The sequence below is a fragment of the Kribbella italica genome, from assembly GCF_014205135.1.
Taxonomy (GTDB): Bacteria; Actinomycetota; Actinomycetes; order Propionibacteriales; family Kribbellaceae; genus Kribbella; species Kribbella italica.
In genome coordinates this window covers 8,273,264-8,386,899 of sequence record NZ_JACHMY010000001.1, presented here as the reverse complement: position 1 = coordinate 8,386,899, position 113,636 = coordinate 8,273,264, and the positions used below count along the sequence as shown (strand labels likewise).

The following is a 113,636-nucleotide window of genomic DNA, read 5'->3' as shown; positions in this document are numbered from 1 at the left end:
CGCGGCGGCAGCGTCGACGTCGCCGTACTCGCCGAAGAAGGACTCACCACGGTTGGCGCCGGTCGCGTAGACGCTGACCACCTCGCGGCCGGTGACGTACCGGATGATGTCGAAGTCGTGGACCGTGCAGTCGCGGAAGAACCCGCCGCTGGTCGGGATGTAGCCGGCGGGAGGAGGGAACGCGTCGTTGGTGTTCGCCCGGATGTGGTGGACGTAGCCGAGCTCACCGGACCGCACCTGCTGAGCGGCAGCCTGGTAGCCCGCGTCGAAGCGGCGCTGGAAGCCGATGTGTACCGGGACGTCCGAGCCCTCGACCAGTTCGACGACCCGCTGGGTCTCGGCGAGGTCGAGCGCGACCGGCTTCTCGCAGAAGGTGGTGATGCCCGCGGCGACGGCGGCCTCGATCAGTTCGGCGTGCGCGGAGGTCGCAGCCGCGATGACGAGTCCGTCGATCCCGCTCGCCAGCAGCGCTGGGACATCAGGGGCGAACTCGGCCCCGAGTTCCTTGGCCGTCAGCTCCGCCCGGCTTGCGTCCGCGTCGGCCATCACCACCTGCTCGACGGCCGGCAGACCCTTCAGCGTCGCGGCGTGAAACGCGCCGATCCGTCCAACCCCGACCAAACCGATCCGCATCCGCGGCCGCCCTCTCGTCGTCACCTGGTCCTGGCGCCGCGTCGTCGCGCGGCCGACCGCGCGACAGTGCTGCAGCACGACGCCGGTTGCCGCGCCCCAGCTTTCCGGTCCGGCCAGAGAGAGTCAATACTTTGTAAGCACATTTTCACGTCGGGACATACATACCTCTCTCCTGTACCATCCGGCCATGGCCGCCCTGCCGATTCAGATCGATCGGACCAGCCCGGTACCGCTGTACCACCAACTGGCCGAACAGCTGACGGCTGCCGTCACCGACGGAGTCCTGCGCCCCGGCGACCCGTTCGAGAACGAGATCGCCATGTCGGACCGCCTGAGCCTGTCGCGGCCGACCGTCCGGCGAGCGATCTCCGAGCTGGTCAACAAAGGCCTCCTGGTCCGCCGCCGCGGTATCGGCACGACCGTCGCCAACCAGATGGTCCACCGCAAAGCCGAGCTCACCAGCCTGTACGACGACCTGGAACGCGAAGGCCGCACGCCACGGACCGAGGTCCTCTCCCTCAACTGCGCAGCCCACGACGACCGCGCCGCCGAAGCCCTCGGTCTGCCGCCGGGTACGCCACTGGTCGCCATCGTCCGCCTCCGCTACGCCGGCGACCTCCCACTCGCGATCATGCGCAACTGGTTGCCCCCAGCAATGGACGACCTCACCCAGGAACAACTCACCACCGAGGGCCTGTACGCCGTACTCCGCGCGCGAGGCATCCGCCCCACGGTCGCCCGCCAACGCATCGGCGCCCGCAACGCATCCGCCGAAGAACGCCGCACCCTCCACATGTCCAAAGCAGAACCCTTGGTCACCATGACCCGCAGCGCCTACGACGCCGACGGTTCAGCCGTCGAATTCGGCGACCACTGCTACCGAGCCGACCAGTACTCAGTAGAAGTCATCGTCTCCGACCGCTGACAGCACGTCGGCCCGATCCCACCCCACCCAACGGCAGCCGTCCGGCAGCAGCCGAACCACTGGCCGCCACCGCGATCAGCACGCCGCCTCCTGGGCGGCGCCCTTCCCTCAGCCCTCCGCCTCTCCAAGGCAAACGTCCACAGCACCGCCCGCCGCTGACGCCGCCGCGCAACTACCGACCGCTAACCCGGTCCGGGTAAGGTGCCAGCCGGCCGATCCTGGCGTCTGCCGAAGCATTCGCCCGCTTGCCGCTCGGAGAGCCGAGTCAGCCGCTCTCGCCGCGGGCCCGACCCCTTGCCGTGAGTCTGGCCAATTGAGCCGGCACCCGGCGAAGCGCAGCGCAGGCGGTTTGGCAGGCCGGTGACCGTTCGCAGTGGGGAGCAACGCGAGCTTGGCGCGAAGCTGACCGGATCACGCAGGCGCTCGCGGAGCGGCTGAGGCCCCGGCAGGCGACTGACCCGATCGTCATGTGGAGCAACGCTGACTTGGCGCGAAGCTGAACGGATCGCACCGGCGGTTCGTGGTGCGGTCGGGGAGCCCGGCAGGTGGGTGATCGTTCGTCGTGGGAGCGGCGTGGGGCGGAGCGTGAGGCCGGGTGCTGTGGACGTGTGACGGCCCGGCATGGCCGCAGATCCGGCCAGACAACAGACGCCGGGCAACGCGATCACGAAGCTCAGTCCTTGGTGTTCGGCTGGGGGTCCCCAGCGAGCGTGGGAAATGAGTGAGCCCGGAGTGGCTTCGGAGAACAGGTGGCTACGGAAGCCAGGGCTGGGCGCGTGATGCTGGGGCTGGGTGGGCTGGGGCCGGCGCAGGAGGTGGGTCGGGGTTGCTTTGGAGGGCAGGTCTGCCGCGGAGTCCGCGGCCGGGAGTGCGGGGCGCCAAGAGCTTGGGAGAGCTGTTGGGCTGGGTATGAAGCCGCCGGGGCGCGAGGCGTCGGAGGTCTGGAGCAGGTGGGCTGCGGAGGCCGGAGCCGGGCGCGCCTGACGCTGGAGACTTCGAGAGCCGTTGGGCTGCGGAAGGCGCAGGCGAGCGCGGGACGCCGGAGGTCTGGGAGTGCAGGCTGCGGAGGCCGCGGCGGGCGGGAATCGCCGGGGTCGCGCGGCAGTGCAGGTAGCGGCGGAGGGCGCGGTCGGGGGCGCGGGACAGCGGAGGCTTGGGAGAGCAGGTGAGCGACGGAGGCCGGGGGTTGTGCCCGGCCTCCGTTGTGTTAGGCCTGGTTGACCATGAGGGTTCGGACCAGGCGGAGGCCTACCGAGAGGTGGGCCAGTTCTGGGCCTTCGGTTTCTACGATTTCTTCGAGCATGGTGGCTGCTCGGGACAGGGCTGCGTCGTTCTGGTCCTGCCAGGAGATGACTCGGTCTTCGGGTTCGGCGGTGGGGTCGGTGGTGGCGAGGACCTGGGCGGTGAGGCGGGCGTGGACGGCGTGGAGGTCGTCGCGGAGGGCGGCTCTCGCCATGGTCTGCCAGCGGTCGGTGCGGGGAAGGCCCACGATGCGCTCGAGGAAGCGGCCCAGTTGGAGGCGCTCGCCGAGGGCGAAGTGGACCTTGGCGACCTCGAGGATGTCGAGGTCGTCGTGGTCGGCGGTTTCGACGATGCCGAGGCCGGCGTACGCCGGAGGCAGGACCGCGATCCGGGTGGCGAAGTCGGCGGGGACGCCCTTCTCGACCAGGGCCTGGCGGCGCTGTTCGAAGAGGGCGAGCTCGCGGCCTCGCAGGACGTCGGGCAGGGCCGTGGTGAGCTTGGCGATGCCGGGGGTGAAGAACTCGATGAGTTCGGCGATGTCCATCGGGGGGCGTCGGTTGCTGACCAGCCAGCGGGTGGCGCGTTCGACCAGGGTGCGGGTTTCGAGCCGCATCCGGGTCTGGGTCTCGGCGTCGACGACGTTGTCGAGGTCGGCGTTGAGGGCCAGCAGGTCCGGTTGCGCGAAGATCCGCGACGCCGCGAGGTTGGCCCGTACGACGTCCTCGGCGGTACCGCCGGTCTCCAGCGAGAGCCGGTGGAACGCGGTGATCCCCGAGGAGTTGACGAACTCGTTGACCACCTGGGTGGTGATGATCTCGCGGCGCAGCTGGTGCGACTTCATCGGTTCGGCGAAGCGTTCCTGGATCGCCCGCGGGAAGTAGCTGACCAGCTTGTTGGACAGGAAGTCGTCGTCCGGCAGCGAGGTCTTCAGCAGCTCGGCCTCGATCACGATCTTGGTGTACGCGATCAGCACCGACAGCTCGGGCGAAGTCAGCCCGCGTCCCTCCAGCTTGCGCCGCTTGAACTCCGCGATGCTCGGCAGGAACTCCAGCTCCCGGTCCAGCAGGCCCTGCTTCTCCAGCCGGCGGACCCAGTCCTGGTGGACGTGCATCAGCTGGGCGGCCTGCGAGGTCGCGTTGGCCAGGCCGATGTTCTGCCGGTAGTTGCTCTTCAGCACCAGCGCGCCGACCTCGTCGGTCATCGACGCGATCACGTCGTTGCGCTGCTTCTCGGTCAGGTCGCCGTCGGCGACCACCTTGTCGAGCAGGATCTTGATGTTCACCTCGTGGTCGGAGGTGTCGACGCCGGCCACGTTGTCGATGAAGTCGGTGTTGATCCGCCCACCGCCCGCGGCGTACTCGATCCGGCCGAGTTGGGTGAAGCCGAGGTTGCCGCCCTCTCCGACCGCGCGGGCGCGCAGGTCGGCGCCGTTGATCCGGATCGCGTCGTTGGCCTTGTCGCCGACGTCCGCGTGCGTCTCGGACGCCGCCTTCACGTAGGTCCCGATGCCGCCGTTCCAGAACAGATCGACCGGTGCCTTGACGATCGCCTGCATCAGCTCGGCCGGCGTCAGCGTGGCCGGATTCCCTTCCAGGGCAAGCGCTTCGCGAACCTCCGGGGAGATCGGGATCGCCTTGTCCGTGCGCGGGTAGACGCCACCACCGGCCGAGATCAGCGCGGTGTCGTAGTCGGCCCACGACGAGCGCGGCAGGTCGAACAGCCGCTGCCGTTCGGCGAACGACGACGCGGCCTCCGGCGTCGGGTCCAGGAAGATGTGCCGGTGGTCGAACGCCGCGACCAGCCGGATGTGCTCCGACAGCAGCATCCCGTTGCCGAACACGTCGCCGGACATGTCGCCGACGCCGACGACGGTGAAGTCCTCGTTCTGGCAGTCGTGGCCCATCTCGCGGAAGTGCCGCTTGACCGACTCCCACGCGCCGCGGGCGGTGATGCCCATCGCCTTGTGGTCGTACCCGACCGAGCCGCCCGAGGCGAACGCGTCGCCGAGCCAGAACCCGTACTCCTTGGCGACGCCGTTCGCGAGGTCGGAGAACGTCGCGGTTCCCTTGTCCGCGGCAACGACCAGGTACGCGTCGTCGCCGTCGTACCGGACGACGTCGCGCGGCGGCACGATGTCACCGGCGACGATGTTGTCGGTGATGTCGAGCAGCCCCGAGATGAACGTCTTGTACGACGCGATGCCCTCGGCCAGCCAGGCATCGCGATCGACCAGCGGGTCGGGCAGTTGCTTGGCGTAGAAGCCGCCCTTCGCGCCGACCGGCACGATCACGGAGTTCTTCACCATCTGCGCCTTGACCAGGCCGAGCACCTCGGTCCGGAAGTCCTCGCGCCGGTCCGACCAGCGCAGACCACCGCGCGCGACCGCGCCGAAGCGCAGGTGCACGCCCTCGACCTGCGGCGAGTACACGAAGATCTCGTACGCCGGCCGCGGCTGCGGCAGGTCCGGGATCGCCTTCGGCTCGAGCTTGAAGCTGACGTAGGCGCGCGGCTCGCCGTCCGGTCCGGGCTGGAAGTAGTTGGTCCGCAGGGTCGCCTTGATCACGGTCAGGTAGGACCGCAGGATCCGGTCCTCGTCCAGGCTCTTGACCGTGTCCAGCGCAGCGCCGATCTCCTTCTCCAGCTGGGCGATCGTGTCCCGCCGGACCGGGTCGTCGGCGTCGCCGCGGGCCGGGTCGAAGCAGGCCTCGAACAGCTGGACCAGCAGGTTCGCGACGTCGACGTGGTTGAGGAAGGTGTTCTCGATGTAGTCCTGGCTGAACGGCGTACCGCCTTGGCGGATGTAGCGCTGGTAGGCGCGCAGGATCGAGACCTGCCGCCAGCTCAGGTTGCCACGCAGGACGAGCGCGTTGAGCTTGTCGGACTCGGCCCGGCCCTCCCAGACCGCGCGGAAGGTGTCGGAGAAGAGCTTGCGCAGTTCCTCGCGCTCCTCGGCCTCGCCGGGCGCGCGCAGGCCGAAGTCGTAGATGTACGCCGTGCTGCCGGCGGGACGGCGGATCTCGTACGGTCGCTCGTCGATCACCTCGACGCCCATGTGAGTCAGGTGCGGCAGGACCTGCGACAGCGACAGCGGCGACCCGGTCCGGTAGACCTTGAACCGGCGCTCGCCCTCCCACTCCTCGTCGATCGGCGAGTACAGCGACATCGCCAGCCCGTTCTCGGCCGGCAGCTTGTCGAGGATCGTGACGTCCTGGACGGCGACGCGGGCGTCGAAGTCCTCCTTGTACGCCTCCGGGAACGCACCGGCGTACTGGTTGTTCAGGCGGGTGACGGCGCCGTCGCCGCCGAGCGCGTGCAGCGCCACGGCGAAGTCGTCCTGCCAGGCGCGGGTCGCCTCGACCACCCGCTGCTCCAGCAGGTCGGCGTCGTACTCGCCGACCGTCTGGCCCTGCTTCATCCGGACCACGAAGTGCACCCGGGCCAGCACGGACTCGGTCACGTAGGCGGCGTAGTCGACCGAGTCGGCGCCGATCGCGTCCTTGAGGATCTGCTGCATCTTCAGCCGGACCGCGGTGGTGTAGCGGTCGCGCGGGAGGTAGACCAGGCAGGACAGGTAGCGGTTGTAGACGTCACGCCGTACGAACAGCTTGACCGCGCGGCGCTCCTGCAGGTGCAGCACGGACTGCACGATCGGCAGCAGGTCCTCGACCGGCGCCTGCAGCAGCTCGTCGCGCGGGTAGGTCTCCAGGACGTCGAGCAGGCCCTTGCCACTGTGGCTGTTCGGGTCGAAGCCGGTCAGCCGGAACAGCTCCAGCGCCTTGCGCCGCAGCACCGGGACCTGCATGACGCTCTCGGTGTACGCCGTCGACGACAGCAGACCGATGAAGCGCTGCTCGGCGACCGGTTCGCCGTTCTCGTCGAAGGACTTGATACCGACGTAGTCCAGGTACGACGAGCGGTGCACGGTGGAGCGCGAGTTCGCCTTCGTCAGGATCAGGAGCTTCTTCTCGCGAGCCTTGGCGCTCACCTCCGGCGGCAGCAGCCCGGCGTTCTCGCCCTGGGCCGGGTCAGGGCGCAGGATGCCCAGGCCGGTGCCCGGTACGCCGCGCAGGAGGCCCTGGTCGCCGCGCATGGTGAACGCGTACTCGCGGTAGCCGAGGAAGGTGAAGTGCTCGTCGGCGAGCCACTCGAGCAGCTCGCGGGCCTCCTCGACCTCGGTCGCGCCGACCGGCAGGCTCGCGCCCTTCACGGCCAGGTCGTTGGCGATGCCGACGGCCTTCTCGTGCATCTTCGGCCAGTCCTCGACGGCCTCGCGCACGTCACCGAGGACGCGCTGCAGCGCCTTCTCCAGCTCGCGGTGCTCGGCCGGGTCGGCGATCCGCTCGACCTCGAGGTGCATCCAGCTCTCGCGGACCAGGTCGTGCCCGTCCGGCACGCTGGCGTCGTCCAGGACCTCCTGCAGGGTGCCGGCGACGTCACGGCGTACGACGAACTGCGGGTGGATCAGCAGCTGCAGCTCCAGGCCGCGGTCGGTGACGACCATCGCGGCGCTGTCGACCAGGAACGGCATGTCGTCGACCACGATCTCGACCACGGTCCGGCCGTTGGCCGACCAGCCGTGCTCCTCCACCGTCGGGGTGAAGACGTGCACCTTGGCCGTGCCCTGCGGACGCGAGGTGGCCGACTTGTAGTGGTGCTTGGCCGCGCCCAGGCAGTCCTGCGGCTGGCGCTCGGCCACGTCCTCGGCGGCCACGTACCGGTAGTACCGCTCCAGGAAGCTCCTCAGCTTCTCGGGGTCCACCGACTTGTCGTGCCCGTGTGTTCCCGCAGCCACTGCCTTGGCGAGCACATCGGCCTTCTGGACGTCCAGCTTGCTCTGCATTCCCCACCGTTCCACACGCGTGATCTCGACGCTGCCGCGCCCGGCCGCACGCCGTTGTGCGCCTCCCTCAGAGATTAGTCCACTTCTGTCACTGGTGTGATGGCGGGACGGTCCTTTCGAGGTGCCTTACAGCTCACATTTAACAGCTGGACGGGCGCCGTTCAGGTCCGGTGCAGCCGCAGGGCCAGGGCCGGGCAGGCGAGGGCTGCGCGGCGGGCGTTCGTGAGCTCACCTGGAGTGACGCGGCGGCCGCTGAGGATCGGGAAACCCCACTCGTCGAGCGTGACGTCGTCGGGCAGCAGAGTGGCGCAGAGGCCGTGTCCGTCGCAGCGGGTCCAGTCTATTTCGAGCTGGCGGTCCGTCACCAAGCACCTCCGGGGACAGGAAGGACACCTTGTACGGCGCGGCCGCAGGTGCCGGTGGTCAGGTGTCTGTCCAGGTCGTCGCTGAAGACCTCCAAGGCCGAGGCCAGGAAGCGCGACGAGCCGTCGGGGTGTGCGCAGGCGCCTCGACCGGGGACCAGCCCGAGGTGGCGTTGCGCGTCCTGCCAGCCGGTGGGGTCGCCTTGGAGGAGCCGGGCGAAGTCGTCGACCAGTGCGCCGAGTCCGAACAGGCAGGGGCCGCACTGGCCGGCCGACTGGCTCGCGAGCCACCGTGCGACGCGGTGTACTTCGCCGAGCGGACAGGTGGTCGAGCCGAGCGCCAGGACGATGCCGGCTGAGACCTGTGGGCGAGTGAGGGTGACGCCGTCGGTCTGCGGCAGCCAGGTGCCGTGATAGCCGCCGAGGAGGACCGGACCGGCCTCCGCACCGACGTACTGGAGGACGGTGTCGAGCGGGATGCCGGTGGGCGTCTCCAGTACGCCGGGCCGCTGGACGGCACCGGCGATCGTGAGAAGTTGCGTGCCGGGTTCGCTGCGGAGGCCGGTGGCGCTGAACTGGCGGGAGCCGAGTCGGGCGAGTACGGCGAGCTGGGCGAAGGTCTCGACGTTCGAGAGGAAGGTCGGGCGGCCGTCGAGGCCTTGACGGGTCGGCAGCGTACGCCGTCCGGGTGGGACCGCTGGGCCGCCGTCGAGGATGCTGAGGACCGCTCGGGCCTCTCCGGCGACGAAGCGGCCGGGGGTGTCGGCGATCTGAATGTCGACGCCGTCGCTGCGGTAGCGGTGTTCTGCCTCGTCGGTGGTGCGCTCGGCGACGGCTGCCCGGAGGGACGCGGCCGCAGTGGCGTCGTGCACGGCGATGACGACGCGGGGCGCTCCGAGGGCGCGCGCCAGACCTGTGGCGCCGTCGAGGACCAGGTGGGGCGCCAGGGCGAGGAGGAGGCGGTCCTTGCGGCTGACCGGTTCGCTCTCGGAGCCGTTGACGACTACTGCCTCGATGCCCTTGGCCGGGAGGTCAGCGAGCTTCAGAGCGACTGGGAAGCCTGCTCCGCCTCGGCCTTTGAGTCCTGCCTCCTCGGTGAGAGTGGTGTAGGCCTCTCGGGTCAGCTGGGGTTGTTCGCCGTGAGTCCAGAGGTGACGGGCGAGGTCGGCTCGGCCGCTGTCGAGTCCGGCGAGAAGGCGCGCTTCGCCGATCACCCGGAGCTGCTGCGGGGTCTCCTGGAGGATGGTCATCGGGTTCTCCCGGCTCGGGCGAGGTTGAGCGGCGTACTGGCTCTGGCTGTGCGGCTGGTGAGGCGGACTGCGGCTGCTGCACCTACCGCGGCCAGGCAGGCGAGGGTGAGGGCGAGCATCCAGGGCGTACCCCGGTCGGTACCGGCGAGGAGGCTGTGGCCGATCGATAGGAGCCAGCCGACAGAGGCGGCGACGTGTATCGAGCGCCAGCGCTTGGTGAATGCGTGGGAGCGAGCCAGTCGGCCACGGGCTGCGCCGACGATGGCTGCGAGCAGTACGCCGTACAGGGCTAGTACGCCGACGGTGATCGCGAAGGGGCGGTAGCCGGAGGTGAAGGGGAGGATCAGGGCCGACGTGCTGATGTCTACGTGCGCATCGGCGAGTACTGCGACCACGTGGGTCAGCAGGAGGACCAGACCGGTGGCGGAGGCCGAGCGGTGGACGTACTGGAGCCAGAAGCGTTGCTCCGGCTTGCGTCCGCCTGCTGCGAGGAGGCCTAGTGCGGCTGCGACAGTGAAGAGGACCAGAGCGGTGACTCCGGCGGCGCGGGCCAGGTACCAGAGGGTCATCAGGCGGCCCTGCTCGCTGCGGGCCAGCCAGCCAACTCGGTGACTTCGCCGTCGGCGTCGACTAGGCGGGCTGGGTGGCGGGCCAGGGTGAGACGGCCGAGTGCGGCTTCGCCGGTGGCGATGATCGCTGTGCTGAAGGTGTTCGCGCGGACGGCAGTGGGCGCCCAGATGGAGGCTGTCCGGTAGGGGCCGTCCGCGGGCTTGCCAGTGCGTGGGTCGATGACGTGGTGGGCTGTGCCGGTCTCGGTGTCCCACGTGCGCGCCGTACGGGTTGAGGTGGTCAGACCTCCGTGGGCGAGGGTGACGGCGACGGCTGGGTCGCCTTCGCGTTCGGCGACCTTGATGACCCACGGTTCGGCCGGCGTACCGGCTGCGCGGAGGTCTCCGCCGATCTCGACCAGTACGGCGCAGCCGTGGCGCTTGCTGAGGACCAGTGCGGCACGGTCGGCGGTCCAGGCCTTGGCTGTCGCACCGAGGTCCAGCGCGCTTCCTTCGGGGATGCCGATCAGGGCCTGCTTGCGGTTGAGCTGCACGCGTTGCCAGCCGGGCACGACTGGCGGGATGAGGACAGGTGCCTTGCGTTGACGGACCTGCTCGATGTCGTCGTCGTAGCCGGCCGCTATCACCGCCGCGCCGACGGTGGGGTCGACCGCGCCGCCGCTGAGGGAGGCGGCGACCAGGCTGACGTCGACGAGGTCGACCAGCAGGCGCGAGACCGGGACCATCGCTCCGGCGCGCTCGTTGACCGTCGCGAGCTCGGAGTCGTCGCGGAAGCGGCTGGCGGCCTTGTCGACCCGGTCCATGAGGAGCTTGAGCTCGCCGCAGGCTGGTGAGAGCGCGGTGGGGTCGTCGACGGTGAGGCGGACCGTGCAGCTCCAGGCGGTCCAGGTGCGGGTGGCGGTCATGAGCCGTTGCTCCCGCCTTGCGCGGGGGCGTCCTGGTCGGCCTGGCCTAGTCCGCTGGTGCTGTCTTGGTCGCTGGCGCCCTGATCGTTGGGGGTGCTGGCCGTCGTACTGGAGGTGTCCGGCTGGCGTGCGGTCAGTACGGCGACGGCCAGGCCGGTGCTGCCGAGGCCTAGTACGGCCGTCGCGACAGCAGCGGCACCTGCGCGCCGTAGCCAGCGGGTGCGGGCGAGGTGAGGGACTCCTGAGGTGACCATGCCCGCAGCCTCGCCGTACTGGGCTCAGGCCCACGCCAAGGGAACCTCAAGCTGCGATCAAGTCCTGCTGAGACTCTGCTGAGAGCGCCTCTCAGCTGGTGAGCTGCGGCGGGGTCAGCACTCGCCGCGGACCTCTGGCGGGCAGGTGGTCCGGCGGTGCTTCTCGACCGCGGCCGCCACCTCAGCGCCGGCCTCGCCGAGCGCCACCAGGCGGTCGGTGCCGAGCGTCTCGACGACCAACTCGCGAATCAGCGCGGCGTGCGCCGGGGCGCAGGCCCGGATCGCCTCCAGCCCCTGCTCGGTGATCGCGATCTCGGGGTACCGCGCGTCGCAGGCGATCTTCGCGATCAGCCCCCGCTTCTCCATCCGGGTCAGGTGGTGCGACATCCGGCTCTTCTCCCACTGGGTCGCCTCCCCCAGCTCGAACGCACGCATCCGCCCGGTCGGCGCCTCCGACAGGTTGACCAGGATCTCGAAGTCCGACGCCGACAGCCCGTACTCCCGCTGCAGATGCCGAGCCACGTGCGACTCCAGCAGCTTCCACATCAGCAGATAGCTGCGCCACGCCTTCTGCTCGTCGTCCCCGAGCCACGGTTCGTTCGCCACGTCAACATCCTACCTTGCGGGGTTGACGCATCAACCAGGCGCACACACTCGATGCCGTGGTAGTGCTTCAACCCAAGTCATCCCTGAAGGAGATGTCGAGATCTCCGAGCAGAAGAGTTGATCACCGTGGTGGTCGGAGCGACCGGTTCGCAGGGCTGCGGACTGGTGCGGGCGATCCTGGCTGATGGTGGGTACGGCGTACGACCTCGACGCGGCCTGGATCGGCCCAGGAACTCGTCGCAGCCGCCGCCGAACTGGTCGCGGCGGACCTTGACGACGAAGCGAGTCTGCGCGTGGCATTCGAGAGTTCGTACGGCGCCTTCGAGGTGACGAACTACTGGATCCAGCGAACGCTGGAGGAAGAAGCGGCGCACAGCATGTGATCTTGTCAACCCTGAAGGACACCCGGCCGCGCTTCGGTGCAAACGAAGCAGTGCCGAGCCCAGATGACGGGCGCTTCAAGGTCCCGCACTTCGAGCCAAGGGCGAGAGCAACGCGTTGTTCCTGGAGTACGGCGTACCGACGACGTTCCTGCAGACGACCTTCGAATATGAGGCCATCACGCTCATCGCCCGGCCTTCGCGGAACGCCGATCGCGAGCTGGAGCTATCCCTGCCAATGCAGGACGAACAGCTGTTGGGGATCGCGTCGGAGGACATCGGACGCACGACGCTCGGGATCTTCACGCGGGGCACGGAATTCGTCGGCCAGACGGTGAGGATCGCCAGAAATCACTCAACGTGCAAGGAGTATCCGGCGATTCTTAAGTTTGCCGCTCCCTCGCCGAACCGTGACGGGACAGCGTGACCTGCGTAGACCCGGCATGGAGGAGCGGCGGACCCGGAGCACGCTACCTAATTTACGGGCTGGGAGGCACTCCGGCGATGCGATCGATCTTCGCCAGTCCGACCTTGAAGCCGCGGCTGAGGATCTCCTCGGCATGCATCTTCAGAGCTGCGCGCGAGAAGAAGTACATGATGTCCTTCAGCGCGCCCGGCTTGCCCGTTGCCAGGGCGTACACCACGGTCCACTCCTGAGGGATGCCGAACTCGGCGGTGGGGTCGAGTTCGTGCATCTTGTTCATCAGCATGGCCTGATAATCGTCATTACGAACGGTCAGCAGCGCGGACACCGATCCCTGCTGGAAGAGGTGACTCAACTTGTCACTCCCGTCCATACGCTTCACACAGATCAGGTGTTTCGCTTTCGTGAGAAGGTCGCAGATCTCGACCTTCTCCCCAGCCTTGCCGCGATAGAGTTTCCGGTCGAGAACCGCATGGCCGAACTGACCTCCAGCCCAGGTGTTGTACCTCTGCTCGCCGTACGAGCCATCGACGTTCGCCTCGAGGAAGGCTTCGTCCCACACCGGCAAGCCTAGGTCCGCGGTCAGATCGGGGATCTTCGCGCTCAGGAAACGATCGACCTGCTCGACGTATTCCTGGTCGACTCGGAACCAGATCCCGGCCGTCAATGTGTACTGCTGCTTCGAACTTCCGGCGAGGCGTTCCACCGTCGCGACCACATACGACCGCAGCGCTCGCGCACTGCTTACGATGTCACCGTTCATGTCGTAGGCCTCAACCTTGACCGCGGTCAAGGGAGCGTCCCAGCCGCCGACTTGGTCGATCGCTGCGAAGAGGTCATGGGTCAGCAGTTCATAGACATCATGCGAGTTGCGGCGACGCGCAACTCGATACCAATCGGCGGTTAGGCGGAGTTCATCCGGCACAGCGAAGCCAACGTCAGGGTCCCGAGCACACAAGAGCGCTTCGACTGCGTCATCCAACTCTGCGATGAGTGCTTTGTCGGAGACCCGGCGGAAGTAGGTCAGGAACGGAAATCGGGTCTTGTAGGCGTCTGCTTGCCACAGCTCCAATGCCTTCCCCAAGGTCGCGGGGAGGTCGGCCAGGCGGTACTCGTCGATCACAAGGGTCAACGAGTCGGCTCCAGCGATAGTGCGTGCGAAACCGGGAAGCTCGGCCACTCCCCCGAATCGCCGAATCCACTCTTCGTCGGTCAGCAACCCCAACGCGAACATCTCGTTCGGTGTCGGCAGCGTACTCAGCGCATTGCGCCGGCCCTTCCCCATCCCGCGTGCCTCCGCCAGCATTACCTGCTCTGGATCAACCGAGTTCGCAGCGACCAGGAGACCGAAGTCCGGCTCCTTCACGGCGTCATCGATAGCGTGAAAGCCCGTTCCGAACGTGACCGCAAACACCCGCCCGTGCGCCCGGACCAACAAGACGGCTCCCGGCGACAGGCCAAAACTGGAGACCGGCGGTTGGGCGGCGAACAGAGGCCGAAGGTGCTTCAGCCATCCCGCATCGTGCGGTGACCCTGGATTCATGAACAGCCGCCACTCGACCTCTTCGGCGTCTGGCGGTACGACGGAGCACTCCTTGAAGCGGTTGTGCTCGCGAAGCGTCTCCTTCGCAAACGCCACACTCGGGCGCAACAAATACACCGTGATCCGCATGCCGCCTCCTCGGACCCAAACCACCTCAGGCGGAGACTACCCAGAGTCACGGTGATCGAACCCCGTGCTGCGCCCATGTAACGACCCCGGCGCGACGGGGCCGACCGATCGACCGACTCCGATGGAACTTGACCGCGTTGCCGAGCTTGACGACGTAACTGCTGCAACTGCGTGGCAGCTCGACGCTTGCAGCGTGGTCCTCAGTCTTTCACCTCAGGTGTCGCCGTCACCCATGCCATGACATCGGGGGAGGTACCTCCGATGGCGGCCAACACGCTCGTGCCGACAGGCCATAGCCGCATAATCTCCAGCGATAAAGCGTCCGTACTGGAACCTTTAAGTGCGCCGTAACCTAGTCGCGGTACCACTCGCAAAGGAGGATGCGAGAGGCGCGGGCGACCGGACGGCGTAGGAGATGCCCGCACATCACACGCCAACAGCCACCCGGGACCACCTGCTTTCACTGAAGCGGGCGATAGCACGCGCACTCGGCGGCGATAGCCGCACGCGGTCGCGAAGGGTGGGTGGGAGCAGGCACTGGAGTGAGCGCCAGCGAACGGAAGGGCCTGCGTGGGCGAATGCCTGCGTGAGCGAACGCCGGCAGGTGCGCGACAGCAGTCCAGTGGGTACGCCCCGCTATCGAATAAAGCGGGCGACAGCACGCGCACTTGGCGGCGATAGCCGCACACCTTGCAAAGGGTGGGTGGGAGCACGCCACGGAGGGAGCGCTAGCGACCGGAGGGGCGCGCGTGGGGGCTTTACTTGCTGAGGAAGGTGAGGTGGACGGCCGCGTCGTGGATGGTGAGGGTGCCGCCGGCTGCTTCGGTGGCTCGGCGGGCTATGTCCAGGCCTAGGCCTGTGGAGCCTCGGTCGCTGCGGCCTCGGGTGCCGGCGCCCAGGGGGATGCCGGGGCCTTCGTCGGCGACGACGATGCGGATGCCGGGGGCGGAGGCTACGCGTTCGCGGGAGAGGGTGATGCGGGCGGCGGTGCCGTCGGGGGTGTGGGCTACGACGTTCTCGACGAGGGCGTCCAGGGCTGCGGCGAGGTCTTCGGCGGCGAGGCGGATCTCGGCGGGTGGGGTGGGGAGGTCGAGGGTGAGGCGGCGGCCCTGGTCCTCGAAGAGGGGAGCCCAGAAGGCGGCTCGGGTGCGGACGACCTCGACGGCGTCGCAGTGCGGGACGCGGCCTTCGCGTTGAGGGCGGCGGGCGGCGCGGATGACGGCGGTGAGGGTGCGTTCGAGGGAGGTGACCTGGGTGTTGAGCTCCTCTGCGCGTTCGCGGTCGGGGAGGGCTTCGACCTGGAGGCGGAGTGCGGTGAGCGGCGTCCGGAGGCGGTGGGACAGGTCGGCGACGGCTTCGCGTTCGACGGCGATCACCTCGTCGATGCGGTCGGCGAGGCCGTTGAGGGCGGCGCCGACCTGGGCGACCTCGGCGGGGCCGGTGGTCGGGGCGCGGGCGTCGGTGTCGCCGCGGGCCAGGCGTTCCGCCGTACGGGCTGTTTCTTCGAGTGGGCGGGCCAGGCGGCGGGAGACGAGTTCGGCGCCGGCGATGCTGAGGAGGAGGACGAGCAGGCTGCCGCCGATCAGGAGGCCGATCTGCAGCGCGAGGCCGTCGTACAGCTCTTGCGTGGTCAGGAAGAGGCAGACGCCCGCCGGACCGTCGTACGTGCCGACGTCGATCTCGGTGACCTTGCCGCCGTCGACGTCGCGGAAGGTCGCGGGCGACACCTTCGGCGGGCCTTTCTTGCCGGAGTCGTAACCGCCGGGGACCGACTCGGGCTTGTCGATCCCGCCCGGTGGTCCCTCGCCCAGGAGCGTTCCGTCGGGCAGCTCGACCGAGATGCGGCCGGGGCCGTCGTCGGCGACGTCTTCGATGTACGCCGAGATGTCGTCGGGGGTGTGGTCCTTGTCGCCGACGTAGTACGCGACGTTCTGTGCCCGGAGCTGGGCTTTCTCGAGCGCGTTCTCGGCGGCGGCGTCGCGCATCAGCAGGGTCAGCGGTACGGCGAACGCGAGCACGACGAGCGTCGTCATCCCGACGGACAGCAGCAGGATCCGGCGGCGCATCGTCAGCCGCCTTCGGGGGCGGCGAGTTTGATGCCGACACCGCGGACGCTGTGCAGGAACCTCGGCTGGGCGGCTGTTTCGCCGAGTTTGCGGCGCAGCCAGGAGAGGTGGACGTCGACGGTGCGGTCGCCGCCGCCCCACGGGAGGCCCCAGACCTCGGCGAGCAGTTCGCGTTTGGTGACGACGGCGCCGGGGCGGCGGGACAGGGCGAGCAGGAGGTCGAACTCCTTGCGGGTCAGGTCGACCGGGCTGCCGTCGACGGTGACCTCGCGGCTGCGCGGGTCGATCGAGAGGGCGCCGAGCTGGAGGGCCTCGGATTGTTGCTCAGGGCCCTTACGGCGAAGGACGGCGCGGATGCGGGCGTCGATCTGGACGGAGCTGAAGGGTTTGATCACGTAGTCGTCGGCGCCGGCGTCGAGCAGGGCGACCACGCTGGCGTCGTCGTCCCTCGCGGTGGCGACGATGACGGGGACGTCGCTGACTGATCGGACCATGGCGAGTACGTCGCGGCCGTCGAGGTCGGGGAGGCCTAGGTCGAGGAGGAGGACGTCGGGTTTGTCGCGGGCGACGGCGGCGACGCCGTCGGCTCCGCCGGCGAGGGCGGTGACCACGTGGCCGGCGGAGGTGAGGGATTTGCTGAGGGACGTGCGGATGGCGTCGTCGTCCTCGACCAGCAGCACCCTTGCCATGCTCTTAAGGGTAGACGGGTGGGCCAGGTTGGTGGTTGAGCGGATGGTGGTACGGCGTGCTGTGGCTGGGGTTGGTGGGGATGCGGCCGGGGAGGTTCGCGGGGGTTGGGGTTGCTGCGGCCGGAAGGAAAGCGTGAAGGGGCGGAGGCCGAGGGGGGTGGTTGGGGTGGTGAGGGGCCGGGGTGATGAAGGGCCCGGGTGGCGAGGGGCCCGGGTAGCGAGGGGGCCCGGGTGGCGAGGGGCCGGGGCGGTGAGAGGGCCCGGGGTGGTGAGGGGCCGGCAGCTACTGGGTGAGTTCGGGGTCGGTGGGGGGTGGTGGGGTGAGTTGTTTGGGGGCTTTGAGGCCGGTGGAGCGGAGTTCTAGGTCGGCTAGTTGGGCTATGACGGCTGCGTCTCCGGAGCGCCAGGCGGTGACGGGGTCGTTGGAGATCTTGGCGAGTTTGTGCATGGGCTGGTTGGCCATGGCGCGGAGGGCGAAGAGGTCGAGGTCGGCGGCGTTGTCGATGAACTTCTGGGCGGCGGTGGCTCGGCGGGAGAAGCGGATGCGGCGTGGGAGCCAGATCAGGAGGGCGAAGAGGACGGGGAGGGTGATGGTGACCCCGGCGAGCAAGTACGCGAGTTGTTCTACGGCGTGGGCTTGTTCCCGGCCGGCGTCGGCGAGGCGGACGGCGGCGCCGGCGGCGCCGTCGACGGGGGCTTTCAGCTCGTCGCCTACGACGGGGACGCGGCCTACGGGTTCGGAGAGTTTGCGGAGGTCTTCGGCGAGGCCGTCGCCGGCGGAGGCGGCTTTGCGGCCTGGGTAGCCGAGGGCGTTGGTGATGCGGAAGACGGCCAGGCCCAGCGCCGTACAGAGGGCGATCCAGCCGACGAGCATGAGGTCGCCGAAGACCTGCCAGAAACGCTGGGTTCGCACTGCGGAGTAGAGCTTCACGTGCCGCCTCCCGGGAGCCAGTTCAAGGGCGTGACACTAACGCAGAACTGCCTGCTTGGCCCGGCCCGACAGACGAGGGCTACAGCGACGTCCGGAGGTGCCAGAGGTGGGGGTAGTAGCGCAGGTCGAGGCGGGAGCGTAGGTAGCCGGCTCCTGATGAGCCGCCGGTGCCTGGTTTGGTGCCGATCATTCGCTCGACCATGACCACGTGCCGAGCGCGCCAGGCGGCTGCCAGTTCGTCGTGCTGGAGGAGGGCCTCGGCCAGCTCCCAGACGGCGCCGTACTGGGCGCGGTCGCGGGCGACTGCGGACAGACCGGTGCGCAGGTCGTCCTCCGTGGCCGTGGCGAAACCTGCAGCCTCCAGTACGACGAGGAACGCGTCCCACAGCGTCGGCTCCTCCAGTCGCTGGTCCAGCCGGGCCCGTTCCAGGTCGGACAGCCCGCGGAAGCGCTTGACGAACGACGGGTCCTTCGCGCCGGACAGGAACTCGATCTCGCGGAACTGCACCGACTGGAACCCGCTGGCCGGTGACAGCCGGTGCCGGAACTCGCCGAAGTCCTGCGGCGTCATCGTCTCCAGGATGTCGACCTGCTGGGTCAGGGTCCGCTCGATCGTGTGGACGCGGCGGAGCAGGTGCTGCGCGAGCCAGAGCTCACCGGACAGCATCGCGTCGCGGGAGGCGGTCATCTCGTGCAGGACCTGCTTGAACCACAGCTCATACACCTGGTGGATGGTGATGAACAGCAGCTCGTCATGGGCGGGCGGGTCCGACTCCAGACGCTGCTGGTCGAGCAGCTGGGGCAGCCGCAGGTAGCTCCCGTAGGTGAGGCGACCACCCTCCTCACCGAAGTGCACGTCGACGCCGTCCCAGCGTCCGGTCACCGCGTCGGCGCTGGGTCGCCCCTCGTCGTTCTTCTCGCTCTGGCTGCTCACGGGGCGAGGATAACCGCCACTACAGCCGGTGACCCTCGAGTACGGCGAGCAGCCGGGATCCGGCACCCCCTGACACTCCGGCTGTGACCGGATCGAGAAGTTCGTGTGACGTGAGCAGCCGTCGTTCGTTGGAATTGAGGTCAACGGGGTCGATGTGAGAAGTGGTGGGTACGTGCACACGCTGGCGGAGCGGACAGAGACCGAGGTCGGTCCGGCCGAGGTCGAGGCGGCACTGCTGGAGAGCTACCCGGCGCTGGTGCGACTGGCCTACCTGGTCCTCCCGTCGTCGCTGGGGCGGCACCGGCGCGTCCTCGCGGCGCACGGCGTGGTGCAGCGGGCGATGCCCGACCGGCGCAAGCTGGAGCGGCAGCTGATCGGTGAGACCAGCGCCGCGGCGTACATCCGCCGCAAGGTGCTGCGGGACGCCGTACGGCAGGCACGCGCCCGGACGCCGCTGCGGCTGCTGCCGGCGGTCTGGGGCTTCCGGCTGTTCCCGCGCTCCGGTGCGGCGGACGACCTCGTGCTCGACCAGGCGATGTCCGCCTGTACGCCGGAGGCCCGCGCCGCGTGGGCGCTGGTCCGGATCGAGCACCTCGGCGTCGCCGAGGCGGAGAGCGAGCTCCGCGCGGCGGGAATCGATGCCGCCGCCGCGGCGATCAAGGAAGCGGCCGAGCTCGACGAGACCGCCGTCGCGGGGGTCCGCGGGCCGCTGGACGCGCAAGTGTTCGACCCCTGCGCCGTGCGGCTGGCTCCGACCGACCTGATGCGCCGCAAGGCGCGCGGCCGGGCGGTGGCGATCATCGTCACGATCGTTCTGGCGCTGATCCTGCTCGCCTCGCTCGCGCTGACCGCCGGACGCGGGCAGTCGACCACGCAGGCGGTCCCCGTCGTGGCGCAGCAGGAGACCAAGCAGCTCAGCGTCGACGACCTCCGGCGTTCGAAGGTCTTGTGGCAGGACACGGCGCGCGTGGACTTCACCGCATGGCCGGTCCGCGGCAACCGGATCAAGGACCGCGAGCTGCTGTCGAGGGCCCTCAACACCTGGACCGACGGGACGAGCGTGACGTCCGTCGCCGGTGCACCGATGACCGCGCCCACCGAGGCGCCGCAGTTGCTGTACGCCGGAGACGTCGACGGCGCCGGCGTGGTGCTCGTCCACGACGGGCAGCGCATCGCGCGCTACAGCGACCGCAACGGCGGGAAGCTGGTCGTCGCGCGGACCGACGACGCGGACGTGACGACCTCGGCCGCCGTCGCGATCAGCGAGAGCGCCGACGGCGTCCGCTTCCTGACCGCGCCGTGGGTCGCCGAGACCGGCCTGCGGGACCTGAAGAAGCCCGACACCCCGGCCGGGAAGCTGCCCACGGCCGACGGGATCACCGCGCCGGTGAAGCCGCCGACCGCCGACTGCTCCTACTGGCCGGCGATGCAACTGCGGTCGTCGGAGGCGATCGCGGAGAAGCACGCGTTCCTGGTGACGTACCTGGGCGGGCTGTCGCCGGCCCACCTGACGTACATGCCGCCGCCGTCACAGGGTCCGGCGCGGTTCCCGCGGGAGGCGACCAGCGGCGCGGCGCTGGTGAGCTGGTCGCGCACTGTCTGCGGGCTGCAAACCCTGCAGAACAAGGGCGTCAAGGCCGCGAACAACTGGACGTTCGCCGAGCAGCGGCTGCCGGACGGGACGTACGGCGCCTGGGTGTGCACGCGGTCGGACAGCTGGCAGGGCGGCGGCTGGGCAAGCGTGAAGCTGTTCCCCGCCGGGCTGCCGGCCGGCAAGGCGACGAACACGGCGATCTGCAGCAGGTTCGACCAGAACGTGCTGGCGACGACCGCCTGGCGCTCGCCGACCGGTACGACGTACCTGCTGGCTGCGGGGAGCCGGAACGTGGATCGGCTCACCGTTGCCGGGAAGAGCATCCCGGGGTCGGTGATCGCGCTTCCCGGTCAGGTCAACTCGCCGGTGAGCGCGCACGTGACCACGGGCGACACGATCCGGCCGCTAATGAAGTAGCGACTCGGCGGCCGACAGCGGGCGGAGCGTCACGGCGTACGCGCGGGGCTTGGTGGGGTCGATCCGGTACGGCGCGAGCACGCCGTTCGGGGTTTCGCCCATCCCGGTCTCGGCGGCGCCGACGTGCAGCGTGACCCAGCCGCGGTTGCGGACGAGCGGCAGCTGGAAGTCGTACTCCGCACGGTCGAGCCGGTCGTACGGCGTGACGCTGACGTCGACCGAGCTACCTGGCGCGGCGGCGACCATCAGGCCGTGCTGCTTGTCGGACAAGGTGGTCCAGCGGGTGTCGGTGTGGTTGCCGTACGCCTGCGGGCGGGAGTAGGCGACGTACTGCTGGTCGACGGTGCTGCGGTAGACACCGATGCGGGTGCCTTTGGAGCGGTCGTTGTAGGACTCCTCGGGGCCGCGGCCGTAGTACGCGAAGTCGGCGAGCTTGTCGGGGACCTGGAGCTGGAAGCCGAGGCGCGGAAGGTACGGCAGGGTGGAGAGTTTGCTGCCGGTCGGCGTGACCTGGTGGGCGAGCGTGATGGTGCCGGCGGCATCGATCGTGTAGGTCATCGTTTGGCGGAAGGCGAGTTCGGCGGCGTGGCCCGGCGCGGCGGCCGTGCTCGGTACGACGACCTGGACGCGGCCGTCCGCAAGGCGGCGAGTCGTGGGTGTGCCGGTGGTGGTCTGCAGGCGGTCGAGGCCGAGCTTGTTCCAGATCAGGCGATCGGCGGTGCCCCAGTCGTAGGTCTCGTTGGAGGTCGGCGGGCGCCAGACGTCGAGGGCCGGGCCGTGACGCAGCAATTCCTTGCCCCGAGCAACCATAGAGACGAGCTGACCACTCGAGAAGGCGTACGCGAAGCCTGCTCCGGAGATGGTCGTGCGACCTGGGGTGGTGGTGATCGCGGGTCGCCCCGGGGTGATGCGCGTGGGTGCGACCGTGCCGCCCAAGGAGAACTGGTCGTGCTGCAGTGAGCCGGCATCCACATTGAGGAAGCGTTCCGTGGGGTTCGGAGACACTGGAATGGTCACCGTTCGGCTGGCACCAGGCTGAAGGGTCATCGGGAGCTTGCCCTGGCGGATGACCTTGTCTGCTTCACGGATCGACCAACTCAGGGTGAAGGTCAGCGGGGCGAACTGCTGTTCGTTGTGGACGGTGACGACGCCGGGTTTCGTCGAGGTGAAGCGGAGCGGCGACTGGGCCCACGCGAGCTCCGCCGTTTCGGGTTGGAGGGTTCGGTCGGTGCTGACCAGGCCGTCGGTGCCGGACAAACTGAGGCCCAGGCTGGGGAACGACCCCTCGGTCCTGGTGGACTCGAAGTCGAGGGCCAGGACCGGCTCGGTGCCGGACAGGATGCGGACGGTGTCGATGGTGCCATGGGCCAGGCGGGTGCGGGTCTGGTCCTGCTGGAGCTGGGCGTTGCGGCCGAGATTGACTTCCCAGATGGTGGGTTCGATGGTGCCGGTGGCGGGGAGGCGAGTGGGCCGACCGTCGATCGAGAGGGTCAGCGCAGAGCCGTCGTACGAGCCGGTCACCCGATGCCAGGTGTCGTGCCAGTTCGACGGGACCGGTGCTGTGACGGCCTTCTCGACGCCGTTGAGGGTGACGCGGAACTCGAGAGTCCCGGCGTTCGGCATCTGCAGGGCGTACTGGTTGCCCTTGGTGACGATCGGGAACGAGCCGGACCAGACATCGGGTTTGACCCAGGCATCGACGCTCAAAGGCCCGGCGACGTCCAGGGCAGGGTCGCGGAAGACGTTGACGAAGTCGTCGAGGCCGGAGAATTCGAGGCCTTGGCCCGTGTTGCCGGGGGCAACTGATGGTTTGCCGACGAAGAAGGTCTGCAGCCGGCGCCGTGACGAGTCCGGTGTGGTGATCAGCGGCTGGTCGAGGTTCTGCTCGGCCCAGTCCCAGATGAAGCCGCCCTGCAGTGACGGGTACTTGCGGACCAGCGCCCAGAACTGGTCGAAGTTGCCCAGACCGTTGCCCATGGCATGCGCGTACTCCCCCATCACGATCGGCTTCGTGAACGTCTTGGCCTTCGACTCCAGCGCTGCCGGCGTCGGGTAGCGGGGACCGGCGACATCGGCGTACGGCGCATCGCCGTCGGGGGTGTTCGACTGGTGGTAGAGCAGCCGGGTCGGGTCGTTCTCGTCGGCCCACCTGGCCATCGCGAAGTGCGCCGCACCGAGCCCGGCCTCGTTGCCGGTGTCCCAGAAGACGACACTCGGGTGGTTCTTGTCCCGCTCGACCATCGCGGTGAAACGATCGGCGTACGCCGCCTGCCACTCGGGTTTTTCGGCCAGGCAGTTGCTCGGGCAGTTCTCGTGCGCGTGCGTCTCGATGTCGACCTCGTCGTCGATCAGCAGCCCGTACTTGTCGGCCAGCTCGTACCAGTACGGGTCGCTCTCGTAGTGCGAGGTCCGGACCGCGTTGATGTGGAGCTGCTTCATCAGCTTGACGTCGCGCTCCATCGCCGCGCGGGTGACGTGCCGGCCGGTCGCCGCATCCGTCTCGGCGCGGTTGACGCCGCGGAACAGGACGCGCTTCCCGTTCAGCAGGACCTGCTTGTCCTTGACCTCGATCTCGCGAAAGCCGACCTGTTGGCTGGTGCGATGGACGACGCGGCCGCGCTCGTCGGTGAGCGTGAGCACGAGGCGGTAGAGGGTCGGCGTCTCGTCGGACCACTTCGCCGGCGCCCTGACCAGGCCGCTGAGTTTCAGCTCGTCTCTGTCGGCCTTGCCGCTCAGTGCCGTGACTTCGCGGCCGGTTGCATCACGCAACGACGCCGTCAGTTGGTAGCCGCGGGCATCGACCAGCGAGGCGTCGACCTTCAGCGTCGCATCCTGGTACGCCGGGTCGAGGTCGGTGCTGATCGCGACGTCTTGGACGCGCGAGCGTGGGACGGAGTACGAGTAGACGTCGCGGAAGATCCCGGCGTACCGCCACTGGTCGTAGTCCTCGAGATAGGAGCCGGCCGACCAGCGGTGCACCTGGACGGCGACCGTGTTCGCCCCCGGGCGGGCCGCGTCGGTGATGTCGAACTCGGCCGGGCTGTAGCCGCCCTGGTCGTAGCCGACGTACTTGCCGTTGACCCAGACGAAGTAGCCGCTGGTGACGCCCTCGAAGCGGAGCAGTTGCCGGCGGCCCGTTTCGGTGCGGGGAAGGTCGAAGGTCTTCAGGTAGGCGCCGGTCGGGTTGACGTCGTGCGGGGTCTTGGGTGGGACGTCGGGCCAGAGTTCCTCGGGGATGTTGCGGAAGACGGGGTGGTCGAGGAAGTCGCTCTGCCAGGTGTGCGGGACCTGCACGGTCGGCCACGTGGCGCCGTCGGACTTCTGGAACCCGGCCGGGACCTGGGAGGGCTTGTCGAACAGGCGGAACTTCCAGGTGCCGTCGAGCGAGCGCACGTACGGCGTACCGGATGCTGCAGTGGCGGAGGCGTCGTCGGCGTACGGCCAGAGCCGGGTGTGGGGCGCGACCTGCCCCTCGGAAACCCGGCCCGGATCGTCCAGGTAGCTGTAGACGTCGTCGAGCCCGTCGATCGCCAAGGCAGGGCCGACCACGCCCACAGTGCCGCCGAGCAGCACCAGAGCGAGCAGGTAACCGATCGGTCCGTTCAGCCGGCGCATCCGTCTCCTCGTCGTTGACCCTTCCTAGGACGATGCACCGGATTGGTCAAGAGTTCTGCGTATTGACGTCGTCACGCACGGCGACCAGACTGCATCCGACACCCTCTTCCTACCGCCCCAGGGAGAACTCATGCTGGTTGGAATCGTTTCCGTTCTCACCCTGGCCACCCTGCCGCTCGGCGCTCCGCCGCCCCCGACACCCGAGGTGACGATGTCCCTCCAGGCGACGATCTGCAACAAGTACTGCGACGCCCGCGACCCGGCGCTCTCCCCCGGCGACCGCTCGCCGGTGAGTTCGACGCTGTTCGGCCGGACCGTCAGGCTGCACTTCGACGACGCGGACGCGATGGGCTGGGCCTCGATCGAGGGCGGAGCTCCCGGCGACGAGGTGTGGCTGGACCGCTCGTTCGACGGCGGCCGGACCTGGGCGTCCGGCAGCCGGCTCGGCAACACCGCGGTCCCGGCCGGCCAGACCGGCTGGCGGACGCAGATGTACAACGTCGACGACTGGAACAACCGCGGCGTCGGCGCTTTGCGCGCCTGCGGCAAGGCCGGCGACCGCCCGGACATCACCTGTACGCCGTGGGCGCGGACGACCTGGAACGCGGGCGACCGGCGGACGGCCGCGGCGACCGCGCAGATGCAGTACTACAACTACGCGACCGGCCTGTTCGACACGACCGGCTGGTGGAACTCGGCGAACGCGCTGAACGCCGTCATCGACAACATCCGGGTGACCGGGATGGACAGCTACCGGTACGCGATCGGCCGGACGTACGACCTCAACCTGAACGCGCAGCAGGGCCAGTTCCGCAACGACTACATCGACGACACCGGCTGGTGGGGACTCGCGTGGGTCGCGGCGTACGACCTGACCGGAGAGGCGCGCTATCTGCAGACCGCGCGCGCGGACGCCGATCACATGGCGGCGCACTGGGACAGCACGTGCGGCGGCGGGGTCTGGTGGAGCCAGGCGAAGACGTACAAGAACGCGATCACCAACTCGCTCTACATCCAGCTGAGTGCGGCGCTGCACAACCGGATCCCGGGCGACACGACGTACGCGCAACGCGCGCAGGCGGGCTGGGCGTGGTTCCAGCAGAGCGGGATGATCAACGGGTCGAACCTGGTGAACGACGGGCTCGACACCGCGACCTGCCGGAACAACGGGCAGACGGAGTGGACCTACAACCAGGGGGTGCTGATCGGCGCGCTCACCGAGCTGTCGGTGGGGAACGGCCAGTATCTGACCCGTGCTCGGCAGTTGGCCGACGCGGCGACGAGGGCATCGGGCCTGCACACGGCGGACGGGATTCTGCGGGAGCCCTGCGAGTCGGGTGACTGCGGCGGCGACGGGCCGTCGTTCAAGGGGGCGTACGTGCGCGGGCTGGGCAAGCTCAACGCGGCGCTGCCGGATCACCCGTACACGGCGTACCTGCAACGGCAGGCCGACCGGGCGTTCGCGAGCGATCGGACGGCGATGGACCAGTACGGACTGCGCTGGTACGGACCGATCGACAAGCTCGACGCGGCGCGGCAGCAGAGCGCGCTCGATCTGTTGAACACCACTGGTTAGGCGAGTTGTCGGTGCCGTCTAGGCTGGCCCGGTGGATCGCCGGGAGCTGCTGCTGGAAGTTCGACGGACCCGGAACGACTGCGTGTTCGGCCTGCGGCTGACCCTCGACGCCGAGCGCGCCGGACGAGGCATCGCGTTCGCCGAGAGCTACGACTACCTGCCGCTGGGCTCGGACCCGGGCCGCGAGTACATCTACTCCGTCTACACCGAGTACGCCGCCCTCGCAGCGCTGACCCGGTTCTTCGAGGAACTGCTCGGGCAGACCTTCGAGGGCGAGCCGGCCGATCGGTTCGTCGCGTGCTTCTCCGCGTTGGTCGCCGCCGGCGAGCTCGGCGACGGGCTCGCGCTGCAGGAGAACCACCGGAAGGTCGCCGGTTGGTGCGAGCAGGCGGGCGTCGTCGCCGAGACCGAGACGTGGACCTGGATCAACTCGGATTGACGGTTGGGTCAGGCCTTGCCGACGAGGATCCACATGTAGTCATGGTTCTTGACCGGGAAGGTCGCGGTCTTGCTGCTGACCTCGGTGGTCTTCTTGCAGTCGGTGGTGGTGTAGCGCCAGCGCACGACCTGGACGCGCCAGGACAGCTTCAGCTGGTGCAGGCGGCGGACCTTGTTCTTCGGGACCTCGGCGGTGTAGGACCAGCTGTCGGAGACCGAGTGGGACTTGCCGACGGTCTTGGCGTACTGGGTCTTGATCTCGGCGATCACGACGTTCGCACTGACGCCGAGGTCGCCGGTCCACGAGGAGTTGGACTCCGAGGTGGCGGTCTTCTGGTACGTGATCCGGCCGGGGCCTTCCATCCAGTCGGAGTACAGGTTGGTCCCGACGTAGACCTCCTTGCCGCCCCGGACGTACCAGTTGATCTCCTTGGTGCTGCACTTCTTCGCCACCGCGTCCACCGCGGCCGGCACGGCTTCGGCGCCCAGGGCAACAAAGCCCGGTGCCAGCAAGCCGGCCAGCCCCACGGTGATCCCCAGCATCCTGCGAACCCGCATCGCGAACTCCTACCTAGTGGTGGACCTGCATCGGTAGGAAACTTACGGGCTTTCATCGTTGGATAGACATTATATTTCAGTCACAGTGCGTCACAAGCTTGTTACTTGTCCGATGCTGAACCAGTCGCCAGCGCGGGTGGGTGACCGATCGGTAATGTCATGATGTGCCGCATGGAGCTGAAGATGTCGGCGTCGTACGACGCCACCCCTGAGGAAGTCTTCGCGATCGTCACCGACGCCACCTTTCGCGAGCAGGCCTGCGAGAAGACCAAGGCGCTGTCGTACGACGTCACGGTGAGCACGACCGGCGACGACACCGTGGTCCGGGTCGAGCGCAAGATGCCGTCGGACGACGTACCGGACATCGCGCGCAAGTTCGTCGGCGAGACGCTGACCGTGGTGCAGACCGAGACCTGGCACGCGGCCAAGCCGGACGGGTCGCGCGACGCCGACGTGCGCGGCGAGATCGCCGGGACCCCGGTGACGCTGAAGGGCAACGCGACGATCCGGTCCGAGGGCGGCCAGACCGTGCAGGCGATCACGCTGGACGTGAAGGTCGCCGTCCCGCTGATCGGCAAGAAGATCGAGCCGTTCGTCGTCGACGCGATCCGGTCCGGCCTGGCCAAGGAGCACGAGCTCGGCCGCGAGTGGCACGACGGCACCAACTGAGCCGTGTCGTTACCCGGCGGGCGCCGGCTCCGGTGGCAGTCTGGAAGGGCGATGTCACCGGAGGTGAGCCTGTCGTGCGTACGAAGCGAAGGACTGCCGCACTGTCGGCCGGCGAGGACGCGCAGTACTGCGTGTTCTGCGAGGCGACGGTGCTCTTCGAGCGGGTCGAGGCCGGGGACCATCCGGTCGACGACCCGGCCGGCGAGTGGATCTGCGTCAGCTGCGGCTCGGCCCTGCTGATCGGCCCGCCGCTGCAGCACCTCGAACACACCGCCTGATTCACCCCGTACGCCGGTCTGTCGGCCAGGGCGGCGACGGACGGACCGGCCCAGAGCTGGACGCGGATGCCGGCTCCCCTGCTGTCGGCATCCGCGCCCGTCCTTCGGCTGCCTACAGCGGCGGGCCGAAACCACACAGGACCGGCCGGGCCCTGGCCGGGTCCAGCGCGTTGGCCACCAGCTGCGCGACCGTCGGGTCGAACGCGAGTCCGACGTGCCCGACCGGGTCCAGCGGACAGGTGTCCTGCACGAACTGGTTCTTCACCCCGGGCTCCCGGATGAACGACGTCTCGTGCGGCGTCACCAGCGCGTCCAGCCGCGACGCGATCACCGTGTACTTGACCCCCGGCTGCGCGATCGGGCCGGCGGTCAGCTTCGCCACCTCGGAGCCCCCGACGATGATCTCGTCGCAGGCCGGGCAGCCGAAGTCGCGCAGCACCCGGTCGACCAGCGGCCGTAGCCCGAGGTAGTCGCCGACGCTGACCAGCCCGGCGAACGTCGTACCGTGCGTCGGCGGGGCCAGCGCGACGACCTTGCCGACCTTCCCGGCGTACCCGCGGACCTTCGGTCCGTACAGGCTCTGGAACCCGCCCTCGGAGTGCCCGACGATGTCGACCTTCGCGGCGCCGGTCGCGGCCCGGACCTGATCGACGAACGCCTCGATCTGAGCCGACGACTGCACGATCGAGACCGTGCCGCCGACCGGGATCGCGGGCGTCGCCTGGCCGTAGGTGAGCGTGAAGGCGCAGTAGCCCTTGGCCGCGAGGTACGGGCCGAGGAACGCGTAGTTGCCGGGGCCGTTGCCGCCGAGACCGTGCAGCAGGACGAGCGGGTTCGGATGGGCGGTGGACGGTTTGCAGGCCCAGTTGTCGAAGCCCGAGGACGGCGCGGCGGCAGCGGTCGTGGTGGTGCCGACGGCAAGCAGTACGGCGGCCAGCAGACCTGCGCCGGCCCTGCGCAAGAGGTGGGGTTTCATCGCGGCTCCCGAGGGGCAGTGTCGTTCGGTGACGACGGGGTGACCGATAGTGGAGCACGTTCACGAGTTCCCGACAAGAGCTCGTGTTCAGAACGAGCTCATCTGGTTACCAACCGGCGGCGCAGGGTAACGTCCCGCGCATGGGGCGAGTGATCAGAGGGCTGGACGCCGAGCAGCGCCGGGCCGAGCGACGCGAACAGCTGCTCGACGCCGCGCTCGACCTGTTCGCCGCGCAGGGCTACCTGAACACGTCGATCGAGCAGATCTGCACCACGGCGTACGTCGGGACGAAGAGCTTCTACGAGGTCTTCGACAACCGCGAGGCCTGTTACGTCGGGCTGCTGAAGCGCACCTCCGAGCGCCTCGAGGACACGATGACGACGCTCGCCGCGAACAACGCGGGCGGCAGCGAGCGCGAGGTCGCGCCGGGCCTGCTGGCGGCGTTCGCCCACGCGCTCGTCGACGACCCGCGGGTCGCCCGGGTCACCTTCGGTCAGGCCGGCGGGATCTCCGAGACCGTCGAGCGGCAGCGCCGGACCAACCGCCGCTGGGCCGCCGGATTCCTCGAGCAGCTCTGGGACGCCTACGACGGGCCGCCGTCCGAGCTCGATCGCCGGATGCGCCACGGCGTCGCGATCGGTCTGGTCGGCGGCCTGTTCGACCTGATCGCCGACTGGCTGCTCGACGCGGACCTGCGCGACCAGCGTCAGCTCGAGGACCTGATCGACGACCTCACCACGTTCTACATCACCGTACGGCGCGGTCTCGTCGGCCAGAACTGAGCCTCGCCGCCACCCCTTGGGACGGCAGCTGACGTTGCTCGAGGCCCATTACGATGACCAGAAGTCCGAGGCGTCGACGCTCCAAGGGCACGGCCGCCCGCGGCGGGTGGAGTGCCGGAATGGCGGGGATCTGTGAGCGAGGAGTGGTCTTTCCGGCCGCTGATCTGGCTGGCGGTGGCGACGTTCTCGACTGGCATCGACGGGTACGTGCTGGCGGGTCTGCTGCCGGCCATCGCTGACGACCTGCACGTCGAGGCGGCACTCGCCGGGCAGCTGGTGTCGGTGTTCGCGCTGACCTCCGCGCTAGCGGGACCGGTGCTCGGCACGATGACGAGTCGGTGGGAGCGGCGCGGCACGATCGGGTTGTCGCTGGCGGTCTTCGTGGTCGGCAACCTGATCGTGGGACTCGCGCCGAACTACCCGGTCGCGCTCGGCGGGCGGGTGGTGGCGGCGCTCGGCGGCTGTCTGCTCAATGCCGCGGTCACCGGCTACGTGATCGCGCTGACGCCGATCCGGCACCGGGGCAAGGCGCTGTCGTTCGTGCTCGGCGGCTGGATGACCGCGACCGCTCTCGGCGTACCGGTTGGCCTGGCGCTCGGTCAGTCGAGCTGGCGGTTCCCGCTGATCCTGGTCTCCGTCGTCGGGACCATCGCTCTGATCGGCATCCTGCTCCGGCTCCCCCAACTCCACCTGCCCGCGGGAACACTGGCCGATCGCCTGCGCCCGTTGCGGCAGCCGCAGTTGCTGGCCGGGCTTCTCGTCACGACCGGCATCCTCTGCAGCAGCTACACGTGCTTCACCTACGCCACGATCATCCTGAGTCCAGCGTACCCGGGCGGCTGGGTGATCATCGTGATCATGTTCGGGTACGGCGTCGCGAGCATGCTCGGCAACGCGGTGACCGGTCGCCTGGTGGATCGCTTCAGCGCGCTGCGGGTGCTCACCGTCGTCCTGATCGGCCTGCTGGTGAACGGGATCCTGGGCCTGGTCACGTTCGCGTTCGCGCCGCTCGGTGTGGTGGCGGTCCTCGGCCTGGTCTGGTTCTTTGCCGCGGGCATCGGCAACGGCGGCGCCGGCGTACCCCAGCAGGCGCGGCTCGGCGCGCTCGCGCCGGACTCGGCCGCGATCGTGATGGCCCTGAACGGCAGCGCAATCTCGCTGGGCTGCGCGCTCGGCGGCGGGCTCGGGGGCGTGACGCTGGCCGCCGTACCGACGTACGGGCTGCTGGGCGTGGCCGCGGTCATCCTGGCGATGACGCTGGCGTTGCACCTGGTGGTCGCGAGGGCGAAGGTGCCCGAGACCGTTTGAGGGTCCCGGGCACCGTGGCGGTCAGCCCTGGTGCGGGTAGCGGTAGTCGGTCGGCGCGGCGAAGGTCTCCTTGATCGACCGCGGGCTGGCCCAGCGGATCAGGTTCCACATCGAGCCGGCCTTGTCGTTCGTGCCGCTGGCGCGGGCACCACCGAACGGCTGCTGGCCGACGACCGCACCGGTCGGCTTGTCGTTGACGTAGAAGTTCCCGGCCGCGAAGCGGAGGTAGTCCGACGCGGTGGCGACCGCGTGCCGGTCCTGCGCGATCACCGCGCCGGTCAGCCCGTACGGCGCCGCGCTCTCCATCTGCTTGAGCACGGTCTCGTAGTCGCCGTCCTCGTAGACGTGCACGCCGAGGATCGGGCCGAAGTACTCGGTGGTGAAGATCTCGTCGGTCGGGTCGTCGGAGACCAGCAGCGTCGGGCGGACGAAGTAGCCCTGGCTGTCGTCGTACGTGCCGCCGGCCAGGACCTCGATCGCGTCGCTGGCCTGGGCCCGGTCCAGGGCGGCCTTGTGCTTGGCGAAGGCGCGGTCGTCGATCACGGCGCCGATGAAGTTGGACAGGTCGGTCACGTCGCCCATCGTGAGTGCGTCGGCCTCGGCGGCGATGTCGTCGCGGATCTGGTTCCAGACCGAGCGGGCGACGTACGAGCGCGAAGCGGCCGAGCACTTCTGGCCCTGGTACTCGAAGGCGCCGCGGACCATCGCGGTCTTCAACACGGCCGGGTCGGCCGACGGGTGCGCGAGGATGAAGTCCTTGCCGCCGGTCTCGCCGACCAGCCGCGGGTAGGTCTTGTACGACGCGATGCTGGTGCCGACCGTGCCCCACAGCGAGTGGAAGGTCTTGGTCGAGCCGGTGAAGTGGATGCCGGCCAGGTCCGGGTGGGTCAGCGCGGCCTTGCTCACGTCGAGGCCGTCACCGGTGACCAGGTTGATCACACCGGCCGGGAGCCCGGCGGCCTCGAACAGCCGCATCGTCCAGTGCGCCGCGAACTGCTGGGTCGGCGACGGCTTCCAGACCACGGTGTTGCCCATCAGCGCGGGCGCGGTCGGCAGGTTGCCGGCGATCGCGGTGAAGTTGAACGGGGTGATCGCGTAGACGAAGCCCTCGAGCGGGCGGTAGTCGGTGCGGTTCCAGACGCCGGGCGAGGAGATCGGCTGGTCGCTGATGATCTGCCGCGCGAACGCGACGTTGAAGCGCAGGAAGTCGATCAGCTCGCAGGCGGCGTCGATCTCGGCCTGCTGCACGGTCTTGGACTGACCGAGCATGGTGGCCGCGTTCAGGGTGTCGCGCCACGGCCCGGCCAGCAGGTCGGCCGCCTTGAGGAAGATCGCGGCCCGGTCGTCGAAGGACAGCGAACGCCACGACGGCGCCGCGGCCAGCGCCGCGTCCACGGCTGCCTGGCCGTCGGCCTCGGTCGCGTTGCCGAGCGTGCCGAGCACGTGGGCGTGCTTGTGCGGCTGGACGACGTCGATCCGCGCGCCGCCGCCGAGCTTCTGCTCCCCGCCGATCGTGCAGGTCAGGTCGATCGCACCGGCGGCGTTGAACTCCTTGAGCTTCGCCTCCAGGCTGATCCGCTCGGCCGAACCCGGCGCGTAGCCCCGGACCGTTTCGTTGGCGGGGGTGGGGACGGCGGTGACGGCATCCATGCTGCGCTGCTCCTCGATCGACTGGGGTGGGTACGCCGGTACGTGGCTGCGAGAGCGCGGCCAGGCCCGATCGGGGCTCGGCCGCGACTCGTTCGCACCTTGCTCTCTGACACAGCATGCTGCCACGACGAGGCCTGGGACCACGAACCCGACTGGTCTTCCCTGTGGGTAGCGAATGATCCATGACTGAGCATATCGGACCATTTGTTACCCATCCTCGGAAGACGTCCCGTCAGTCGAACAGCTGCACGCTGCCCGTCGGCCAGCCGGGGTTGCCGGTGTGGGCGAAAGCGATCCACGCGTGGTGCATCCGGGTGGCGAGGGCCGCGGGTGGTTCGTCGGGTCCGAGGAGGCCGTTCGGGCCGTGGAGCCAGGGCTCGCCGGCAACGTCGAAGACGAACGGGAGCTCGATGGTGTGGGTGGCTCCGAGCCTTCCGTCCAGGGCGGTCGAGCGGTAGCCGAAGCGGTAGACATGGGTGCGGCCGCCCGAGAGCTGGTGATGGGCCTCGGTCAGCCGGGCGGTGCCGGCGCCGAACAGCGTTTCGCCGAGAACAGCGGAGCGGGCCTTGTCGAAGTTGCCCTGTGGGACCAGGTAGAGGTTGCCCTCCTCGAGGTTGCTCCCGATCAGGAGATCGACATCAGCGGCCGGGCCGTTGGCCAGCGAGTCGGCGGGTTGCTCGGACAAGACGAGGCTGAACGGGCTGAGGCCGGCCAGGGGATCGTCGGCGGTCTCGGTCCGGAGGTTCAGCCCGGCGAGCTGCGGGAGGATCTCGAGGAAGCGCTCGTCGGGAATCCCGGCGAACGCGTCAGCTGTCGGGTCCACGCCCAGCGCTTCGGCGGCCGCCAGGGTGACGCGGTGCGCCTGCTCGGGGATGAAGGCGCCGGTGCCGCTGCCGCTCTGCACGATCGCGCGCTGAAAGAGGCCCTTCGCCTCCGGCGTCGCGAGCAAGGCGCCGACGAGAGTGGCTCCGGCGGACTGGCCGAACACCGTGACGTTCGCGGGATCGCCGCCGAACGCACCGACGGAGTCGCGGACCCAGTTCAGGGCGGCCAGGACGTCGAGGAGCCCACGGTTGTCCGGCGCGCCGTCCAGGGCGAGGAAACCGGGGATGCCGACGCGGTAGTTCAGCGTCACCAGGACGACGCCGTCGCGGGCGAACGCGCGGCCGTCGTACAGGGCGGCCTGGGTCGAGCCGGTGACGAAACCGCCGCCGTGCACGAAGACCATCACGGGCCGCGGCGCGCCGTCGGCGGCCGGCGTCCGGACGTCGACGGTCAGGTACTCGTCGCCGCGGCTCCACCCGGGCCCGAAGTACGGGGTCATGTCGAGGCGGCCGAAGTCCCGGGCCGGCTGCGGCGCGGTGGGTGAGGGCCGGGTCGCGTCGCGGACGCCGTCCCAGGGCTGGTACGGCGTGGGCGGTGCGAAGCGGGCCGCGCCGACGGGCGCCTCGGCGTACGGGATGGCGCGGTAGCGCTCGCCGTACTCGTCGCGGATGCCGCGGACGGCGCCCGCCGGGGTCTGGACGATGGGGTCTGACACGGTGGTTCCTTTCAGGAGATGCGGGCGAAGCCGGCCCAGTCCTTGACGGCGAACTTCGCTCCGTCGCGGACCACCTCGGCCGCGCCGTGGCCGCCCAGGTGAGCCGGGAAAAGCAGCGCGTTGCCGTCGGCGGCACGGCCGAGCAGCTTGTGCCGGGTGGCGCGGGACTCGACCGGGTTCTCGCAGAAGCAGCTGTTCGTCTCCGGCTCGACGATCTGCAGGGCGGTGTGCACGAGATCGCCCACGAACAAGGCGCGGTCACCGCCGGAGTCCAGCGTGAGCACGGACGAACCGGGGGTGTGCCCGGGCGCGAGCTCCAGCGCGAGGTTCTCGTCGATCCGGTACGTGTCGTCCCACAGGTGGGTCAGGCCGGCCTCGTGAACCGGCGCCACACTGTCCTCGAACACGTTCTGGTTGCCGCGGCCGAGCAGCGGCTGGTGACCGTTCGCCGGGTTCCAGAAGTCGAAGTCCCGCTGCGTCATCAGGTACGTCGCGTTCGGGAAGGTCGGCACCCAGGTCCGGCCGTCGAGGCGGGTGTTCCAGCCGACGTGGTCGATGTGCAGGTGCGTGTTGACCACCAGGTCGACGTCTTCAGGCTGTACGCCGGCCGCGGCGAGGTTGTCCAGGAAGTCGGTGTCGCGCCGGCTCCACACCGGCGCGTACGGCCGGTCCTTGTGGTTGCCGACCCCTGTGTCGACAAGGATCGTGCGGCCGCCGCTGCGCAGCAGCCAGGTCTGGAGGGCCGCGACGACCTCACCGGTCTCCGGGTTCCAGAAGTCCGGGGCCAGCCAGTCCCGGTGCTCGTCCCAGGAACCGTCGGGGCTCTCGGGGAAGAAGGTCGCGGGGTCCATCTCGACCGTGCCGTAGTACTCCTTGACGCGGGTGACGCTGACGTCGCCCAAGGTGATCTGATCCATGGTCCGTCCTCGGAATCGGGAGGCACCGCCGAGGCCGGCGGCCCGGGTGCTGTGCTCTGCCGCCGAGTCTTGGGCGGGCGCCGGACAGCGACCAGACCCGACTTGTCCTACCCCTCGCAGGGTGTGGTTGGCGCTTGGCCGGTCACGGACACTGGACCGATGGACGGACCTGGACCGCTCGGCGACTTCCTCGTGGCACGGCGTGCGCGGCTGCAGCCCGAGGACGTCGGGCTGCCCGACGTCGGACCGCGGCGACGCGTGCAGGGCCTCCGCCGGGAGGAGCTGGCGCTGCTGGCGGGCGTCAGCGTGTCGTACTACACCCGGCTCGAGCAGGGGCTGTCCCGCGGCGCATCCACCGAGGTGCTGCAGGCCATCGGCCGCGCGCTGACGCTCGATGCGCACGAGCAGGACCATCTCGAACGGCTGGCCGAGGCCGCCCGGCGCGCACCGCGGGTCCGGCGCCCGCGGCCCGAGAAGGTGACGGCCGAGACGCTGGACCTGATGCGGGCGCTCGACGGGGTGCCGGCGCTGATCCTCGGGCGGCGGACCGACGTACTGGCGTGGAACGAGCTGGGGCATTCGCTGCTCGCCGGGCACGTGGATCCGGCGTCACCCGCCGACCCGGCCCAGCGGCCGAACATGAGCCGCCTGATCTTTCTCGATCCGCACAGCCGCGAGCTCTACACGGACTGGGAGCGCAAGGCGCGGGCCGTGGTCGGCAACCTCCGGATCGTCGTCGGCCGGCACCCGGAGGATCCGCAGCTGGCGGCGCTGATCGGTGAGCTGTCGATGAAGAGCCCGGAGTTCGTCGCGCTGTGGGCCGATCACCGGATCACGCCGTGCGACGCCGCGTCGTACGACCTGCACCACCCGGTGGTCGGCTCGGTGACCGTCACGCAGCAGACGCTGGCGATCGCCCGCTCACCGGAGCAGAACCTGATCGTCGTGACGACGGCCGCAGGGTCTGCTTCGGAAGCAGCGCTCGCGCTGCTGCGTCAGGCCGGTGGGCGTGGGTCACTTCCTCCACGGCATGTGCTGGAGGGTCCAGGTGTTTCCGTCGGGATCGGCGAAGGCGGCGTAGAAGACCCCGCCTAGGTCCTGCACAGGCTCGACGTCGACGCCGCGGTCGATCAGCTCCGTCCGGGACGCCTCGATGTCGGCGACCACCAGATGCAGACCGCGCAGCGTCCCGGCCGGCATCTCGAGCATCGGCAGGCCTTCGGCGAGCGTGATCGAGCAGTGCGACCCCGGCGGCGTCAGCTGCACGATCCGTACGCCGTCCGCCGGCGTGACGTCCACGTCGGCGTGGAACCCGGCGCGGACGTAGAACTCCTTGGCCCGCTCGAGATCGGTCACCGGCACCGGAATCAGCTCGAGCAGGTAGTTCCCGGGCAGCACCGGATCCGCGGTGGGATCCGCCGGAACCTCGTCCGCACTGGCCGGTATGTCGGTGTGCGTGGGCCGGTCGTCGCTCATCTCTGTCCCCTCCCCCGGTCCGCGAGCGGCAGGCCCGCGGACCGTCCGTCGGCTAGGCCGACTTCTTCGCCGCCTTCTTGGCCGCCGTCTTCTTGGCCGGAGCCTTCTTGGCCGCGGCCGCCTTCTTCGCGGGCGCTGCCTTCTTGGCGGCGGTCTTCTTCGCCGGGGACGACTTCTTCGCCGGCTCCTCCGACGAGGATCCACCCCCTGCGCGCCGGGCCTTCGCGGCCTCGACCGACGCGCGCAGCGCGGCGACCAGGTCGACCACCTCGGCGCCCTCGGTCTCCTCCTCCTCGGACTCCGCCGGCAGCGGTACGCCGGCGGCCTTCGCCTCGACGACCTGCTCCAGGGCGTGCCGGTACTCGTCGTGGTACTGGTCCGGGTCGAACTCGCCGCGCAGGGTGTCGATGTACGACTCGGCCATCGCCTTCTCCTGCTTGCGGATCTCGATGTCCTCGTCCGGTGCCGCGAACGCCGCGTCGCGCACCTCGTCCGGCCAGAGCATCACCTGCAGGATCAGCACGTTCTCGTGCGTGCGCAGCAGGGCGAGGCTCTCCCGCGACCGCAGCGCCACCTTGACCAGCGCGTACAGCTCGGAGCCCTCGAGCGCGTCCCGCAGCAGCACGTACGGCTTCCCGCCGGGCCCGCCGTCCGCGGCCAGGTAGTACGACTTGCCGAGGTAGAGCGGGTCGACCTGGTCGGCCGGCACGAACTCCAGCACGTCGATGACCTTCTTGCTGGACAGCGGCAGGTCGGCGAAGTCGTCCGGCTCCAGCACCACCATCCGGCCGTCGGCCATCTCGTAGCCCTTGCCGATGTCGGAGTACGGGACCTCCTCGCCGCACTCCGAACACACCCGCTTGTACCGGATCCGGCCGCCGTCGGCGACATGCACCTGCCGGAAGGAGATGTCCTTCTCCTCGGTCGCGGAGTACACCTTGATCGGGATCGTCACCATCCCGAACGAGATGGCCCCCTTCCAGATCGCCTGCGCCATCGCCATCAGCTCCCTGTCAGCTCAACCGTCAAGCCTTGCCCCGCCGGCCTTCCGCCGCGAGGAGATCGGGGATCTCCTGCGTGGCGTACCACAGCAGGTCTTCACCTTCGCACGAGTCGAGGGCGAAGACAGCGTCCTCGTGGTCCGGATTCGCGGTGTCACCGCGCGCCACGTCCCACAGGTCCGCCGCCTTGCCGACGACATCGGCAGCACTGTCGGTGTCCAGGTGCACCGCCGCCACGGCGGTCCACGGGATCACCACGTGCAGCTCCAGCCGCGCGTCGCCCAGGTGGACGCTGCCTTCGGCGGGCGGCACGGCCGCCACCTCGCAGGCGATCACCACCCGCTTGCGCGGCGCGCCGGGGTCGGCCGCCAGCAGCCCGACCGAGGCCTTCGCGGCCTGCGCCATCGCGGCGTACTCGAGCTCCTCGTCGTCGCCCTCGGTGTACCACTCGCGCAGCGCCGGCGTCACGGCGTACGCCGTCATCGGCGCCGGCCCGATCTCGGCGGCGTGGCACGCCGCGTCGAGCAGTGGCAGCGTGGACGGTACGTAAACCCTCATTGGCCCGCCTTCTTCGTGCTCCGGGGCTTCTTCCGGCCGCGGGTGGCCCGGTTCCGGCTGCCCTTGGTGGTGTCCAGCAACTCGTCCAGCGCGTCGGTGACGCACTGGGCGAAGACAGCGAGGTCCGGCATCGCCGTCCGGTCCGCGTTCAGCCCGAAGGAGACCTTGCCGTCGTACGACGTGACGCCGACCGACAGCCCCTGACCGGGCATCAGCGGGACCACCGGGTACGACGCGAGCATCGGCGCGCCCTGGGCGTAGAGCGGGAACTGCGGCCCCGGCACGTTGGTGATCACGACGTCGTCGATCGGCCGGACCGTGGCGGTGGCGACCCGGGCGGCGAGCGCGTGCAACGTGGTCGGGGCGAAGCCGGCGATGCCGACCAGCGAGCGGGCGCTGACCGCGCGCCCGGTGTCCTTGTGCACCTTGGTCTGGTACGAGATCTGGTGCAGCCGCATGACGGGTGAGTTCTCCCCGACCGGCAGCGTCACGGTCGAGGCGATCACCGACGAGCCGAGCGACGTCGGCTCCTCGTCCTCGTCGTCGCGGATGCTCACCGGTACGACGGCGCGCACGCTCCGGGTCGGTCCGACGCCTTCGCCCCGGGTCATCATCCAGGCCCGGAAGGCGCCGGCGACGACGGCCAGGACCACGTCGTTGATCGTGCCGCCGTGCATCGCACGGACGGTCCGGAAGTCCTCGAGATCGGTCTGCACGGTGGTGAACCGGCGCTGCCCGGAGGTCTTCACGTGCAGCGAGCTCTCCTGCGCGTGCCGCTGGGCCACCAGCGAGCCGACCACGTCACCGATCACCTCACGCACCGACGTCGAACCGGTCAGGCTGGCCATCTCGGCCCGGGCCAGCTCCAGCACGGCGGTCGGGTGCCGGGTCGCGTCGGCAAAGACGCCGGCCAGCAGCTCCAGCGCGGACGGCGGGTGGTCGGGCTGCCAGGTGTCGGTCGGCGTCTCCCGCGGGTGCGCGGTCGCGTCGAGCACGACCTGACCGATGTCGACCGTGCTGTTGCCGTCGACAAGGGCCTGGTGGGACTTGGAGATGATCGCGAACCGGTCGCCCTGCAGGCCCTCGACCAGGTACATCTCCCAGAGCGGGCGGGCCCGGTCGAGCCGCCGGGACATGATCCGGGCGACCAGCTCGAGCAGCTGCGAGTGCGTGCCCGGCCGCGGCAGCGCGGAACGCCGTACGTGGAAGGTGATGTCGAACTCTTCGTCGTCGACCCAGACCGGCCCGGCGAAGCGGCCCGGCACCTGCTGGACGCGCTGCCGGTACCGCGGGACGAAGGCGATCCGGTCGCGGATCAGCGCGACCAGGCTCTCGTAGTCGAACTCGTCGTCGGAGTGCACCGGCGGCTCGAAGATGTCGACCGTGCCGACGTGCATCGGCGTGGCCGGGGACTCGGCCTTGAGGAAGGTCAGGTCGAGCGACGACAACCGGTCCGGCATCCGCTGGTCCCTTCCTTCCTCTTTCTGGTCCGCTCACCCTAGCCGTCCGCGCCGACAGTGAGCTGCGACACTACTGAAGGCGATCGTGACACGACTGATGGTCCTGGCGGGAACCCGGCGCGGCCGGTGTTCGTAGCACCCAGTGGGCGTGTTCGGCGCCCGACAGTGTCCTACCTTGCCGGAAAGGCCCCTCGCATCATGCGTTCGACGTTCTCCCGCGGTACCGCGCTCGCGCTCCTGCCCGCCCTCGGCATGCTGGTCCTGGCCGGCTGTGGCGACGACTCGGGCAGCGGCAGCTCGCCCAGTCCGAGCGCCCCGGTGACGACGCCGACCGACCTGCCGTCGGTTCCGAGCCCGACGACCACGCCGTCGGACGACCCGAAGAACACCCCGTCGAACACCGCCGACCCGTCCGGCGAGCAGGCCGACGTGACCATCAACGTCACCGTTGCCAACGGCAAGGTGAGCCCGAGCGGCGACAGCATCAAGGTGACCGCCGGCCAGACCGTCCTGGTCACCGCGGTCAGCGACGCCGCGGACCAGCTGCACATCCACGGGTACGACAAGGAGATCGAGCTGGCGCCGGGCAAGCCGGCCTCGGTCAAGTTCACCGCGAACATGAAGGGCACCTTCGAGGTGGAGACGCACGAGAGCGGCAAGCTGGTCGCCAAGCTCGTCGTCTCCTGACCCGATGACACCTCTTCTGCTGCCGCTCCACGGGATCGGCGGCCGGCAGGATCTGCCCGTCCCGTTCGGGCTGGCCGTCGCCGGCGCCGCGGTCGCGATCGCGCTGTCGTTCGTCGTACTGGGGGTCGCCTGGCGTACGGCGAAGTACCGCGGCAACGCGTCCGGCCGGCCGGTGCCGGACGGCGTCACCCGGACCGTCGACGCGTCGTGGTTCCGCTGGGTCGTCCGGCTCGTCGGGCTGTTCGTCTTCCTGTACGCCGGGGTGTCGCTGCTGTTCGGCGTCGACCGGCTGACCAACCCGATCTTCGGGTTCGTCTACATCCTGGTGTGGGTCGGCCTGGTCCCGGTGTCGCTGCTGCTCGGCCCGGTCTGGCGCACGCTCAACCCGCTGCGCACGATCCACCTGCTGCTGTCGAAGCTGCTCCGCCAGCCCGCGTCGCACGGGCTGCTCGAGCTGCCGAAGTGGGTCGGGCTCTGGCCGGCCGCGCTCGGGATCCTCGCGTTCACCTGGCTCGAGCTGGTCGCACCGGACCGTGCGACGCTGCCGGTGCTGCAGGCCTGGCTGGCCTTGTACGTCGTGATCACGCTGTTCGGCGCGATCCTGTTCGGCGACCGCTGGTTCGCCTTGGGGGATCCGTTCGAGGCGTATGCCACGCTGATGTCGCGGCTGTCCCCGTGGGGTCGCCGTGACGACGGGAAGATCGTGTTCCGCCGCCCGCTGGAGAACCTGGACGGCCTGAAGGTCCAGCCCGGCCTGGTCGGACTGGTCGCCGCGCTGCTCGGCAGTACGGCGTACGACGGCTTCTCGAACTCGTCGGCCTGGATCGGCTGGGCGCAGAACTCCGGCTACTCGATGACCCTGCTCGGCACCGGGATGCTGATCGTGTTCATCCTGTTCGTGCTCTTCACGTACTCCGGCGCGACGCTGCTGGCCGGGCGGTTGTCGGACAGCTCGCGCGCTTCGCTGCCGGGGTTGTTCGCCCACTCCGTCGTACCGATCGCCTTCGGGTACGTCGTCGCGCACTACCTGACGCTGTTCATCCTGGAAGGCCAGCGGACGCTCATCTACCTGAGCGACCCGCTGAGCAACGGCGCCAACGTGTTCGGCACCGGACTGCTCGCCGTGAACACCGGGATCACCAACCACAGCACGGCGATCTCGGTCGTCCAGGTCCTGGCTGTCGTCTGCGGCCACCTGCTCGGCGTCGTCTCGGCACACGACCGGGCGGTGGCGTTGTTCCCCCGCCACAAGGCGCTGGCCGGGCAGATCCCGTTGCTGGTCGTCATGGTCGGCTACACGGCCGGCGGGTTGCTGCTGCTGTTCTCGGACTAGGGCTTCTGGGCTTGGGGTGTCCGGTCCTTCACGGGACCGGACGCCACGGCCAGGATCGCGAACGCGACCAGCCCGAGGATCAGGTGCGAGTTGCCGGGGATGGACTGCCAGAAGGTCCAGCTGAGCTCGCGGTCGTCGCGGTACGGGACCCACCAGATCGAGCGGAGCACGAACAGCCCGTACCAGAGGACCGCGGTGACGATCGCGGGACGGCGACCCCACTGGCGGTCGACCGCGCGGACCAGGCTGATGCCGAGCGGGATGATCCAGACCCAGTGGTGGCTCCACGAGACCGGTGACGCGTACAGGACGGCGAGCGCCATCACCGAGATCGCGGTGACGCGCTCGTCGGCCAGCCAGTAGCGGCGGGCCAGCCAGAGCACGAGCAGTCCGAAGATCGCGGACAGGACGAACCAGACCGGCTGGATCCAGCCGGCATCGTCGCCGAGGCGGCTGAGGAAGCCCATGAACGACTGGTTCGCGGTGTAGGCCAGACCGCCGACCCGGTTGGCGTTGCGGATGACAACGGTCCAGTACTCCCACGACTGGTTCGGTACGACGGCGAAGCCGATCGCCATCGTCGCGAGCAGCCCGAGCAGCGCGTTGCGGAACGCGCGCCACTGCTTGGTGATCAGCAGGAACGCGAGGAACGGCAGCGGGGTCAGCTTGATGCCGATCGTCACGCCGACCCAGAAGCCCCGCCAGCGGGCGTCCCGCGGGCGGATCAGGTCGAGCAGGATCATTGCTGTCAGCAACAGGTTGATCTGGCCGAACTGGATCGTCTGCCAGACCGGTTCGAGCAGCAGGGACGCGAGCGTCAGGGCGGCCAGTACGAGAAGCTTCTTGTTGCTCAGGTGCTGCGTCCAGGCTGTCGCCGGGAGCGCCGCCCGCCAGATCGCCGCGATGCAGAGCACGGAGATCGTCGTCCAGACCACCAGGGCGACACCCCACGGCACCGCGGCCAGCGGGACCATCGCGATCGCCGCGAACGGCGGGTAGGTGAACGGCAGCCCCGAACCGGGCAGCTGCGCGTCGTATAAGGACGCCCGGTCGAGCAGCACCGAGCCGCCCATCCGGTACACGCGAAGGTCGATCATGCCGTCGAACAGCCCGTACGCCCAGGCGCCGAGGGCAACGAACGCGGCGCAGCCGAGCACGGCCACGACGATCCAGCGGCGGTCGGTGCGGTGGATCTCGGTGGAGGTCGCGGTCACGTGAGGTCGACTCCGAACAGCGCTTCCAGCTCGCGCAAGGTGTCGTCGTACGCGGTGTGGTGGATCGCGGTCATGCCGAGCGCGCGGGCGGCCTCGACGTTGGCCTCGAGGTCGTCGACGAACACGCACTCGGCCGGCTCGAGGCCGACCCGCTCCGCGGCCAGCAGGAAGATCTCGGGCTCCGGCTTGCGCAGCCCGACCTCGCCGGAGATCACCAGGTCGTCGAACATGCCTTCCCAGGTGTCTCTTGGATAGGTGTTGCCCCAGGAGTTGGACAGCAGCGCGGTCTTGATGCCGTGGCCTTTCGCCCGTCGTACCAGGGCGGTCATCCGGGGCTCGTGCTCGAAGTGCGCGAACATCCGCTCGATCAGCCCTTCGGCCTTCAACGGCTGCCCGTCCCGCGTCACCAGCAACGCCGCGAGCTTCCGCTCGAAGTCCGGTACGGCGATCTGCCCACGCTCGAGCGCGTGGATCGGGTTGACCTCGGCCTCGACCGGATCGGCCCCCAGCCACTCGACGACCGCCGTGAAGTAGGCGTCGAAGTCGAGGTTGTCCAACTCGGCCCACCGCCCGAGCGCAACGTCCAGCCCAGAGGTCAGCACGCCACCCCAATCGACCAGCAGCCCCCGCAACACCTTGTCGTCAGACATGCGCGCAAGACTACTCACGCTGACACGTCAGCCCGGCTCCCCCCTGGCGACGCGGATCCGCCGTACCGGCTGAAGGGCCTCGGCGACCTGGGGCCGCTCGGTGGTGACCTTGACCGCCCTGACTCTGCCGCTTGCTTCTCAGCGCCGCAGACCACCCCAGCCCACGCCAACCTCCCCGGCGCCACACGACGACCCCGGCGTCCACATCAGTTGGCGTACTCCACCGTGACGTCGCCCGAGGAAGTCTTCGCCGTGATCGTCCGGGTCGCCGCCGGATCCGTCCTCAGGTCGGTGTGCTCGTCCCCCGACGACGTGTCGGTGTCGACCTTGTACGTCTCCGCCCCCGCCGGAACCACCACCGTGACATCCCCCGAGGTCCCCTGCGCCCGAACCTCGACGGGCGCCGAGGCGAACGTCAGCTCGACCTTCCCCGACGTCGTCTTCCCGTGCACCTTCGTCGCCGTCAGCGCCGTCCCCTCGATGTCCCCCGAGGTGGCATCCAGCGTGAGCTCCCCACCCGCGCCGTGCACCTCGATGTCCCCCGAGGTCGTCTTCAGCTTCCCGACCTCGGCGACGTCCGACACCTTGATCGTCCCGCTGGTGTTGTCGACCGAGACCTCGAGATCCTTCGGCACCGTGATCACGTAGTCGGTATCGCACCCGAACGACAGGAAGCTGCACCCGTTCGACTTCAGCTCGAGCTTGCCGTCGCGGTACCTCTCGTCCGGATCACTCCCGAACACGGTCTTCTTGAACTTCCGCTCGACCTGGATCTCCCGCACGTCGCCCGCCACCACCTCGACGTCCGACGACTTGCTCACCACCGTCAACGAGGTCCCCTGCACCGGGTAACTGTCCTGCGTCGCCTTGGCCCCCTCGGTCAGGTTCGTCAGCGCCCAGTACGCACCCCCGAGAATCAGCGCCACAGAAATCGCGATCCCGAACCGCCGCTCAGGAGTCATAGCCCCACTCGACCGACCCTGCACCTCGGACATCGCACTCCCCTAGCTACTCCCTCGCTGACCCCCTCACCCTGGCACACCCCCCGGCTCGTGTCGGTGGGGTTTTCCCCCGGAAACCACCTCAATCCGCCCCTGATTCCCCCTGCCCCCACCCCGAGCCCCAGCCGCACCACGCGTCCCCCGCCACCGCGCCGCGCCCTGCCGCGCGGCCCTCCCCTCCCCGCCGCACCCGCCGCACCCGCCGCGGCCCGGCCCGGCCCTGCCCTCGCCTGGTCTGCCCTGCCCTGCCCTTGCCTGCCCTGGCCTGGCCTGCCACTCAGGCTCCATCCGGCTGAGCCGCCGACGCCCACCACGGTCCAACCTCCTCCAGCAGGCCGAATACCCGGCGTGTCGCCCCACATCAGCAGGTTGATCAGTGGTGCACGTCGCCATCCACACCCGCCCACCCGCAGCCCTGGCCCCGAGTCCGAACCCAGCACACCCGCCCCCGCGCACAGGCCGCCCCTGGCCCTCTCGCCTAGCAACCACCCGCCGAACCCACCCGGTACGCCGCCCTCGCCCACCCATCTGCCGACGCCGGGACTGCCACCCCCACGCACGCCCCAGCAAGCCCGCACCACCGCCCAAGGCTCCCCGAGCACGCGGCACCCGACACCCGGTTGGGCGGCGGGGCCGGGTGGCGGGCGGCGTGGTCGGCGGTCGGTGCGGGCCGTGGGTCGGTGCGGGCCGTGGATCGGTGCGGGCCGTGGATCGGTGCGGTCGGCGGACGCTGCAGGCCGCGGTCGACTGGCGGCGGTCGGCTGGCGCATGCCCGCCGCGGCGCTGGCACCCGGCCGTCGGCGGGCGGCGGGAGGCGAGGCGGGCGGCGGTGTGATCGGCGGGCGGTGCGGGCCGCGGGCGACCGGCGGCGGTCGGCGGGACCGGGCGGTGTCGTCGGCGGGCGGCGTGGCCGGCGGCGGCGCTGGCCGCGGGCTACCGGCGGCGGTCGGCGGGGACGGGCGGTGTGGTCGGCGGTCGGCGGGGACGGGCGGCGGTGCGGGCCGCGGGCGACCGGCGGCGGTCGGCGGGGACGGGCGGCGTGGCCGGCGGCGGCGCGGCCGGCGGCGGCGCGGGCCGCGGGCGACTGGCGGCGGTCGGCGGGGACGGGCGGTGTGGTCGGCGGGCGGCGGGGACGGGCGGCGTGGTCGGTGGGCGGCGTGGGCGGCGGCGGTGCGGGCCGCGGGCGACGGCGGTGGCCGGCGGGGACGGGCGGTGTGGTCGGCGGGCGGCGTGGCCGGCGGCGGCGTGGCCGGCGGCGGCGCGGGCCGCGGGCGACCGGCGGCGGGCGGTGCGGGCCGCGAGCGACCGGCGGCGGGCGGCGGGACCGGGCGGTGTCGTCGGCGGGCGGCGTGGCCGGCGGCGGCGCTGGCCGCGGGCGACCGGCGGCGGGCGGTGGTCGGCGGGGACGGGCGGTGTCGTCGGCGGACGGCGTGGCCGGCGGCGGCGCGGGCCGCGGGCGACCGGCGGCGGGCGACTGGGCGGATGCCCGCCGCGGCGCTGGCATCCGGCACCTGCCGCTCCCGACCACCCACGGTGTGCCTTGGCCACCACCCGCCGCGGCGCCCTGGACCTGCCCTCGCGGACGGCCGCCGGCCCGGCAACACCGCATGGCCGGGTGCTGCCCTCGCATCGCCAGGTACTGCCGCTGGTCATCGGCGAAGGACCTCCCGCCCCCGACGAGTACCTCACCTAGCTCAGGTGGTCCTTCTCCACCCCCGCCGCCAGCTGCTGGAAGGCCTTGCGGAGTTTGCTGGACTTGGCTGTTTCGAGCAGGCTTCGCCCGTGGGTCAAGGCTGCGTCCGACGCCGCCAGGTCGAACGGAAGCAACGCCGCCGGCTCCACCCCGGCGTACTGGTTGAGGGCCTCAGCAACAGCATCCGACGGCGAACTCCCGAGCGAACCCGAGCGCACCCGGTTCACCACCACGCGGGTCGTTGCCGACGGCACCATCGCGCGGAGTTCGTGCAGGGAGCGGATCAGGCGGGTCAGCCCGACCGGGTCCGCCGTACCGACGACGATCACCTCGTCGGCTTCCTCCAGGGTCGCGAGGGTCGCGCCGTTCCGTCGTGGTGCGAGCGTGTCGAACGAGATCTCCTCGTCGCTCTCGATGCAGAAGCTGACATCGACCACCGTGCACGGCGCCAACTGCCGCGCCGTCGACCACACCGATTCCAGCGCCGTCGGACGCAACTCCGTCCACCGATCGGCGCGGCTCAGCCCCGTCAGCACCAGCAAGTAATCCGCAACCCCGCGCGCATGCCGAGCCAGCAGCTCGACGTCAAGCGCCCCACTCCCAGCCGACCGCGCCGCCGCGGCCAGCCCCGAGGTCTCGTCGAGAATCCCGAGCATCTGCGCCACCGACCCGCCGTACACATCGGCATCGGCCAGCAGCGTGGGAATCTGCCGCGCCGACAACTCACTCGCCAGCCCAACCGCGACCGTGCTCCGACCCGGCGCACCGGTCGGCCCCCACACGGCGAGCAGCCTCCCCTTCCCCGACGGGTCGTAGTGCCGCTCGGGCGGCGTCGTCCCCGGCGGCACCGGCACAAACCCGCCCGCGAAATGCGACACCGTCGTCGGCGGCCCCGAGTCGACCGCATCGGTGATCGCGCGCCCGAGATCCTCACCGCTGACATCGGCCGGCAGGATCCGCTCGATCCCCATCCGCGCCAGCCGATCCTCGGCGCCACTCGGCTCACCGTTGTCGGACGGATCCACCAGCGCCAGTACGACGATCCGCCGCGCGTGCAGCGCGGCCACCGCGTCCGACGTCAGCCGCGGCAGGTCCTCCGCCAAGAGCACGGCCCGAGCCTGCCCACTCGCCGCCGCGGCCATTACGTCAGCAATGTCCACGCACCGCCGCACGATCCGGATCCCCGGCGCCTGCTCGGCCCGCCGTACGACGTCCGCCTCCCAGGGCGCACCGGTCACCGCCAGCAGCACAGGAACAGCCATCAACACCCCCACCCAACAAGAGCCGCATCGCCAAGCGCCGGCGAACCCACCAAACGCGGCCCAGTACGCCGGCTGCCGTTGCCCATCGCACCCACCAGCGCCCTCGCCGCGTACGGACCGCTCACCCCAGTCGCCAGCGACCCCGGCGTACCAGCGCCAGCTCGCCGGATACTCAGCTCGTCCATCAGCGCCCCCGCCGTACCAGGACTGGCTCGCCGGCACTCATCGCGGCAAGCGCAGCAGGAAGTTTGGGGAGGTCAGCCGGGTCCAGCCCGATCAGGACCTGCCGTCGCGCCGACCCGCCGGAGACCCCCTTGACCGCGTCGACCTGACTGACGCGGACGGTCTCCCAGAGCTTCCGGGCCGGTTGAGCCGTGTCCTTGGGGACCACCCAGATGTCCACCTGATCACCGGCCGCGGTGTCAGTAGGCAGACGCCCGGTGGCGATCGCGAGCGGCAGCTCGGTGCGATCGTTGTCGGTCTGGGTGACCGCCGCCTGGCGCGGGACGAACTCGCCGGCCTTCACCGCGCGGACCACCACCAACCCTTGCAGGTTGGCGTCGGCCGCGACGTACTGACCGGCGGCGTCGCTGCTCGTGAAGCGGACCCGAACAGTGGTCAGGTCCCCCGAGGTCAGCTTCGTGCCGGCCGGCAGGTCGCGGTCGGCGGCCCAGATCGTCGTGGTGTCGTCGGCGGACGACAGCAGCTTGGCGCCGGCCAGCGCGGTGATCGCGACCAGCAGCACGCCGAGGACGAGCCGACCGTCCTTCCACCGGGCTCGGCGGTTGCGCTGCGGCGGGGCCGAAGGCACCGCGAACCCGCTGCGAACTGGACTCTGCACCACGTCTGACTCTTTCCTGTCACCTGTCGGTCGCGCTCCGGAACCGCCCATTCTGCCAACTCCGTCGCCCTGCGTGCTTTCGGTTGTCCACAGCGTCGCGACGCCCGAGTTGCCTGGGGACAAACTCAATCGTCCAGGGGCCAACCGTGGCAAACTAATGAAACGGGAACTGCAGGAAGTTGCAGTTCCCACCCCCACGTCGATCAGCGAAAGGGCGTCAGGACGTATGCCGGCACCGCGCTTCCTCCAGCTCTCCGACGTCGCCGAGGTCCTGAACATCTCGGCCAACCAGGTCTACGCCCTGGTCCGCCGCGGCGACATCCCCGCCGTGAAGATCGGCGGCCGGGGCCAGTGGCGCGTCGAGGCCACCGAGCTGGAGAAGTACATCGAGCGGCTCTACACCGAGACCCGCCAGTTCATCACCAGCCACCCGTTCGGCGAGGAAGCCGAGCAGTCCGAGGACGTCCACCAGTAGCCCGGGGATCAGGGCCGGGCCGACGATGCCGCGGTCGTGGGCGCGGTCTCGGTGAGGTTCTTCACCGGGATGGTCAGGTCGTGGCTGCTGCCGTCGGAGAGCTTCAGCGTCAGCGGCACCTCGTCGTCGCCGTCCTGGTGGCCGGCACGCCCGCCGCGCGTCAGCGGCGGCGGAGGGCCGAGAGGGCCTGGGTGGGGACCAGGCGGGTGTTGTAGACCTCGGTACGACGGCGAGGCGCGTCCAGCGGATGCTCGGCGACCTCGATGAAATCGGCGCCGACGCGGTCGATCGTGCCGGTGATCGGGTGCGCGTGAGGACCCGCGCAGAACAGCGTCACCGGGGAACGGTCGCGGGCGATCCCGCGGAGCAGGTGGGCTAGGCCGAGCTTGGCGGCGACGGCGCCTTCGGCCGGTTCCGCCCAGGGGCCGAGGCCGTGGACCGACGTCAGGGCCTCGACAGGGATCAGCCATTCCTCGAAGCGTTCGGCCTCCAGGAGCACGCAGTCCTTGCCAACGCGGACCAGTTCGCCCTGAACCGGCTCGGCGTGCGTCAGCTCGACCCGCACGATCGTGCCGACCGCTCCGCGCAGCCGGTCGAGCAGCGTGATCTTGCCGACCTCGGCCCGGATCCGCTCGGCGACCTCGCCGTACAGGTCACCGTCCTGGAGCGCCGCGAACTGCGACTCCAGGTCCTCGAACAGAGCATCCAGACGCATGCGCTCGAACCTACCCGCTCGAGCGCTCACCAGCACTCTCCGTGCTCGATGACCACTCTCCGTCGCTACCGGGCACGCTTTCGACTTGCCAAACCCTGCTGAGAGCGGTCTATATTGGTCAAGCCAAGGCAAACTAACGCAAACGCATAGATCGAGGGCGAAAGTAGATGAACGCGATGATCCGGGGACTCAAGGCGCTGATCGCGCTGGGTGCGCTCACGGGCGCCGGCTTCGCCCTGCGCTGGGTGACCGCCGGAGCCATGGCTGAGGCCTCGACGCGGGACCTGATCTCGATGGCGTTCGTCGCGGTCGCCGCGGTCGCCTGGACGGCGTACGCGTGGTTGCTGCTCGCCGTCCTCGCGACGGTGCTCGAGCAGGCGCCCGGCGTACTGGGTCGCGCTGGGGCCGCCCTGGCCGGACGGATCACCTCGCAGACCTCGCGGACGCTGCTCCGCTCGGCGCTCGGAGTTGCGGCCGTCACTCCGCTGACCATCGGCGTCGCACACGCGTCGCCGGCCAACCCGCCGCAGCACACGACGACCTCCGGTGCCGCCTGGCGCGCGACTGAGCCTTCGTCGACTGTCCGCCTCGACCAGCCGATCTCACCGAACGAGTGGCGGCTCACGGAGAAGCCCTCGACGATCCGCCTGACCGACCCGCCGGTTCAGAGCGCGGGCCGTCCGCAGTACGAGCCGAGCTCGAAGCTTGAGATCGGCAAGCCGAGCGCGAAGGCCGGTACGACGCGGCCCGACGGTCCGGCGACTCCCGGTCCGAGCGATTCGTCGACTACTCGTACGGGCGATCGGCCAGGCGGTGAAGGTGTCGCGCGACCGGGTGACCAGGCGTCGTCCCTGCCCGGTGAGCAGGCATCGGCCGGGCCGGGCGAGCAGGCGGCTTCCCGGCCGGGTGAGTCGGCGACGTCCCGGCCGGGTGAGTCGGCCGGCACACGGTCCGGAGCGGGGACGGGTCGGGTCGGCGAGCAGGCCGAGGCTCAGGCCGGCGACCAGTTGGCTGGTGAAGCCGGTACGACGCTGCCCGGTTCGACTCGGCGCGGAGACGCAGCTTCAGACCTGTCCGGGGACCCGGTTGCTGGTCAGCGGACCGACGGGCTCGGCCGGAGCGAGCACCCGCCGACGACCAACCCGGGTGGACCGGCGCGCGCCGGCGATCCGACGGCGACTCAGCCCGGCGGCCCGGCCAGGGCTGGTGAGTCGGGAACGACCCAGCCGGGCGGAACCGCTCGGGCTGGCGAGCCGGGAACAACTCGGCCCGGCGGAACCGCTCGGACCGGTGAGCCGGGAACAACTCGGCTCGGTGGAACCGCTCGGACCGGTGAGCCGGTTGGGCCTCGGGCTGGTGAGCCCGGCATTCGGGTGCCGGACCGGCCCACCGACGGAGCGCCGGTTCGGTACACGGATCTCGAAAGCGGTCGGCACGTCGTACTGCGCGGTGAGTCGCTCTGGTCCATCGCCGCCGCCGAACTCGGCGCCGGCGCTTCGGAATCCGCGATCGCCGCCCGCTGGCCGCACTGGTACGCCGCGAACCGCGCAGTGATCGGTCCAGACCCCGATCTGCTCCTCCCCGGCCAGGTACTCCAGTCGCCGGCCTCCCTCGACCGTCCCGTGCCGCAGACCCCTCAGGAGAAGTGACATGACTACCCGACGAAACCTCACCGCCGTCCCCCAGACCTCCACCTCCCAGGACCAGGCGCCGACGGTCAGCGTCGACGATGCACCCACGAGGGGCGGCGTCCTGGCAGAGCGCAACGCGCCGCAGACCTATCCGACCGGCGCAACCGCGCTCCGGAAGCCGCAGGAGGTTGTGCCGACCCAGGGCGCTTTGGCGCTGCAGTACGAGGCCGACGAGGAGCTGGCCGCTCCTGCCCGGCCGACGCTGCGGCTGGTACCGGTCAGCCCTGCGCTGCCGGATGTCCGCATGTGGGCGACCCTGCTGGCCCAGGCGATCGCCGAGACCATCGGCGGGGACCGGCCGGTCAGCCAGCTGACCCGCTGGACGGACACTGCCGTGTACGTCGACGTGCACCGCCGGGTGCGCCTGCTCGGACTGACAACCACCGCCGGAAAGCGGGCGACGAAGGAGCGCAGCTCAGTCCGCTCGGTCCACGTCTGCCGCCCCGAGGACGGCGTAGCCGAGGTAGCCGCCCACCTCCGCACCAGCGGCCGCTCCCGAGCAATGGCCCTACGCCTGGAGATCCGCCGAGGCCGCTGGGTCTGCACCGCCCTGGAACTCGGCTGAGGCTGCGGGCTCGGGCGACGGCTCGGCCTGCGGCCCAGCCGTCGGGACCAGGGCGAGCCAGCCCTGCGTCCGCGGTTGAGCGGACCAGCTAAGACCCAACAGCCAAACCCGAGATGCTGATCTGTCTACTGGCCGGGCACTGGCCCGGCGAGTAGACAGACCGCCGGGTCAACCTCAAGCAGATCGGCTGACCCGCCTCATGCCATGCAACCGGAGCTGACACGGCGCCGACGACGATGCTCGGAGGCGCCGCTCGCTGATGCAGGCTCGGTTGCACAACCCGCAAGCCCTGGTGGCCCGGTGGCCCGGGCCGAGTGCGAGTCGGCCGAGCATCGGCGGCTCGAGCCCAGCAGCTCGGCAGACTCAGTCCGTGGCACGTAGCCCGAACTGGCGTAGCCGACTTGGGGGCGCAGCTCAGCTGATGCAACTCGGTCTACACAGCCCGACCGATGCGGGCCCATGGCCCGTCCGGCGTACGCGGCCCGGGCGTGAACCAGCCGCGCACCGGAGGCTAGGTGCTGGCGGTCGTGTTCGCGGTGCCCGGCGGGCGTCGCGGTGGTGGTAGGCGTCGCGGTGGTGGTGGTAGGCAATCGCTGTGGTGGTGTTAGGCAATCGCGGTGGTGGTGATCACGGTGGTCGAGGCGAAAGGAGGAGGTGGAGGTGATTGTTGCGGTAGCGGTGGTGCTGCCTGCGGGGAGTTGGGGACTTGGGTGCCACTGCAGATGGCGTGGGGTTGGTGCGCGGCGGCTCTGGCGCCAGGGCGGGTCGGGGGCGGGCGCAGGGATGGGTCGGGGCGGGCGCCGGGCCCACGGGGTCCGGGTGCACCGCGCGGTCATCGGGAGGGTGGGTGGAATGCGGGGGCGCTGGATGGTGGTCGGGCGTGCAGGTGCGTGAGGGCCGGGGCGGTAGGAGTAGATGGCAGGGCTGGGAGGGGGGCACAGCTTTCGAGGGGCGTCAGAGCGGTCGGTTGGTGTTGGGTCCCGTATTCGCGTTCTGGGCTACTTGTCTTGCTGGTTGGATGAGTGGGGTGAGTGAGCAACCAGCGTTCCGTACGTCGCTGCGGCACAATCCGTTGAACGCGGTTACCGCTTCGGTTGAGCGGGTGACGGATGTGGGTGGCAGGACGGTCATCCGCAAGGAGCTTCGCGAGCCGGGGGCGGGAGGCGAAGGACCTGACCGGGGCGATGAGCGGGCGGCCTCTTGGGTGGGGTCGGTGGAGCCTCGGCACTGGAATTACTGGCGGCGGGAAGTTGAGGTTTACCGGGACGGCGGGCTGCGGGAGCGGTTGCGGGAGGCTGGGCTCTGGCTGCCGGAGGCTGAGATCGATGAGTACGACGGTGGGGCGGTGTTGTGGCTGGAGGACGTCGTCGGTACGCCGGGGACCGGGTTCTCGTTGGGGGATCATGGGGCGGTCGCGCGGGCGTGTGGGCGGTGGCAGGCTCGGCCGAGTGAGGCGGTTGGGTGGACGTCGGTGGGGTTCTTGCGGGACTACTCGACCAGCCGGGTGGTTCCGTGGGGGCTGCTGGACGACGATGACGCGTGGGGTCGGCCGTTGGTGGCGGAGCACTGGCCGGAGGGGCTGCGGGAGAAGTGGGGCCAGCTTGTTGCCGAGCGCAACAGTCTTCTGACGCTGGTCGAAGGGCTGCCGCGGCGGCGGTGTCATTTGGATCTCTGGGTGAGCAACTTGATTCGCCGGCCGGGTGGGGAGATCGCCTTGCTGGACTGGGCGTTCACGGGGGACGGCGCGCTGGGTGAGGATCTCGGCAATCACATCCCGGATGCCGTGTTCGATCTGTTCTGGCCGGCGGAGCGGATCCAGGAGTTGGCCGAGACCTGCATCGATGAGTACCTCGACGGGCTGCGCGAAGGTGGATGGAGCGGTGCGGCCGATCAGGTGCGGCTGGCGGTGATGGCGTCGGGGGTGAAGTACGCCTGGTTGCTGCCGGCGCTGCTGGGGCAGGCGGGGGACGCGGCTCATCGCGCGTACCACCAGCAGGCCGACAGTCGGCAGCTCTTCCAGCAGAGGGGTTTGGCGCTGGAGTTCGTTGCTGACTGGTGTTTGGAGGCGCTCAGTTCAGTACGACGGTGAAGCCGCCGGGGAGGACTTCTGCTCGGCCGTTCGCTGGTCGGCGGGAGTGGAGCTGGCCGGAGGACGTGTACGAGTAGGCGGTTCCGCGGCGGGTGACCTGGACCGTGCGGGGGTGGCGGTCGACGCTGACCAGGAGTTCGTTGGTGCCGAGTTGGAGTTTGCTGATCAGTGGGAGCAGGAGGAGGGCGTCGACGCGGACGTTGGGGCCGGTTGACGAGGCGGTGAGGGTCGTGGCGGCTGCGGGGAGCAGCCCGACGCCCACGGGGAGCAGAGCGCCGGGGGCGGCCGAGACTCCCTGGGGGCCGCCGGAGCCGTGGCGGATCACGCCGCCGGTGGACCATGCGCTCGTACCGGCTGAGCGGTCGGGGACGAGGTCGACGACCGGGAGCACGAGGCGCCCTTCGGTGGACGGTGGAAGGGTCCAGACGGCTCGGGAGCCGGCGGGGAGGGCGACGTAGGAGCCGTTGCTCCATTGGGATTCGCCGGTCCAGGCCGATGGTGGGGTGACGACCGTGGCTCCGGAGGTGAGTTGGGCGGACTCGGCCTCGACCACCTGCAGGCCTGAGAGGACTCGTCCACCCGAAGCCGAGCCGGGAGCGGAGCCAGAGGCAGCAGTCGACATCCCAGCGGTCGCCAGTGCTTGGGCCTGGCGGGCGACAGCGGGATTCGCGTCCAGCGCGAGCATCGAGAGCAGTCCGTGGATGGTGGACTCGGCGCCGGAGTTGCGGTTGATGACGCCGTCGCCGGAGATGCCGTCGTACGTGCGGCCGGTGGCAACGTCGTACGCCGGTTCACCCGCGTGGTTGGCGCCGAAGTACCAGGCGGCGACGAACGCGGCGACCTGGCGCAGGCCGGGGCGGTTGCCGGCTGAGGCTACGCCGAGCAGGCCTTGCAGGCGGGCGTCGACGCCGTACGCGATCTGCGTGCGGTCGATGGGCGCCGGCAGCCAGCCGTTGTCCGGGCCGCCTGCCGTCAGCAGCAGTGGGGTGAAGCCGGCGGTGTCGCCGATGGCCGGGGTGAGTAGGCGCGGGTTGTGCAGGGTGGTGGAGGCTTCGGCGAGTGCGGACGGCATCTGGGCGCCCCAGGCGTGCCAGTTGGAGATCGACTCGCCCCACGGGAGCAGTGCGCGGAAGGGCCACTCGCGGATGCCACCGGCGTCCATGGCGGCAATGGCCTCGGCGAAGCGGGCGAGAGAGCGGCGGGCTCGGGCTGCGCCCGCTCCTGCTCGGACGTACGCGCTCAGCCCCAGCACAGCCTCCGCGGTGGCATCGGCGCCCGCGACGATGAGCCAGGCGGGGACCCGGCGGCCGTCGACGATGTTCCAGGTGCCGTACTTGACCAGCACCTGGCGGTCGAGGGCGTCGAGGGCCAACTCCATGCGGGTGCGGAGGAAGCGCGCGAACGCGGGGTCGACTCGCTCAAAGGTCTCGTAGCCCTCTCCCAGCGCCCAGACCGTCCGGGCCAGCCAGTACGACGGCCCGCTGTCCGACGGGTCCGGCAGTTCGACCGGCTCGGCGCTCGGGTTGAGGGTGCCGTCCGGCTGCATCCAGAGCACCACGTTGCCGGCGTTGGCGCCGCTGGTGGTCTGCAGATAGGTCAGCCCGCGCAACAACCCGTACGCCGCCGAGCGGCTGTGGGCGTCGCGGTGGGCGCGGTAGTGGCGCAGGTAGACGACGGCCGCGCGGGCGAGGTCGTCGGCGTTGAAGGCGCCTTGGGCGTAGGTGTCGGTGGCGGCGTCGTACGGGCCGCCGCCGATCCGGGCGTAGGTGCCGTCGGCGCGGCGGTCGGCGTACGTCCAGAGGACGCCGAGCGGGCCGGAGCCGTAGGTCGAGTGGTTCGGGGTTGCAGGAGGCGTCACCTCGTCACCCAAGTAGTCGAGGTGACTGAGGTTGGCGCGCTGGTACTTGGAAGGTGAGGAGGTGACGGTCCCACCAGCAGCCGTTGCCGTGGGCAACCCAGCGGCCAGTGCGAGCGATCCGCCGAGAACCGCACGCCGAGAGACCCCATGCCCGGTCTCCGTACGCCGTGAGCCCGTCATGAGAGCCGGTCCAAACGAGCGACGCCGATCGCGGCGTCGGCCATGCCGTAGAAGACGTAGTGCACGCCGTCCACCTCCTCGATCGCGGTCGGGAAGACGACGTTGCCGACCGTCCCGATCCGCTCTTCCTCGGTCTCCGGGACCAGGATCGGCTCCACGGTCCGGTCCAGAACCTTCGTCACGTCCTCGAACGACAGCAGCAGCGCACCCGCCGCGTAGCTGACCTTCTGCGTCGTGGGATCGAAGCCCTTCGGCTGCTCCCCCGTCACCCCGTGGTGGATCACGAGCCAGCCCTCGGGCACCCGCAGCGGCGCGGGGCCGGCGCCGATCTTCAAGGCCTCGAAGGGATGCTCGGACATGGCGACCAACCGGTGATGCCGCAGGTGCACCAGGTTCTCCAGCCCTCGCTCGACCTCGGAGACGGGCACGAACGACACCCAGATCCCCGGCCGGTCGTCGGTCACGCCGGCGGGCAGGTGCACGCCCTCGCCGTCGCGGAACCAGCCCAGGTCCCACATCGGCCGGTGCAGCATCGCGTACGACGGTTCGCCGTCCGGCCCCGGCACGGGCTCGGGGAAGAACACCGTGTCCTTGTTCGGGAACAGGTTCAGATCCGTGTCCAGCGCGGCCTCGTACTCGAAGTGCAGCGGCCCGAGCCGCGTCCAGGTCCGCAGGTCGTCCGACACCGCGAGCGCCGGCTTCGGCCCGAGCGGCCCGTACGCGACGTACGTCATCACGTGCTTGCCCAGCGACGGGATCCACGTCACCCGCGGGTCCTCGACGCCGGCGTTGTTCAGGCCGCGCTCCCAGCCCTCGTCGGGCGCCAGGACGACACCTTCGCGGGAGACCCCGACAGGAACACCGTCAGTCAACGCGACGCGGGCCAGCCCGACCCGGGAAACATTGCCCGGAGCAACCAATCGCGGCAGCAGGTACAACGTGCCGTCAGGCGTGTGCCCGGAGGCCGGGTTCAGTACACCCTCGGACTCCAGCTCGTTGCCCGGCTCGGGCGTCATCACGACACCGACCCGCGTCAGTGTGTAGGGAACAGTCACAGCAAAACCCTTTCGAAATCAGCCCTTGACCCCGGACTCGAGGCTGGAGGAGATGAATCGGCGCTGGAAGATCACGAACAGCGCGACGGCCGGCGCGGCCAGGACACAGGCCCCGGCCAGGACGGCGCCGAACGGGTTCGCGGCCCGCGCCGACACAGTGGTCAGGTAGTTGGACAGCGAGACCGCGAGTGGCTGCAGGTCCTGCTGCTTGGTGATCAGGAACGGCCAGAGGAACTCGTTCCACGGACCGATGAAGGTCAGCAGTACGCCGGTCAGCAGCGCCGGCTTGACCAACGGGATCGCGACCCGCCACAGGATGGCGAGCTCACCGGCGCCGTCGATCCGGGCCGCGTCGAACAGCTCCTGCGGCAGCTGCAGGAAGTACTGCCGGAAGACGAACACCGCGGTCGAGTTGATCGCGAACGGCAGGATCATGCCGAGGTAGGAGTCGGCCAGCCCGTAGCTGCGCACGATCATCACGTACAGCGGGATCGTGAGCAGCTGGAACGGGACCACCTGGACCAGCAGCACCAGGTTGAACACCGCGCCCCGGCCGCGGAACTGCAGCCGCGCCAGCGCGTAGCCCGCCAGTACGCCGAACACGAGCGTGCCCAGAATGACCCCACCGGTGAAGATCCCCGAGTTCAGCAGGGACCGCCCGAGGTTGATCGCCGCGTTGATCTCGGCGTAGTTGTGCCCGGTCAGGTTCCCCGGCGAGGGGAACGCGCCGCCGACCGACGGATCCGGCTCGGCCTGCAGGCTGCCGACGAGCATGTAGTAGAAGGGGAACAGGAAGACGAACGCCCCGACCAGCAGGCCCAGAAACTTCCACGGGCTCTTCACCTAGTTCTCCCTCCCGACGAAGCGTCGTTCGACCAGCGCCAGAATCAGTACGCCGACCACGAGCAGCACCCCGATCGCGGCCCCGATGTCGGGGTTGCCCTGCTCGATTCCGCGCTGGTACATGATCAGGACCGGCGACGCCGACGCGCCGTCTGGACCGCCGCCACCGGTCAGCAGGTACGGCTCGGTGAACAGGTTCGCCCCGGTCACGGTCGCCAGCAGGACGACGAGCGTCGTGGCCGGCCGGACCCCCGGCACGGTCACGTTCCAGAACGACTTGATCCGCCCGGCGCCGTCCATCGACGCCGCCTCGTACAGGTCCTTCGACACGTTCTGCAGCGCGGCCAGGTAGAGCAGGATGAAGAACCCGAGCTGTTTCCAGGTCACGTAGATCGCGACCGTCGGCATCGCCAGGTTCGAGTTGACCAGCCAGGACGGATCAGGCGCGAGCGGCCCGAGCACGGAGTTCACCAGGCCGTTGGAGTTGAACAGGAACAGCCAGACGCCGACCACCGCGACGCTCGCCGTCACATAGGGGACGTAGTAACTGACCCGGAAGAACCCGCGCCACCGCACAGCCCCGTTGAGCGCGTACGCCAGCAGCAGCGACAGCACCACGGTCAGCGGCACGTTGATCAGCAGGAAGATGCCGACGTTGACGAACGAGCGCCGGACCGCCGGGTCCGACAGCATGGTCGCGTAGTTCTCGAACCCGACGAACGGCCGCTCCACGATCGCGCCGGGCGCGGTGAAGAAGTAGTCGTGGAACGACATGTACACGGCGAACCCGAGCGGGTAGGCGAAGACCGCCGCCAGGAAGACCACGTACGGGGTGACGAACAACGACCCGATCGGCTGTTTGCCGAGGACCTTGCCCAGCACCCCGGTACGCTTGCTCATGACTGCTTGGCGAGCTGATCGACCTTCTGGACGGCGCCGTCGAGGGCCGCGCCCGGGTCTTCCTGGCCGAAGATCACGGACTTGGAGTACGCGTCACGGAAGGTCTGCCAGATCGTGATCGAGTTCGGCACGTTCGGGACCTCGACCGTGCGGGCCGCCTGGTCGGCGAACTGCTGGTAGTCCGGGTTCTTCTGGAAGTACTCCGGGTACGCCGTGGCGACCGCGTCGCGCAGCGGCATCTGGCCGGTGGCCTCCAGCAACTTGCCGTCCTGCTCCTTGCTGGTGGCGAACTTCAGCACCTCCCACGCCGTCCCGCGGTTCTTGCAGGCGGAGTACATCGCGACGTTCTTCGCGTCGCTGAACGTGTACGTCTCGTTCGCGGGCTTGCCGGCCGACGTCGGCACCGGGACGGCGCCCCACTCGACCTTGCCCTTGTACGTCGCGACCGCCCACGGGCCGACGATCGCCATCGCGGCGGTGCCGTCGACGAACGAGTCGCCGGTGTACTTCTCCTGCGAGGCCAGCTTGTCGGCGTACATGGTCCGCCAGAACCCCGCGACCTTCTTGCCCTCGTCCGAGGCGAACTGCGCCTTGCCGTCGGCCACCAGTTGCTTGCCGCCGGACTCGGCCGCGAACAACGGGTAGAAGTCGAACCAGGACTGGTAGAACTCGTTGCTCGGCGCCGGGTAGATCGCGAACTTCGCGGCCTTGGCGGCGACCAGCTTGCGCGACGTGGCCAGGAACTCGTCGTACGTCGCCAGCGGCGGCTTCGTGGTGTCGATGCCCGCCTTGGCGAAGGCCTTCTTGTTGTAGAAGATCATCACCGGGTTGTCCTTCCAGGGCAGCTGGTAGTACTTGCCGTCCGTGGACCTGTACTGCTCGGCGACCTTGCCGGTGCGGCTCTCGACGTACTCCTTGCCGCCGTCGAAGCCGTCGAGCGCCACCAGGCCACCCTGCTTCTGGAACTGCGACACCGAGGCCGGCGAGGTGTTGAAGATCAGGCACGGCGCGTTGCCCGCCGTGATCGCGGCCCCGATCACTTCCTCGGAGCTCTTCCCGGTCGGGATCTCCTGCGCCGTGACCTTCTCCTCCGGATGCGCGGCGTTCCAGGCCGCCACCATCTGCTTGCCCCAGGCCACTTCCTCGGCGTTGTTCGACAACCAGACGGTGATCTCGCCCTTGGCCTGGGCGGCCGCGTCGGCATCACCTCCGCCGTCACTGCCGCCGCAGGCTGCGGCGACTCCGGTCAGCCCCAGCGCCAGCAGCGCCGCGGTCACCTTGCGTCGTTTCATGACTCCTCCAGACGTGCGGTCGAACGGCGTACGACGAGACGGGCCGGTGGGAGCTCCACGTCGGCCACGTCACCGGTCCCGTCGATGAGTTGGTTGAGGGTGTTCGCGGCGGCCTCGCCGAAGGCGTAGGGATCGGCGCGCACGGTGGTCAGGCCGGGGTGGACGAACTCGGCCAGCTCGCTGTCGTCGAAGCCCGCGACGCTCAGGTCGTCGGGCACGGTCAGCCCGGCCTGCTGCGCGGCGCCGAGCCCGGCGATCGCCATCCGGTCGTTGGCGTAGACGATCGCGGTCGGACGCTCCGGCAGTGCGAGCAGCCGCCGGGTCGCCTCGATCCCGCCGGCCGCGGTGAAGTCGCTGACCTCGAGACCGGCCGGCTCCAGCCCCGCGTCGGCCAGGGTCGCGACGAACGAGTCCGCCCGGGCGGTGGCATGGACGAACGTGGGCGGACCGGCGACGTGCGCGATCCGGCGGTGGCCGAGCGCGAGCAGGTGCTCGACGACCTCGACCGTGCCCGGACGGTCGTCGAGGCAGACTGCGGGGAACGGCGACGAGCCCTCCGGCCGGTTCAGCGTCACCGCGGGCAGGCCGAGCTCGCGGCACAGTTCGATCCGCGGGTCCTCGTGGCGAAGGTCGGACAGGAAGACCCCGTCGACCCGGCCGTCCTGCGCGAGCCGCCGGTACCCGGCCGCCTCGTCGTCGCCCGCGGTCACGACCTGCAGGACGAGCGCCTGCCCGCCGCGCGAGAGCACGCTCTCGACGCCCGCGATGAACGCCGGGAAGAACGGGTCGGACGACAGGACGGCGGGGTCCCGGGTGATCACCAGGCCGAGGGCGAACGCCTTCGAGACCGACAGCGACCGGGCCCGGTTGCTGGGCCGCCAGCCGAGCTCGTCGGCGGCCGCGAGAATCCGGTCGACGGTGGCCTGGGCCAGGCCGGGTCGCCCGTTCAGCGCGAACGAGACCGAGCCCTTGGAGACTCCGGCCCGGGCCGCCACGTCGGCGATCGTCGGTCGGTCCTTGACCACGCGGCGCTCCTCGATTGAGTGTTTAAACCGGTTTAAAGAGTCACTAAACCGGTCAAAACCCGCGCCGTCAAGGGCTCGCATCACATGTTCGGGAACGCACCGAAGACCCGCTTACGCGCATCTTTTTGCAGTTGGTGCTTGACGCTGCCGACCCGCGTTGCTCTACTGGCTCACCAAGCACCGGTTGCCGGTGCGACAGTGACGCACCCAGCCGGTAGCACTTTGGGAGTCCGGTTGTCAGGCGCCAGGGCTCGAGCCCGAGGCGGGGAAAGCGTCCGCGGGACCCGATGGAGAAATCGTGTCCGTGTACCGCCCCTTGCGGCGACAGTCGACCGCGCTCAAGCTGACGGCGTTCTGCACCGCCCTGCTGGTGCTCCTCGCCGTCGTCACCGTCCTCAACCGCACCCCTGCGGATGCCGCGCCCACCGTGGCCCTGCCGCCCCCCGGCGCCGGTTTCGACTACCAGATCGGCGACCCCTACACCCCACCGAACGGCGTCGAGGTGGTCAGCCGTGATCGCACGGCTTCCCCGGCCGCCGGTCTCTACAACGTCTGCTACGTCAACGCCTTCCAGGTCCAGCCCGGTGAACGCGACGAGTGGGACGACGACCTGCTGCTCCGTGACGCGGCCGGCAACCTGGTGATCGACGAGGACTGGGGCGAGCCGCTGCTCGACCTGCGGACCGACGACCAGCGCCGCCGGGTCGCCGCCAAGGTCAACGGCTGGATCGACGGCTGCGCCGACGACGGCTTCCAGGCCGTCGAGCCCGACAACTACGACTCCTTCGACCGGTCGAAGAACCTGCTGTCCACCGAGCACGCGAAGACCTACCTCAAGCTGCTCGCCGACCACGCGCACAGCCGCAACCTGGCGATCGCCCAGAAGAACACCGCCGAGCTGGCCGGCGACCGCGAGGAGGTCGGACTCGACTTCGCCGTCGCCGAGGAGTGCGGTGAGTGGGACGAGTGCGCCGACTTCGCGGACGCCTTCGACGACCACGTCCTCGTCGTCGAGTACACCGACGGCGGTCTGGCGACCGCCTGCGCCGGGTTCGCGGACCGGTTGAGCATCGTGCTCCGCGACGAGTTCGTGACCGCGCCCGGCTCCGGCGAGTACGTCCGCCGGACCTGCTGAAACCCCGTCAGGAGACCATCATGGTTGCACCATCGCGTCGTGACGTCCTGCGCGCGGCCGCCGTCCTGGCGGCCGCGGGCACCCTGGGCGGCTGTGGCAAGTCCGCTCCGGATTCCGCCGGCGGCCAGGTCACCGTCGACCTCTGGCACGGCCAGACCGAAACCGGTAAGAAGGCACTCGACGCGCTGGTGGCCGAGTTCAACCGGACCCATCCGGGCATCACCGTGGTCGGCGGTGGTGGCGGCGTGACGGCCGACAGCATGCTGCAGAAGGTCACCGCGGGGCTGGCGGCCGGGTCCTACCCGGACGTCGCGTACATCTTCGGCTCGGACCTGGCCAGCATCACCCGCAGCCCGCAGGTCGCCGACCTCACCGGGCAGCTCGAGCTCGACGCCGTGTGGCCGGCCGCCAAGGCCGCGATCACCGTGAAGGACAAGGTGCGCGCCGCGCCCGCCCTGCTCGACTCGCTCTGCGTCGTCTACAACAAGAAACTCTTCGCCGCCGCCGGCCTTCCGGCGCCGAAACCCGGCTGGACCTGGGACGAGTTCGTCGCGACCGCGGCGAAGCTGACCGACCCGGGCCAAGGCGTCTTCGGCACCGGCTGGCCGGGCGTCGGCGACGAGGACACCGTCTGGCGGCTCTGGCCGATGATCTGGGACCTCGGCGGCGACGTCGTCACCGAGGACGGCAAGAAGGCCGGCTTCGAGCAGGTCGGCGAGCAGGCGCTGGCCACCCTCGACAAGCTGCGCACCGACAAGTCCCTGTACGTCGACCCGAAGCCCGGCGGGGAGCAGCTCTACCAGGTCTTCCTCGGCGGCCGGATGGGAATGGTGGCCACCGGCCCCTGGCAGCTGCCGGACATCCTGGACCGCAAGCTGGACTACGGCGTCGTGCCGCTGCCGTCGTACTCCGGCAAAGCGGTGACGATCTCGGGGCCGGACACCTGGACCGTCTTCGACAACGGCTCGGCACGGCTGAAGGCGGCGACCGAGTTCGTCCGCTGGATGCTCGACGCCCAGCAGGACGTGCGCTGGGACGTGGAGGGCGGCAGCCTCCCACTCAGTACGACGACCGCCGCGCTGCCGGAGTGGAAGAAGCACGCCTCCGAGACGAACGGCCTGCAGGTCTTCGTCGACGCGCTGGAGACGGCGCGTGTCCGGCCGACCATCACGGCGTACCCGCAGATCTCCGAGCACCTCGGCACCGCGATCGTCTCGGTGCTGCTGGGCAAGAAGTCCCCCGCCGACGCGCTGAAGGAGTGCGTCGAGCAGTCGAACGCCGTACTGGCGGTACCGAGCTGATGGCCAGCGTGGTCGGCACGTTCACCGTCGATCCACGAGCCCGGGCCGCCGCGGCCAAACGCCGCAACCGCGGCGAGGGCCGGACGGCGTGGGCGTTCGTCAGTCCGTCGGTCGTCATCATCCTCGGGCTCAGCGTCGTCCCGGTGCTCTGGTCGTTGCTGCTGTCGTTCCAGGCCAGTGACCTGGTCTCACCGAGCCGCTGGGTCGGGTTCGCCAACTACCGCACGCTCGCGGCCGATCCGTTGTTCCGCGAGGCCGTCGGGCAAACTGTCGTCTACACCGCGCTCTACGTGCCGTTGAGCGTCGTCGGCGGGCTCGCGATCGCCCTGCTGCTGGACCGCAAGATCCGGCTGATCGGGCTCTACCGGACGCTCGTCTTCGTCCCGTTCGTCGTCTCGGCGGCCGCGCAGGGCGTGCTGTTCTCGTTCGTGCTCGACCCCGAGTTCGGCGCGGCCAACTCGTTGCTGCACCAGTTCGGCCTGCCTGCGCAGGGCTTCTTCAGCGATCCGTCGCAGGCGCTCTACCTGCTGGTCGCGATCTCGTTGTGGAGCGGGACGGGCTTCTGCGTCATCGTCTACCTGGCCGGGCTGCAGAGCGTCGAGCCCGAGCTGGTCGAGGCGGCACGGATCGACGGCGCCGGACGGACCGGCGTACTGCGGCACGTCGTCCTGCCGTCGCTGACGCCGGTCACGATCTTCCTCGTGCTGTTCCAGGCGATCAACGCGTTGCAGGTCTTCGACCTGGTGTTCGTCACCACCAAGGGCGGGCCGCTCGGGTCGACCACGGTGATCGTGTACTTCATCTGGGAGAAGGCGTTCAAGAGCTTCACCGCCGGCTACAGCGCGGCCGCGGCGTACGCGCTGGCCGTTGCCCTGCTGGTGATCGGGGTCATGCTGCAGGTCTACCAACGGCGGGTGAAGCGATGAAGCGCCTGCCCTTCAGTCCTTGGCATTTCGTCCTCGCGCCATTGGCTCTGCTGTTCGCGCTGCCGTTGCTGTGGCTGCTGGTCAGCTCGGTGATGAGCAACTCCGAGATCAACCGGTTCCCGCCCGCGCTCTGGCCGAGCCGGATCGACCTGGACGGCTACCGGTTCGTGCTCGGCAACGCGCTGTTCCCGCGCTGGTTCCTCAACTCGTTGCTGGTGTCAACGGTCGCGGTGACGGCGAACCTGGTGCTCGGGTCGCTCGGCGGCTACGCCTTCGCCCGGATGCGGTTCGCCGGGTCGAAGCCGCTGCTCGGGCTGATGCTGGCCACGATGGTGATCCCGTTCCAGCTGACGATGATCCCGACCTTCCTGGTGATGAAGCACCTCGGCCTGATCGACACCCTCGGCGCGCTGATCGTGCCGTCGCTGGTGACGCCGTTCTCGGTCTTCCTGTTCCGGCAGTTCTTCGTCTCGCTGCCGCGGGAGCTGGAGGAGGCGGCCTGGATCGACGGCTGCGGCAGGCTCCGGATCCTGGTCTCGATCGTGCTGCCGCTGGCCCGGCCCGCACTCAGCACGGTCGCCGTCCTGACGTTCCTGAGCACCTGGAACGACCTGACCTGGCCACTGATCGCGATCAACCACGACACCAACTACACGCTCCAGCTCGGCCTGACCACCTTCCAGGGCCAGCACCACACCCAGTGGGCCGCCGTGATGGCCGGAAACGTCATCACCGTCCTGCCGGTGCTGCTCGGCTTTCTCCTGGCCCAGAAGGCGTTCATCCGCTCGCTGGCTTCCTCAGGACTTAAGGGCTGACCATGTTTGATCTTCTCGTACTGGGCGACGCGAACCCCGACGTCGTCATCGGGCCCGTGAACCAGCCGCTGGTCTTCGGCCAGCGGGAACGGCTCGTGCCGACCGGATCCCTGTGCCTGGGCGGTTCGGCGGCGATCATGGCCTGCGGCGCCGCCCGGCTCGGGCTGAAGGTGGCCTTCGCCGGCCGGATCGGCGACGACCCGGCCGGGACCTTCGTCCGGTCCGCGCTCGAGGAACGTGGCGTCGACACGTCCGCTCTCGTGGTCGATCCCGGGCTGCCCACTCCTCTGACCACCGTGCTCACCTCGGGCTCGGACCGCGCGATCCTCACGGCGTCTGGCTGTCTGGCCTCGACCAGCTCGAACGACGTACCGCGAACGCTGCTGCGGTCCGTACGGCACGTGCACGCGGCGTCGTTCTACCTGATGCCGGACTTGGCGGCCGGACTGGCCGAGCTGTTCAAGGAGGCGCGGAGCGCGAAGGCGTCCACGTCCCTGGACACCAACGACGACCCGGCCGACCGGTGGGAGCGGGTGGTCCTCGATCCGGTGCTGCGGGTCACCGACTACCTGCTGCCCAACGCGGCGGAGGCGCACGCCCTGACCGGGCATCCTGTGCTGGCCGAGGCCGCCGGGATCCTGGCGCGTCGCGGGCCGCTGGTCGTGGTGAAGAACGGCGCGGACGGTGCGCTCGCGCACAACGGAACCTCGATGCTCAGCGCGCCGGCGCTCGCGGTCGAGCCGGTGGACACCGTCGGCGCCGGGGACAGCTTCGACGCGGGCTTCGTGGCCGCCGTACTGCGTCGTACCGGCCGGGCGCGTGCGCTGGCGATCGCTGCCGCGTGCGGCTCGCTGTCGACCCGAGCAGCAGGCGGTACGGCGGCGCAGGCCGACTGGGACCTGGCCGTGGAGAGTGCGGGATGACGCGGATCGCTTTCATCGGCGCGGGAAGCGTCGTGTTCACCCAGGGGCTGCTGGCCGACCTGTTCGGCTTCGACGACCTCGGTGAGCTGCACATCGCGTTGCACGACATCGATCCCGAGCGCCTCCGGACCGCGGCGTCGGCGGCCGCGGTGATCGCGACCGAGCTCGGCGCGCGGCCGACGATCAGCGCGCACCTGGACCGCCGGGCCGCGCTGGAGGGCTGCGACTTCGTCGTCAACATCATCCAGGTCGGGATGAACGACGCGACCCGGATCGACTTCGACCTGCCCGCCCGGTACGGCGTACGCCAGACGATCGGCGACACCCTCGGCGTCGGCGGGGTGTTCCGGGCGCTGCGGACCTTCCCGGTGCTGCGCGGGCTGGCCGCCGACATCGCCGCGGTCTGCCCGGACGCGTGGCTGCTGAACTACACGAACCCGATGGCGATGAACGTCTGGTACCTGTCGGCGCTCGGCGTACGGAATGTCGTGGGGCTGTGCCACTCGGTCCACTGGACGATGTATGACCTGTCGGAGCTCGTCGGCGTCCCGTTCGAGGAGGTCCGGTACCTGGCCGGCGGGGTGAACCACCAGTCGTGGGTGCTGCGCTTCGAGCACGGCGGGGAGTCGCTGTACCCGGCGCTGGACGAGGTGATCCGGCGCGACCCGGAGATGCTGCGCCGGGTCCGCGTCGACATGTACCGGCGGCTCGGGTACTACCCGACCGAGACCAGCGAGCACTCCTCGGAGTACGTGCCGTGGTACTTGCCACACGACTCCGAGATCGAGCGGCTGCGGCTGCCGGTCGGCGAGTACCTGCGGATCGTGGAGGAGAACGTCGCGTCGTACGAGAAGACGCGGGACGCGGTCAAGGCGGGCGACCCGGTGCCGGTCGAGGCGACGATGGAGTACGCGCCGCAGATCATCCACAGCATCGTGACCGGGGCGCCGCGGACCGTCTACGGGAACGTGGTGAACGACGGACTGATCAGCAACCTGCCGAGCGGGTCGGTCGTCGAAGTCCCTTGCCTGGTGGACGCCTTGGGAGTCCAGCCGACGGCGATCGGGGTGCTGCCGGCCGCCTGCGCGGCCGTCAACGCGGCGTACGTGAACGTGAACACGCTGGTGGTAAAGGCGGCTCTGGACCAGGACCCGCGAGCGATCCGGCAGGCGCTGATGGCCGACCCGGCGACCGCGGCGACCTTGACGGTCGACCAGATCTGGGCCCTGTGCAACGACCTGGTCGTGGCCCACAGCAACCTTCTGGACCCGGAGCTGCGGGCTGTGCTCTGACACGACGAAGGCCGCTCCCACCGGGTGGGAGCGGCCTTCGACCAGTGCTTACTTGTAGACGTCCGCCGCGGGGTCGCCGTGGCAGCGCTTGTACTTCTTGCCCGAACCGCACGGGCAGGCGACGTTGCGCGGGGTGCCCGGGTAGAGCAGGCCGCCGGCGTCGGCGCCGTCCTCGGAGCGGACCGCGACCTCCTCGTCGCCGTCGATGGTCGGCGCGGAGTACGACAGCCGCTGCGGCGGCCGGCTGTCCTTGCCCAGCCCCTTGGCGAGCAGCTTCGGCCGGTCGGTCAGGCGCGGGCCGTCCTGCGGCCGGTCCTGGGGACGGTCGGCGTCGCGACCGGGGAACTCCGCGACCGGGGCACCCGGGGTGAGGATGTCCTCGGCCTCCTCGACGACCTCGGCCGCCGCGGCCTGCTGGGCGCGCATCGCCTCGACGTCGACCTCGACGTTGAAGATGAACGCGACCGACTCCTCCTTGATGGACTCCATCATGGCGGCGAACATGTCGTAGCCCTCGCGCTGGTACTCGATCAGCGGGTCGCGCTGCGCCATCGCACGCAGGCCGATGCCCTCGCGCAGGTAGTCCATCTCGTACAGGTGCTCACGCCACTTGCGGTCCAGCACGTTCAGCACGACGCCCCGCTCGAGCTCGCGCATCGACTCGGTGCCGAGCAGCTCCTCGCGCCGCGCGTAGGCCTCGCGCGCGTCGGCGACGAACTTCTCCACCATGAAGTCCTGGGTCAGGCCGGAGCGCTCGCCGCCGGCCTCTTCGACCAGGTCCTCCTCGGTGACCGTCGTCTGGTACAGCGTCCTCAGCGCGGTGAACAGCGGGTCCAGGTCCCAGTCCTCGGCGAACCCGTCCGCGGTCGCGCCCATCACGTACCCGGTGACGGTCTCGTCGAGCATGTCGAGCACCTGGTCCTGCAGGTCGGCGCCCTCGAGCACGCGGCGGCGCTCGTCGTACACGACGTGGCGCTGACGGTTCATCACGTCGTCGTACTTGAGGATGTTCTTCCGGGTCTCGAAGTTCTGCGCCTCGACCTGGGACTGCGCCGACGCGATCGCCTTGGTGACGACCTTGTTCTCCAGCGGCACCGTGTCGTCGTCGTTGCGCGACATCGCCCAGTCGACCATCTCGCGCTTGAACAGGCGCATCAGGTCGTCCTCGAGCGACAGGTAGAAGCGCGACTCGCCCGGGTCACCCTGACGGCCGGAACGACCGCGCAGCTGGTTGTCGATCCGGCGCGACTCGTGCCGCTCGGTGCCGAGCACGTACAGGCCGCCGGCCTCGCGGACCTCGACCTGCTCGTCCTTGACCTGCTGCTCGAACTTCTCCAGGACCTTCGGGTACTCGGCCTCGTACTCCTCCGGCGACTCGGCCGGGTCGATGCCGCGCGCACGCAGGTCCTTGTCGGCCAGGAACTCCGGGTTGCCGCCGAGAATGATGTCCGTCCCACGGCCGGCCATGTTGGTGGCCACCGTGACCGCGCCCTTACGGCCGGCCTCGGCCACGATCGCGGCCTCCCGCGCGTGCTGCTTGGCGTTCAGCACCTCGTGCGCGATGTTCTCCTTGCGCAGCTGCGCGGACAGCCGCTCGGACTTCTCCACGCTGGTGGTGCCGACCAGGATCGGCTGGCCGCTCTGGTGCTTGTCGACGATGTCCTTGACCACCGCGTCGAACTTGGCGTCCTCGGTGCGGTAGATCAGGTCGCGCTGGTCGGCGCGGACCATCGGCTTGTTGGTCGGGATCGGGACGACGCCCAGGCCGTAGATCTTGCTGAACTCCGCGGCCTCGGTCATCGCCGTACCGGTCATCCCGGCCAGCTTGCTGTACTGGCGGAAGTAGTTCTGCAGCGTGATCGTCGCGAGGGTCTGGTACTCCTCCTTGATCTCGACCTTCTCCTTGGCCTCGATCGCCTGGTGCAGACCCTCGTTGTAGCGGCGGCCGTGCAGCGTCCGGCCGGTGTGCTCGTCGACGATCAGCACCTCGCCGTCGACGACCACGTAGTCCTTGTCCTTGCGGAACAGGTCCTTGGCCTTCAGCGCGTTGTTCAGGTAGCTGATCAGCGGGGTGTTGGCCGACTCGTACAGGTTGTCGATGCCGAGCCGGTCCTCGACCTTCTCGATCCCGCGCTCGAGGATGGCGACGGTGCGCTTCTTCTCGTCGACCTCGTAGTCGGCGACCTTGCGCTTCTTCTCGTCGATCTCCAGGTCGGTGACGCCGCGCCGCTCGTTCTTCAGCACCTGGTCGTCGGCGTTGGTCCACGCCTTCAGCGTCGAGGCGATCTGCGCCATCTCGACGTACCAGCGCTGGGAGTCCTCGGCCGGGCCGGAGATGATCAGCGGGGTCCGGGCCTCGTCGACCAGGATCGAGTCGACCTCGTCCACGATCGCGTAGTTGTACTCGCGCTGCACGCAGTCGGCGATGTCGCTGGCCATGTTGTCGCGCAGGTAGTCGAAGCCGAACTCGTTGTTCGTGCCGTACGTGATGTCCTTGTGGTAGGCGATCCGGCGCTCGGCCGGGGTCATCTCCGGCAGGATCACGCCGTAGTCGAGGCCGAGGAAGTGGTACACCCGGCCCATCCACTCGGCCTGGAACTTGGCCAGGTAGTCGTTCACCGTGACCACGTGCACGCCCTTGCCGGACAGCGCGTTCAGGTACGTCGGGAGGGTGCCGACCAGGGTCTTGCCCTCACCGGTCTTCATCTCCGCGATGTTGCCCAGGTGCAGCGCCGCGCCGCCCATGATCTGGACGTCGTAGTGGCGCTGGTGCAGCGTCCGCTTGGCCGCTTCCCGGACGACCGCGAACGCCTCCGGCAGCAGCGCGTCGAGGGACTCGCCGTCGGCGACCCGTTGCTTGAACTCGGCCGTCTGGCCGCGCAGCTCCTCGTCGGACATCGCGACGAAATCGTCCTCGATGGAGTTGACCACCTTTGCGATGCGCTCGAGCTGCCGCAGCGTCTTGCCCTCGCCGATGCGCAGGACCTTGTCGATCACCTTCATGGTGGGCAGTTCTCTCCTTGCTGCTGAAGCCTGGTTACGGCGGACTTTGCCGGCCCGTCATCTCACCGCGCCCGCACTGGGCACGGCACGGTCCACCCGCCGGGCGGCGTGCGTCACCTATCGTACGGGGCCGGATGTGCCAAGCCACGTCGGCTGCGTTTCCTGACTCACGCGCGGCGGCGCCGAAAAGTTCCTCGGGGGTCTTCGGCCGTCACTGTCCGCGCAGGGCGTGACTGAGCGCAGGCGCCAGATCGCCGGGGCCGGCCACCCGGACGTGGTCGAGCCCGAGCCAGCCGGCCAGCTGGACCAGCTCGGCGGCCAGCTCCTCCGGGGTCTCGGCCGGCGCGCCGTCCTCCGCGTGCGCGGACTGCACCAGCAGTACGCCGGACGCCCGGTCCGCCTTCAGGTCGACCCGGGCCACCAGCCGGTCGCCGAGCAGGAACGGGAGCACGTAGTACCCGTACACGCGCTTCTCGGCCGGGACGTAGATCTCGATCCGGTACCGGAAGTCGAAGAGCATCTCCGTCCGGGTCCGCTCGTAGACCAGCGAGTCGAACGGGCTGACCAGGGCCCGCGTGTTCACCCGGCGCGGCAGCCGGGCGTCGCGGTGCAGGTACGCCGGGCGCTTCCAGCCCTGGATCGTGACCGGCAGCAACTCGCCCTCCTCGACCAGCTCCCCGATCGCCTGGGTGGTCGGCGCCGGAGCGGTCCGGAAGTAGTCCTTCAAGCACTGCGCCGTCCCCACGCCGTGCGCCTTCGCCGCGATCCGGATCAGCTCCCGGTGCGCCTCCTCCGGCGTCGGGACCGGCGTGGCCAGCACGGCGGCGGGCAGCACGCGCTCCGGGACATCGTACATCCGCTCGAACTGCTGGTTGCGCTTGGCGACGGTGATCTCGCCCGCGAAGAACAGGAACTCCAGCGCGCGCTTCACGTCCGACCAGTTCCAGCCCCAGTTGTCCTTCTGGCGCTCCACGTCGTCGTCGATCTCGCGCGCGGTCAGCGGACCGTGCGCGGTGACGTCGGCGAGCACCTGCTTGACCAAGTCCGGCCGCTCGGCCGCGATCGAGCGCGGCCCGCCCCACGCCTCGGTGCTCGCCCGAGCCATCCGCCACCGCATCAGCGGGTGCGTCTCGACCGGGATCAGCGAGGCCTCGTGCGCCCAGTACTCCACCAGACGGCGCGGAGCCTTACCGGCCGCCCGGTCGAGCAGGTCCCGCGGGTACGGCCCCAGGCGCGAGTAGAGCGGCAGGTACTGCGCCCGGCTCAGCACATTGACCGAGTCGATCTGCAGCAACCCGATCCTCCCGAGCACCCGACTGAGCGCCCGCATGTCCGGCACACCCTTCGGCCGAGGATCGGCAAACCCCTGAGCGGCCAACCCGATCCGCCGAGCCTGAGCCTGAGACAGCACCTGAGTCTGAGTCACCCGAAACATTCTGCCGACCCCCACCGACATTCCCCCGAACCCCACAAACACCACCCCCCGACCCCCACCAACATTTCCCCCCGAAGCCCACCAAATACCAACCCCCGAAGCCCCTCCACCTTCTCCCCCATCCCCCCGCCCTCCCCTCCTTTCCTTCCCTGTCCTTCCCTCAGACCCATTCCCCCCACCCAGGTCATAACTCCCGAGTTACCAAAGGTGAGAGGTGCGCTACGCACCGCACACAGGCGACGCTCCTAGGTAGGCCGCGACGCCCGCGCGGTCTCCTTCACCTGTGGAGCGTGAGGCAATGACAGGAAGAATCCAGCTGGTTCGAGCCACTCTGGCCGCGGCGGCGCTGACCGCCGCGTCGCTCGGCGCGATCGGCACCGCGTCGGCGAGCCCGGCGCCGGAACCTCCGCACACCCGGATCGTCGGTGGCGAGATCGCCCACACCGCCGACACCCCGTGGGCCCTGGCGCTGAACAACAGCGGATCCCCGGTCCCCAGCGGCCAGTACTGCGGCGCCACCCTGGTCGCGGCGAACAAGATCGTCACCGCCGCGCACTGCGCGACGGAGGCGGCGAGCACGTACACGGCCGTCCAGGGCCGCGACGAGCTGTCCGGATCCGGTGGCCAGACCTCGAAGATCACCAGCATCTGGGCCGACCCGGCGTACGGGCAGCAGCCCGGTCACGACGTCGCGGTGATGACGCTGGAGACGCCGTTCACCGGCGTACCGACGTTGCCGCTGGAGACCGACACCGCCGCGGACGTGGCCGGCGCCCAGTCGGTCGTCTACGGCTACGGCAACACCGAGGGCACCGGCCCGGCCGACACCTTCCAGAAGGTGACCGTCCCGGTGCTCGGTGACTCCTACTGCGCGGACGTGTACGCCAGCCAGGGGTACGTCGGCAACGGCGAGATCTGCGCCGGCTACGAGGACGGCGGCAAGGACTCGTGCCAGGGCGACTCCGGTGGCCCGCTGGTCCTGAACGGCCGCCTGTTCGGCGTCGTCTCCTGGGGCATCGGCTGCGCCGACGCCGGCAACCCGGGCGTGTACGCCGAGGTCGCGACGTACTCCGCCGAGCTGCAGGCGCAGATCGGTAGCTAGGTACCTCCCGAAAGGAAGAGGGGCCCGGGCTTTCGCCCGGGCCCCTCTTCGCGTCCTCGGTGGGTCAGACGGCCAGGCGGATCACGCCGTAGTCGTAGCCCCGGCGGCGGTAGACGACGCTCGGCTGGTTCTCGTCGGCGTCGACGAACAGGTAGAAGTCGTGGCCGACCAGCTCCAGCTCGTAGAGAGCCTGGTCCAGCGACATCGGCTTGGCGGTGTGGGTCTTCTCGCGCATCACCAGCGGACCGTCCCCGGTCACCGTCAGCGATCCGAACTTCTGGGTCGGCACCTCGTCGTCCGCGGTCTCCTCGACCACGAGGTCGGCACCGTTGAACGTCTGCTTGGCGTTGACGTGCCGCAGCCCCTCGGGCGCGTGCTCGCCGCGGTGCACCCGGCGACGGTCGGCGGCCTTGCGGACCTGCGCCCGCAGCCGGTCCAGGCTGACGTCGAACGCCGCCTGCTTGGTCTCACCGCACGCCTCGGCCCGGACCACCGGACCCTTGGTGTACATCGTGAGCTCGACCCTCATCGCCCGATCGTGCTGTCGCGGGTTCTTCTCCTGACTGACTTCCACTTCGCATCGCAGCACCCGGTGATCGACCTTCTCGATCCTGGCGAGCTTTTCCTCGACGTACTGCCGGAAGCGGTCACTGACCTCGCAGTGATGACCCTTGACAACGACGTCCACGGAAACCTCCATCGATCGGCGACTTCTTTTACGTTCCGGAACCTCCGTGACCAGCTCGCCGGAGCCCGAAACGCGAACACCCGCTGTCAAGCCGGTCGGACTCCGTGGCCAGGATTCCGGCTGATCCGGTCCTGCGCCACTTCACTGCCCGACAAGCCCTAGCGGGTGTCATAGGCCAACGCTAGTCGGCTTCGGCGAAAACCGGTAGGGAAGTTCTCATGAACCGGGCGTCCCGTACCGGCGGGTGGCGGCCAGTACGGCGGATCCGAGCACCGCGATTCCCGTTGTTTCCAAGGCTCCGGCGGCCTGCGTGAGCGTGGATCCGGTGGTCAGCACGTCGTCGACCAGCAGGAGCGGCTGATCCGTCAGCGTTTCAGCCCAGCGCGAACGCACCCCGAACACGCCGTCCAGGTTGGCGAACCGCTCCCGCGCCGACAGCCCGGCCTGGTCCCGGGGCCGGCGGACGAGTCCGAGGGCGTCGGCCAGACGGACGTCGTACCCGTGTCCGCGGAGGTGGCGGACGGCAACGATCGCGATCCGCCGCAGCGGTTCGTGCCCGCGGGCGCGAACGGTCGCCCGGGCGGACGGGATCGGGCAGATCCAGGCCGCCCGGCCCGGCTCGATCGCCGCCGCGACCGAGATGGCGAGGGTCTTGCCGAGCGGTCCGGCCAGGGTGTAGCGAGCGTGCTCCTTGTGCTCGATGATCAGGCGGCGCAGCATTCCGTCGTACGGCGAACAGGCGGTCGCGCCGGGGAACCCGGCCGGCGCGGGCGTCGGGCTGGCGCTGAACGGAGTCAGCGCCGCCAGATCGGCACGGCACTCCCGGCAGAGGCTGACTCCCGGACGCTCACAGCCGGCGCAGGTCCCGCCGAGGACAAGATCCACCCACGCGTCCCGGAGCCCCACCCCGAAACCCTGCGCCGTCGCGGGCCTCCAGCGCAAACGACCCCTGTGGACAACTCAGGCCAGCAGGCCGGTGATCAGCGTCATGGTGGGGATGGAGAGCAGCGTGCTGAGCATGACCGTGCTGCGGGCGAGCTGCTGACCGGTGCGGTAGTGGACGGCGTACACGTAGACGTTCTGGGCGGTAGGGAGCGCTGCCAGCAGAGTCGGCGCCAGCAGGGCGTGTCCCTCGAGGCCGAGGACCCAACGGCCCACGGCGTACGCGATGGCGGGCTGGAGGACGATCTTGAGCGAGACCGCCAGGGTGAGGTCCGGGCCGGGGCCGAGGCGGGTGCTGTTGGTCCGGCCGCTCAGGCTCAGCCCGTACGCGATCAGCGCGACCGGGACTCCCGCGGCACCGACCAGCTCGATCGGGCGCATCAGGAGCGTCGGCGGGTCGAAGCCGACCGCGGCGACCAGCAGGCCCAGCAGCGACGCGACCGTCAGCGGGTTGCGCAGCGGGCGGGTCAGGATGGTCTTCAGTGACACCCGCCGGCCGGAGCCTTGCCGGTAGCCGTCCAGTACGGCGAAGGCGACGGGGGCCATCACCAGGAGCTGGAAGAGCACGAGCGGTGCGACCAGCGCGCCGTCGCCGAGAACGTAGACGGCGACCGGGATCCCCAGGTTGCCCGCGTTCACGTACGACGCCGCGAGCGCGCCGATCGTCGCCTGCGCCCGGTCGCGGTGCCAGACCAGACCGGAGACGGTCAGCGACAGCACCACGATGATCAGCACGCACGACAGGCTGGTGAGCAGGACCGGCGAGAAGATCACGTTCAGATCCGCGCGCGCGATCGTGGCGAACATCAGGGCCGGCGTGGCGACGAAGAAGGCCAGCCGGGACAGCACCAGCTCGTCCTCACTGCGGAGGACGCCGGCCCGGCCGACGACGTACCCGAGGACGGCGACCGCGACGAGGGTGAAGAAGGCGCTCAGAACGGACGACATCGCTGCCGTCGGTCCTCGGGGTTTGTCATTACCTCCATGCTAGGGAACGGTCCGCGGGCCGGTGGTCCGCGGTCCCGCATCGCGGACGGCCTTCGGCGGGACTCGGGCTCTGCGTCGTACATGTGGTTTCCTGTATATGTGTTTGTGTGTATATTCAAGCCATGGTCGAGACGGTGCAACGGCGGCTGACAGCGCTCTCGGAGCCGAACCGGTTCCGGATCGTCGAGCTGCTCAGGGACGGCCCACGGTCGGTCGGCGGCATCGTCGACGACCTCGATCTGGGCCAGCCGCAGGTGTCCCGGCATCTGCGGCTGCTCGCCGAGGCGGGCCTGGTCGACGCGACGAAGCAGGCGCAGCAACGGATCTACCGGCTTCGTCCGGACGCCATGCGCGAGCTGAGCGACTGGACGCAGCAGTTCGCGGGCCTGTGGTCCGAACGGATGGACCGCCTCGGCTCCTTCCTCGACGAGACGAACAGTGAGGACTCGGACCATGCCTGAGGACGGCATCGTGATCGACAGCTCACGCAACACCATCCGGATCAGCCGCAGCTACGGCGCCGGTGTGGACCGGGCGTGGTGGGCCTGGACCGACGCCGCGGCGATCAGCCAGTGGTGGGGCCCGGCAGGCTGGGCGGCGACCGTTCACGAGATGGACGTTCGCCCGGGCGGCCGGTGGCGGTTCCAGCTCGCGCCGCGGGACGGATCGGCCGAACCGATCCGCGGCCTCGCCACGTACGGCGTCGTCGTACCGCGCTCCGCACTGACCTACGAGGACACTTTCGCCGACGAGGAATGGCGACCCGACGGCACCGGCACCTTCCCGACCTCGGTCACCTTCGCTCCGGCGGGCACCGGGTGCCGTGTCGAGGTCGAGGCGAGTTTCCCCGACCGCCAGGCGCTGCGCCGAGCGGTCGAGCTGCAGATGGCCGAGGGCTACGCCGAGTCCCTCGACCGGCTCGACGATCTCCTCGAAACACCCCGAAAGGACACGACCATGCAGACGATCACCTCCACCGACGGGACCACGATCGCCTACGAGAAGACCGGCTCCGGCCCGGCGATCATCGTGATCAGCAACGTCGCCGAGGACCATACCGGCGTCGCCGGCTTGGTCAAGGCGCTGTCCGAGCACTTCACGGTGATCACCTTCGACCGCCGCGGACGCGGCGCCAGCGGTGATCCACAGCCCTACGACCCGGCCCGCGAAATCGACGACATCGCCGTACTGATCGACGTCGCAGGTGGTTCCGCGGCCCTGACCAGCGGTTCCGGTGGCTGCGCGATCACCCTCGACGCGGCGAGTGCGCTCGGCGACAAGGTGACCGGGCTCTACCTCTACGATCCGCCGTTCTTGGTCGACGACTCCCGGCCACCGGCACCCGCCGACTACGTCGGACACGTGGAAGAACTGATCGCGGCAGGCCGGCGCAGCGAGGCCGTCGAGTACATGATGACCGAGGTGATCGGCGTTCCCACCGAGTACCTCGAGCCGATGAAGCAGGACCCGTCGTGGGAAGACACGACCCGGTACGCCCACACGTTCGCCTACGAAGGCAAGATCCTGCGCGGGCTCCTGGACGGCAAGCCCCTGCCCACCGACCGCTGGTCGATCGACGCACCGATCGCGGTCGCCGTCGGCGAGAACAGCGAGCCCTACTTCCGCACGGCCGGCGACGCGCTGGACGCCCTGCTGCCGAATGTCACGGTCCTAACCCTGCCTAACCAGGACCACGGCGCGTTCTGGGCGGCCCCGGAGCCGATCTCCGAACAGATCCGCGAGTTTCTGCTGAGCTGAGGACGCGTGTGGCTCGCCTGGTCGGCGCCTTCCGAAATTCCAGAAGCTACTTCGTAACTACCCGCGGGAGTCGCCTGACGATTGGCGGCGAGCCTTTCTCGCAGGCAGGATCGACCTCATGAGACTTCTGATCCTCGGCGGCAGCTGGTTTCTCGGTCGGACAATCGCCATGGATGCCTTCGCTCGCGGATGGGATGTCACCGCCTTCTCGCGCGGCAAGAGCGGACTGCCACCGGCCGGCGTCTCCCATGTGGTTGGAGATCGTCGCAGCGACACCGACCTCCGCCGCCTCGCGGCTTCCGGCCCGTGGGATGCAGTGATCGACACCAGCGCGTACGAGCCAACGGATGTTGCCCGGACGACGGAAGCGCTGAACGGTCGAGTCGAGCAGTACGTGCTCGTCTCGACCGTCAGCGTCTACCAGGATTGGCCGACAACCGCGGTCAATGAGTCCTCACCGCTCTGGCACACACGATCGACATTCACCGAGCAGTCACCTGAGCTGGCTGACATGTCGATCGGCAAGCGCTATGGCACGCTCAAGGCAGGGTGCGAGATCGCTGTCACGTCAAGCAGTAAGCGCAGTCTGATCGTGCGGCCCGGCGTCATCCTCGGGCCGGGCGAGTACATCGGTCGAGCCTTGAAACTGATCGAGCGAGCTGCCCGTGGTGGTCAATGGCTGCTGCCGTCGCCGCCGGAGCAGCCGATTCAGCCCCTTGATGTGCGCGACGTCTCGAGCTTCCTCCTCGACGCCATCCAGACCCGACGTGACGGCGCCTTCAACCTCGTCGCTCCCGTCGGTCATGCCACCTTCGGCGACCTGATCGATATCTGTCTCGACCTGACCGGCCGCCGTGCGCAGCCGGTCTGGGTCGATGCGGAGTGGCTGGCCAAGCAAGACGTGCGGCAATGGACAGAAATCCCACTCTGGCGTACTGCCGAAGGCACCTGGCGAGTCGATGGCCAACTGGCCGCTGCGGCCGGTCTCCAGCCCCGACCACTCTCCGACATGTTGGAGGACTTCAAAGTGGCCTTGGACCGAGATGGCCTGATCGACCATCCGCGGCAGCGGCAGCTCGGCATGGCGCCCGAGAAGGAGGCTGAACTACTCGCCAAGTGGTTTGCCGCAGACGCCTCAGGCGCTCGGAAGCGCCAGGCGTGAAACAGCTTCGGAGTTGAACACCTCGATCTGATCCCGAAGCTCGATCGCCCGCGGCGTATCACGCCAGTCGCGACTCGTGAGTTGGCGCGCCAGTTGATCCATTCGACCGGTCAGCCCATGCCTGCGGTGGGGTGCGGGAATGGTCCATACCGAGTCGATCGCCTCGACGCCGGCGTCGAGCCGTCCGGCCAGTAGTTCGGCTGTCGCAAGATCGACGCGGGCTCGAGCCGGCTCCAGTCCACTGAACGGATCCTCGACGACAAGACTGATCGCGTCACTGATCCGAACAACTGCGGAGTCCCCCTGCCCCACTGTGAGCAGTGCCGTACCAGCACAGGCCGCGTGACGACTCGGTCCCCAGCCGAACTCTCCACCAGTCGCCCCGTACAGCTCGTTGTCGAGCGCCTGGTCCATTTCGGAGTCAGCCAGTCGCAGCGCTTCTTTCACGTGGTCCGGACGCCCCAGCTCGGCCCAGGCCCGAGCCTCGATGGCGCGGAGTCTGGCCGTCGATACACCGGCCGGGGCATGGTCCACACTGCTGGTAATAAGGGCAACCGCCCTGCGGCTCTGCCCACGCCAGTTGGCGACAAGAGCCTGGGTGCCGCGTGACCACGCCTCGAGGTCGGCATCGCCGATGAGCTCGGCGTAGGTCCGGGCAGACCGGGCCTGTTCCTCTGCGGCATCCCAACGGGCCAGGTCGAACGACACGATCGAGAGCAGCCCGCACGCCTGCCCAGCAACTTGGTACAACTCGCTCGTCTGTCCCGGACGTCGAGTCTTGTCGAGTAAGAGATAGGCGACGTTCCGGATGTGACGGGCTTCGGTCAGCATCTGCAGCGGCGGCTTGTGGTGATACCCGCGCGCCAGCTCGTGGACCGACTCCTGCAGCAAAAAGATGTCGTCGGAGTCAACGGCGCCCGCGATTCGGGCGGCGTGCTCAAAACTTTCGTGGGCGGCCATGACTGCTGCTGCCTCCAGAGATTCGACGTCGACGGTCTGGCCCGGCACGGCCGATCCGCTGCGACGCCCCGACTCGGGCAACACCTGTGGTGAACCGAGCAAGACCTCGAAACGGTGCCCCCAGAACTCCTCGGCAACCCGTTGCGCAACCCGTCGAGCCTGTGCGACATCACCGCGCATCCACCGCGCCAGCTGGCGCGGCGACAAGGTCGCCGACTCCTGCATCTGCCGCGCTTTCGTCTCGAACGCCTGGCAGGTCTCTTCGACCGTCCACGGGCCTTCGTGAACGAGCTGTTCGAGCAGCGTTCTGTACTGCGCCGTAGCCACCACTTCACCGTACGTCAGCCGAATGGGCCGCGGTCCTCATCCGCGCGTCGATGGCAGCCGAACGTCGGTCAGATGGCAGTCAAACGGCAGATCAGACGTTGCCCGGACAACTCCACCGGTGTGGCGAAACGGCAGTCGGACGGCAGCCAATCGTCCGGTGTCGTTCATGGCGGAGTCAGTACCTCGGACGAGAGGCTTCGATGCACCAACCGATGCCGACCGCAACATTTGGGGTGACGTGAAGTGAAGCCAACGAGCTGGCGATGGTGATACGCGATGCTCAACTGTCGTGAACGACACCCCCTGGCGCTCGTGGCGCACCGCGCTGTGGAAACGCCCCATCGACCTGTTCCGACGCCGGCAGAACGAGCAGTGAATCCGGCCGACGATCTGGACGAGGAACTGTTCGACGACGTCACCCGGCCGCTGCTTGTCGGCTACATCCGACGCGGTCTGCTGAGCACCGAGGACGAGATCGCGGAGCTTGAAACCGACATGGCCGTCTTCGCCAGGCTCGAGGGCTACTCGATGGGCTACACCTACGTCGAGTACTCCGAGCGAACCTCCGCCGCGCTCGAAGCGCTCGTGGCGTCCATCGGGAATCAGGAGAACGTCGCGGTAGTTATCCCGAGTCCGCTGCACTTCCTGAGTACCGCCGGCCCGCTCAACCTGCGGCAAGCCTTCGAGCAGGCCACCGGCGCCCGCGTCCATCTGCTCGCCCTCTGACTGGCGGGGTCGGTGGGCGTCGCCGTCACCCCTCCGTGCAGCTCCATCGCTGCACCCCCACCGATCCCGTCCGGTCGTCGAGATCCCGGGGCAGCGCGGCTTGCCTGATCCCGCCCTGCCAATCCACGAAGCGAGGTCCTGATGTCCGACGTCCAACGACTCAAGGAGCAGCTGCACCAGGTCGCGAACGAGGCCAAGCAAGCCTCCGGTGGACTGGCCGGGTTCAAGCAGCGCTTCGCCCAGCACAGCGCCCAGATCGAGTCCCTGATAGCGGGGACGGCCACCGGTACCGACCGCGACATCACTGAGATCCTCGACGCGGCGAGCAAGGCCGTCGACCAAGCGGCCGAAGCCCTTCAGATCGCCTCGGCCGGCTGCACGAGCTACGCCGACCAAATCTAGCCGGGCGGCGCCGTGCCCTCCGAGCTTCAGCGCATCGCCCAGGGACTCGTGGACTGCCTCGATGAGGCTCCCCGTGTCATTGCCGCGCTCGAGTACCGCGCCAGACTCTGCCGTGAGCACGCCGTACTCGTCCTGCAGCTCTCCGGCGGCACTGCAACCGTTGCCGCACAGCAACTCGACGCGGCCGCCAGGGCCTGTGAAGCAGCCGCCCACCACCTGAGCTTGGCACCGCCGAAGGCGCGCGATTGGGCGCTGCGCCTGGCCGAAGGGATCTCCAGCGGGCCGGCCGCTGACGGCACGGCCTCGAAGCCAGATGCACCAGGAGGACGTAGGCCGCCCACGGACCGCCGGCCGGATGACGACCGGACCGAGCCGGTAAGGGCCACCTCGGGAAAGACCGCGAAGGCCGGCGATGAGGCGACCCCGGATGCAGGTTGGCCACCCAAGTTGGACGACGACGAGGCACGCGACCTTCTCGCACAATTGCCAGTACGCCGTGATCAGCCTGGGCACCGTGAGAAGACCAACGGAGCGTGGCGAGACCCGAACGGCTATGTCCAGCGCATGATCAGCGGTGTTGACCGATACCGTGAGATCGGTGACCGGTTCGCGAAGCAGCGGCAGCTGGGCGATCCGCCGCACAGTCTGGCGGTGACGTCGCACGTGGAGATCAAGTTCGCCATGTTCATGCGCGAAAGGGGCCTCACCGACGAGGCAATCGTGATCAACAAGGCGACCTGCGACGGCCGGTGGAGTTGCGAAAAGATGCTGAAGGACTTCCTCCCGCCGGGTTCACGCCTGGTGGTCCATGGGCCGGACGGGATCGGCCGATCGTACTACGGAAAGGGTGACTCCTGATGGCGAACGTCGAGGCTTACTACAAGAACGGCGCCGGCGCGACGATGCTGTCATCGGCCGCGGACGTCGACGCCCTGGTCGATGCCGTGCTGGCCGAGCCGTTCGAGAACTCGGTGATCGCGCTCTATTCCAACGACCGGCCCCAGACCGAGCAGGGGTACCCAGATCACGAGCTTCGAATTGCGCTCTACGCCGAAGCGAAAGTGGGCGGTATTCGCTACGCCGGCAGCGATCGTACGGCGCGAGGTGTCTGGTACGTCCCAGGCGCGGTCAGCGAACGGGACGAGCCGTTCTACTACTACCAAGGTCACGACGAGGGCTGGCCACAAGACTCCGAGGTCAGCATCGAGCAGGTACGCCAGGCAATACGCCAGTTCGTCGAGGACAACGGAGCCCGTCCGTCAGGCCCCGAGTGGGCGGAGTGGCCAGAGAACGTCGCGTAACGCCGATCCGCCCACCTGGGGCGTCGCAGAGAGCGAGCCAACCAACTCCGCAACCCGACGGGGTGGCGAGCCGGGTCACGCCGACCGCCCGCCGCATGAGGGCAGCCGACGAGCCGTGTGTCCAACACACGGAACGGGCGGGCCCGACAACGCCGACGCTGCGCAACTCTGCCGGTCAACGCCTTCCCCCTGACACAGAGGGGGCGGGCGGGCTAGATCCGACCAACCACCCGACCGCATGCGGGCGCTACCAACAGGACGCGCCACACACGAGGCGAGCAGGCCCGACCGCACCGACCCTCCCGAACTCCCCCGATCAACGCCTTCCCCCCGACACAGAGGGGGCGGGCGGGCTAGATCACGGCAACCACTCGACCGCATGGGGGCGCCAACCGACGGGGAGCCCCACCACCCGCGACCCGACACAGAGGGGGCGGGCGGGCTAGACAAGAGCAACCACCCAACAGCCTGGGGGCGCTACCGACGGGATGGATCAGCCCGGGTACACCGGCTGGATGTTGATGGGTTGTTCGTTTTCCTCGAGTTCGGACCAGTTGAGGTCCTTGCTCTGCCAGTGGGTGACGCCGTCGGTGTCGCGGACCACCGGGAGGGTGTCGATGTTCGGGTTCGAGGCCAGCGTCTCCGACTGGAAGGCGTTGTTCGGCGAGCCGGGGATGACACGCGGTGCGGAGCCGTCGACGTTGACCAGCCAGGGCTGGCGGGCGCCGTTGGGGGCGGGGCGGCCGGAGACCAGGACGCCGAGCTGGTTCCACGTGGCGTCGGTGATGTCGTACAGCGGGACCTGCAGCGCGCGGGGCTGGGTCAGCTGGAACTTCTTCGCGTTGTCCGTGGTGATCGTGCCGGTCTCGACGGTGTTCTGGCCGTTCTTGCCCTCGATCACCATCAGCGCCCGTACGCCGTCCGGCGCCATCCGCAGCTGGACCGGCTTACGGCCGCCGAAGTTGGTCCGTACCTCGGCGATCTTCCCGTCCTTGGTGCGCATCCGCAGCCGCGGCGCCGAGCTGTCGGCCCGGTCCAGGATCCACAGGTTCTCCTGGTTGTCGAAGCTGGGGCGCAGGACCTTGCCGTCGGTCGGGACCGGGTCGACCTTCTCGCTGTCGTCGGTCGCCTCGGCCAAGGAGCCCACGGCAACTACTTCGTCGCCATCGGCCTCGGTCACCACCGCGCCGGTCGTGCCGCGCGGGTTCACCGCGAGGCTCTCCGCGGAGTAGCTGAAGAGCAGACTCTCGTTCAGCGGGGTCGCGCCGATCGTCGTGGCGCTGTCCAGGTTGACCCGGACGATCTTGCCGCCGACGGTGCCGTACAGGTCCTTCATCTGCGGTATCGGCACGGTCGGGTCGAACTGCGCGTAGTTGGCGAACTGGAGCGCGTCGGTGTTGTTGTCGACCAGCCCGGCGCCGTCGACGGTGATCTTCACCCGGGTGCTGATCGGGCGCAGCGTCCACATGATCTGCGCGGCCAGCACGCCACGGTCGACAGCGGACAGACCGGCGGCCGACTTGCTCAGCTCGACCGTCGCCTCACCGAGCTCGACCGGTACGGAGACGTTCACCTGCGTCCCGGGCGGCGCGGCCGTGCCGACCCCGTTGCCGAGCCGGCTGGTCGGGCCCTTGAGCAGCTCCTGGACGAGCCGGGTCGCGACCTGCCCGGGCGGCAGCTGCGGCAGGAAGATCGGGTCCGGCACGAGCATGCCGCGCTCGCGGTTGGCGAAGTACAGCGCGTACGGCTCGAGCCGGGACTCCAGCTGGTTGTTGGGCAGGAAGGTCCCGTTCGGCACGCTGGAGACGCGGAACTGGCCGTCGGCCTGCTGCACCGTGAAGTCGAACTGCACCATCGAGCCGCGGGGCGCCGACGACCAGCTGCCGCGCGCGTCGATCGTGCCGATCCGCGGCGCCTTCAGCCGGATCGTGTTGGTGCCGGGGACCTGGGTCAGCGCCTTGGTCGAGGACTGGTCGTAGACCGTGATCCCCTTCTCCGGCTCCCACTTCGCCGCGGCGTCGGGCGTCATGTACATCCGGGCGGTGTCGTAGTTGCTGAAGTCCGACATCGCCTCCACGAACCCGCTGACCAGCGCCGGCGGCTTGGCGTTCGTACGGGGTTCCTGCGCCTCGACACCGACCTTGCCGCCGGACGCGGCGGCGGCGTTCTTGCTGCCGTTGCGGATCTGTCCCTCGGTCGGCACCGACGCACACCCAGCAGCCACCAGTACGACGGCCAGCCCCACACCCAGCACCCCAGCAGCTCGTCGCCTCACAGGTCCTCACCACCGGTCAGCTTCTGGTACGGCGCCCCGACGTCGACCAGCGTCATCTCCGGGACGACGCGGGACGCGTCGGACGGACGCGCCGGCAGCGGCGAGCCGGACAGCGTGACGTCCGGGCGGCGCGGCAGCGTCAGCCGGAAGTACGCGCCGTCGCCGGGCGAGCCCCACGCGTCCAGCCGGCCACCGTGCAGCCGGGCGTCCTCCAGCGCGATCGACAGGCCGAGGCCCGTGCCACCCGTCGTACGGGCCCGGGCCGGGTCGGCGCGCCAGAACCTGCTGAACACCATCTCGGCCTCCTCGGCGCGGAAGCCGATGCCGTGGTCGCGGACGGCGACGGCCGCGGCGTCCTCGTCGGTGGCCGTGCTGATCAGGATCGGCCGGCCCTCGCTGTGCTCGATCGCGTTGCCGATCAGGTTGCGCAGGATCCGCTCGATCCGGCGCGCGTCGACCTGGGCGCGGCACGGCTCGGGCATCGCCAGCTGGACCTCGCAGCCCTTGCGCTCCAGCAGGGTCTCGTGGTTCTCCAGCACCCGGGCGACGATGTCGCGCAGGTCGACGTCCTCCAGGTCGAGCGCGGCCGCGCCGGCGTCGAACCTGCTGATCTCCAGCAGGTCGCCGAGCAGCTCCTCGAAACGGTTCAGCTCGTTCTGCAGCAGCTCGACCGAGCGGCGGGTGATCGGATCGAACCCGTCGCGGGTCTCGTGCAGCAGGTCGGCGGCCATCCGGACCGTGGTCAGCGGGGTCCGCAGCTCGTGGGACACGTCGGAGACGAACCGGCGCTGCAGCCGGGACAGCTCCTCCAGCCGGCGGATCTGCTGCTGCAGGTTGCTGGCCATCTTGTTGAACGAGACCGCCAGCCGGGCCAGGTCGTCGGTACCGCGGACCTGCATCCGCTCCTCGAGCTTGCCGGCCGCCAGCCGCTCGGCGATCCGCCGGGCCATCCGCACCGGGGTCACCACCTGGCGGGTGACCAGCCAGGCCACCGCACCGAGCAGTACGACGAGGAGCAGGCCGGCGGTGAGCAGCGCGCGCTGTACGACGTCCAGCGTCTCCTGCTGGGCCGTGAGCGGGAACAGGAAGTAGACCTCGTACCGCTCGGCCGTGGAGTCGACACGGACCTGCGAGCCGATCACCAGGCCCGGCGCACTCGGCTGGCCCTCGTAGTTGATCAGCGTGTAGGTGTCCCACAGGGAGGAGCCATCGCTCCCGACCGAGGACTGCAGCTCCTGCGGGACCGAGGTGCTGATCACGCCACCGGTCTGCTGGATCAGCACGGAGCCGGAGTTGTCGGTCGGCATCAGCACCACGTCGTACAGGCCGGCGCGGTTGGAGTTCTGGACGAGCTCGGTCAGCTTCTGCGTGATGGTCGCCGGGTCGGCGGCGTTGATCGAGCTGGACAACGCGTTCAGCTGGGCGGCGGCCTCGGCCTGGGCGCTGGTCCGGCGGGACTCCAGGACGCCGTCGGTGACCTGGCTCATCATCACCCAGCCGACCAGGATCAGGACGACGGTCGACATCAGCAGCGTGCCGGTGACGATCCGGGCCTGGATCGACCGGCGCCAGATGTCCGGCCAGCGGGCCGGGTGTGTCCGCCAGAACGGCGGCTGGACGGCGTGCCAGTCCAGCCCAGCGGCCGTGAGCTCGATCTCCGTCCCGCGGGGCTCCGGTGCGGCCTCCGCCTTCTCCGCCGGCGACGCGTCGTCGCGGCCGTACTCGATCAGTCCGCACCCGCCTTGTAACCGACGCCGCGGACCGTCACCACGATCTCCGGGTGCTCGGGGTCCTTCTCGATCTTGGAACGCAGCCGCTGGACGTGCACGTTGACCAGCCGGGTGTCGGCGGCGTGCCGGTAGCCCCAGACCTGCTCCAGCAGGACCTCACGGGTGAACACCTGCCACGGCTTGGAGGCCAGGCAGACCAGCAGGTCGAACTCCAGCGGGGTCAGCTGGATCGTCTCGCCGCTGCGCTTGACCGAGTGGCCGGCCACGTCGATGGTCAGGTCGCCGATGGTCAGCGACTCCGGGCCGGGCTCGTCCATCCGGCGCAGCCGGGCCCGGATCCGGGCCACCAGCTCCTTGGGCTTGAACGGCTTCACCACGTAGTCGTCGGCGCCGGACTCCAGGCCCAGCACCACGTCGACGGTGTCGCTCTTCGCGGTCAGCATCACGATCGGTACGCCGGACTCGGCCCGGATCGCGCGGCAGACGTCGATCCCGTCCATTCCCGGCAGCATCAGGTCGAGCAGCAGCAGGTCGGGCTTGAACTCACGGAACGCCGGTACCGCTTTGTCACCGGTCGCACACAGATAGGTGTCGTAGCCCTCGTTGCGCAGCACGATGCTGAGCATCTCCGACAACGCCGTGTCGTCGTCGACGATGAGAACTCGTCCTCGCATCGTCCGGTTGCCTTCTGCCACGCCCTGCTCCCTGCTTGCCGTCTGCCTGCTTGCCGCTGGCCGTCTGCCGGTCCGGTTCGTCGAATCAGGTGGTGCGCCCGGGGGCCGCACTACGGATAGTGTCCCATTCCCCAGGTAGTGCACACGCCGGATCGCCGTGCGAGCCGCCGTCAATGCGGGTCCGTGGACCGCCCGGGGGGTGATCATGGTGCAAGTCGTGCCCGGGGGACAACCCGGGGCGGGGACGCGAGGGGAGGCACGGCGTGCGCGACGACCTCGGCGTACGGGAGGACGGCGGCGAGCCGCTGCGGCCCTGGCTGCCGGCCGACCTGCTCGACAACGCGGCCCGGACCATCTCGGAGAACAAGGCGATCATGCTGGGCCTGCCGGTGCTGGCGGGGATCGCGCTGGCCGCCGTCCAGGCCGGTCTGACCCAGCTGACGGTGCCCGGTGGGATCGGCGCGCTGTTCGGCGAGGACGACCCGCTGGAGCAGGCCGGTGCCGCGCTGCTTCTCATGTACGGCGTCCAGCTGGTCCTGTTCGCGGTGGTGTCGAGCATGCTGGCCGGGATCATCGCACTGGCCGCGGTGCGCAGTCAGCTGGGCCGCCGGCTGGGTCCGCGCGAGCTGCTGCGGCTGGTCCGTCCGGCTCTGCCCGCACTGGCCGCGGTCGGGCTGCTGCAGTCGCTGTCGTTCGTCGTACTGCTGGCCGGCTGGGGACTGAGTGTCTTCGGCATCGGTCTCGGCGCGGACGCCGCGATCTCGTCGGACGCGGCCGGACTGGTCTCGGTGCTGCTGATCCTGGTCGGTGCCGTGCTGGTGATCATCTTCGGCATCCGCCTGGTGCTGGCCGGGACGGTCGTGCTGATGGAAGGCAAGCACGCACCGGACATCGGCCTCTACGTCCCGGCCCGGGTGGGTGTGTTCGGCTCGCTGAAGCGCTCCTGGTACCTCGTCAAGGGCAGGTTCTGGCGGGTCTTCGGCGTGCTGCTGTTCGGCGGTGTGGTGGTCAACATCGTCAGCTACGCCCTGCAGTTCGGCGTGACCACGCTGGTGCTGACACTGGGCAGCTGGGTCGACAGCAGCGGCGGTGACGCCGCGCTGATCGTCGGCATCGCGGTCGCGGCCGCGGCCGGTGTCGCCACCGTGGCCACGCTGATCGCCAGCCTGGCCTTCATGTCCGCCGTCCAGGCCTTGATCTACCTGGACCTGCGCGTACGCCGTGAGGGCCTCGACCTGTGGATGCGGCCCTCCCTGCGACCGACCGTGCCCGGACCGACGGAGTGGCAACGTTGATTCCTTTCGAACCGCCCGTGGACATCAGCCGGGAGGACGCCGCCGCCGAAGCTGCCCGCGAGCTGTCCAAGCCGGTCTACGGCCAGGCCGGCGACTCCCTGGTGAGCAGGGCGGTCCAGAAGGTGTTCGAGTGGATCGCCGACCTGCTGGACGGTCTGGTGAGTCCGAGCACCAACGGCCGGACCGGGTTGATCCTGCTGTTCGGTCTGATCGCCCTGGTCGTTGTCGTCGTGCTGTGGCGAGCTGGTGTGCTGCGGACCTCTGGCGGCAAGGCCAGCCAGGCTGTGTTCGACACCGAGCGCCCGCGCAGTGCAGCGCAGTACCGGTCGCAGGCCGAGCAGGAGGCCGCTGCCGGCGACTACACGGCTGCTGTGCGCAGTAGGTTCCGCGCCTGTGTGGCTGAGCTGACAGAGCGCACGGTGCTGGACGAGCGCGCCGGCCGGACGGCGTACGAGGCAGTCACCGATGCAGGCCGAGCGGTCCCTGCACTGCGCGACCCACTGCGCCCAGCTGCTGACGTCTTCACCGAAGTTGTCTACGGCAACCGCCCCGGTACGCCGGAGCGCTACGCCGCAGTGACTGCCGCGGACGAGGCGGCACGCCACGTGTCGACCAGGGCGCTGGTGCAGGGATGAGCACAGCGGTCGGGCGGAGCGTCGGCGAGAGCTGGCGGGCACTGCGCATCCCCTTGCTGGTCACCGGCGCGATCGTGCTCGGTGTGGTCATCCTGATGGTCGCGACGACCGCGCGGACCTCAGGTCCCTTCAGCCCTGACTCGGCCGAGGGCAGTGGCGCCAAGGCGCTGGCGACGTTGCTGGAAGGCCACGGCGTCCAGGTGACCGGCACGGAGGACCTGGACGACGCCGTGGGCAGTGGGGCCGACCGGGCCCTGCTGATCGGGCCGTCCGGAAACCTCAGCAGCAGCGACTGGCGCCGGATCGCGTCGTCGGGCTGGGATCACCTCATCCTCGTCCGGCCGGACCGTGAGGCGCTGGAAGTGCTTGCCCCAGGCATCGAGAACGCCAGCTCCACCCTGCCCGCCGGCAGTCGCTCCCCCGACTGCGACCTGCCCGCTGCTGTCCGGGCCGGCACAGTGACGGTCAGAGGGACGACGTACACGGCACCGCCGGAGGCCGAGACCTGCTACGGCGACGGGGTCAACTCGACTGTGGTCCGGCTGGAGCGGGACGGCCGGACCGTCGACGTGATCGGCACGCAGCAGACGTTCACCAACGCCGAGCTGGCCGAGGACGGCAACGCGGCACTGGCGCTCAACCTGCTCGGCACGCACCCGGAGCTGGTCTGGTACCTGCCGCAGTACGAGTCCTCGAACTTCGACGACGCCGGCGACGACGGCCCGCCACTGATCCCGCCGGACGTCCGGTACATCGCCTGGGCGCTGGCGTTCGCCGTGTTCGTCGTCGCGCTCTGGCGTGGCCGGCGGCTCGGTCCCGTCGTACCGGAGCCGCTGCCGGTCGTCGTACATGCTGCTGAGACCACTGAGGGCAGGGCGCGGCTCTACCGGCGTTCACGAGCCCGGGACCGAGCAGCCGCCGCCCTGCGCGAGTCGGCACTCGGCAAGATCTACAAGGTCCACAGCATCCCGCGCCGGGCCGAGCCGACCGCTGTGGTCAGTGCACTGGCCGCACGGACCGGTATGGACCCGGCCATGCTGTACGACATCCTCTACGGCGGGCCTCCGGTGGACGACGCCGCACTGCTCTCCCTGTCCGACGCACTGCAAGTACTGACCCAGGAGGTAGCCCGTGACGTCCACGACCGCTGAGGTGAGCCCGGAGCGCGCGAGGCAGGCACTGGTCGAGCTGCGCGCGGAGATCGGCAAGGCCGTCGTCGGCCAGGACACCGCGGTGACCGCCCTGGTGCTCGCGCTGCTCTGCCGTGGCCACGTGCTGCTCGAGGGCGTACCCGGTACGGCGAAGACGCTGATGGTGCGGGCGTTGTCGATGGCGATGCGGCTGGACACCAAGCGGGTACAGTTCACGCCGGACCTGATGCCCGGTGACGTCACCGGGTCACTGGTGTACGACGCGAAGACCAGCGAGTTCGAGTTCCGGCCCGGGCCGGTGTTCACCAACATCCTGCTGGCCGACGAGATCAACCGGACGCCGCCGAAGACCCAGGCCGCGCTGCTGGAGGCGATGGAGGAGCGGCAGGTCACCGTCGACGGCGAACCGCGCAAGCTGCCGTCGCCGTTCGTGGTGGCCGCCACCCAGAACCCGATCGAGTACGAGGGCACGTACCCGCTGCCCGAGGCTCAGCTGGACCGGTTCCTGCTCAAGGTGACGCTGGACATCCCGCCGCGCGACGCCGAGATCGCCGTACTGGCTCGGCATGCGCAGGGGTTCGACCCGCGCGACCTGGTTGCTGCTGGGATCCGGCCGGTGGCCGGGCCGGAGGACCTGCTGGCCGGGCAGGCCGCGGTACGGCGGGTCGCCGTACGGGAGGACCTGCTGGCGTACGTCGTGGACCTGTGCCGGGCGACCAGGCAGTCGCCGTCGCTGCAGCTCGGGGTGTCGCCGCGTGGAGCCACTGCGCTGCTGGCGGTCGCGCGGGCGTGGGCGTGGTTGTCGGGGCGCGACTACGTGATCCCTGACGACGTGAAGGCGATGGCCCGTCCTTGCCTGCGGCACCGGGTGCAGATCCGGCCGGAGGCCGAGCTCGAGGGCGTCACCGCGGACGCCGTACTGGAGAGCGTGCTCGCCACGGTTCCGGTACCACGCTGATGGTTGTCACTGGCCGGGCCGGTCTGCTGGCCGGCTTGGGAGTTCTCTTCGTCGCACTGCTGATGCCGAGCTGGTCTGGCGTCGGTGTGGTGGTCGCGGTCGTGCTGGTGGTGTGCCTGCTCGACCTGCTGCTGGCTGGGTCGCCGCGGCGGCTGCAGCTCAGCCGGGACGGGGACACTGCGGTACGGCTCGGGCAGGCGGCTGTGGTGACGCTGCTGGTAGCCAACCCGGGTCGCCGGGTCAGGGGGTTGCTACGGGACGCGTGGCCGCCCTCGGCCGGCGTACAGGATCCGCCGCACAAGCTGGACCTGCCGGGTGGTGAGCGACGGCGGCTGGTGACGCATCTGGTGCCGACTCGGCGCGGGGACCGGAAGGCGTACCGGGTGACGATCCGGTCGATCGGGCCGCTGGGGTTTGCCGGGCGGCAGGGGTCGCACGAGGCGCCGTGGACTGTGCGGGCGCTGCCGCCGTTCAACAGCCGCAAGCACCTGCCGTCGCGACTGGCCCGGCTGCGTGAGCTGGACGGGCGGACCGCTCTGCTCGTCCGTGGGCAGGGGACGGAGTTCGACTCGCTGCGGGACTACGTACCGGGTGATGACGTCCGCAGCATCGACTGGCGGGCCACTGCGCGGCGCAGCAGCGTCGTACTGCGGACCTGGCGGCCGGAGCGGGACCGGCAGGTCGCCATCGTCATCGACTCCGGCCGGATGTCAGCGGGCCGCGTCGGCGACGCCCCGCGGCTGGACCACGCGATGGACGCGGCGCTGCTGCTCGCGGCCCTGGCGACACGTGCGGGTGACCGGGTGTCGTTGCTGGCCTGCGACTCGGCCGTGCGCGCCGACGTACGGCGTCCTGCGCCCGAGGACGTCCTCCCGTCGTTCGTCAACGCGCTGGCCAACGTCGACGCCGAACTCGTCCAGACCGACTTCCGCGTCGTCGTCTCCCAGACCCTCGAACGCCTCGGCCAGCGCTCGCTCGTCGTCCTCCTCACCGGCCTCGAACCCGCCGTCATCGAGGAGTCCCTCCTCCCCGTCATCGGCCCTCTCCTCCGCCGCCACGTCGTCGTCCTGGCGTCCGTCGCCGACCCGCGCCTCGACGAGCTCGAGTCCGCCCGCGCCGACCTCATCGAGCTCTACGGCGCCGCCTCCGCCGCCCGCTCCCGCCTCGACCGGGAACGCGTCACCGCCGTCCTCACCCGAGCCGGCGTCACCGTCGTCGACGAAAACCCCGACCAGATCGCCCCAGCCCTCGCCGACACCTACCTGTCCCTGAAGAAGGCCGGGCGGCTCTGACCTCCGCCGGCTCTCAGACCAGGTCGAGGGGCTGGTGGGGCTCGGTGGGGTAGACGACCTCGAGCTGGTCGCCAGGGCGGACGATGCCTCCGGTGTTGACGACCGACATCACGCCGGTGAGGCGGACGACCTCGCCGGCGGCGTCCTTGTGGAGCATCGTCTTCAGCAGGCCCTTGCGGAACTTGTTGATCTGGCTGCACGGGTTACGCAGGCCCGTCAGGGTGACGACGGCCGTGTCGCCCAGGTGCAGCTGGGTGCCGGTCGGCAGGTTGAGGAGATCGACGCCGTACGTCGTGACGTTCTCCCCGAGATCGCCGGAGCCCACCTCGTAGCCGGCGGCGGCCAGGGTCGCGAACAGCTCGGACTGGATCAGGTGGACCTGCCGCAGGTTGGGCGCGGAGGCGTCGACCTTGATCAGGTGGAGGTGCTGGACGGTGGCGCCGGCGTGGGCGTCGCCTTCGACGCCGATGCCCTCGATCAGCGTGATCTCGGGCACCGGCGGCTTGCTGAAGTGGTGCTGGGTGTCGTGGTTGACCGAGTGGACTCTCACCCGTCCAGCTTAAGGAGATGGCACGCCGCCTGCTGCGACACAGCGGCGGGGAGGATCTCCAGCGGCACCGTGCGGCACTCCGCGACGACGACCTGGCAGCGTGGGTGGAAGCGGCAGCCGGACGGGATGCGGGTCGGGTCCGGCGGCTCACCGGTGAGCACGATCTTCTCGGGCGACTCGGGCAGGACCGAGAGCAGCGCCTTCGTGTACGGATGCTGCGGGTTCTGAAGCACCTGCTCGGTCGGCCCGGACTCGACGATGCGGCCGAGGTACATCACCGCGACGCGATCGGCGATGTTCCAGGCCAGACCCAGGTCGTGGGTGACGACAAGGGCCGACAGCCCCAGGTCGTCACGGAGCTTCAGGAGCAGTGCGAGGATCTCGCCGCGGACGGAGGCGTCGAGGGAAGCGACCGGCTCGTCGGCGACGAGGACCTGTGGGTTGAGCGCCAGAGCGCCGGCGATGACCACGCGCTGGCGCTGCCCGCCGGAGAGCTCGTGGGGATACCGGAGGAAGAAGCGTTCGGGCGGCCGGAGCCCGGCGCGCGCCAGAGCATCCGCGACCACCGTCTCCTCGTCCGGCAGCTTGTGGATTCTAGGGCCCTCGGCAACGGCTTCGTAGACCGTCTGCCGCGGGTTGAGGGAACCGGTGGGATCTTGGAGAACGAGCTGGACCTGACGGCGATAGGACTTGAGGTTGCGAGGTTTGTAGCTCAAGGGCTCGTTGTTGTACAGGACCTGGCCGCCGGCCGGTCTTTCGAGCCCGAGCAGCGTCCGCGCCAGCGTCGTCTTCCCGCACCCGGACTCGCCGACCAGCGCGACGATCTCCCCCGCCCCGACCGCGAGGTTGACCCCGTCGACCGCCCGCGCCCGCCGCCCGCGCGCCGCGAACTCGACGGACAGGTTCCTGGCCTCCAGCATCAGCTCTCCCCCACCAGCACGCAGGCCGCCGTACGACGGTCGCCCGCCGGCCGCAGCTCGATCTCGACCGTCGAGCAGGTGTCCAGCGCCACCGAGCACCGCGGATGGAAGACGCAGCCCGACGGCAGCGACGCGGGATCCGGCGGATCCCCGCCGAGCCCCTTCGGCGCCAGCCGCGACACCGGGTCGCCGATCGTCGGGAACGCCGCCGACAACGCGCGGCTGTACGGATGCGCGAACGCACCGCTCGACGGACCGGTCTCGACCACGCGCCCGGCGTACATCACCGCCAGCCGGTCGCAGAGATCGGCCAGGACGGACAGGTCGTGCGAGATCATCAGCAGCGCGATGTCCTCGGCCGCGACCAGTTCGCGGATCAGCGTCAGCACCTGCGCCTGAACCATCACGTCCAGTGCGGTTGTCGGCTCGTCGGCAATGATCAGCCGCGGTTCGCAGGCCAGAGCCATCGCGATCATCACTCGTTGCCGTTGGCCACCACTCAGTTCGTGCGGGTAGCTCCGCGAACGCCAGGCCGGTAACCCGACCTGATCGAGCAGCTCGGCCACCCGGCGACGGGCCTTCTCGGGTCCGGCCAGCTTGTGCACAAGCAGCGGCTCGGCGATCTGCTCGCCGATCCGGCGTACGGGGTTGAGCCCGTGCTGCGCGCCCTGGAACACGATCGACGCCTCGGCCCAGCGGACCGCGCGCAGCCTGCCCCACGACATCGTCAGGACGTCGTCGCCGTCGAGCAGGATCTTGCCGCCGACCAATGCATCGCGAGGAAGCAGGCGGAGGATCGCCATCGCCAGCGAGGACTTTCCGGAGCCGGACTCGCCGACGACACCGAGAGCCTCGCCTGCAGTGAGGGACAACGAGACCCCACGGACTGCGGGCACCTCACCACTGGTGATCTTGTAGGTGACTGACAGGTCGTCCAGCTGGAGCAGGCTCATCGTGCGCCTCGCAGTCTCGGGTTGAGCACCGTCTCCAGCGCGCGGCCGCAGAGCGTGAACGCCATCACCACGGCCACGATGCACAGCCCCGGCACGAGGATGTACCACCACGCGCCCGACGTCGCCGCGCCCCAGTCGTACGAGCCGCGCAGCATGGTCCCCCAGGACGTCTTGTTCGCGCTGATGCCGAGGAAGGCCAGCGTGGACTCGGTGACGATCGCGCTCGCGACCTCCAGCGTCGTACTGGCCAGCAGCAGCGGCGCGACGTTCGGCAGCACGTGCCGGGTCGCGATATGCCAGTGCCCGCCGCCGAGCGCGGTCGACCGCTCGATGTACGGCCGCGCCTCGACCGCCAGGGTCTGCGCCCGGATCAGTCGCGCGGTCGACGGCCACGAGGTGACACCGATCGCGACGACGATGGTCGCGGTACTGCCGCCCAGGATCGCGGCCAGCACGAGCGCGGTGACCAGCGACGGCAGCACCAGGAACCAGTCGGTGATCCGCAGCACGACCGCGCCGATCCAGCCGCGGAAGTGCCCGGCGACGATGCCCAGCACGGTCCCGATCACCATGCTCAGCAGGGCCGCGAGGAAGCCGATCAGCAGCGAGGTCCGCGAACCCCACCAGATCATCAGCAGCACCGACCGGCCGGACTCGTCGGTGCCGAGCGGCGCGTCCCAGCTCGGCGGCGCCATCTTCTCGCCGGTCCCGCTGACCACGTTCGTCACGCCGGAGTCGATGAACAGTGGCGCGATCACCGCGAGCAGGACGGCGACGACCAGGATCGTCAGGCCGGCGACACCGGCCCGGTGGTGCCGGAAGTCGGCCCAGAACCGTTGCAGCGAACGCTTCCGCCGGGTCCAGGTGACACTCATGCGGACCTCACCCTCGGGTCGAGCACGTGGTAGATGACGTCGGCCAGGGTGTTCATCACGATCACCGACACCGTGATCAGCAGGAACGTGCCCTGCATCAAGGTGAAGTCCGGGACCCGGATCGCCTCGTAGAACAGTTGCCCCAGGCCCGGCCAGCTGAAGATCGCCTCGACCGTGACCGCGCCGCCGACGACGAAGCCGATCCGCATGAACACGAGCGTCACCGTAGGCAGCAGCGCGTTCGGTACGGCGTGCTTGCGGCGTACGTCGTCGTCCGTGAGCCCCTTGGCGCGCGCCGTCGTGACGTAGTCCTGGCCGACCTCGTCGAGCACCGAGGACCGCATCACCAGCAGGTACTGCGCGTAGACGACGGCCACCATCGTGAGGCACGGCAGCACCATGTGCTTGGCCACGTCGAGGATGTAGGCGAACCCGTCCGGCGCGTCCACGCTCTCGATCCCGCGGGTCGGGAAGATGCCCGGGATCGGCCCGACGCCGGCCGCGAACACCATCAGCAGCAGGAGCCCGAGCCAGAACGTCGGCACCGACCAGAGCACCAGCGAGACCGCGGTGGAGAACTTGTCGAACCGGCTGCCCGGTTTCCAGCCCGCGCGGGCGCCCTGCCAGATGCCGAGGCTGACGGCCATCACCAGCGCCGTACCGGTCAGCAGCAGGGTCGACCCGATCCGTTCGCCGATCAGATCGAGCACCGGCCGCTTGTACTCGTACGACGTACCGAGGTCGAACTGCACCGTCTGCTTGACGAACTGGAAGAACTGCTCGGGCAACGACTTGTCCAGCCCGAGCCGGTGCCGCTCCAGGTCGAGCTGCTCCGGCGTCATGTTCCGGCCCTGCGCGAGCGCGCGGACCGGGTCACCGGGCAGCAACCGGAACAGGAAGAAGGTCGCCACGATCACCATCGAGATGCTGAGCAGAGCCCCGCCCGCCTTGCTCAGGGCGTAGCGCAGCATCCCGTGGCGGACCGGGCTCTCCTCCAGTTCCTGGGTGGCGGACGGGGCGACTGTCATTCGCGGTCGTCCGCGGCTTTGCCGTTGCGGCGCAGGAACAGCAGGATCAGGCCCGCGAGCACGATCGCGCCGGCACCCGCGCCGACGATCAGGCCGGTGTTCGTGCCACCCTCCTCCGCGCTGTCGGCGACGACCGCCTCGACCGTGTAGAACGGCCAGTAGCCGGAGCCGCCGTACAGGATGCCGTTCTCCTCGGGGATCGGCGTGATGCTGGCGATCCGGTCCTTGCGGTAGCCCTCGAGGTCGTTCGGGTAGTAGAGCGCGATCACCGGAGCGTCGGTGTAGAGCCGCTCCTCCATCTGCTTGATGAGCCCGGCCCGCTTGGTCCGGTCGAGCTCCTTCAGCTGCTGCTGGTAGAGCTGCTCGAACTGCGGGTCGCAGTAGAACGACTCGGTGCCGCCGCCCTCACCGGACGCGGTCGGCCGCCGGCTGCACAGGTGCGTGGCCAGCACCTCCTCCGGGTCCGGGTTGACCGACCAGCCGCTGATCGCGATGTCGAACAGCGCCGTCGTACCGGTCTCCTCGGTGAACTTGCTGGAGTCCAGCCGCTTAGTGGTCAGCGCGATGCCGAGCTCCTTGAACCAGCCGGTCAGGTACTCCGCGAGCTTGTCCTCGATCGGGGTGTCGGTGTGGATGCTGAACCGGAACTGCAGCTTGCGCGATCCGTCCGGCATCGTTCTGATGCCGTCGGCCCCCTTCTTGTAGCCTGCGGCATCGAGGATCCCGTTGGCCTTGGCCAGGTCGAAGGAGATCTTCTTGTCGCCCTCGGCCTGCCAGAAGAAGTCCTTGTACATCGGCGGAACGATCGACCCGTCGGCCGGCTTGGCCAGGCCGTTCTGCACCTCGTCGACCAGCTTCTGCTTGTCGATTGCGTGGTGCAGCGCCTGCCGCACCTTCGGGTCCTTCAGCGCGGGATGCCCGTCACCGATCGGCTTGTTGTCGCTCGTGGTCGCGCCGTGGTTGATCTGCAGGTACGACGACCGCCGGCCCTCGTTGTTCCACTGCACCACGTTGGCGTCGCCCTTGAGCGCCTCGAAGTCCGGCGGCGCGAGCCGGCCGAGCAGGTCGATGTCGCCCTTCTTCAGCCCGACCACCGCGGCCGCCGGGTTGTCGTAGAAGATCACCTGCAGCTCGTCGATCTTCGGCGCACCCCGCCAGTACTCGGGGTTGGCCTTCAGCTTCACGTACTGGTCCTTCTTGTGCTCGACCGCGACGTACGGGCCGCTGGTCACCGCGGGGTAGGTCTCCGCGTCGTACTTGGCGATGTCGCCGACCTTCTCCCAGACGTGCTTGGGCATGATCGGGGCCGGGTTCTCCAGCATCGAGGCCTGCGGCGACTTGAGCTTGATCGTCAGGTCCTGGCCGGACGCGGTGACGCTGGCGAAGTTCTCCACCGCCGGGCCGTTCGCGGTCTTGGCGCCGTCGTCGGTCATCATCGTGGTGAACGTCCAGGCGGCGTCCTCGGCGGTGATCGGCTGCCCGTCGGACCACTTGGCCTGGCGGATCTTGAACGTCCAGGTCAGCCCGTCCGGCGACGTCGTCCAGGACTCGGCCAGGTCGGGACTCGGCTGCAGGGTCTTGGAGTCGGGCACGGTCAGGAACCCGTACGTCCAGCGGAAGATCGACGTCGACACCAGTCGCACCCCGAGGAACGGGTTCATCGAGTCCATCGCCTGCGTCGCGCCGACCCGCACGACCTTGGGCTTGTCCGGTTCCGCCGCCTGCGCCGGCGCCGTCCCCACTGCCAGCAGCGCCACCGCCGCCAGCCCCGCGAACCACTTCCTCATCCCGCCACGCACCTCTCACCAGAGCGCCGTTTAGAGAGAAAGCAACACCAGTCCGTTAAGTAATGTCAATGATTTACGCGGTTCCGTAGGCACTTGTGATACTGCTGCTACCACCGAGCGAGAGAAGGCCTACATGTCCTCGACCGTGCTCTACATGTCCATGTCCCTCGACGGATTCATCGCCGGGCCGAACGAGACCTTCGAGAACGGGCTCGGTGACGGCGGTGCCCGGCTGCACGAGTGGGGTGTCCTGAACGACCCCGACAGCATGGGCGAGGCCGACCGTGCCGTGTACGACGACTTCATGGCAACCGGAGCGGTCGTCGCCGGTCGCGGCACGTTCGAGCCGGCCGGCGGCTGGAACGGCGACCACCACGACGGCATCCAGATCTACATCCTCAGCCGCCACACGCCGGCCGCCGAGTTCGCCGGCTGGCCCAACGTCCACTACGTCGACGACCTGGAGTACGCCGTCGCCGAGGCCAAGAAGGCCGCCGGCGCCAAGAACGTCATGGTCCACGGCGCCGGCCTCACCCAGCGCCTGCTCGCCGCCGGACTACTCGACGAGATCCAGATCCACCTGGTCCCCGTCCTGTTCGGCCAGGGCCGCCGCCTGTTCGACCACCTGGGCCCCGAGCAGATCCAGCTCGAGCCCCTCCAGACAGCCCAGGGCCGGGACGCCACCCACCTCAGGTACCGCGTCCTGCGCTGAAATCTAGTGCTTGGCGTTGCGGGACCAGCTGAAGCAGTAGACGCCGAAGCAGGCCAGGCCGAGGGCCATGATCGTCAGCAGGACGGCACCGAACGGTTGGTCCTTGATCGTGCGCATCGCGGTGTCGAGTCCACCGGCCTTCGACGGGTCGTAGTCGATCGCGGCCCAGGCGAACAGCGCGCCGACGATGAAGAACGCGACCCCCTTCGCCGCGTAGCCGACCCGGCCGAGCCGGATCGTGGTCCGGGAGACTCCACCGGCCAGGTCCTCGGTGAACTTCTTCGTGTACGCCTTGTACAGCTGGCGAACGCCGACCCCGACGATCACCAGGCCGATCAGGACGACGAGCACGCGGCCGGCGCCGTTCTCCATCAGTTTGGCGGTCATCGACTGCTGACCGCTCTTGCCGGAACTGCCGGACCCCATGGCGACCTTGCCGGCGCTGATGCCGAGGACGAGATACATCCCCAGGCGACCGGCGGCCGAGACCTTCTTCTCGGTCTCCAGGTTCCCGTACACCAGCTCCAGAGCCTTCCAGATCACCAGCGCGAGCATGCCGAGCGCGACGATCCACAGCAGAACGCCGCCCAGCGGCTTGTCGGCCAGCTCCTGCAACGCGCCCTGCTGCGACGCTTCCTCCGACGACTTGCCCCAGGCGAGCTGGAGCGCGATCCACGCGACCAGCAGGTACACGACGCCGTACGCGATCAGTCCTACAGTGATCGCGTAGTCGTACACCTTGCTGTTCTGGGCCTGACTGGCGGTGCTCATCCTGCTCCTCACGACGTGGCTGGCGGTCCCCGTCCTCAGGACCCCGTACCCAGTCGCAAACGATCAGGCCGAGACCGGCGCGCTCGCCTCGCGGTCGGCTTCCTCGACGTCGCCGTACTCGCCGGCCCGCACGGCGCGACGCCCGAGCGTCCACACGTACACGAGGAACGCGACCTCGGCGACGACACCGATCCCGACCCGTACGGCGGTCGGCAGCGGTGACGGCGTGACGAAGGCCTCGATCATGCCGGTGATCAGCAGGATGACGGCCAGGCCGATCGCCATCCCGACGGTCGCGCGACCGGTCTGCGCGACTGCCTGCATACGGGTCCGCGGACCGGGCGCGATCCAGGACCAGCCGAGCCGCAGCCCGGCGGCCGAGGCGACGAACACCGCGGTCAGCTCGAGCAGGCCGTGCGGCGTGATCAGGCCGAAGAAGACATCGCCCTTGTCGTGCCCGATCATCACGCCCGCGCTGACACCGAGGTTGGTCGCGTTGCTCCACAGGACGAAGGCGACCGGCACGATCAGGACGCCGATCGCCAGTACGGCGGCGCAGATGGTCGCGTTGTTGATCCAGACCCGCAGCGCGAAGTCCTGCGCCGGGTTCTCGGAGTAGTACGACGCGAAGTCCTTGTCGACCAGCTGCTGGATCGCCTCCGGCGGCGCGACCGAGCCCAGGACCTCCGGCTGGGCGAGGATCCGCCACGCGACCCAGGCGGCAACCAGGTAGAACAGCAGGCCGATCGTCAGCCACCAGCGTCGCGACACGTACAGGGCGGCGGGGAAGCTGACCAGGAAGTACCGGGAGATGTCGCGCCAGACCGGAGCCTGGGCACCGGTCACGGCACCACGCGCGTCGGCGATGAGACCGGACAGGCGACCGACAGTCACCGGATCGGCACCGGCGGCCCGCAGTGCGGCCAGGTGGGTGCCGACGCGCTGGTAGAGCTGCACCAGCTCCTCGGCCTCCGCACCGGTCAGGCGGCGCTGACGGCGGGTGAGCATGGCCAGGCGGTCCCACTGCGGCTGGTGGACCGACACGTACGCTTCGACGTCCATCCCCCCGCCTTTCCGGTCGGCTGCCCTGGTCGAGTGTCGCGCATTCCGGGGTCGAATGACCCGGGATGGGCGACACTAGCTGTCTCGGGAGTTGTGGGAGGGGGCGAGGGTGGCTGAGCTGGTCACGGGGGAAGCGGTTGTCCTCCAGGTGCGGATCGCCCGGATGCCGACCCGGGCGCTGGCGTGCGCGATCGACTTCACGCTGCAGGTGATCGCGCTGGTGGTGCTGTTCCTGACGCTGTTCGGGTTCTTGCTCGGTGGGGCCAGCGAAGCGCTCGGCGTGGCGCTGGTGTTCGTCGTACTGCTGCTCGTCCTGGTCGGCTACCGGGTCGTGATGGAGACGCTGACCCGCGGCAAGACCGTCGGCAAGATGCTGCTCGGACTGCGGGTGGTGCGCGACGACGGCAGCTCGATCCGCTTCCGGCACGCGCTGGTGAGGTCGCTGCTGTGGATCTTCGTCGACTTCGCGCCGTGGTTCGCCGCCGGGCCAGGGATCGTCGCGAGCCTGATGAACAAGCAGGGCAAACGCATCGGCGACATGGTCGCCGGCACCGTCGTCATCCGCGAACGCCACCAGCCGATGGCGTCGCCGCCGCTGTTCGTTCCCGGGCACCTGGTCCAGTGGGCTCAGTCGCTGGAGCTCTCGCGCCTGTCCGACGACCTGGCCAACACCTCACGGGAGTACCTGGCCCGCTACAAGGAGTTGGAGCCCGCGGCCCAGATCGCGTTGGGCGACGCCCTGGCCTTCAAGGTCGGCGGCCTCACCGCGCCCGGCCCGCCGGTGCCGATCAGCTCGCCGGCCTTTCTGTCCGCCGTACTGGCCGAACGCCGCCGCCGCGAGCTCGACCGCCTGGCCGCCGCCCGTCCTCTGGCCCACACCGGCCCCTTCGCCCCTCCGAATCCGTATACGCAGCATCCACCGGCGTACGGCGGACCGCCGCTTGCCGTTGTTCCTCCTCCGGCACAACCTCGCGGTGAGCAGGTGAACCCCCAGGGCTGGCACGCCCCTGGCAGCGGCGAGTCGAGTCAGTGGTTCTAGTCTTGCGACCATGTCGCAGCTAGGAATTGACTGGACCGGTTGGCTTCAGCGGTGGGACGACCAGCAGGCGGGCTACCTGCCTGACCGCGAAGAGCAGTTCACGTTGATGCTCGAGATCGTCGAGCGCCTCACCGGTACGCCGGAACGCTTCGTCGACCTCGCCTGCGGCCCCGGCTCCATCTCCGCCCGCGCGACCACTCGCTTCCCGGGCGCCGCCATCACCGGCGTCGATCTCGACCCGTTCCTGCTCGAGATCGCCAAGCAGGCGGTCGCTTCCGACCGTGTCCGGTTCGAAGAAGCCGATCTGCGCGCCGCCGGCTGGGACGGCGTACTGGGTGATCGGCCTGTCGACGCCGTCTGCTCCGCGACGGCCCTCCACTGGCTCGACCCCGCCGACCTGAGCACGCTCGCCCAGACGCTGGCTCAGCGAATCCGCCCCGGCGGCGTCTTCCTCAACGCCGACACCATGCGCCTCGGCCCGACCGAGGTCCCCCGGCTGGACGCTCTCGCCGTCGAGCTGCGCGACGAGATCTGGTCGACCTCGCACGCGAACGGCGTCGAGGACTGGGCGACCTGGTGGAAGGCGGCCGCCGCCGAGCCTGCCTTCACCGACCTGCTCGCCGAGCGCGAGGAACGCTTCAGGGACCGCCACAAGGGCCGCGACATCACCCTGACCGACACCGTCGAGGCCTTCCGCAAGGCCGGCTTCGCCGAGGTCGCCGTACTCGGTCAGGTCGCCGACAAGCACCTCTTCACCGCGATCCGATGAGCGGAGGAGGCTACGACCTGCTGTCGTCGCGCACGGTCGAGGTGCCGGAGCTGCGGTCGTTCCTGCTGGACACCTTCGCGGTCCCCGAGACCGGCCTCTTCGTCGCCCCGGCCGATCGCGTCGACGAGGAACTGCGCGACGTACCGCAGGACCTCGTGTTCGCCGCCTTCTGCACTTTCGAACCCGTCGAGGGCCACTTCGCCACCACGCTCACGGTCGGCGTCGACACCAACCGCGCCCGTCACGTCGGCCACCTCGACTTCGCGACCCGCTTCGCCACGCATTTCAAGGCGATGGTCTTGTACGGCGACGCCGAGCCGCCCGGTCTGTGGACGGTGATCCTGGCGGATGGAACGCGCCTGCTCGCCACCCTCGACGAGGACGACGACCGCGTCACGCTCACGACCGCTACAGCGCCCGTCCCGGAGCTGCCCGAGGTCGCCGTCGACGCCGGCCTATGATGGCTGACGCGGGCCTGTGATTGCTCTCGGCAACTACCTTCGGCCGGTGAGCCTCGCGTAGTAGGCCCGGGCCTCCTGCGTGCGACCGGCCCCCAGGACGCGGAGCGCCTCGGCCAGCTCGGGGTACGGCTCGTCGAGCAGTTTCGCCGCGCCCTCCAGCTCGGCCGCCGACGCCAGGTCGCGCAGCAGCAACTGGATGACGGCCACCGGATCGGCCGCCTCGTGCGGGGCCTCGCGCCCGGGGTCGATGGTCAGCGTCGTCTGCTTCGCCGCGCGCACCTCGTCCAGCCGCCGCTCCCGCTCGGCCGCCGGAGTCGCGTCCCATCCCGGCTCTCCGACCATCGCCTCCAGCTGCAGCACCCGCGACAGCACCGCGGGATTGCTGATCTTGGCGCGCTGCCCGGACATCAGCTGTGACAGCATCGGCGCGGACAGGCCGAGCACACCGGCGAGCTGGGCCTGCGACAGCGCGAGCCGGTCGAGCAGCCGGCGGAAACGGGCGCCCAGCGGTTCGCCGTACCACTGCTGCTGGAGCTCGAGGTTGCGCTCGTGCGCGTCGCTCACCACACCTCCGGATTACTGTTTGCAAATTGCGAATGCAAACGGTAGATTCTTCCGTGTCACCGCCCGCATCCCCTGGAGAGCAATCATGATACGACGGACTGCCGCCCTCGCGGCACTGACCGCCCTGGCCGCCGCGTTAACATTCGTGAACGCGGTGCCCGCGGCCGCCGAGGGCGAGCTCTCACCGGTGATGGTGGTGCTCGACTCGTCCGGCTCGATGACCGCCCGCGACGCCGGCGGCAGCGGCACCCGGATGGACGCCGCCAAGCGGGCCGTCGGCTCGATGGTCGACGGGCTGCCCGCCGAGGCCCAGGTCGGCCTCGCGATCTACGGCGCCGGCACGGGGTCGAGCGGCTCGGAGAAGGCCGCCGGTTGCAAGGACGTCCGCGTCGTCCAGCCGGTCGGCGCGGTGAACAAGCCGGCCCTCAAGCGCGCGGTCGCCGCCACCAAGGCCAGTGGGTACACACCGATCGGCCAAGCTCTTCGTACGGCGGCGGCCCAGCTGCCGAAGGAAGGCCAGCGTTCGGTCGTGCTCGTCTCCGACGGCGAGGACACCTGCGCGCCGCCGCAGCCCTGCGAGGTCGCGAAGGAGCTGCACCAGCAGGGCGTCGACCTGCACGTCCACACGATCGGCTTCCGGGTCGACGCGAAGGCCCGCGCCCAGCTGGCCTGCATCGCACAGAACACCGGCGGCACGTACCACGACGCCGCCGACGCCGACTCGCTGCTCGGCGTCCTGGGCCGGGTGACCGAGCGCGCCCTGCGGCACTACGAGCCGACGGGCAAGCCGGTGACCGGGACGGGCGATCCGTTCACGGCCCCGACGGTCACCCCGGGGCAGTACCTGGACACCATCGACCCGGTCGAGGAACGCTTCTACGCCGCCGATCTGAAGGCCGGCGACACGGCGTACTTCGCGGCGACCGCGGTGTTCCCGCGCGGCAACCCGCGTGACATCGAGGTGGTCGACATCAGGATCACCGGCCCGAACGGCGCCGACTGCTACGAGCGGCAGCGCGAGCTGAACACCCGCGCCAAGGACGGCGGCTCGCTCACCACCGTGCTGAGCTGGAACGGCACGGTCGCCGGATCGTCGAAGCCGAAGGCCTGCAGCATGCCGGGCAAGTACGTGTTCCGGGTGACCCGCGACGCCCGCGGCGGCGGCACGGACCGGGTCCCGGTCGAGCTGCAGCTGCGGATCGAGCCGCCGGTGACCGGCAGCATGGGCGAGCCGGCGCAGACCAGCCTGGTCGACTTCGCGCAGCAGCCCGCAGGTGGAGTCCGTGGAGTCCGGGGCGGCGGCTCGTTCAACGAGGCGACGACACTGGGCGGCGCCGGCCGGTACGGCGAGACGATCTACTACGGCGAGCAGCTGTTCTACCGGGTCAAGCTGGACTGGGGCCAGGGCCTCGCGTACCGGGTCACCTTCGCCGGGCGTCCGGACGGCGCGACGACGAACATCCGGACCGGCCTGTTCAGCCCGGTGCGAGCGGAGATCAAGTTCGACACCACGGCGTACACAGGGATCACCAAGATTCTGCCGAGCAACGGCAAACCGATCGCGACGCCGCGCGCGGTCTACCTGAACCGGAACGCGAAGAACTCCGACTTCCGCAAGGCCAGCGTCGACGGCTGGTACTACATCGTCGCCAGCCTCGGCGTTGCCTCCGGCGACGCTCCCGCCGGCGGTGTCCCGCTCACCATCGACGTCGCCGTCGCGGGCGACAAGGTCGCCGGCCCCGAGTACGGCGCCTCTACCGGCGAAACTTCCGCCGAAACCCCGTCGGCCACTCCCACCGAGCCCACCCCGACCTCCGGCACCACGACGGAGGCCACCCCGCCGACCCCGCCCACCGACGACTCGTCGTCCAACCTGCCCTGGATCATCACCGGCGCCGCCGTCCTGGTCGCCCTGGCCACCCTGCTCACCGCCCTGCTCCTCCGCCGCCGCAAGCCGGTCGCGCCACCGGCGTACCCGCAGAACCCCGGCTACCCCCAGAACCCTGGCTACCCCCAGAACCCAGCCGGCCCCAACAACCCCGGCAGCTAGCCGCCCTACGGCCCCTAGGCCTCAACTGGCCTTGATCCACCGATAAACACTCCCCTGCTGACGGCACTCCACCCGAGTGCCGTCAGCAGTCGTCTCCTGACTCCCCGCTTCCTGCCACCCACAAGCTCCCCCCAAAGTCACCGCCGCATTAGGCACCCGAGTCACCGGCCCAGTCGGCACCACCGGCGGCGTCCCCGAAGGCGTCTGACTCGGAGCCACCGAAGACTCCCCCGACGACGGCGTCCCCCGCTCTGGCCGCCCCTCCAGCAACAACCCAACTCCCACACCCGCTACCACCAACACCCCCACAGCCCCCATCAACACCCGCCGCTTCCCCCACCCCGACGCCGCTCCACTCCCCGCGGCTCCCGCCCCCGTCCCAGCCACCGACTCGGACCCCACCCCCACCTGAGCGTCAGCCCCCACTCGCCCGTCCGCGCCGACCCCCGACCGCACACCCGTTCCAGCCCCCGCGCTCTCGGTTGATCCGTACGACGCACCCGGCTGCCCGTCCGCAGCCGGTGCCCCTGGGTACTCGCCCGCACCCGCCCCAGCACGCCCGTTCTCCCGCCGTCCAGCAGCTGACTCGCCCGCCACCCGCGACTCGTGGGCCACACCCGGCGCACCTGCTGCCAGGTGTGCGTCAGCCCCCGGCCGCACACCCGTTCCATTGCGCGCACTCTCAGCCGACCCGTACGACGCACCCGGCTGCCCGTCCCCACGCGGCGTCCCTGACTCCGGGTACTCACCCGCACCCGTCCCAGCAGGCGGGTTCTCCCGCCGCCCGGCAGCGGACTCGTCCGCCACCCCCGGCACACCTGCTGCCGGGTGAGCGGCAGTCTCCGGCCCTACAGCCGCGCCAGTGCCAGCGCCCTCAACCGACCCGTACGACGCACCCGGCTGTCCGTCTGGACGCGGCGCTCCTGACGCCGGGCTCTCGCCCGCACCCATCCCGGCACGCCCGTCCTCGCGCCTACCAGCAGCCGACTCGTCCGCCACCCTCGACTCGTCGGCCACACCCGGCGCACCTGCTGCCCGGTCCGTCTCCGACCCCACACCCGTTCCAGCACCCGCGCCCTCAACCGACCCGTACGACACACCCAGCTGCCCATCGGCACGCGGCGCCCCTGACCCCGAGGACTCGCCGGCACCCAATCCCACACCCGTCCCAGCACGCGGGTTCTCCCGCCGCCCGGACACCAACTCGTCGGCAATACCCGGCACACCTGCAGCCAGGTGTGCGGCAGTCTCCTGCCCGACACTCGTTCCAGTGCCAGTGCCAGTGCCAGTGCCCGCGCCGGTGCCGGTGTCGGTGCCCTCGAGCGTCCCGACCGCCGACTCGTACGGCGGACCCGGCTGAGCGGCAGCACCCGGGCCGCCCGCTTCCGCGTGCACCTCAGGACCCAACGCCGCAGCGCGAGCGTTCACGATCGAGCCGACCGCAGGCTCGTACGGCGTACTCGGCTGAGCGCCCGCACTCGGCGCGTCTGCTCTCGGCTGGGCGTCCGTCCCACCACCCGCACCAGCGTGAGCATCCGGGCCCGGCTCCGCGTCTGCCTCAGCGGGTGTGCGACCTGTGAGGTGCTCATACGCCGACGGGATAGGCGGGAGCTGATCGAAGACCTCGATCGGTTCTTCGTCCGGGGTTCTGGCCGGAGTCTCGAAAGGCTGGGACAAAACAGCCGCGAGCGCCGCCAGGGCGGACTCGGCGGTCGGGCGGTCGGCGGGGTCGGCTGCCAGGAGCGGCTCGATCAGACCCCAGAGCGGGGTCGGGCGGATCGGAGCCGGAAGGGGATGCGTGGTTGGCGGCTCTTGCCCGGTGAGGAGCTGCCAGCCGGTGACTCCTGCGGCGTACACGTCCTGCGCGGCAGCAGGCGGGGCGCCCGCGTGGGTTTCCGGCGCGAAGTAGCCGGGGGTGCCGATCAAGGCGCCCTGGTGCGTGAGGCGTGGTTCGCCGAGGGAGAGGGCGATGCCGAAGTCGCTCAGGCGGAGGATCGGCGGCTGAGTGCCGGTGGCTTCCAGGAGGAGGTTGGCCGGTTTGACGTCACGATGGACAAGACCGGCGGCGTGCACCTGGACGAGAGCGCTGAGCAGCTGCGCGAGAAGCTCAGCGGCGTACCGATCCGGCAGAGAGCCGAAGTCGGCGAGCAGGTTGCTGACTGCTCCTCCACCGACGAGGTCCATCGCCAGCAGGGCTTGGTCGTCGTCGGCGGCCCAGCTGTACGGGCTCAGGATGTTGGGGTGGTCCAGCCGCAACCCCTGCTCGCGGACGAAGCGCAGCAGCGCGCCGGCATCCCGCTGGCGCAGGACCTTCGCCGCGCAGAAGCGTTCCAGCCGGCGGTCCCACGCCCGCCAGACCGTTCCGGTCCCACCCGCCCCGATCGGGTCGATCAGCTCGAACCGTCCGGCGAACACGTCCGCCACCAGCGGTCCTCCTCTCACCCGGTCCGCCATACCTTGCCAGCCCGACCGGGTCCCCCGCGAACCAACCGTCCACAGGCAAGACGGCGCGAGGCGCCTCACCCGAGTGGGTGAGGCGCCTCGCGATCAACCTGTACGGCGTACTGAAGGAACTCAGTAGCGGTAGTGGTCCGACTTGTACGGGCCCTCGACCGGGAGGCCCAGGTACTCGGCCTGCTCCTTGGTGAGCTCGGTGAGCTTCACGCCGAGCGCGCCGAGGTGCAGGCGGGCGACCATCTCGTCGAGGTGCTTGGGCAGCACGTAGACGTCGGTCGGGTACTCGGCGGTCTTCACGAACAGCTCGATCTGCGCCAGCACCTGGTTGGTGAAGGAGTTCGACATCACGAACGACGGGTGCCCGGTCGCGTTGCCGAGGTTCAGCAGCCGGCCCTCGGACAGGACGATCACGGTGTGACCGTCGGCGAAGCGGAACTCGTCGACCTGCGGCTTGATGGTGACCCGCTCGACACCGGCGGTCTTGTACAGGCCGGCCATGTCGATCTCGTTGTCGAAGTGGCCGATGTTGCCGACGATGGCCTGGTGCTTCATCTGCGCCATGTGGTCGGCGGTGATGACGTCCTTGTTGCCGGTCGTGGTGACGAAGATGTCGGCGATCCCGACGACGTCCTCGAGCGTGGTGACCTGGTAGCCGTCCATCGCGGCCTGCAGCGCGCAGATCGGGTCGATCTCGGTCACGATGACCCGGGCGCCCTGGCCGCGCAGCGACTCCGCGCAGCCCTTGCCGACGTCACCGTAGCCCGCGACGACCGCGACCTTGCCGCCGATCAGGACGTCGGTGGCGCGGTTGATGCCGTCGATCAGCGAGTGGCGGCAGCCGTACTTGTTGTCGAACTTCGACTTGGTGACCGAGTCGTTGACGTTGATCGCCGGGAACAGCAGCGAGCCGGCCTTGTGCATCTCGTACAGCCGGTGCACACCGGTGGTGGTCTCCTCGGTGACACCCTTGATGCCCTGGCCGATGGTCGTCCACAGCTGCGGGTCCTCGGTCAGCGTACGGGTCAGCACGGACAGGACGACCGCGTACTCCTCGGACTCCGCCGTCGACGGGTCCGGCACGGCGCCGGCCTTCTCGAACTCGGTGCCCTTGTGGACCAGCATGGTCGCGTCGCCACCGTCGTCGAGGATCATGTTCGGACCCTCACCGCCCGGCCACTTCAGCGCCTGCTCGGTGCACCACCAGTACTCCTCCAGCGTCTCGCCCTTCCAGGCGAAGACCGGGACACCGGCCGGCGCGTCGGCCGAGCCCTCCGGGCCGACGACGACCGCGGCGGCCGCGTGGTCCTGGGTGGAAAAGATGTTGCAGGAGACCCAGCGCACCTCGGCACCGAGCGCCGTCAGCGTCTCGATCAGGACGGCGGTCTGGATGGTCATGTGCAGCGAGCCCATGATCTTCGCGCCGGCCAGCGGCTTGCTCTCGCCGTACTGGGCGCGCATCGCCATCAGACCCGGCATCTCGTGCTCGGCGAGGCGGATCTCCTTGCGACCGAACTCGGCGAGTCCGAGGTCTGCCACCTTGTAGTCGAACGTCATACGGTTGCCGCTCCCTGAGGGTGTCGGTTGGTGAAGTGTCGATTGGTGAAGGCTTCGCCGATGAGGCTAGCGGTAAGGCGACCCTGTGTGACCTACCGGGTAGGCGTTCCTGACAGCTAAATGTCAAGATGTCGCCATGCGCATCACCGAGGCCGCCAAACTGCTGGGCACCACCGCGCGGATGCTGCGCTACCGCGAGACCCTCGGCCTGCTCCCGCGGACCCGCACCAGCCGAACGGCCCAGCGCCAGTACGACGACCGCGACCTCGCCGCCGTCAAGCTCGCCCTCGAGCTCGAACACCGGTACGACGTGACGCCGGCCGCCCTCGCCTTCGCCCTGAAGGCGCTGGCCGAACCGTCGGTCGCCGCCGACCTCCGCAACCTCGGCTACCGCACCGGCCGCCTCACCACACCCCCGAGCCCCGCCGAGATCGACCGCGAACGAGCCCTCCGCTGGCTCGGCCGATCGGGTGTTCTCCCACCCCCAGCCCACCGCCCCCGCTGACCGGGAAAAGGGAGGGGCAGCACGGCCCGAAGCGCCAGGCCCCACCGACGTCCGCTCCCCCGCCCTCACCAGGAAACGTGGCTCCCGCCGCCAGGCCCCGCCGACGTCCGCACTCCCACCCCACACATAGCGCGGCCAGCGGCGCCGGCCGCGTCGACTGCAGATACAGGTAGCCGAGCCCGTCCCGCGGTTCCCGCCTTCAACGACAGAACCGCCGGTCGCTGGGCGACCGGCGGTTCTGTTGTTCGTGCTCAGTGCGAAGGTGCCCCCGGCGCTGCCGGGCGTTCTTCCCGGACGTAGCCCTCGACGTAGATGTCCGGCTCCAGGTAGATGTGCTGCGACATCGGCTCGGCCTCGCGGACGGCGGCCTCGGCGGCGTTGATCATCGCGGCGACGGCCGCAGCGTCGGCGCCGGACTCGACGGCGACCTTGGCCGCGACCAGGACCTCTTCGGGGCCCAGGTGCAGCGTCTTGATGTGGATCAGCTTCTGGACGCCGGGGACGTTCTCGATCGCGGCGATGATCTTCTGCTGCGCCTCGCGGGTCGCGGACTCGCCGAGCAGCAGGGACTTCATCTCGATCGCCAGGAAGATCGCGACCACGACCAGCAGGACGCCGATCGCCATCGAGCCCGCGCCGTCGAACACACCGTTGCCGGTGGCAAGGGTCAGGACGACGCCGATCAGCGCCAGCACCAGGCCGGTCAGCGCGGCGAAGTCCTCGAGCAGGATCACCGGCAGCTCCGGGGACCGCGCGTTGCGGATGAACCGGGACCACGACACGTGCCCGCGGACCTTGTTCGCCTCGACGATCGCGGTCCGGAACGAGAACGACTCCATGATGATCGCGGCCACCAGCACGACGACCGGGACCCACTTCCAGTTGTCGATCCCGTGCGGGTCGTGGATCTTGTGGTAGCCCTCGTACAGCGCGAACAACCCGCCGACGCTGAACAGCACGATCGCCACGATGAACGAGTACACGTAGCGTTCCCGGCCGAAGCCGAACTGGTGCAGCTCGTCGGCCTGGCGCTTGGCCCGCTTGGCGCCGACCAGCAGCAGCACCTGGTTGCCGGCGTCGGCGAGCGAGTGGATCGCCTCGGCCAGCATCGAGGCCGACTGGGTCAGGCCCCAGGCGGCGAACTTGGTGATCGCGATTCCGGTGTTCGCCAGCAGTGCCGCGACGACGGCCTTGTTACCGTCACCAGCCATGTCGGTCAGTCCTCCAGCAATTCAGGGGGGCTAGAAAAGTCAGCGAGCGGACACGACGAACGCCGTGCCGGAACCACGCAGGCTACAGGGTCCCTCGGGTCCTGCGAGGAACGCCGACTGACCACCGGACAACGCTTCGGTCTCGTCGGTGCCCTCGGCACCCACCGTGACCTCACCGTCCACCACCGCGACGATCCGCGCCCCTTCGGCCGGTACGACGACAGCGTCGCCGGTAAGGTCCACCCGCCGTACGGCGAAGTACGGGCTGCCGGTCTCGTACGCCGTCACGCCGGGCGCGACGGAGACCCCCTGCAACAGCGGGTCGGCCAGCGGCTCGAAGTCGATCACCGAGACCAGCTCCGCGACGTCGACGTGCTTGCTGGTCAGGCCGCCCCGGAGCACGTTGTCCGAGTTGGCCATCACCTCGAAGCCGGTCCCGCGCAGGTAGGCGTGCACGTTCCCCGCCGGCAGGTACACCGACTCGAAGCGCTCCAACCGCACCCGATTGAGCAGCAGGGCGGCGAGCACCCCAGGATCATCGGGGAAGTCCAGGGCAAGCCGGGCCAGCGTCTCCGCCTCGACGAAGAACTCCCCGCCACCGGAGGAGCCGGTGGCGGCGGCGGAGCCGGTGGCCGTGGCGGGGGTCGAGCCGGTGGCGGCGGCGGAGCCCGTGGCCGTGGCGGGGGCGGAGCCGGTGGCCGTGGCGGGGGCGGACGATCGGTTGGCTGCGACGTACCGGTCGCAGGCCTCGCCGAGCGCGGCAACCAGCGGACGGATCGCGTCCCGGTCGCTGCTCATGAACTCGGTGAAGGCCTCGCGCAGCTTGCCGTCGCGCAGCGCCGCGGTCAACTCCTCGAGACCCTTGGGGTCGAGCGCTTCGAGCAACGCGACCGTCCGGTCCAGCGGCCGGAAGCCGACCAGCGCGTCGAACGGCTCGAGCGCGATCAGGATCTCCGGCTTCGGCCAGGAGTCCTTGTAGTTGCGGTCGCCCGCGTCCCGCGGGATGCCCGCCTCCTCGTCGCGCCGGTACCCGTCGACGGCCTGCTCGGGCGACGGGTGCGCCTGGATCGACAACGGCTGCGCGGCGGCCAGGATCTTGGCCAGGAAGGGGAAACGGCCGTCGAACTGCTCGGCCGTCTTCGCGCCCAGGACCTCGGACGGCGCCGCCGACACCAGGTCGTACAGCGAGTCTCCCGACGGCAGCACCGACGGCGCCGACTCGTGCGCGCCCATCCACAGCTCGGCCTGCGGCTTGCCGTCCGGCGAGACCCCGAGCAGCGCCGGGATCGCGGTCGGCGATCCCCACGCGTAGTCGCGGATCGTGTTGGTCAGTCGAACTACCACGCCGTCACCCAAGCCCTCGCCAACCCGTGCCCCGAACGCCGGCCGCCGCCACGGACCGCCGGCCCATCACCCGACCGCCGCCGGTCGACCGGATGTCGCCGGTCGAGCCGGCAGGAACTGCAGACCGAATCCATGGCCGTCACTCACCAGGCCGGGTCGACGGCCGGGTTGCCCGGGACGATCGGGGTCTCGGTCGCTTCGGTCCCGTACCGGCCCAGACCGATGCCCAGGTACGCCGCGGCGTACCGGCCGTGCTGGGTCAGCGCCGCGTACCGCGCGATGTCCGTGCCGCTGGCCTGGGTGACCACGTGCACGCGGACGTCGTTGCGCTCCGCCTTCTCCTCGAGCTGGCGGCGGTGCTCGGTCACACCGGGGTCGTCGACGCCGTCGTCCAGGATGACCAGGCCGGGGCGCAGGTCGTCCGGCTGGTCGAACGGGTCGGCGAACAGGTCACGCGGCGGCTGGTTCAGCACGGGCAGCAGGTGCCCGGCGTCGGCGGCGAGCGCCGGACGGCCACTGGCCAGCCGGAGCGCCTCGACGACACGACGCGCGGCACGGGCGGCGAGAACGGATCCGCCCCAGACCAGCGGCATCGCGTCGGCCAGCATCAGCGACAGGTCCTTGGCCGGGTTCGACGCGACGTCGTTGTTCGGCGAGCACTCGATCGCGACGTCGTCGAGCAGCGTCGCGACGGCCTTGGCGTCGACGACCGGGCCGAGCTCCATCTGGTGCAGGCCCTGCAGTACGGCGACCGCCGCGGCCAGCTGGTCGTCGGACTGCGACGGCAGGCGGATCGCGTGCCGCGAGCCGGCTGAGGCCTGGGCGATCGGCGAGTCCGCCGGGCAGGCGACCATCAGCCCGCTGCCGCGTCGTACGGCCTCGGACGCGGCGGACATGGCCTCCTGGTCAGCGGCAGTGCCGCCGAGCACGATCACCAGGTCGAGCGGACCGGTCCAGCCCGGAAG

General features: G+C 69.7%; 100 protein-coding genes (2 of these 100 running past the window's edge). 42 read left to right on the top strand and 58 right to left on the bottom strand.

Going from position 1 to position 113,636, the window contains the following annotated elements; translation table 11 throughout:
• A protein-coding gene (locus HDA39_RS39385; RefSeq protein WP_184804183.1) for a Gfo/Idh/MocA family protein crosses the window boundary here: on the bottom strand, window positions 1–633 show its 5' portion. The gene continues 369 nt to the left of window position 1, outside the view; only the first 633 of its 1,002 coding nucleotides appear in the window; it begins with the start codon at window positions 631–633; its stop codon lies off the left edge, out of view.
• Window positions 634–820: 187 nt separating this feature from the next.
• On the opposite strand from HDA39_RS39385, the gene HDA39_RS39380 reads away from it, so the two are divergent.
• Window positions 821–1,558 (top strand): GntR family transcriptional regulator, encoded by a 738-nt coding sequence (locus HDA39_RS39380; protein ID WP_184804182.1) that lies wholly within the window; start codon window positions 821–823, stop codon window positions 1,556–1,558.
• A gap of 1,207 nt (window positions 1,559–2,765) precedes the next feature.
• On the opposite strand, the gene HDA39_RS39375 is transcribed toward HDA39_RS39380, so the two are convergent.
• The 7 genes from HDA39_RS39375 to HDA39_RS39345 form a co-directional block, all read right to left on the bottom strand.
• Window positions 2,766–7,640 carry an NAD-glutamate dehydrogenase gene (locus HDA39_RS39375; RefSeq protein ID WP_184804181.1) on the bottom strand — a complete coding sequence of 1,625 codons (4,875 nt, stop codon included), beginning with the start codon at window positions 7,638–7,640 and terminating at the stop codon, window positions 2,766–2,768.
• A gap of 161 nt (window positions 7,641–7,801) precedes the next feature.
• Window positions 7,802–8,005: a ferredoxin gene (locus HDA39_RS39370; protein ID WP_184804180.1), complete on the bottom strand. Its 204-nt coding sequence runs from the start codon at window positions 8,003–8,005 to the stop codon at window positions 7,802–7,804.
• Entirely contained in the window at window positions 8,002–9,252 is a 1,251-nt protein-coding gene (locus tag HDA39_RS39365; RefSeq protein ID WP_184804179.1) for an NADH-ubiquinone oxidoreductase-F iron-sulfur binding region domain-containing protein, read from the bottom strand. Before HDA39_RS39365 ends, HDA39_RS39370 begins: the two co-directional genes overlap by 4 nt.
• Window positions 9,249–9,821, bottom strand: coding sequence for a ferric reductase (locus HDA39_RS39360; RefSeq protein ID WP_184804178.1), 573 nt, complete (start codon window positions 9,819–9,821; stop codon window positions 9,249–9,251). The genes HDA39_RS39365 and HDA39_RS39360 overlap by 4 nt, the downstream gene beginning before the upstream one ends.
• A complete protein-coding gene (locus HDA39_RS39355) occupies window positions 9,821–10,726 on the bottom strand; it encodes an FAD:protein FMN transferase (protein WP_184804175.1) in 906 nt (301 codons plus the stop codon). The genes HDA39_RS39360 and HDA39_RS39355 overlap by 1 nt, the downstream gene beginning before the upstream one ends.
• Window positions 10,723–10,980 (bottom strand): hypothetical protein, encoded by a 258-nt coding sequence (locus HDA39_RS39350; protein WP_184804172.1) that lies wholly within the window; start codon window positions 10,978–10,980, stop codon window positions 10,723–10,725. Before HDA39_RS39350 ends, HDA39_RS39355 begins: the two co-directional genes overlap by 4 nt.
• A gap of 114 nt (window positions 10,981–11,094) precedes the next feature.
• A complete protein-coding gene (locus HDA39_RS39345; protein ID WP_184804169.1) occupies window positions 11,095–11,586 on the bottom strand; it encodes a MarR family transcriptional regulator in 492 nt (163 codons plus the stop codon).
• A 498-nt stretch (window positions 11,587–12,084) separates the two neighbouring features.
• Between HDA39_RS39345 and HDA39_RS39335 the strand changes: the two genes are divergently transcribed.
• Entirely contained in the window at window positions 12,085–12,393 is a 309-nt protein-coding gene (locus HDA39_RS39335; RefSeq protein ID WP_184804167.1) for a Rossmann-fold NAD(P)-binding domain-containing protein, read from the top strand.
• Window positions 12,394–12,445: 52 nt separating this feature from the next.
• On the opposite strand, the gene HDA39_RS39330 is transcribed toward HDA39_RS39335, so the two are convergent.
• The 5 genes from HDA39_RS39330 to HDA39_RS39310 form a co-directional block, all read right to left on the bottom strand.
• Window positions 12,446–14,062, bottom strand: a complete 1,617-nt coding sequence (locus HDA39_RS39330) for a DUF6119 family protein (RefSeq protein WP_184804164.1) — start codon at window positions 14,060–14,062, stop codon at window positions 12,446–12,448.
• A gap of 758 nt (window positions 14,063–14,820) precedes the next feature.
• Window positions 14,821–16,128: a sensor histidine kinase gene (locus HDA39_RS39325; protein WP_184804161.1), complete on the bottom strand. Its 1,308-nt coding sequence runs from the start codon at window positions 16,126–16,128 to the stop codon at window positions 14,821–14,823.
• A 2-nt stretch (window positions 16,129–16,130) separates the two neighbouring features.
• Window positions 16,131–16,817: a response regulator transcription factor gene (locus tag HDA39_RS39320; RefSeq protein ID WP_184804158.1), complete on the bottom strand. Its 687-nt coding sequence runs from the start codon at window positions 16,815–16,817 to the stop codon at window positions 16,131–16,133.
• 283 nt (window positions 16,818–17,100) lie between these two features.
• Complete coding sequence (locus tag HDA39_RS39315) at window positions 17,101–17,748, bottom strand: hypothetical protein (RefSeq protein ID WP_184804155.1); 648 nt, start codon at window positions 17,746–17,748, stop codon at window positions 17,101–17,103.
• A gap of 79 nt (window positions 17,749–17,827) precedes the next feature.
• Window positions 17,828–18,682: a tryptophan 2,3-dioxygenase gene (locus HDA39_RS39310; protein ID WP_337926084.1), complete on the bottom strand. Its 855-nt coding sequence runs from the start codon at window positions 18,680–18,682 to the stop codon at window positions 17,828–17,830.
• Window positions 18,683–18,854: 172 nt separating this feature from the next.
• On the opposite strand from HDA39_RS39310, the gene HDA39_RS39305 reads away from it, so the two are divergent.
• Window positions 18,855–20,693: a hypothetical protein gene (locus HDA39_RS39305; RefSeq protein WP_184804151.1), complete on the top strand. Its 1,839-nt coding sequence runs from the start codon at window positions 18,855–18,857 to the stop codon at window positions 20,691–20,693.
• Here HDA39_RS39305 and HDA39_RS39300 read toward each other — a convergent pair.
• Complete coding sequence (locus HDA39_RS39300) at window positions 20,682–24,308, bottom strand: glycoside hydrolase family 2 TIM barrel-domain containing protein (RefSeq protein WP_184804149.1); 3,627 nt, start codon at window positions 24,306–24,308, stop codon at window positions 20,682–20,684. The two genes, HDA39_RS39305 and HDA39_RS39300, sit on opposite strands and share 12 nt — an antisense overlap.
• A 130-nt stretch (window positions 24,309–24,438) precedes the next feature.
• Between HDA39_RS39300 and HDA39_RS39295 the strand changes: the two genes are divergently transcribed.
• The gene (locus tag HDA39_RS39295; protein WP_184804146.1) at window positions 24,439–25,884 is read left to right on the top strand and encodes a glycoside hydrolase family 76 protein; all 1,446 of its coding nucleotides are present in this window, start codon (window positions 24,439–24,441) and stop codon (window positions 25,882–25,884) included.
• Window positions 25,885–25,915: 31 nt separating this feature from the next.
• The gene (locus tag HDA39_RS39290) at window positions 25,916–26,323 is read left to right on the top strand and encodes a hypothetical protein (protein WP_184804143.1); all 408 of its coding nucleotides are present in this window, start codon (window positions 25,916–25,918) and stop codon (window positions 26,321–26,323) included.
• Between the two features lie 8 nt (window positions 26,324–26,331).
• Here HDA39_RS39290 and HDA39_RS39285 read toward each other — a convergent pair whose 3' ends face one another.
• On the bottom strand, window positions 26,332–26,880 hold the full coding sequence (locus tag HDA39_RS39285) for a hypothetical protein (protein WP_184804140.1): 549 nt from the start codon (window positions 26,878–26,880) through the stop codon (window positions 26,332–26,334).
• A 171-nt stretch (window positions 26,881–27,051) separates the two neighbouring features.
• Between HDA39_RS39285 and HDA39_RS39280 the strand changes: the two genes are divergently transcribed.
• Entirely contained in the window at window positions 27,052–27,549 is a 498-nt protein-coding gene (locus HDA39_RS39280) for a DUF2505 domain-containing protein (RefSeq protein ID WP_238356270.1), read from the top strand.
• A gap of 74 nt (window positions 27,550–27,623) precedes the next feature.
• Window positions 27,624–27,827: a hypothetical protein gene (locus HDA39_RS39275; RefSeq protein WP_184804134.1), complete on the top strand. Its 204-nt coding sequence runs from the start codon at window positions 27,624–27,626 to the stop codon at window positions 27,825–27,827.
• Between the two features lie 112 nt (window positions 27,828–27,939).
• Here HDA39_RS39275 and HDA39_RS39270 read toward each other — a convergent pair whose 3' ends face one another.
• On the bottom strand, window positions 27,940–28,803 hold the full coding sequence (locus HDA39_RS39270; RefSeq protein ID WP_184804131.1) for an alpha/beta fold hydrolase: 864 nt from the start codon (window positions 28,801–28,803) through the stop codon (window positions 27,940–27,942).
• 140 nt (window positions 28,804–28,943) lie between these two features.
• On the opposite strand from HDA39_RS39270, the gene HDA39_RS39265 reads away from it, so the two are divergent.
• Together HDA39_RS39265 and HDA39_RS39260 are read left to right on the top strand one after the other, a co-directional pair.
• Window positions 28,944–29,585, top strand: a complete 642-nt coding sequence (locus HDA39_RS39265; RefSeq protein WP_184804128.1) for a TetR/AcrR family transcriptional regulator — start codon at window positions 28,944–28,946, stop codon at window positions 29,583–29,585.
• 132 nt (window positions 29,586–29,717) lie between these two features.
• The gene (locus HDA39_RS39260) at window positions 29,718–30,893 is read left to right on the top strand and encodes an MFS transporter (protein WP_184804125.1); all 1,176 of its coding nucleotides are present in this window, start codon (window positions 29,718–29,720) and stop codon (window positions 30,891–30,893) included.
• A 21-nt stretch (window positions 30,894–30,914) separates the two neighbouring features.
• Here HDA39_RS39260 and pruA read toward each other — a convergent pair whose 3' ends face one another.
• The 3 genes from pruA to HDA39_RS39245 all read right to left on the bottom strand — a co-directional run bounded on the left by pruA (window position 30,915) and on the right by HDA39_RS39245 (window position 35,000).
• The gene (gene pruA / locus HDA39_RS39255; protein WP_184804123.1) at window positions 30,915–32,543 is read right to left on the bottom strand and encodes an L-glutamate gamma-semialdehyde dehydrogenase; all 1,629 of its coding nucleotides are present in this window, start codon (window positions 32,541–32,543) and stop codon (window positions 30,915–30,917) included.
• A 232-nt stretch (window positions 32,544–32,775) separates the two neighbouring features.
• A complete protein-coding gene (locus HDA39_RS39250) occupies window positions 32,776–34,083 on the bottom strand; it encodes a carboxylesterase family protein (RefSeq protein ID WP_184804120.1) in 1,308 nt (435 codons plus the stop codon).
• 11 nt (window positions 34,084–34,094) lie between these two features.
• Window positions 34,095–35,000, bottom strand: a complete 906-nt coding sequence (locus HDA39_RS39245) for an MBL fold metallo-hydrolase (protein WP_184804117.1) — start codon at window positions 34,998–35,000, stop codon at window positions 34,095–34,097.
• A gap of 159 nt (window positions 35,001–35,159) precedes the next feature.
• On the opposite strand from HDA39_RS39245, the gene HDA39_RS39240 reads away from it, so the two are divergent.
• Window positions 35,160–36,095 (top strand): helix-turn-helix domain-containing protein, encoded by a 936-nt coding sequence (locus tag HDA39_RS39240; protein WP_184804114.1) that lies wholly within the window; start codon window positions 35,160–35,162, stop codon window positions 36,093–36,095.
• On the opposite strand, the gene HDA39_RS39235 is transcribed toward HDA39_RS39240, so the two are convergent.
• The 4 genes from HDA39_RS39235 to HDA39_RS39220 are packed head-to-tail and all read right to left on the bottom strand — an operon-like array spanning window position 36,015 to window position 39,495.
• Window positions 36,015–36,476, bottom strand: coding sequence for a VOC family protein (locus HDA39_RS39235; protein WP_238356269.1), 462 nt, complete (start codon window positions 36,474–36,476; stop codon window positions 36,015–36,017). The two genes, HDA39_RS39240 and HDA39_RS39235, sit on opposite strands and share 81 nt — an antisense overlap.
• A 52-nt stretch (window positions 36,477–36,528) precedes the next feature.
• Window positions 36,529–37,473: a non-homologous end joining protein Ku gene (gene ku, locus HDA39_RS39230; protein WP_238356268.1), complete on the bottom strand. Its 945-nt coding sequence runs from the start codon at window positions 37,471–37,473 to the stop codon at window positions 36,529–36,531.
• A gap of 28 nt (window positions 37,474–37,501) precedes the next feature.
• Window positions 37,502–38,035, bottom strand: coding sequence for a DUF6912 family protein (locus HDA39_RS39225; RefSeq protein ID WP_184804109.1), 534 nt, complete (start codon window positions 38,033–38,035; stop codon window positions 37,502–37,504).
• Window positions 38,032–39,495: a WS/DGAT/MGAT family O-acyltransferase gene (locus tag HDA39_RS39220; RefSeq protein ID WP_184804106.1), complete on the bottom strand. Its 1,464-nt coding sequence runs from the start codon at window positions 39,493–39,495 to the stop codon at window positions 38,032–38,034. Before HDA39_RS39220 ends, HDA39_RS39225 begins: the two co-directional genes overlap by 4 nt.
• Window positions 39,496–39,693: 198 nt before the next feature.
• Between HDA39_RS39220 and HDA39_RS39215 the strand changes: the two genes are divergently transcribed.
• Window positions 39,694–40,182: a cupredoxin domain-containing protein gene (locus HDA39_RS39215; protein ID WP_184804103.1), complete on the top strand. Its 489-nt coding sequence runs from the start codon at window positions 39,694–39,696 to the stop codon at window positions 40,180–40,182.
• Window positions 40,183–40,186: 4 nt separating this feature from the next.
• Window positions 40,187–41,515: a hypothetical protein gene (locus HDA39_RS39210; protein ID WP_184804099.1), complete on the top strand. Its 1,329-nt coding sequence runs from the start codon at window positions 40,187–40,189 to the stop codon at window positions 41,513–41,515.
• On the opposite strand, the gene HDA39_RS39205 is transcribed toward HDA39_RS39210, so the two are convergent.
• The 3 genes from HDA39_RS39205 to HDA39_RS39195 all read right to left on the bottom strand — a co-directional run bounded on the left by HDA39_RS39205 (window position 41,512) and on the right by HDA39_RS39195 (window position 44,341).
• Window positions 41,512–42,729: a glycosyltransferase 87 family protein gene (locus HDA39_RS39205; RefSeq protein WP_184804096.1), complete on the bottom strand. Its 1,218-nt coding sequence runs from the start codon at window positions 42,727–42,729 to the stop codon at window positions 41,512–41,514. The two genes, HDA39_RS39210 and HDA39_RS39205, sit on opposite strands and share 4 nt — an antisense overlap.
• A complete protein-coding gene (locus HDA39_RS39200; RefSeq protein WP_184804093.1) occupies window positions 42,726–43,379 on the bottom strand; it encodes an HAD family hydrolase in 654 nt (217 codons plus the stop codon). Before HDA39_RS39200 ends, HDA39_RS39205 begins: the two co-directional genes overlap by 4 nt.
• A 206-nt stretch (window positions 43,380–43,585) precedes the next feature.
• A complete protein-coding gene (locus HDA39_RS39195) occupies window positions 43,586–44,341 on the bottom strand; it encodes a DUF4097 family beta strand repeat-containing protein (RefSeq protein ID WP_238356267.1) in 756 nt (251 codons plus the stop codon).
• A 1,033-nt stretch (window positions 44,342–45,374) separates the two neighbouring features.
• Here HDA39_RS39195 and HDA39_RS39190 point away from each other — a divergent pair.
• Window positions 45,375–46,073, top strand: coding sequence for a hypothetical protein (locus HDA39_RS39190; protein ID WP_184804087.1), 699 nt, complete (start codon window positions 45,375–45,377; stop codon window positions 46,071–46,073).
• On the opposite strand, the gene HDA39_RS39185 is transcribed toward HDA39_RS39190, so the two are convergent.
• Window positions 46,070–47,335 carry a CpaE/TadZ family protein gene (locus HDA39_RS39185; protein WP_184804084.1) on the bottom strand — a complete coding sequence of 422 codons (1,266 nt, stop codon included), beginning with the start codon at window positions 47,333–47,335 and terminating at the stop codon, window positions 46,070–46,072. The two genes, HDA39_RS39190 and HDA39_RS39185, sit on opposite strands and share 4 nt — an antisense overlap.
• Window positions 47,336–47,519: 184 nt before the next feature.
• Window positions 47,520–48,179, bottom strand: coding sequence for an SAF domain-containing protein (locus HDA39_RS39180; protein WP_184804081.1), 660 nt, complete (start codon window positions 48,177–48,179; stop codon window positions 47,520–47,522).
• 223 nt (window positions 48,180–48,402) lie between these two features.
• On the opposite strand from HDA39_RS39180, the gene HDA39_RS39175 reads away from it, so the two are divergent.
• Window positions 48,403–48,651: a helix-turn-helix domain-containing protein gene (locus tag HDA39_RS39175; protein ID WP_184804078.1), complete on the top strand. Its 249-nt coding sequence runs from the start codon at window positions 48,403–48,405 to the stop codon at window positions 48,649–48,651.
• A 160-nt stretch (window positions 48,652–48,811) separates the two neighbouring features.
• Here the strand turns inward: HDA39_RS39175 and HDA39_RS39165 are convergent, their stop codons facing one another.
• Window positions 48,812–49,366 carry a hypothetical protein gene (locus HDA39_RS39165; protein ID WP_184804075.1) on the bottom strand — a complete coding sequence of 185 codons (555 nt, stop codon included), beginning with the start codon at window positions 49,364–49,366 and terminating at the stop codon, window positions 48,812–48,814.
• Between the two features lie 167 nt (window positions 49,367–49,533).
• On the opposite strand from HDA39_RS39165, the gene HDA39_RS39160 reads away from it, so the two are divergent.
• The 3 genes from HDA39_RS39160 to HDA39_RS39150 all read left to right on the top strand — a co-directional run bounded on the left by HDA39_RS39160 (window position 49,534) and on the right by HDA39_RS39150 (window position 53,711).
• Window positions 49,534–51,015 (top strand): LysM peptidoglycan-binding domain-containing protein, encoded by a 1,482-nt coding sequence (locus tag HDA39_RS39160; protein WP_184804072.1) that lies wholly within the window; start codon window positions 49,534–49,536, stop codon window positions 51,013–51,015.
• 1 nt (window position 51,016) lies between these two features.
• The gene (locus tag HDA39_RS39155) at window positions 51,017–51,622 is read left to right on the top strand and encodes an Rv3235 family protein (RefSeq protein WP_184804070.1); all 606 of its coding nucleotides are present in this window, start codon (window positions 51,017–51,019) and stop codon (window positions 51,620–51,622) included.
• 1,213 nt (window positions 51,623–52,835) lie between these two features.
• On the top strand, window positions 52,836–53,711 hold the full coding sequence (locus HDA39_RS39150; protein WP_337926083.1) for an aminoglycoside phosphotransferase/kinase family protein: 876 nt from the start codon (window positions 52,836–52,838) through the stop codon (window positions 53,709–53,711).
• Here the strand turns inward: HDA39_RS39150 and HDA39_RS39145 are convergent.
• From HDA39_RS39145 to HDA39_RS39120, 6 genes are all read right to left on the bottom strand, one after another.
• Complete coding sequence (locus HDA39_RS39145) at window positions 53,692–55,569, bottom strand: hypothetical protein (RefSeq protein WP_337926082.1); 1,878 nt, start codon at window positions 55,567–55,569, stop codon at window positions 53,692–53,694. The genes HDA39_RS39150 and HDA39_RS39145 overlap by 20 nt on opposite strands.
• Before the next feature lie 176 nt (window positions 55,570–55,745).
• The gene (locus HDA39_RS39140; protein ID WP_337926081.1) at window positions 55,746–56,804 is read right to left on the bottom strand and encodes a glycoside hydrolase family 130 protein; all 1,059 of its coding nucleotides are present in this window, start codon (window positions 56,802–56,804) and stop codon (window positions 55,746–55,748) included.
• 18 nt (window positions 56,805–56,822) lie between these two features.
• Window positions 56,823–57,647 (bottom strand): ABC transporter permease subunit, encoded by an 825-nt coding sequence (locus HDA39_RS39135; protein ID WP_184804064.1) that lies wholly within the window; start codon window positions 57,645–57,647, stop codon window positions 56,823–56,825.
• Window positions 57,648–58,547, bottom strand: coding sequence for a carbohydrate ABC transporter permease (locus HDA39_RS39130; protein ID WP_184804062.1), 900 nt, complete (start codon window positions 58,545–58,547; stop codon window positions 57,648–57,650).
• Window positions 58,544–59,839: an extracellular solute-binding protein gene (locus HDA39_RS39125; RefSeq protein ID WP_184804061.1), complete on the bottom strand. Its 1,296-nt coding sequence runs from the start codon at window positions 59,837–59,839 to the stop codon at window positions 58,544–58,546. The genes HDA39_RS39130 and HDA39_RS39125 overlap by 4 nt, the downstream gene beginning before the upstream one ends.
• Window positions 59,836–60,864 carry a substrate-binding domain-containing protein gene (locus tag HDA39_RS39120; protein WP_184804060.1) on the bottom strand — a complete coding sequence of 343 codons (1,029 nt, stop codon included), beginning with the start codon at window positions 60,862–60,864 and terminating at the stop codon, window positions 59,836–59,838. Before HDA39_RS39120 ends, HDA39_RS39125 begins: the two co-directional genes overlap by 4 nt.
• A 298-nt stretch (window positions 60,865–61,162) precedes the next feature.
• On the opposite strand from HDA39_RS39120, the gene HDA39_RS39115 reads away from it, so the two are divergent.
• The 6 genes from HDA39_RS39115 to melA are packed head-to-tail and all read left to right on the top strand — an operon-like array spanning window position 61,163 to window position 67,256.
• Entirely contained in the window at window positions 61,163–61,999 is an 837-nt protein-coding gene (locus HDA39_RS39115; RefSeq protein ID WP_337926080.1) for an endo alpha-1,4 polygalactosaminidase, read from the top strand.
• A 20-nt stretch (window positions 62,000–62,019) separates the two neighbouring features.
• Complete coding sequence (locus HDA39_RS39110; protein WP_184804058.1) at window positions 62,020–63,300, top strand: ABC transporter substrate-binding protein; 1,281 nt, start codon at window positions 62,020–62,022, stop codon at window positions 63,298–63,300.
• Window positions 63,258–64,226, top strand: coding sequence for a carbohydrate ABC transporter permease (locus tag HDA39_RS39105; RefSeq protein WP_337926079.1), 969 nt, complete (start codon window positions 63,258–63,260; stop codon window positions 64,224–64,226). The genes HDA39_RS39110 and HDA39_RS39105 overlap by 43 nt, the downstream gene beginning before the upstream one ends.
• The gene (locus HDA39_RS39100; protein WP_184804055.1) at window positions 64,223–65,041 is read left to right on the top strand and encodes a carbohydrate ABC transporter permease; all 819 of its coding nucleotides are present in this window, start codon (window positions 64,223–64,225) and stop codon (window positions 65,039–65,041) included. The genes HDA39_RS39105 and HDA39_RS39100 overlap by 4 nt, the downstream gene beginning before the upstream one ends.
• 2 nt (window positions 65,042–65,043) lie before the next feature.
• Window positions 65,044–65,964 carry a carbohydrate kinase family protein gene (locus HDA39_RS39095; protein WP_184804053.1) on the top strand — a complete coding sequence of 307 codons (921 nt, stop codon included), beginning with the start codon at window positions 65,044–65,046 and terminating at the stop codon, window positions 65,962–65,964.
• Window positions 65,961–67,256, top strand: coding sequence for an alpha-glucosidase/alpha-galactosidase (gene melA / locus HDA39_RS39090; RefSeq protein ID WP_184804051.1), 1,296 nt, complete (start codon window positions 65,961–65,963; stop codon window positions 67,254–67,256). The genes HDA39_RS39095 and melA overlap by 4 nt, the downstream gene beginning before the upstream one ends.
• A 48-nt stretch (window positions 67,257–67,304) precedes the next feature.
• Here melA and secA read toward each other — a convergent pair whose 3' ends face one another.
• A complete protein-coding gene (secA, locus tag HDA39_RS39085) occupies window positions 67,305–70,259 on the bottom strand; it encodes a preprotein translocase subunit SecA (protein ID WP_184804049.1) in 2,955 nt (984 codons plus the stop codon).
• Between the two features lie 211 nt (window positions 70,260–70,470).
• Window positions 70,471–71,694 carry a winged helix-turn-helix domain-containing protein gene (locus HDA39_RS39080; RefSeq protein WP_184804046.1) on the bottom strand — a complete coding sequence of 408 codons (1,224 nt, stop codon included), beginning with the start codon at window positions 71,692–71,694 and terminating at the stop codon, window positions 70,471–70,473.
• 298 nt (window positions 71,695–71,992) lie between these two features.
• Between HDA39_RS39080 and HDA39_RS39075 the strand changes: the two genes are divergently transcribed.
• Entirely contained in the window at window positions 71,993–72,796 is an 804-nt protein-coding gene (locus HDA39_RS39075; RefSeq protein ID WP_184804043.1) for a S1 family peptidase, read from the top strand.
• Window positions 72,797–72,860: 64 nt separating this feature from the next.
• Here the strand turns inward: HDA39_RS39075 and hpf are convergent, their stop codons facing one another.
• The 3 genes from hpf to HDA39_RS39060 all read right to left on the bottom strand — a co-directional run bounded on the left by hpf (window position 72,861) and on the right by HDA39_RS39060 (window position 75,374).
• A complete protein-coding gene (gene hpf / locus HDA39_RS39070) occupies window positions 72,861–73,484 on the bottom strand; it encodes a ribosome hibernation-promoting factor, HPF/YfiA family (RefSeq protein WP_184806973.1) in 624 nt (207 codons plus the stop codon).
• A gap of 216 nt (window positions 73,485–73,700) precedes the next feature.
• Window positions 73,701–74,390: a ComF family protein gene (locus HDA39_RS39065; RefSeq protein ID WP_337926077.1), complete on the bottom strand. Its 690-nt coding sequence runs from the start codon at window positions 74,388–74,390 to the stop codon at window positions 73,701–73,703.
• Window positions 74,391–74,444: 54 nt separating this feature from the next.
• Window positions 74,445–75,374 carry an AEC family transporter gene (locus tag HDA39_RS39060; protein WP_184804037.1) on the bottom strand — a complete coding sequence of 310 codons (930 nt, stop codon included), beginning with the start codon at window positions 75,372–75,374 and terminating at the stop codon, window positions 74,445–74,447.
• 161 nt (window positions 75,375–75,535) lie between these two features.
• Here HDA39_RS39060 and HDA39_RS39055 point away from each other — a divergent pair, with 161 nt between their 5' ends.
• From HDA39_RS39055 to HDA39_RS39045, 3 genes are all read left to right on the top strand, one after another.
• Window positions 75,536–75,874: an ArsR/SmtB family transcription factor gene (locus HDA39_RS39055; protein ID WP_184804034.1), complete on the top strand. Its 339-nt coding sequence runs from the start codon at window positions 75,536–75,538 to the stop codon at window positions 75,872–75,874.
• Entirely contained in the window at window positions 75,867–77,171 is a 1,305-nt protein-coding gene (locus HDA39_RS39050; RefSeq protein ID WP_184804032.1) for an alpha/beta fold hydrolase, read from the top strand. The genes HDA39_RS39055 and HDA39_RS39050 overlap by 8 nt, the downstream gene beginning before the upstream one ends.
• A gap of 118 nt (window positions 77,172–77,289) precedes the next feature.
• Window positions 77,290–78,333, top strand: coding sequence for an NAD-dependent epimerase/dehydratase family protein (locus tag HDA39_RS39045; protein WP_184804031.1), 1,044 nt, complete (start codon window positions 77,290–77,292; stop codon window positions 78,331–78,333).
• On the opposite strand, the gene HDA39_RS39040 is transcribed toward HDA39_RS39045, so the two are convergent.
• Window positions 78,307–79,620 (bottom strand): NsdA family TPR-like regulatory protein, encoded by a 1,314-nt coding sequence (locus HDA39_RS39040; RefSeq protein ID WP_184804030.1) that lies wholly within the window; start codon window positions 79,618–79,620, stop codon window positions 78,307–78,309. The two genes, HDA39_RS39045 and HDA39_RS39040, sit on opposite strands and share 27 nt — an antisense overlap.
• A gap of 372 nt (window positions 79,621–79,992) precedes the next feature.
• On the opposite strand from HDA39_RS39040, the gene HDA39_RS39035 reads away from it, so the two are divergent.
• The 4 genes from HDA39_RS39035 (at window position 79,993) to HDA39_RS39020 (ending at window position 82,049) form a co-directional block, all read left to right on the top strand.
• Complete coding sequence (locus HDA39_RS39035) at window positions 79,993–80,346, top strand: hypothetical protein (RefSeq protein WP_184804029.1); 354 nt, start codon at window positions 79,993–79,995, stop codon at window positions 80,344–80,346.
• Between the two features lie 141 nt (window positions 80,347–80,487).
• Complete coding sequence (locus tag HDA39_RS39030; RefSeq protein WP_184804028.1) at window positions 80,488–80,748, top strand: hypothetical protein; 261 nt, start codon at window positions 80,488–80,490, stop codon at window positions 80,746–80,748.
• A gap of 12 nt (window positions 80,749–80,760) precedes the next feature.
• Complete coding sequence (locus HDA39_RS44000) at window positions 80,761–81,606, top strand: DddA-like double-stranded DNA deaminase toxin (RefSeq protein ID WP_184804027.1); 846 nt, start codon at window positions 80,761–80,763, stop codon at window positions 81,604–81,606.
• Entirely contained in the window at window positions 81,606–82,049 is a 444-nt protein-coding gene (locus HDA39_RS39020; protein WP_184804026.1) for an Imm1 family immunity protein, read from the top strand. Before HDA39_RS44000 ends, HDA39_RS39020 begins: the two co-directional genes overlap by 1 nt.
• Window positions 82,050–82,542: 493 nt before the next feature.
• On the opposite strand, the gene HDA39_RS39015 is transcribed toward HDA39_RS39020, so the two are convergent.
• The 3 genes from HDA39_RS39015 to mtrA all read right to left on the bottom strand — a co-directional run bounded on the left by HDA39_RS39015 (window position 82,543) and on the right by mtrA (window position 86,728).
• Entirely contained in the window at window positions 82,543–84,324 is a 1,782-nt protein-coding gene (locus tag HDA39_RS39015) for an LpqB family beta-propeller domain-containing protein (protein WP_184804023.1), read from the bottom strand.
• Window positions 84,321–85,883, bottom strand: a complete 1,563-nt coding sequence (mtrB, locus tag HDA39_RS39010; protein ID WP_337926146.1) for an MtrAB system histidine kinase MtrB — start codon at window positions 85,881–85,883, stop codon at window positions 84,321–84,323. The genes HDA39_RS39015 and mtrB overlap by 4 nt, the downstream gene beginning before the upstream one ends.
• A gap of 167 nt (window positions 85,884–86,050) precedes the next feature.
• Window positions 86,051–86,728 carry an MtrAB system response regulator MtrA gene (gene mtrA / locus HDA39_RS39005; protein WP_077013824.1) on the bottom strand — a complete coding sequence of 226 codons (678 nt, stop codon included), beginning with the start codon at window positions 86,726–86,728 and terminating at the stop codon, window positions 86,051–86,053.
• A 263-nt stretch (window positions 86,729–86,991) separates the two neighbouring features.
• Between mtrA and HDA39_RS39000 the strand changes: the two genes are divergently transcribed.
• Genes HDA39_RS39000 through HDA39_RS38980 form a run of 5 tightly spaced genes read left to right on the top strand, consistent with a single transcriptional unit; the run spans window position 86,992 to window position 92,059 of the window.
• Window positions 86,992–88,023: a hypothetical protein gene (locus HDA39_RS39000; protein WP_184804021.1), complete on the top strand. Its 1,032-nt coding sequence runs from the start codon at window positions 86,992–86,994 to the stop codon at window positions 88,021–88,023.
• A gap of 17 nt (window positions 88,024–88,040) precedes the next feature.
• Window positions 88,041–88,658 (top strand): DUF4129 domain-containing protein, encoded by a 618-nt coding sequence (locus tag HDA39_RS38995; RefSeq protein ID WP_337926076.1) that lies wholly within the window; start codon window positions 88,041–88,043, stop codon window positions 88,656–88,658.
• Complete coding sequence (locus tag HDA39_RS38990) at window positions 88,655–89,809, top strand: DUF4350 domain-containing protein (RefSeq protein WP_184804015.1); 1,155 nt, start codon at window positions 88,655–88,657, stop codon at window positions 89,807–89,809. Before HDA39_RS38995 ends, HDA39_RS38990 begins: the two co-directional genes overlap by 4 nt.
• Entirely contained in the window at window positions 89,790–90,767 is a 978-nt protein-coding gene (locus HDA39_RS38985) for an AAA family ATPase (RefSeq protein WP_184804012.1), read from the top strand. The genes HDA39_RS38990 and HDA39_RS38985 overlap by 20 nt, the downstream gene beginning before the upstream one ends.
• Entirely contained in the window at window positions 90,767–92,059 is a 1,293-nt protein-coding gene (locus HDA39_RS38980; protein WP_184804008.1) for a DUF58 domain-containing protein, read from the top strand. The genes HDA39_RS38985 and HDA39_RS38980 overlap by 1 nt, the downstream gene beginning before the upstream one ends.
• A 13-nt stretch (window positions 92,060–92,072) precedes the next feature.
• Here HDA39_RS38980 and HDA39_RS38975 read toward each other — a convergent pair whose 3' ends face one another.
• From HDA39_RS38975 to HDA39_RS38950, 6 genes are read right to left on the bottom strand one after another with little or no spacing between them, the layout of a single operon-like run.
• Entirely contained in the window at window positions 92,073–92,609 is a 537-nt protein-coding gene (locus HDA39_RS38975; RefSeq protein WP_184804004.1) for an MOSC domain-containing protein, read from the bottom strand.
• A complete protein-coding gene (locus HDA39_RS38970) occupies window positions 92,606–93,529 on the bottom strand; it encodes an ABC transporter ATP-binding protein (protein ID WP_184804001.1) in 924 nt (307 codons plus the stop codon). The genes HDA39_RS38975 and HDA39_RS38970 overlap by 4 nt, the downstream gene beginning before the upstream one ends.
• A complete protein-coding gene (locus HDA39_RS38965) occupies window positions 93,529–94,482 on the bottom strand; it encodes an ABC transporter ATP-binding protein (RefSeq protein WP_184803998.1) in 954 nt (317 codons plus the stop codon). The genes HDA39_RS38970 and HDA39_RS38965 overlap by 1 nt, the downstream gene beginning before the upstream one ends.
• The gene (locus HDA39_RS38960) at window positions 94,479–95,357 is read right to left on the bottom strand and encodes an ABC transporter permease (RefSeq protein WP_184803996.1); all 879 of its coding nucleotides are present in this window, start codon (window positions 95,355–95,357) and stop codon (window positions 94,479–94,481) included. The genes HDA39_RS38965 and HDA39_RS38960 overlap by 4 nt, the downstream gene beginning before the upstream one ends.
• Window positions 95,354–96,385, bottom strand: coding sequence for an ABC transporter permease (locus tag HDA39_RS38955; protein ID WP_184803993.1), 1,032 nt, complete (start codon window positions 96,383–96,385; stop codon window positions 95,354–95,356). The genes HDA39_RS38960 and HDA39_RS38955 overlap by 4 nt, the downstream gene beginning before the upstream one ends.
• On the bottom strand, window positions 96,382–98,172 hold the full coding sequence (locus tag HDA39_RS38950) for an ABC transporter substrate-binding protein (protein WP_184803990.1): 1,791 nt from the start codon (window positions 98,170–98,172) through the stop codon (window positions 96,382–96,384). Before HDA39_RS38950 ends, HDA39_RS38955 begins: the two co-directional genes overlap by 4 nt.
• A 133-nt stretch (window positions 98,173–98,305) precedes the next feature.
• Here HDA39_RS38950 and HDA39_RS38945 point away from each other — a divergent pair, with 133 nt between their 5' ends.
• Window positions 98,306–98,884 carry a dihydrofolate reductase family protein gene (locus HDA39_RS38945; RefSeq protein ID WP_184803987.1) on the top strand — a complete coding sequence of 193 codons (579 nt, stop codon included), beginning with the start codon at window positions 98,306–98,308 and terminating at the stop codon, window positions 98,882–98,884.
• A gap of 3 nt (window positions 98,885–98,887) precedes the next feature.
• Here the strand turns inward: HDA39_RS38945 and HDA39_RS38940 are convergent, their stop codons facing one another.
• Both HDA39_RS38940 and HDA39_RS38935 read right to left on the bottom strand, forming a co-directional pair.
• Window positions 98,888–99,655, bottom strand: a complete 768-nt coding sequence (locus HDA39_RS38940; protein ID WP_184803984.1) for a DUF1206 domain-containing protein — start codon at window positions 99,653–99,655, stop codon at window positions 98,888–98,890.
• Window positions 99,656–99,718: 63 nt separating this feature from the next.
• Complete coding sequence (locus tag HDA39_RS38935) at window positions 99,719–100,717, bottom strand: stage II sporulation protein M (protein ID WP_184803982.1); 999 nt, start codon at window positions 100,715–100,717, stop codon at window positions 99,719–99,721.
• 109 nt (window positions 100,718–100,826) lie between these two features.
• Here HDA39_RS38935 and HDA39_RS38930 point away from each other — a divergent pair, with 109 nt between their 5' ends.
• The 3 genes from HDA39_RS38930 to HDA39_RS38920 are packed head-to-tail and all read left to right on the top strand — an operon-like array spanning window position 100,827 to window position 102,986.
• The gene (locus tag HDA39_RS38930; protein ID WP_337926075.1) at window positions 100,827–101,756 is read left to right on the top strand and encodes an RDD family protein; all 930 of its coding nucleotides are present in this window, start codon (window positions 100,827–100,829) and stop codon (window positions 101,754–101,756) included.
• 10 nt (window positions 101,757–101,766) lie between these two features.
• On the top strand, window positions 101,767–102,525 hold the full coding sequence (locus tag HDA39_RS38925; RefSeq protein WP_184803979.1) for a class I SAM-dependent methyltransferase: 759 nt from the start codon (window positions 101,767–101,769) through the stop codon (window positions 102,523–102,525).
• A complete protein-coding gene (locus HDA39_RS38920; protein WP_184803976.1) occupies window positions 102,522–102,986 on the top strand; it encodes a hypothetical protein in 465 nt (154 codons plus the stop codon). The genes HDA39_RS38925 and HDA39_RS38920 overlap by 4 nt, the downstream gene beginning before the upstream one ends.
• A 33-nt stretch (window positions 102,987–103,019) precedes the next feature.
• Here HDA39_RS38920 and HDA39_RS38915 read toward each other — a convergent pair whose 3' ends face one another.
• Window positions 103,020–103,550: a helix-turn-helix transcriptional regulator gene (locus tag HDA39_RS38915; RefSeq protein ID WP_184803973.1), complete on the bottom strand. Its 531-nt coding sequence runs from the start codon at window positions 103,548–103,550 to the stop codon at window positions 103,020–103,022.
• Between the two features lie 85 nt (window positions 103,551–103,635).
• Here HDA39_RS38915 and HDA39_RS38910 point away from each other — a divergent pair, with 85 nt between their 5' ends.
• Window positions 103,636–105,600: a vWA domain-containing protein gene (locus HDA39_RS38910; protein WP_184803970.1), complete on the top strand. Its 1,965-nt coding sequence runs from the start codon at window positions 103,636–103,638 to the stop codon at window positions 105,598–105,600.
• A gap of 21 nt (window positions 105,601–105,621) precedes the next feature.
• Here the strand turns inward: HDA39_RS38910 and HDA39_RS43555 are convergent, their stop codons facing one another.
• Window positions 105,622–108,024: a protein kinase domain-containing protein gene (locus tag HDA39_RS43555; protein WP_184803967.1), complete on the bottom strand. Its 2,403-nt coding sequence runs from the start codon at window positions 108,022–108,024 to the stop codon at window positions 105,622–105,624.
• A gap of 150 nt (window positions 108,025–108,174) precedes the next feature.
• Window positions 108,175–109,611, bottom strand: a complete 1,437-nt coding sequence (ahcY, locus tag HDA39_RS38900; protein ID WP_184803964.1) for an adenosylhomocysteinase — start codon at window positions 109,609–109,611, stop codon at window positions 108,175–108,177.
• A 136-nt stretch (window positions 109,612–109,747) separates the two neighbouring features.
• Here ahcY and HDA39_RS38895 point away from each other — a divergent pair, with 136 nt between their 5' ends.
• The gene (locus HDA39_RS38895) at window positions 109,748–110,116 is read left to right on the top strand and encodes a helix-turn-helix domain-containing protein (protein ID WP_184803961.1); all 369 of its coding nucleotides are present in this window, start codon (window positions 109,748–109,750) and stop codon (window positions 110,114–110,116) included.
• Between the two features lie 251 nt (window positions 110,117–110,367).
• On the opposite strand, the gene HDA39_RS38890 is transcribed toward HDA39_RS38895, so the two are convergent.
• The 3 genes from HDA39_RS38890 to HDA39_RS38880 form a co-directional block, all read right to left on the bottom strand.
• Window positions 110,368–111,327 carry a cation diffusion facilitator family transporter gene (locus HDA39_RS38890; protein WP_184803958.1) on the bottom strand — a complete coding sequence of 320 codons (960 nt, stop codon included), beginning with the start codon at window positions 111,325–111,327 and terminating at the stop codon, window positions 110,368–110,370.
• 39 nt (window positions 111,328–111,366) lie between these two features.
• Window positions 111,367–112,671 carry a mannose-6-phosphate isomerase, class I gene (manA, locus tag HDA39_RS38885; protein ID WP_184803955.1) on the bottom strand — a complete coding sequence of 435 codons (1,305 nt, stop codon included), beginning with the start codon at window positions 112,669–112,671 and terminating at the stop codon, window positions 111,367–111,369.
• A 143-nt stretch (window positions 112,672–112,814) separates the two neighbouring features.
• Window positions 112,815–113,636, bottom strand: the 3' portion of a protein-coding gene (locus tag HDA39_RS38880; protein ID WP_184803952.1) for an SIS domain-containing protein. The gene runs 255 nt beyond the window's last position; 822 of the gene's 1,077 nt are visible here — the last part of the coding sequence; its start codon lies off the right edge, out of view; it ends in the stop codon at window positions 112,815–112,817.

What these genes read in the sequence shown, in the direction of transcription:
- HDA39_RS38925 (WP_184803979.1), top strand. Translation starts at nt 101,767, where the DNA reads ATGTCGCAGCTAGGAATTGACTGGACCGGTTGGCTTCAGCGGTGGGAC.
- mtrA (WP_077013824.1), bottom strand. Translation starts at nt 86,728, where the DNA reads ATGCGAGGACGAGTTCTCATCGTCGACGACGACACGGCGTTGTCGGAG.
- HDA39_RS39195 (WP_238356267.1), bottom strand. Translation starts at nt 44,341, where the DNA reads ATGACTCCTGAGCGGCGGTTCGGGATCGCGATTTCTGTGGCGCTGATT.
- ahcY (WP_184803964.1), bottom strand. Translation starts at nt 109,611, where the DNA reads ATGACGTTCGACTACAAGGTGGCAGACCTCGGACTCGCCGAGTTCGGT.
- HDA39_RS38980 (WP_184804008.1), top strand. Translation starts at nt 90,767, where the DNA reads ATGGTTGTCACTGGCCGGGCCGGTCTGCTGGCCGGCTTGGGAGTTCTC.
- HDA39_RS39030 (WP_184804028.1), top strand. Translation starts at nt 80,488, where the DNA reads ATGTCCGACGTCCAACGACTCAAGGAGCAGCTGCACCAGGTCGCGAAC.
- HDA39_RS39200 (WP_184804093.1), bottom strand. Translation starts at nt 43,379, where the DNA reads ATGTCTGACGACAAGGTGTTGCGGGGGCTGCTGGTCGATTGGGGTGGC.
- HDA39_RS39360 (WP_184804178.1), bottom strand. Translation starts at nt 9,821, where the DNA reads ATGACCCTCTGGTACCTGGCCCGCGCCGCCGGAGTCACCGCTCTGGTC.
- HDA39_RS38920 (WP_184803976.1), top strand. Translation starts at nt 102,522, where the DNA reads ATGAGCGGAGGAGGCTACGACCTGCTGTCGTCGCGCACGGTCGAGGTG.
- HDA39_RS39100 (WP_184804055.1), top strand. Translation starts at nt 64,223, where the DNA reads ATGAAGCGCCTGCCCTTCAGTCCTTGGCATTTCGTCCTCGCGCCATTG.
- HDA39_RS39220 (WP_184804106.1), bottom strand. Translation starts at nt 39,495, where the DNA reads ATGCCGGACCGGTTGTCGTCGCTCGACCTGACCTTCCTCAAGGCCGAG.
- HDA39_RS39130 (WP_184804062.1), bottom strand. Translation starts at nt 58,547, where the DNA reads ATGAGCAAGCGTACCGGGGTGCTGGGCAAGGTCCTCGGCAAACAGCCG.
- HDA39_RS39350 (WP_184804172.1), bottom strand. Translation starts at nt 10,980, where the DNA reads ATGGTCACCTCAGGAGTCCCTCACCTCGCCCGCACCCGCTGGCTACGG.
- HDA39_RS39185 (WP_184804084.1), bottom strand. Translation starts at nt 47,335, where the DNA reads ATGGCTGTTCCTGTGCTGCTGGCGGTGACCGGTGCGCCCTGGGAGGCG.
- HDA39_RS39365 (WP_184804179.1), bottom strand. Translation starts at nt 9,252, where the DNA reads ATGACCATCCTCCAGGAGACCCCGCAGCAGCTCCGGGTGATCGGCGAA.
- HDA39_RS39110 (WP_184804058.1), top strand. Translation starts at nt 62,020, where the DNA reads ATGGTTGCACCATCGCGTCGTGACGTCCTGCGCGCGGCCGCCGTCCTG.
- HDA39_RS39245 (WP_184804117.1), bottom strand. Translation starts at nt 35,000, where the DNA reads ATGGATCAGATCACCTTGGGCGACGTCAGCGTCACCCGCGTCAAGGAG.
- HDA39_RS39375 (WP_184804181.1), bottom strand. Translation starts at nt 7,640, where the DNA reads ATGCAGAGCAAGCTGGACGTCCAGAAGGCCGATGTGCTCGCCAAGGCA.
- HDA39_RS39235 (WP_238356269.1), bottom strand. Translation starts at nt 36,476, where the DNA reads ATGAGCGACGACCGGCCCACGCACACCGACATACCGGCCAGTGCGGAC.
- HDA39_RS39095 (WP_184804053.1), top strand. Translation starts at nt 65,044, where the DNA reads ATGTTTGATCTTCTCGTACTGGGCGACGCGAACCCCGACGTCGTCATC.
- HDA39_RS39215 (WP_184804103.1), top strand. Translation starts at nt 39,694, where the DNA reads ATGCGTTCGACGTTCTCCCGCGGTACCGCGCTCGCGCTCCTGCCCGCC.
- HDA39_RS38890 (WP_184803958.1), bottom strand. Translation starts at nt 111,327, where the DNA reads ATGGCTGGTGACGGTAACAAGGCCGTCGTCGCGGCACTGCTGGCGAAC.
- HDA39_RS39075 (WP_184804043.1), top strand. Translation starts at nt 71,993, where the DNA reads ATGACAGGAAGAATCCAGCTGGTTCGAGCCACTCTGGCCGCGGCGGCG.
- melA (WP_184804051.1), top strand. Translation starts at nt 65,961, where the DNA reads ATGACGCGGATCGCTTTCATCGGCGCGGGAAGCGTCGTGTTCACCCAG.
- HDA39_RS38965 (WP_184803998.1), bottom strand. Translation starts at nt 94,482, where the DNA reads ATGAGCCTGCTCCAGCTGGACGACCTGTCAGTCACCTACAAGATCACC.
- HDA39_RS39125 (WP_184804061.1), bottom strand. Translation starts at nt 59,839, where the DNA reads ATGAAACGACGCAAGGTGACCGCGGCGCTGCTGGCGCTGGGGCTGACC.
- HDA39_RS39355 (WP_184804175.1), bottom strand. Translation starts at nt 10,726, where the DNA reads ATGACCGCCACCCGCACCTGGACCGCCTGGAGCTGCACGGTCCGCCTC.
- secA (WP_184804049.1), bottom strand. Translation starts at nt 70,259, where the DNA reads ATGAAGGTGATCGACAAGGTCCTGCGCATCGGCGAGGGCAAGACGCTG.
- HDA39_RS39050 (WP_184804032.1), top strand. Translation starts at nt 75,867, where the DNA reads ATGCCTGAGGACGGCATCGTGATCGACAGCTCACGCAACACCATCCGG.
- HDA39_RS39210 (WP_184804099.1), top strand. Translation starts at nt 40,187, where the DNA reads ATGACACCTCTTCTGCTGCCGCTCCACGGGATCGGCGGCCGGCAGGAT.
- HDA39_RS39270 (WP_184804131.1), bottom strand. Translation starts at nt 28,803, where the DNA reads ATGAAACCCCACCTCTTGCGCAGGGCCGGCGCAGGTCTGCTGGCCGCC.
- HDA39_RS39060 (WP_184804037.1), bottom strand. Translation starts at nt 75,374, where the DNA reads ATGTCGTCCGTTCTGAGCGCCTTCTTCACCCTCGTCGCGGTCGCCGTC.
- HDA39_RS39080 (WP_184804046.1), bottom strand. Translation starts at nt 71,694, where the DNA reads ATGTTTCGGGTGACTCAGACTCAGGTGCTGTCTCAGGCTCAGGCTCGG.
- HDA39_RS38990 (WP_184804015.1), top strand. Translation starts at nt 88,655, where the DNA reads ATGAGCACAGCGGTCGGGCGGAGCGTCGGCGAGAGCTGGCGGGCACTG.
- HDA39_RS39160 (WP_184804072.1), top strand. Translation starts at nt 49,534, where the DNA reads ATGAACGCGATGATCCGGGGACTCAAGGCGCTGATCGCGCTGGGTGCG.
- HDA39_RS39020 (WP_184804026.1), top strand. Translation starts at nt 81,606, where the DNA reads ATGGCGAACGTCGAGGCTTACTACAAGAACGGCGCCGGCGCGACGATG.
- HDA39_RS38910 (WP_184803970.1), top strand. Translation starts at nt 103,636, where the DNA reads ATGATACGACGGACTGCCGCCCTCGCGGCACTGACCGCCCTGGCCGCC.
- HDA39_RS39165 (WP_184804075.1), bottom strand. Translation starts at nt 49,366, where the DNA reads ATGCGTCTGGATGCTCTGTTCGAGGACCTGGAGTCGCAGTTCGCGGCG.
- HDA39_RS38895 (WP_184803961.1), top strand. Translation starts at nt 109,748, where the DNA reads ATGCGCATCACCGAGGCCGCCAAACTGCTGGGCACCACCGCGCGGATG.
- HDA39_RS38950 (WP_184803990.1), bottom strand. Translation starts at nt 98,172, where the DNA reads ATGAGGAAGTGGTTCGCGGGGCTGGCGGCGGTGGCGCTGCTGGCAGTG.
- HDA39_RS39325 (WP_184804161.1), bottom strand. Translation starts at nt 16,128, where the DNA reads ATGCGCCGCCGGATCCTGCTGCTGTCCGTCGGGATGACGACGCTCGTC.
- HDA39_RS38945 (WP_184803987.1), top strand. Translation starts at nt 98,306, where the DNA reads ATGTCCTCGACCGTGCTCTACATGTCCATGTCCCTCGACGGATTCATC.
- ku (WP_238356268.1), bottom strand. Translation starts at nt 37,473, where the DNA reads ATGGCGCAGGCGATCTGGAAGGGGGCCATCTCGTTCGGGATGGTGACG.
- HDA39_RS38940 (WP_184803984.1), bottom strand. Translation starts at nt 99,655, where the DNA reads ATGAGCACCGCCAGTCAGGCCCAGAACAGCAAGGTGTACGACTACGCG.
- HDA39_RS39380 (WP_184804182.1), top strand. Translation starts at nt 821, where the DNA reads ATGGCCGCCCTGCCGATTCAGATCGATCGGACCAGCCCGGTACCGCTG.
- pruA (WP_184804123.1), bottom strand. Translation starts at nt 32,543, where the DNA reads ATGGATGCCGTCACCGCCGTCCCCACCCCCGCCAACGAAACGGTCCGG.
- HDA39_RS39045 (WP_184804031.1), top strand. Translation starts at nt 77,290, where the DNA reads ATGAGACTTCTGATCCTCGGCGGCAGCTGGTTTCTCGGTCGGACAATC.
- HDA39_RS39265 (WP_184804128.1), top strand. Translation starts at nt 28,944, where the DNA reads ATGGGGCGAGTGATCAGAGGGCTGGACGCCGAGCAGCGCCGGGCCGAG.
- HDA39_RS39285 (WP_184804140.1), bottom strand. Translation starts at nt 26,880, where the DNA reads ATGCGGGTTCGCAGGATGCTGGGGATCACCGTGGGGCTGGCCGGCTTG.
- HDA39_RS39300 (WP_184804149.1), bottom strand. Translation starts at nt 24,308, where the DNA reads ATGCGCCGGCTGAACGGACCGATCGGTTACCTGCTCGCTCTGGTGCTG.
- HDA39_RS39155 (WP_184804070.1), top strand. Translation starts at nt 51,017, where the DNA reads ATGACTACCCGACGAAACCTCACCGCCGTCCCCCAGACCTCCACCTCC.
- HDA39_RS39055 (WP_184804034.1), top strand. Translation starts at nt 75,536, where the DNA reads ATGGTCGAGACGGTGCAACGGCGGCTGACAGCGCTCTCGGAGCCGAAC.
- HDA39_RS38935 (WP_184803982.1), bottom strand. Translation starts at nt 100,717, where the DNA reads ATGGACGTCGAAGCGTACGTGTCGGTCCACCAGCCGCAGTGGGACCGC.
- HDA39_RS39295 (WP_184804146.1), top strand. Translation starts at nt 24,439, where the DNA reads ATGCTGGTTGGAATCGTTTCCGTTCTCACCCTGGCCACCCTGCCGCTC.
- HDA39_RS38955 (WP_184803993.1), bottom strand. Translation starts at nt 96,385, where the DNA reads ATGACAGTCGCCCCGTCCGCCACCCAGGAACTGGAGGAGAGCCCGGTC.
- HDA39_RS39320 (WP_184804158.1), bottom strand. Translation starts at nt 16,817, where the DNA reads ATGGCAAGGGTGCTGCTGGTCGAGGACGACGACGCCATCCGCACGTCC.
- HDA39_RS39225 (WP_184804109.1), bottom strand. Translation starts at nt 38,035, where the DNA reads ATGAGGGTTTACGTACCGTCCACGCTGCCACTGCTCGACGCGGCGTGC.
- HDA39_RS38960 (WP_184803996.1), bottom strand. Translation starts at nt 95,357, where the DNA reads ATGAGTGTCACCTGGACCCGGCGGAAGCGTTCGCTGCAACGGTTCTGG.
- HDA39_RS39330 (WP_184804164.1), bottom strand. Translation starts at nt 14,062, where the DNA reads ATGCGGATCACGGTGTATTTGTTGCGCCCGAGTGTGGCGTTTGCGAAG.
- HDA39_RS39175 (WP_184804078.1), top strand. Translation starts at nt 48,403, where the DNA reads ATGCCGGCACCGCGCTTCCTCCAGCTCTCCGACGTCGCCGAGGTCCTG.
- HDA39_RS39280 (WP_238356270.1), top strand. Translation starts at nt 27,052, where the DNA reads ATGGAGCTGAAGATGTCGGCGTCGTACGACGCCACCCCTGAGGAAGTC.
- HDA39_RS39240 (WP_184804114.1), top strand. Translation starts at nt 35,160, where the DNA reads ATGGACGGACCTGGACCGCTCGGCGACTTCCTCGTGGCACGGCGTGCG.
- HDA39_RS38970 (WP_184804001.1), bottom strand. Translation starts at nt 93,529, where the DNA reads ATGCTGGAGGCCAGGAACCTGTCCGTCGAGTTCGCGGCGCGCGGGCGG.